A 115,343-nucleotide genomic window follows, 5' to 3' on the forward strand; every position below is an offset into this window, starting at 1 on the left:
CAGGCTGGCCAACTGCAGGAGCGGGCCCCCACGGCTGTAGATGCCGAACCAGGTGTCGGCGGTCAGCCCGTCCACATGCCAGACGTAGCGGAAGATGTTGATCGCCAAAAACGAGTCGACGAGACTGAAGATCGGAATGACCAGCGCGCTGATGCAGATCGGCCAGGCGATGCGCCACATCGACAGGAAAAAGGCGCGGTCGTACCACCAGTCCAGCCGCTTCCACCCGCCCGCGGTCGCGAACGGCTGCTTGCGGTTGTGCCGCCACAGCAGGAAGGCGAGAAAGCCGAGGCTCAAAAACGTGCTGATCATCGTCCCGAAGTTGACGCCCGTGATCACCTGATCCGTATCCTCGCCCAGCGAGACGAGATAGAGCGAGGCGATCAGGATAAAGGCCACCCTCAGCGTCTGCTCCACGATCTGGGAGAGGCCGACGTAGAGCATTTTTTGATGCCCGTAGAAGAAGCCCCGGATCACCGCGATCAAGGGAACGAACAGCAGCGACAGCGAAATGGCCCGAATCGGTTCGATCAGATGCGGATTGCCCATCATCCGGGCGATCAGGGGAGAACTCAGGTAGAGCAGGGCAAACAGGACGATCCCGATCCCGCCCATCAGCACCATGCTGCGAGCGAGAATCTGGCTGATCGCGCCCTGCTTTCCTTCCGCCAGCGCTTCGGCGATCACCCGGGAGAGGGCCACGGGGACGCCGGCTGTCGCCAGAATCAAGAAAGTGAGGTAGAGCGGGTATACCTCCTGATAGAGACCGAGCCCGTTGTCCCCCACGATTTCCTGCAGGGGGATGCGGTAAAACATCCCGATTACCTTGGACAAAATCCCGGCCACGGCGAGGATTAACGCCCCGGCGAGGAAATGACTTTTTTTGGCCATGGGAAACTCCTTTGCAACAGTGTCAAATCGAATCGTGTACCGCACAGCCGGTTTTCTTCGGAGGACGGCGGCCGTTTGCTTCGCACAAACGACAAAACGGACCACGTCCGGCAAACCCGCTGCCGTCCCTCGCGAATAAACCCGCTGTGAATCCTCTCTCTATCCTACTAGGAAACCTCCCATCCGGCAAACAGGTATAGGGTCCCGATCCGGCAGTCATACTAATGGGAAAAGATTCCAAACATTGTTTGGAATCCGCCGCCGCGAAAGGAGCGACCCCCATGCCGCTGACAGGCACAATCATCCGCCGCGTGCACTGGCCGTTGATGGAACGGCTGAAACAGAACCGCACACGGCAGTATCTGCACGAACTGCGAGAGGCGCAGCAGTTGTCGCCGCAGGCGCTCAGGGAACGGCAGGCCGACAAGCTGAGACGCCTGCTGGACCACGCTGTCCGCCGCGTCCCCGCCTACACTGAATACGCATCCGACTGGGAGGCGGCAAACGACGACCCGTTCCGCTTCCTGGAGCGCCTTCCCGCGCTCAGCAAAGCCCGTTTCCGCGCGTCGTCGGACCAGTACCTGACCGACGGCGCGGACCCCTCCCGGCTGATCGCCAACCGGACCGGCGGCTCCACGGGAGAACCGACCCGTTTCTACCTGAACCGGCCGGCCGTGGAACGCTACGAAGCGGCCCGCTGGCTGGGGCTCTCCTGGCACGGCATTCGCATCGGCGACCCGTCTGTCATGATCTGGGGCTCGCCGCTGGAGCTCAACCAGCAGCAGGCCCGCCGGTTTCGCTTGAAAGAGCGCTGGTTGAAAAACCGGCTGATGATTCCCGCCTACGACCTGGACGAGCGGCGGCTGGAAGAACACCTGCGGCTGATCCGCCGGTTCCGTCCCGTCTACCTGTACGGGTACGCGTCCGCCCTCCACCTGCTGGCCGAGATGATGCTGGCCCGCGGCGTCAGTCCGGGCGTGAAGCTGAAAGCGGTGGTATCCACGGCGGAGACGCTCCACGACTACCAGCGGCAAGCGATCGCCAAAGCGTTCCGGGCGCCCGTCGTCAACGAATACGGCGCCCGCGACGGCGGCATCATCGCCTACCAGTGTCCGGCCGGACGCATGCACGCCTTCAGCGAAAACTGCGTGCTGGAAGTGGTCGATCCCGCCAGCGGCCGCCCCCTTCCCCCCGGGGAAAGGGGTGCGCTTCTGGTCACCGACCTGCACAACACGGTCATGCCCCGGCTGCGCTACCAGTTGGGCGACGTCATCGCCCTCTCGTCGGACGGCTGCACCTGCGGCATCGGCTATCCGCTGCTCGCCGCCATCGACGGTCGGGAAGACGACATGTTTGTCACGCCTCACGGGACGTACGTGCACGGCCACTACTTCAACCACATCATGCGCAATCTGGACAGCTTCCGCACCTTTCAAATCGTCCAGCACAGGCCGGACATGTTCACGCTCAAACTGGTAAAAGAGCCGGATCGGTACGATCCGGCCGACGAAGCCCGGCTGTTGGGGGCCATTCGGGACAAACTGGGGGAAGTCAGCATCGAGGTATGCCATGTCGATCGGATTCCGCCGACGGCTTCCGGCAAGACCCGCTACGCCATTCGCGAATGTCCGCTTACCGGTTTTGTGCGGGAGTAGACCGTCTGCGCAGCTTTTGCACAAGCTCGACGACCAGCGGCTCGCGCAGCGCGGACAGCGCCGCAAAGTAAAGCAGCGCGCCTCCCGTCACGCCAAGCGGCAGGTAGAACCACAACGGCAGTGCGGACAGCCAGGCATCGGCCAGCAGGATCCCGCCGCTCATGACGCTGCAGGCGGCCAGCGTCCGCAGCGCGGTCCACACGAAGCTCCGGCCGACGGGCGCTCCCACTTTGCGCCAGAGCAAGCCAAACAGCAGCACCGCCTGGAAAAGGGCGGAAACCGCCGTCCCCAGAGCGATCCCCCCGTGTCCCAGCCAGGGGATCAGGACCCAGTTGGCGCCAGCGTACACGGCGATCCCGATCACCCCGATCACGACCGGCGTTCGTGTGTTGTCCAGCGCGTAAAACGCCCGGGTGATCAGATCGCGGGCGGCCATCCCGTACAGCCCCAGGCCGTAAAAGGGCAGCGCCCAGGCGGTCAGCGCGACGGACAGCTCGCCGAACTCGCCGCGCTGGAACGCCAGCCGCACGATCGGATCGGCGTAGAGAATCAGACCCGCCGTCACCGGCAATAGCAGGATCAGCAGATACGCCAGCCCTTTTTGCAGAATCTGCTTCATCTGGTCCATCTCGCCCCGCTTCACGTGGCTGGCCAGCAGCGGAAACAGCGGCAGGGTAAACGCCCCGACGAATATTGCCATCGGCATCTGCACGATCTGGTTGGCGTTGGCCAGCGCGGATACGTTGCCTGGTCCCAAACCGTTGGCAAAGCCCCGCTCCAAAAACGTGGTCGCCTGGGACACCACAGCACCGATCAGGATGGGCACCACCCGCTCCCCCATGCTGCGCAGCGCTTCATCCTCTTTCCATGCAAACGACAAGTGCTGGCGGTAGCCAAATCGGCGCAGCGTCGGCAGCATCGTCAGCATCGCCGCCAGGTAGCCGAGGGTGGTCGCCATGGCCAGTCCGTCGGGCCCGTAGAGCGGCACCAGCAGGTACATGCTGGCGATCACCAGAGCGCCGTTGGTCACCGTTCCCAGCGTCGGGGTAAAGAAGTGCTGGTGGGCGTTGCAGACGCTGGACCACAGGCCGGCGAGTCCGATGAACACGGCGGACGGCCACATCCACCGAAGCATGTCGGCCGTCATCTCCAGCGTGTTTTCCTGCGCTCCCATCAACCAGGCGATCTCCCGGGCAAAGACGACGCCCAGCACCGCCATCGCCAGAAACGCAGCGAACACGATGGTCAGCATCTTGTTGTACAGCGCTCCGGTCCGCTCCTCTTTTTCCATTAGCCCGCGCATGGCGGGAATCAACACGGCGTTGATCGCTCCCGGCACGACCAGAAACAGCGTTTGTGGAATCGTCACCGCGGTGTAAAAGGCGTCCGCCGCTTCGCTCGTGCCGTACAGGCTGTTAACATAGATGTTGCGGAAAAAGCCGAGAAGCCTCCCGATCAGCGTCAGTACGACGATCATCGAGGCAGTTTTGATTATGCTCATCGTTCGAATCTCCCATCTTTGCAAGACGCGCCCATCCTCTTAAAAAGCACACCTGTTATCATAGCGTATTTCTCGTTTTCCTACCAACCACTTTCCCCTCCGCCTTGCGACAGCATTCGCCCATTCATTATAATAGTGGGGTTAATCCCTGTGTAGGAGGATAAATAACGAGATGAGAGAGATCGTATGGAAGTGGGGAAGGCAGTCAGGCACCTGGCTCTATATCCTGCTGGCCTATCCCGTTATCGATTACGTCTTGCGAAAGATTTTGCCGATTCCAGTCGTTTCGTCGCTGTGGGATGACGGCCTGCTGCTCGTCCTCCTGCTGTTTACCTTTCTCGCCTATTGGAAAGGTACGCGGGACATGCCCGCCATCAAGCATACGTTTGCGGCGTTCATCGTCTACGGACTGGCCCTGACGGTGGCCGACATGGCCAACTGGGACGCCAGCGTGGAGGGCTTCCGCGCCGTCTACCAGTACATGATCGCCTTTTTCATCGGCTTTTACCTGCTGCGCGACACGGAGCAACTGGTCACGTTCCTGAAAGTGCTCGCGGCGGTCGGCTTTCTCGCCGCTGTCGTCGGTGTCATGCAGGTGGTGCTGGGCGTACAGACGCCGCAGTCGTGGGTGCAGGAAGGGGAAGCCGTCACGACTCGGGCGTTTTCGTTTGTCACCAGCCCCAACGTGCTGGGCAGCTACATGGCCCTGATCGCTCCCGTCGCGGTCGGGTTGGCCGTCACGACAGCGAACCGGAGAGAGCGCATCATCTGGTGGATCGTCGCGCTGACGACGCTGCTCGCCCTGCTGCTGACCAGTTCGCGCGGGGCCTGGATCGCGCTGGCTGTGGCGCTGTTTGTCTGCTGCTATCTGTGGAACAAGCGGCTGGCCGGCTATCTCGTGCTCGCCGGCATCGTCGGCCTGATCGGCCTGTACTTCGTGCCGGAGTCGACTCCCCTGATCGGGAAGATTTCCAACCGCATCTTCACCCTGTTTACCCCCGAGTACCTCGAATCCAGCATGCAGGCCGGACGTCTGGACCGCTGGGGAGAGGCGTACGACAAGATGCGGCTGGAACCGCTGTTCGGGGTGGGGCTCGGCCATCACGGCGGCGCTGTCGGTTCCCGCCACTTCGGCACGATCTACACCGACAGCTACCTGTTTAAAAGCATCGCGGAGCTGGGCATCATCGGCGTCATCATGCTCATTGCGCTGATTGCCACGACGTTCCGCTACGCGGTCCGGCTCATCCGGGCACAGGCCGGAAAGCCGCCGTTCTTCCTGCTGCTGGGGCTGTTTGGCGGCCTGTTTGCCGTCGCCATGCACAACCTGGTGGAAAACATTTTCGAGGTGCCGTTCATGTCCCTCTACTTCTGGCTGTTTGGCGGCTTCCTGTGTGCACTGTACGCCGACCAAGCGAAAGAGAAAAGGTGGTGAGTCCATGCGCCGCAATGGTGTATTGTCTGCCGTGAACTGGGCGCTGTACGCGATCGCCCTGTTCCTCATCTATCACATCCTGGTCAAACCGGCGTTCCTGGACCTCTCCTGGATCGCCCTGATCGTCTTTTTGCCGCTGCTCGGATTCTGCTATGTCCTGGTGCATCCGGACGAGCGGCGGCAGGTGGTCGTCTTTACGCTCGGCTTTTTGCTGTTGGACCGTGCCCTCGCTCACGTGGACGTCAAATCGCTCGTCGCCGTGGTGATCGGCGGAGCGGTGGCGATCGGAGTCGTGGCCCTGATTGCCAAATGGTACGGCCGCCTGAGCTGGTCGGCCGTCGGCGCGCTGGTGCTGGTCGCCGTGCTGGCCAACGTCAGCTTCCACCGGGACAACCTGGCCGCGCTCAGCCACTTCACGCTGAAGTATGAATCGGAACGCCTCTACAACGGAGCCTGGGTGGACTACTTCCCCGTCACCCTCTACGACGTGGACGGGGACGGCAAGCAGGAGATCATCACGTACGGCAACGCCGAGGAGATGCCCCTGCCGGAAGAGAAGCCGAAGAAGCCGGAGACGGAAGCAGAGCGGAAGGCGCTGGCCGACAAGCTCCTGCACCTGCAGGCCGAGCCCGTCTCCCTGTACGTGCTCACCTGGAAGGACGGAAAGCTGGTGCGCATGCCCAACGACCAGATCGCGCCGGAGACGATGGCAAAAATCAAGGAACAAATGCCGTCGGACTACCCGGGCTTCCCGTACTACACGATGAAGGACGGCCAACTGGTGCCGAACGTGCAGCGCCAATCCTACGCGGAAGCGATGCTGCAGGTGGGAACCGCGCCGTACCGCGCCCTGCTTTTGGACATGCAGAACATCGGGGACAAGCTGGCGGAAAACGGCGGCAGCATGGACACCCGCAGCGCGATGGGCGAGAAGTACCGCGACGTCTCCATCAAAGAGGGGCTTCTGAGCGGAACGTATGAAGGAAAGCCGTTCGCCGCCACCACCAAGGCGACCAAGCTGGTCGGCACGATGAAGCTGCCGGACGGTCGGGAGGGGCTCATCACCATGGGCGAACACTTCAGCGTCATGGCCGTGGAACCGGACGGCACCGCCGTAGAGGCGTACTCCCTGACGCGCAAGGAGATGCCGCTGGCGACCGCGGAATTCATCCCGGCCGACCTGGACAAGGACGGGGCCGACGAACTGCTGGTGGCCAACAGTCCGTCCTACATTCTGAAGGCGAAGCCGAACGGCACCTGGGAGATCCTCTGGGCGAGCGAGGAAGGCGACCGCAGCTTCCGCTTCACCAACTACGCCCCGGTCGGATCGAGCGGAGAGCCGGAGATCGTCGCCATGGCGAAGAGCTGGGTGAGCACCACCGACACCCGCTACCTGGCCGGGTACCGCTACACGCCGGAAGGACTGGAGCAGACCTGGCGCATCTACCTGCCGCTCTTGAATGTGCAGGTGGGCGACATCGACGGCGACAAGGAAAACGAAATCGTCGCCACCATCTACGACAAGCACCGCCTCATCGTGTTCAAGCAACACAACGTGCCCGTCGTGCCGCTCGTCATCCTCGTGTTTGTCGGATTGATCGGCTACGGGATCGCAAGGAGGGTTCGCCATGCGTAAACGAACCGTGGGACTGCTCGCCCTGTCCGCTCTCGCTTCCGCCCTGCTTTTGACCGGCTGCACCTATGAGTCGGGGCCCAAGTCTTTCGCCACCACCAATTACGGCACGCCGTCGGAAAAGACGGCCCCGCAGCAGACGGAGTCGGCGAGCGAGTGGCTGAAGACGGCGCTGGAAAAAGCGAAAACGGACAAGGATGCACAGAAGTTCTGGTACAAGGGCTATGTCAAAAATTCCATCATGAGCCGCACCACGACCAGCATGTTTAACGGCGCCGTCGTGCAGCCGAACGGGTACAATGTGGATGCGCGGATCGCCCGCCAGGACTATCAGTATTACCGAATCGGAGACAAGCGGTACATCCGGGTCGGCGATGCCTGGATGACCGCTCGGGAAACCCCGCTGCCGTTTGACGTGCTGGCCGGTTTTGACGACTGGCTGCCGTTTATGGATCAGGCGGTGCAGTTAAACGAAGAGAAGGTGTACGGCACGGTCTGCGTCCCGTTCGAAGTGAAAATGACCGGCGCAGACTGGCTGGCGGCCAACAAGAGCCCGCTGTTTGAGCCGCTGCGCAAGCAGTTGGCCGACCGCCCGGACATGGCGGCCGTTTTGCGGGATTCCACGATCAAGACCACCTTCTGGTTCGGCAAGGACGACCGTCTGATCCATCAATACGAGACCTGGATCATCCTGCCGATGCCGGAGGGGGGCACGATGGACCAGCAGGTGTTCTTCCAGTTTTACAAGTACAACGACCCGGGAATCGAGATCAAGGACCCGGAGGAAGTGGAAAAGTATCTGCTGTATTGAACAATCGCAAAGCAGCCGCCGGCGTTTCCGGCGAACAAAAAAGAGGCGAAACCCATCGCCTCTTTTTTTATGCCTCATTGGATTCCGTGCCGTCCCGTCACGTTGACGCGGTTCCCCGCGGCCACAGCGTCAGACTGTACAAGCAGCCGGCCAGAGAGACCACCGCCATCCCCAGGTAGAGCGCGGAGCCTCCCAGGTGCTGAAACAGCCATCCCCCGGCTATCGACCCGACAATCCCCGAGACGCCGAAGAAGAGAACGGCCAGCACGGTCTGCCCCGTCGCCTTCCACTCCTCGGGAATGATCCGGTACAGATACTGAATCGTGGCCGTATAGAACACGGCAAAGGTGATCCCCTGCATCACCTGCAGATACACCACCCAGACCGGATCAGCCGCCACCGCGCACAGCGCGTAGCGGACGGCGTACAGACCGGCCGCCAGGGTAATCCACTTGATTTCGCTGCCGGTTCGCAGCAGCCAGGCGCTGAGCGCGAAAAACGCCACCTCGCTGATGGCGGCGACGAACCAGGCCTGGCCGACCATTCCCGAGGTTCCGCCCAGACTTTGCACGAAGACGCCCAAAAAGCTGTCATTGGTGCGGTGCGGAATCGCCGCCACCAGGACGAGCAGGAAAAAGCGCAGCGTCGCCGGGTACGCAAAAAACCGGCGCAAGTCGGCAAAGGAAAGCCGCTTGCCGCTCGCCGGGGCGTCGGGCACGGCCAGACAGAAGGCGAACGCGAGCAGGCCGTACACCCCATACACCCAGGAGAGCCGCTCCATACCCAGCCGGTCCACGGCAAACCCGACGATCAGCGATGCGGACGCGTACCCGATCGCGCCGAACGTCCGGATCGCCCCGAACGAGAGTCCGTGCTGCTCGGCGACGCGGTAGTTGAGGCTCTCCGTCAGCGGATCGGTCGGCAGCATGAACAGGTACATCGCCCCCACCAGGAGAAAGAACGCCGCCGGATGGACCGACTGAAACAGGGCGAAACCGACTGCTACGGAAATACCGAGCGTGAGCAGGACGATCTTCTTGATCGTCTTGTACCGGTCGCTCACCATGCCCCACAAGGGTTGGGACAGGATGCCGACAAACGAGCCCATTCCGATCAGGACCCCGATCTGTGCCGGCGACACGCCGCGAAACGTCAGGTACACGGGTAAAAACGAGATAAAGACGGCAAGCAGCGAAAAGTAGAAAAAGTTGTACGCCCGCAGAAACTGAACCGCTAGCATCGTTCGTCCCTCACCCGTTTCCGTCCGCTTGTCCGGGGAGGAGCGCGATGACCGCATCGTGCCCGTTTTCCCGCGCCAGATCAAGCGGCGTCAGGCCGTCGTCTTTTTGCGCCGCACGATCGGCTCCCCGCTCCAGCAGCAGGGTGACCATCCCCGCATCGCCCAGCATGGCCGCTTCGTGCAGGGCCGTCCAGCCGCCGCTCTGGACGGCGTTTACATCGGCCCCCCGCTCCAGCAGCAGTCTCGCCGCAGCCACCTGCCGATTGGCGACGGCCGCGTGCAGCGGCGTGTTTTCCATCCGGTTGCGGGAGCGCACCTCCGGATCGGCGCCGTGATCCAGCAGGACCAGCGCTGCCTCCAGATGGCCAAAGTAAGCGACCAGGTGGAGCGCTGTCCAGCCGTCCTCGCTGTACGCCCCGGCCAGACTTCCGTCCGCAGCCAGACAGGCCTGCACGCTTTTCGCGTCGCCGTTCATTGCCGCCTGCATGATGTCCTCCCGTTTGCTCATCCACGTTCCCCCCGTTTTTTCGTTATTCCGTTCCGCCGTGCGCCCGCAGCAGCGCAGCCATTTCCGTCTGCCTCTTCTGCAGGGCGAGCCCAAGCGGCGTGACTCCCTGGCGGTTGCGGCTGTTTACGTCCGCTCCGCTCTTCAGCAGCCGCTCCGCCACGTGTGGCAGGCCGTGGGCCGCCGCGTGATGCCAGGGCGTCCAGCCCGCCGAGTCGGACGCCTCGGCATCCGCCCCGCTGTCCAGGAGCATCAGCGCGATCCCGCCGTGTCCGCCGGCCAGCGCCGCGTGCAGCGGCGTGTTTTCCATCCGGTTGCGGGAGACGGCGCGCACGTCCGCCCCGCGGCCAAGCAGCAGCCGGGCCGCGTCCTCCCTGCCGAAAAACGACGCGAGATGCAGCGGCGTCCAGCCGTCGTGGCTGTAGGCGTTCACCTGCCGAGGCGCGTCCGCAAGCAGCTTCTCCAGCGCCTTGACGTCGCCGACCGCCGCCGCTTCAAACAGGTTGAGCCGGACGCCTCTGGCGAGCAGCAGTTCCTTCACTTCCTCCGCGCCGTAGTAAACCGCCAGCAGCAGCGGCGTATCCCCCGGCTGTTCCGCATAATCCGCCGCCAGCCGCCCGTCCTGTTCCAAAAGCAACGAGACCGTCTGCACGTCTTTCTGCTTGACCGCCTCCATGAACGCCTGCTTCATCTTTTGCACGCTGTCCGCTATCTCCTGCGCCTGGCGGAGCCACTCGCCCGACGCCTGCACGCCCGCCTTGATCAGTTGGCTGGCCGCTTCCGACCGGCTTTGAAACAGCCCGGCCCGGACCAGGAGATCGACCGCCTGCAGCATCTCGTCATCCAGGCGGACGGAGATCACATGGCTCCTTGCCCGTTTGGCAGAGTGTCTGCTCATGCTCCATCCTCCCTTGCCGCGTTGGGACCACAATGTAACTGCAATTACATGATTACATTACAATCCATTTCCTGATATTGTCAATCCAGAAAATGTTTTCGCCGAACAGCGTCTCTTCGCAAGAAAAAACTCCGCACCCACAGGGTGCGGAGTCTGCTTTCGGTCATTGTCCGACCAATTCGTTCATCAATTCCGCCAGTTGGCGGGCCTGCTCGCGCCGTTCGTACGGCTTGACCCGTTCGGCAAAGTCGTCGTCACGTTCCGCCGCGCCGGCCGCTCCCTGCGCCTTCCACTCCCGGTACAGCTTCAGGAACGCCTGCTTGATGGCTTCCTTGTCTTCCGGGTCGGCCACTTGGCCCAGGCGGAACGTCTGGATGATCTGCGTCGCCTCCCCTGGCTTGTTCAGGGCGAGGATCGGCTTGCCGATGCCCATGTACTCGTACAGCTTGCCGGGGATGTACGCTCCGGCGTCCGGCGAAACGTCCCCGATCAGGAGGAGCGCGTCCGCTCCTTTCATCAGGCCGAGCGCCTGCTTGTGCGGCAGGTTGCCGAGCACGCGGACGACGTCGCCCAATCCCAGCGCCTCCACGCAGTCCCGGTTTTCCGAATAACCCGGATAGTCAAACACGCCGGCAAAACTGAGCAGCAGGTCCTCGCGCTCCACGTCTCCCGCGTCGATCAGCTCGCGGATCGCCCGAAGCAGCAGGCGCGGGTTGCGCTTCTGGTACAAAATGCCGGCGTAGACGGCGTGAAACTTGCCGGGCGCGGCATGCTCCGGCGTGAGGCCGACGAAATCCGCCTGGTCAAAGCCGTTGTAGATCAGCTCCAGACGGCGAATGCGGCTGCCGTGTTTTTTACGGAAGTTCTCGGCAAACGTGGCCGTCACCGTGGTAACGGCGTCAGCCTCCGCCATCACGCCCGCTTCCATGCGCTCCTCCAGCCGCTCCCGCCAGGCGATCCCCGACGAGTGCATGTTCTGCGTCCAGGGATCGCGGAAATCGGCCACCCATTTCACCCCGAACTCGCGAGCGAGACGGCGGGCGACGAGGTGATTGGTCACCGGGCCGGAGGTGGAAAAGATCGCGTCGATCTTTTCCCGACCGATGATCTCCCGCCCCAGCTTCAGAGCGTTGGGCAGCCAAAGGATCTGGTCGTCGGGAATCAACAGGTACGGTTTCGCTTTTTTCAACAAACCGACCGCCTGCTGCTTGAGCGACGCTGCCAGCGAACGTCGGGCCGGGGCCGCCTCCGCCGCAGCAGCCGGGACAACAGCCCCGCCCCGTCGCGGCAGCAAGGGCCACTCCTTGGCGCGGTGTATCGTGACGTCCGCCGGCACCTGCGCCAGCAGGGACGGGTCCAATGTGGCGTGGTAGACAGGGTCAACGGTCAGCACGTGCACGTTCCACCCAAACTCTCCCAGGTATTTGGCCATCTTTAACGGCCGCGGTACGCCTCCTCCGCCGATCGGCGGGAATATGTAACAGATGATCAACACACTGCGGGTCTTCATCGGGATACCTTCCTCGTTCCTGTCCATTCTCGTAATGCTCCTTCACCAAGATACCACAAGTCCAGCGTTATTGCGAATCCACCGGTCATCTGCTATAGTGAGAATGGCTTTGTTTTTCGAATCAGGAAGAGATGATGTGTCTCATCGCGACGGCAGTTTGCAAGATTGGTTGAGGGGCCCCGCCCGGCGAAGCAAGGGACCCCGCTCGGCACAGCGTCAGCCATCGCCGAGTGGGTTGAGCGTATGCTATGGCCGGGTGGGTTTTCTTACAGGATCAGAATGGTTGCGCTTCCCGGTCCTGCTTCCTGATCCTGCGCGGAAAACCACCTCTAACGAAGAACCAGCGTCTGCGAAATGGCTTCAATCAGAGGGTTTCCGGACAGGATCAGAATGGATGCGCTTCCCGGTCCTGCTTCCTGATCCTGCGGGAAAAACCACCTTTAACGAAGAACCAGCGTCTGCGAAATGGCTTCAATTAAAGGGTTTCCGGACAGGATCAGAATGAAAGCACTTCCCGGTTCTGCTTTTTGATCCCGGCAGAAAACTACCTCTACCGAAGAACGGGCTGATGTGAAATGACTTCGATAGAGGGTTTGTCATAAAGGTTTGGGTGGATTGTCATGAGCAAATTACGAGTCCTCCACGTCATCGGCGGGGGGGAATTTGGCGGAGCGGAACAGCATATTCTCAACCTGGTCACCTCCCTGCCGCAGGAAGCGGTGGACGTGGCGGTCGTCTGCTTTTACAACTCCCTGTTCGCCGACGAGCTGCGCAAGGCCGGCGTCTCCGTCATCCCGCTGGACAGGTTCGGCCGCTTTGACGTGCGCCTGCTGAAGGCGCTGCGCGAGACGTTTCGCCGCTTTCAACCGGACATTGTACATACCCACGGCGTAAAAGCGAACTTTTTTTCCCGGTTGGCCGTGCAGGGAACCGGCCCCGTACTGGTCACCACCGTGCACAGCCACCTCCGCTACGACTACGTCCATCCGCTGGCGTACGCCGCCGTCACGCTGATGGAACGGTCCACCCGCCGATGGAACCGTCACTTTGTGGCGATCAGCGGCGCGCTTGCGGACATTTTGCGGCAGGAGGGGGTGCCCGACGACCGCATCAGCGTCATCTACAACGGCATGGACCTCGCCCCCTACCGGCAGACGCATCGGCGTTACGAGGACCGGAAGCGGCTGCGGGCGGAGTGGAACATTCCCGAAGAGGCGTTTTTGTTCTCCACGGTCGCCCGGTTCGTCCCGGTGAAAGGGCTGCCGCTCCTGGTCGACGCGTTTGCCCGCCTGGCGCGGGACCACGGCGCAGAGGACGTCCGCCTCGTCATGGTGGGAGACGGTCCCGAGCGCGCGCTGCTGGAAACGAAGGTGCGCGAACACCGCCTGGAGGACAGGGTCCGGTTCGCCGGTTTCCGCCAGGACATCCCCGCCTGCCTGCATGCCTGTGACGCGTTTGTCCACTCCTCCCTCTACGAGGGACTGGGTTACACGCTGATCGAAGCGATGGCCTCGGAAGTGCCGGTCATCGCCAGCAACGTCGGGGGCGTCAAGGAGTTCGTCAAGGACAGGGAAACCGGCCTGACGGTGGAACCGGGCGACGTCGAGCGGCTGACGCGGGCCATGCAGGAGCTGCGCCAATCGCCCGACCTGCGCGAAACACTCGTCCGCAACGCCCTGCGGACGGTGGAAGACACCTTCACCATCGAGCGCATGGCGGAACGCACCCTGGCGCTGTACCGCCGCCTGGTGTAAGCTGCCCGTTTGTCCCGAGATAAAAAGATCAAAGAACACACGGCCTGCCGCCTTCCCGGCAGCCGTGTTTTTTTCTGCCTCCGTGAAGCGGTCCGCCGGCGTACAGGGTGTTGCCTCCGGCCGGACAATCTGCTTTCATAGAAGAGGAATGATTCAGAATCGTACGAGAAAGGATGGGCCCGATGAAACTGTTTCTCTCCGTCGACATGGAAGGCATCTCCGGCATTGTCGACACCAGCTACATCAATCCGAACGCCGGGGGTAACTACCAGCGCGGCCGCCAGTTCATGACGGACGACGCCAACGCCGTCATCGAAGCCGCCCTGGAGTGGGGCGCAACGGAAATCGTGGTGGCGGACAGCCACAATACAATGAACAACATCCTGTGGGAGTCGCTGCATCCCCAGGCGAAACTGGTGGCCGGCTCCCCCCGCGACTTCTCGATGATGCAGGGGTTGGACGAAAGCTTTGACGCCGCCCTCTTCATCGGCTACCACACGCGGCAGGGGGTGCCCGGCGTCCTCAGCCACACGATGTCAGGCTGTGTCCGCAACATGTACATCAACGGCCAGGTGGTGGGGGAATTCGGCTTCAACGCCGTCTACGCCGGTTTGTACGGCGTGCCCGTCTGCCTCGTGTCGGGGGACAACCTGATCGCGGAAGAGGCGAAAGCACTCATCCCCGACATTTGTACCGCCGTGGTCAAACAGGCGGTATCCCGCACAGCCGCCCTTTGTCTGTCCCGCGAGGAGGCGACCGCCGAACTGAAGCGGCAGACCAAGCTGGCGCTGTCCCGGGCCGCACAGATGGCGCCGCTGCGCGTCACGACGCCGCTGGAACTGGCCATCGAGTTCTCCCATGCCGGTCAGGCGGAGATGGCCGCCATCGTTCCCGGCACCCGGTACGAAAGGGAAAGCTGCACGGTACACTACACCGCCGCCGATCAGCACGACCTGTACAAAACGATGCGGGCGATGATCAACCTGGCGGGAACGGTCGAATTTTTCTAAGGCCGCTGCCCCATTTCCCCCAACAGCAAGGCAGGCACGCTTCCTCAGCGCGCCTGCCTGTTTGCCGTTTCACACAATCCGCGCCGTTTTAGAAACCAGCGGACGGAAAACGAGAAGACGGTGACGATGAACATCACGCGAAAGAGCTGAAAGGCGGTCACCAGAAGCGGGTCGGCACCGATCGCCAGGGCAGTCAGGCTCATTTCTGCGGCGCCGCCGGCCGCCGTCGCCAGCATGCCGGTAAGCAGGTCGATGCCCGTGGCATACGACAGCAGGAGGGCCAGCGTGAACGTCAGGGTGGTCAGCAGCAGAGACGCGGCCAGCGCCGCCACCAGCAGCCTGCGGTAGGTGCGAATCTCCTCCCGCCTGAATTCGATGCCGATCCCCGCCCCGATCAGGAGCTGGGCGCCTTTCACGACGAGGCCGGACAGGGCCGGCGTTCCCGTACCGGCAGCGCCGCCTGTCAACGAAAGCGCAAAGGACACAAGGGACGCCGTCAAAAGCGGCCCCAGGAGATACGGCGCAGGGATCTTCAAACGGGCGGCCGCAACCGCTCCCAGTGCCCCGGCGGCCAAAAGCACCGCCGCCTGCATCCAGCCGACCGCCTGACTCGCGGGTTGTACCGGCAGCAGGTTGGGCTTGTGGGACAGCGTCATCACGACGAACGGCGTAACGAACACAACCGTCACGATGCGAATGGAGTGGAACAGGGAAATAATCTGCAGGTTCCCGCCCTGCTCCCTGCCGATCGTGGCCATCTCCGAGAGTCCACCGGGGATGTTGCTGAAAATGGACGTGATCACGTCCACCTGGTACAGCTTGTGGATCGCCCAGGCCTGCATCAGGCCGAACAGGATGGTCACGATCGTGGCTACCAGCATCATCCCGATGTGATCCGCCATGGCCCCCCAAATGTCCCGGGTAATCCGCATGCCCAGCGCGACGCCGACGATCACGAGGCCGATCCGGCGAAACCAGGAAGGCAGCCACAGTCTGTCACACCCCAGCATGACCGAACCGACGATTGCTGCCAGCGGTCCCAGCAGCCAGGGCAGCGGCAGACGAAGCAGGGAGAAAACGGCGCCCCCTGCCGCCGCGATCAGGATGGTGAAAAACGGCCGCCGCGCCATCATCGTTCCGCGGTTCCTTTCGCCTTTTTCACGCTTTTGTAGACCCTCTCCGGCCGTCCCACCGCCCCGTAGGAGAGGTCCGCGACCGCCTCCCCTGTGACAACCAGGTATTCCAGGTAGCGGCGTGCCGTCGAACGGCTCGTCCCCGTTGCCCTTCGCACCTGTTCGGTGGTGACTTCCCCCGCCTCGCTGAGACAGGCAGCCACTTTCTCCAGCGTGATTCTGTCGATTCCCTTGACCACACTGCCATCCCTTCCGCCGTTGGGCCCCGCCGCGCGAATGAGCTCGTCGATTTCTTCCTGATTGATGTGCTCCCGCTCTTTTTGCAAGGCGCGAACCTTCTGCCGGAACTCCCGGTAGTTGGCAAGGGTTTGCTGCAGGCGCTCGAAGATCAGCGGCTTCGTGATGAAATCAAACACGCCGTGGCGGATCGCCTCCACGACCGTATCCACTTCCTTGGAGGCGGTCAGCATGATCACATCCGTCTCCGAACGCCGCTCCTTGATGACCGACAAAAAGTCCAAACCGTTCATGTCGGGAAAGTAAATGTCCAACAGCACCAGATCAGGCTGGAGAATGTCCAGTTGGTCCACGGCCTCCTGCTGGTTTGTGGCGATGCCGATGACCTGATACCCGCTCACCTTTTCCACGAAGCGCCGGTTCACTTCGGCGATCCGCACGTCGTCTTCGATGATCAACACCTGAATCATGGGCTCATCACTCCTCGCTTTCATGGCGTTCCCTTCCCCCTCCTTGCTGCATCGGCTTCTTTTGGAATGACGACGGTAAAAATCGTTCCCCCGTCCGGATTGGGCGTGTGACTGACGTGTCCGTTCAACTGCTCGACAGCCTGTTTGACCAGGGCGAGGCCAAAGCCGTGATTTTTCTGCGCTTTCGTGGAAAACCCCAATTCGAACAAGCGGTCCGCGTGTTCGTCGGGAATGCCCAGCCCCCGGTCTTCCACCTCGAACAGCAGCACTTCCCCGATGTCGGTCAGAAAGACGTTCACTTCCCTGGCGAAAGCCCCCGGCGCCAAAACCGCCTCCAGGGCGTTATCGACAAGGTTACCCATGATGGTAATCAGATGGTGGCGGTCAATCCACGCCGGAATGTCGCGGAAGCTGCTTTCCCGGTCGATTTCCAGCTTCACCTTCAGTTCGCTGGCCCGATTCAGCTTGCCGAGCAGCAGTCCGCCGATGATCGGATCCGGGATCTCCCGCATGATAAACCGGGTGTGATTCACATGGACATCCGTTTCCCGGGTAATAAACTCGATCGCTTCCCGGTACGACTCCAACTGGATCAGGCCGGAAATCAGGTACAGCTTGTTGGAATACTCATGGGTTTGCGCACGGAGCGCTTCCGCGTATTCCTTGACGCGGGACAGCTCTTCGATGACCCGGTACAGCTCCGATTTGTCGCGGAAACTGGCCACGGCGCCGACAATCTGGTTGTGCGCGTCCAGAATGGGCACGCAGTTTACGACCAGCACATGACCGGCCATCCAGGTCTCCTGGTCGACGATCGCCCGGCCCGCCTTCAGGACCTCCAGCAGCCGGAAGCTGTCCAGAATCTCGTCCGCGGGTTTGCCCGTGATTTCCTTCGAGCTGTCCAATCCCAAAAGCTGCAGCGCCGTCTGGTTCGCCATGGTAATCGTCCCGTTTGCGTTGACAGCCACGATCCCTTCCCGGATGGATTCCAGGATGGCCTGCTTCTCCTGGTAGAGCTGACCGATCTGGGACGGCTCCAGGCCGAAAATCGCCTGTTTCACGCTGCGGGCGATCCACAAGGTGCCGATCACGCCCAATGCGAGGGCGATCAACCCGATAGCGACGATCTTATCCCGATAGGAATGGATGGTTTTTTGGACATCTTCCAGCAAAAACCCGACGGACACCACCCCGATGACCTGTCCCGCCTCGTTGAAAATGGGAGCCTTGCCTCGCAGAGCGGGCCCCAGGGAACCGGTCGTCTCCGAGATGATCGCCTGGCCTTCAAAGACGGGCTGATTGTCGCCGCCCTGCATTTTCTTTCCGATCCGCTCCGGGATGGGGTGAGAGTAGCGGATTCCTTCCCGGTTTCCCACTGTCACAAAATCCGCATGGGTTTCCCGGCGAATTTTCTCCGCCAACGGGGCGATCGTCTTGGACGGATCGGGGGTGGAAAAGGCCCTTTTGATCTCCGGCATCGCTGCGACGGTTTCCGCGACATGGAGGGCGCGTGTGCCGATCTCCTTTTTCAGCGCGTTCGCCAGCATGTACTCAAAGGAACATCCCAGGATCGCGATCACGCACAACAGCAGCGTACAGATCACCAGGATCAGTTTGCTTTGAAACCGCACGAAACCACCTCTCCCCTCAGTGTAGCAGATTCCGGCGCGATCTCAGCCGCAAAAACAGTGAAAATAGAGGCCGAAGGGGGCCTCTATCCGCTCGTACGATTCTTTTTTCCTCAGGGATGAGCTAGAACGACATCACTCCCGTGAGAACGGCGATCACCATCATCACAAGCGATGTGCCGCAGGCCCACTTCAGGATAAACCGGTGATTTTCCCCGTAATCGACCCCCACCATTCCGAGGAGCAGATACTGGGCCGCATAAAGCGGGCTCAAGACGTGCAGCGGCTGGCCCAGGATGGAGGCCCGGCCGATCTCCGCCGGATCGATGCCATAGCTGGCTGCCGCTTCGGCCAGGATCGGCACCACGCCGAAGTAGTAGGCATCGTTTGACATGAAATAGGTAAAGGGCAGGCTGGTAATTGCCACCAAAATCGGCATGTGCGTTCCCAGCGACTCGGGAATCAGGGAAACCAGCGTGTTGGACATCGCATCCACCATCTTGGTGCCGGTCAGGATGCCGGTAAAAATCCCGGCGGCAAAGACCATGGAAACGACGGTCAGCGCATTTCCGGCGTGGGCGGTGATCCGTTCCTTCTGCTCCTGCAGGTTGGGGTAGTTGATCACAAGAGCGGCTGCGCACGCGATCATGAACAGGACCGGAAGAGGCAGCCAGTTCATCACCAGGCCGGTCATCAGGGCACAGGTCAGCAGCAGATTGATCCACAGCCGTTTCGGACGCTTGAGCCGGTCGGCGGCCGCCGCCTGTTCGGCCATCGCCATCCGTTCGTCAGCGGCGTATTGAATCTCCGCCACGCCCAGCCGCTTCCGTTCCCGCATGCCCAGTATACAGGCCACCGCGATCACCCAGATCAGCCCGCCGACCATCGTGGGAATGAGCGGCGTAAACATTTCCGACGCATCCAGGTGCAGCACGCTCATCGCCCGTGCCGTCGGTCCGCCCCACGGCGTCATGTTCATGACCCCCATCGAGAGCATGGGCGTGACCGCCAGAATCAGCGGGTTCATGCCCAACCGTTTGTACAGCGGCAGCATCGCGGATACCGTAATCATGTAGGTCGTGGTCCCGTCTCCGTCCAGTGCCACCAACATCGACAGGACGGCGGTCCCCACCACAATCTTCAGCGGGTCTCCGTTCGCCAGTTTCAGAATTTTCGCGATCAAAGGATCAAACAGGCCCGCATCCATCATGATCCCGAAGTACAAAATGGCAAACAGCAGCATGATCCCCGTGGGAGCGATCTTGGTGATTCCCTCCAGCATCATCGATCCCATCTCCGCCCCGAACCCTCCGATCAGGGCAAAGAAAATGGGCACGACGATCAGGGCAACGAGCGCGGACAACCGCTTTGTCATGATCAGGTACAGAAAGACGGCCATCATCAAGAAGCCGAGCAAAGACAGCATGTTCGTTTCCCCCCAGAAAGAATACGCTTTCAAGAAAGTGTTTTCATTATAACAACAATATTTTGACGAGAATAGAAAACGAAAATAAACGATATAAGCCGCATAATTCCCATTTTGTTCATTAAAGTAACCGACGCGAAAAACGCGTGATCATGCGGTTCACAACGGCAAAAAGGCTCCCGGACCGAACACGTCACGGGAGCCTTCTTCGATGGGGATCGCCACCCCAAAAACAAAAGTCCCCGGCCTGGGGACTTTTGACTTTTGCCGTTTGTCTTTCGTCAGATGCGCACCACGGTCAACCGGCTGTCCGTGTCCAGCGTGCGCGGAATACGGTTTTTCGTGTCAAACAGGATCGGCGACGGCGCCATCAGCTCGGCGGCGCGCTGCCAATCCAATTCGGCAAACTCCTTCTGTACGGCGGTCAGGAACAGCGCGTCGGCGCCGCGCAGCGCCTCTTCCAGGCTGTCCGTCTTGTGCTCGTAGCGGCTGGGCACCGCCGGGTCGTAGGAGCGTACCTCCACGCCTTTGGCCTGCAGCAGCGCGATCAGGTCGTGCACCGGGCTCACCCGGTCGTCGTTGGAGAAGTCCTTCATCGCCAGACCCAGCACGGCGACGCGGCTGCCCGCCAGCGTCCTGCCTTTTTGCCCCAGGGCCTGTTCCAGCATCCCGACCAGGACGGCCGGCACGCCGTCATTGGTGGTGCGGGCCAACTGCAGCAGGGGCAGGGAGACGCCCAGCTCTTTGGCCTTGGGCTGCAGGTAGTACAGCGCGTTGGGCAGGCAGAAGCCGCCTACGCCCGGCCCCGGGGTCAACAGGTTGACGCGCTTGTGGGTGTTGGCCACCTTGATCAGCTCAAAGGTATCGATCCCGAACGCCTCGGCGAAGCGGGCAAATTCCTGCACCATCGCGATGTTCACGTCGCGCTGGATGTTTTCGATCACTTTCGCGGTCTCGATCACGCGAATGTCGGAGATGGTGATCTCCGTTTCGCTGATGAAGGAAAGCAGCTCCTTGCCTTTCGCGGCGCTCTCCGCGTTGATTCCGCCGAGCACGAGCGGCATGTGGATGAACTCTTCAAACGCCCGCCCCTCGGCAATCCGCTCGGAGCAGTAGGTCAGGTAAAAGTCGCTGCCCGCCTTCAACCCGCTGGCTTCTTCCAGAATCGGCAGAATCACTTCTTCCGTCGTGCCGGGAACCACGGTGCTGCGAATCATCACCATGTCTCCCTTTTTCAGCACGCGCCCCAAGGTTTGGGCACAGCTTTTCAGCGGTCCCAGGTCCGGGTCCCCGTTGTGCACGGGCAGACCGACCGTCACGATGTAGTTGTTCACTTCCGCTGCCGCTTCTTCGTAGGACGTCGTCGCCCGGAAGCGGCCGGCGGCGATTTGCTCGCGGAGGATTTCCGGCAGCGTCTTGCCTTGATAGGATTCGAGATGGTGGGATTTGCCGGCGTTGATTTCCTCGACGACGTTCGGCATGACGTCCACGCCGACCACGCGGGCTCCTTTCATGGCGTACGTGAGCGCCAGCGGCAATCCGACGAATCCTAATCCGACAACAGCTACGCGTACAGGCTGAGTCATTGCAGATCTCCTCTTTCCCATTATCTGGTAAAGGTCCGCGCGGTCAGCGTGGCCTTTTCACATCAATCCGACAGGTACCATACCCCTGCCGCAAGAAACAACACACATAAGACGATGAGGACCTTGTACAAGGTTTCCAAGGTGACGCCTCCTCATGCAGATGGCTCGGCACCGTCTGCCAAAGCCTAATTATACTCTCCAATCGAAAATGGTTCAACGGAAGGTTCACGGCCGGGCAGGAGCGGACGCGTCCAGATGAACGGTCAACGGACCGGTCACGTACACCTGACAGCTCAACCGCATACCCGCCGCCACCGCCGCCTCTCCCAGGCGGTACCGCTCCGTGGGCGACGGGAGGGCAGCCGAACCAGCCGGAATGTCCATGCGGAGGCGGCAGGTGGCGCATTTTCCCGTCGTGCAGAAAAAGTCAATCGGCAGTCCGGCCTGAACCAGCGCCATCAGCAGGTTCTCTCCCCGCTTCAGGGAAAGCGGCTTACGTTCCCCATCGTGCAGCACCGTCACGACAACATCATCCGTCTGGCTCATCCTGCATCCCCCGTTTCCTCTTCGCTTCACGAATGCTGGCGCACCACCGGTCCCATGTGCATGCCCCCAGGCGAGGATGAGCGTGCCGCCCTTCGCTGCCCGCCGGCTGCGTCCGGCATGGGCCCTGCTCTGGTCACCTGGTCAGGCTGGCCCCGATCACGTAGGAAAACCCGATCGACAGCACCATGGCGGTAAAGCCGATTGCCCGGTTGTCCTTGGCGATTTCCTCATCGATCTTGTAGCTGGGCGTCATGAACTCAAAGATGAAGTAGCTGGTCAGCAGCAGGAAAAAGCCCAGCGTCCCCCAGATCAACGCCTGTCCGATCGAGTCGTGATGCTGGATGGAGTAGCGGAAAATGTTGGCGATGCCAAAGATTTTTCCGCCCGTCGCCATCGCGACGGAGACGTTTCCCCGCTTCAGCTCCTGCCACACGCGGTAGCGCGTGACCAGTTCAAACACGGACAAAAACACGATCATCGCCAGCCCGGTGACGGTGAAGTAAGCAACGGCGGCGAAGTATTTGTTGTGAAGCAAGTGTTCCATGCGGCACCTCCCGATCTCCTACTTGAGCTCGACGATGGTGGCGCCCACGCCGCCTTCGCCTTGGCCGCCGAGCCGAAACGACTTGACGTTCCGGTGCTGGCGCAGGTACTCGTGAACGCCCTTGCGCAGCACGCCGGTGCCGTGGCCGTGGATGATCGAGACGGAATGCAGGCCGGCCAACAGCGCCTCGTCCAGGTACCGGTCGATCTCCCGGATGCCGTCCTCCACGTTGTAACCGCGCAGGTCCAGTTCCATTTTGACCGTGTTCCGGGCGCGTTTGACCGACGTGTACGCGGCGGCGGTCTGTTCCTGCTTGGAAGGCTTCACCACGTGCATGTCGTCCCGCTTTACCTTCATCTTCATGATGCCGATCTGGACCAGGAATTCGTCGCTGCTCACTTTTTCCAGGACGGTTCCCTTTTGGCCGAAGCTGGTCACCATCACTTCGTCACCCGGCTTGACCTGGGTGGCGCGCACGGCCTTGGCCGGTTTTTTCACCTTTTCCTTCTCCAGCTCCAGCACGGCGTCGCCCAGGCGCTTCTTGGCCTCGATCAGCCGGTGTTCCTTGATTTCCACGCCTTCCGCCATCATGCGCCTGAGCTCGCGAATGACCGCATCCGCCTCTTCCTTGGCAAGCTGCACGGCGATCCGCGCTTCTTCTTCCGCCCGTTCCAGCAGTTTGTTTTTCTCTTCGGCGAAGCGGGCCCGCTCTTCTTCAAGCTGCGCACGCAGCGCTTCCGCTTCGCGCCGCAGCGCTTCGGCCGTCTGCCGCTCCTCTTCCGCCGTCCTGCGGTTTCGCTCCAGCGAGGCGATCATGCTCTCCACCTGATTGTCTTCCTCGCTGATGGAAGCGCGCGCCTTTTCGATAATCTCCTCGGGCAGTCCCAGCCGCTTGGCGATGGCGAACGCATTGGAGCGGCCGGGCACGCCAATCAGCAGGCGGTACGTCGGGCGGAGCGTTTCCACGTCAAACTCCACGCTGGCATTAATTACCTCCGGTCGGTCGTAGGCGTAGGCCTTCAGCTCGCTGTAGTGGGTCGTGGCAACCAGCCGGGCCCCGCGCCTGATCACGTCGTCGATGATCGCCATCGCCAGCGCCGCCCCTTCCGTGGGGTCGGTTCCCGCTCCCAATTCGTCAAACAGCACGAGGCTCTTCTCATCCATCGCGCCGAGGATGTGAATGATATTGGTGAGGTGGCTGGAGAAGGTGGACAGGTTCTGCTCGATGGACTGTTCGTCGCCGATGTCGGCAAACACCGACGAGAAGACGGCTGCTTCGCTCTCTTCCTCCGCCGGGATGTGCAGACCGGCCATCGCCATCAGCGAAAGCAGACCGATCGTCTTCAGCGAGACGGTTTTTCCCCCGGTGTTGGGGCCCGTCACCACGATCGCCCGGTAGCTGCCCCCCAGCTCCACGTCCACCGGCACGACCTTTTCATGCGGAATCAGCGGATGCCGCGCCTTTTTCAGACGCAGGTAGCCCCGGTCGTTCAGCCGCGGACAGACCGCCTTCATGCTGGCGGCCAACTGTGCCTTGGCGAACATGAAATCGAGCTCCGCCAGCGCGTCGACGTTTTCCTTCAGCGCCTCCACCGCGCCGGATACCTGCTCCGTCAGGACGTAGAGAATCCGCTCCACTTCCCGCTCTTCGCGCAGGCGCAGTTCACGCAGCTTGTTGTTCATCGACACGATCACTTCCGGCTCGATGAACAGCGTCGCCCCCGACGCCGACTGGTCGTGAACGATCCCGCCGAAGACGTGGCGGTACTCCTGCTTGACGGGAATGACGAAACGATCGCCGCGAATCGTCACGATGTTGTCCATCAGCATTTTCTGGTACGAGGAAGACCGCGTCATCTGATCCAGCTTTTCCCGGATGCGCGCCTCCAGTTGGCGAATCTCCTGCCGCACCTGCCGCAGTTCCGCGCTGGCGCTGTCCAGGATGTCGCCGTTCTCGTCCACGCAGCGGCGAATTTCCGCCTCCAGTTCGCGCAGGCCCTCGATCCGCTCCGCCTGAAAGCGCAGAAGCGGCAGGTCCTGCTCCTCGCACAGGTCGAGCAAAAAGTTGCGCAGCCGGCGCCCCGCCGCTACCGTGTCGGCTATGTCCAGCAGCTCCATCGGCGCCAGCATCGCGTTCAGCCGGGCACGCTGCACGGCGGCGCGGATGTCGCGGATGCCGCCCAGCGGCACGCTTCCCTTCAGCCGCAGCACGGTTGCCGCCTCGGCCGTTCCCTGCTGGGCCGTCCGCACTTCGTCCAGGCGGACAAAGGGAGTCAGGGCGGATGCTTTTTCTTTGCCGTATGCGGATGTCGCTTTCTCCATCAGGAGGGCGACGATCTTGTCGTATTCCAAGGTTTTCAACACCCGTTGTTCCAAAATGGTGCCTCCTTAACGTGGTCAACGCTAACATTCCCCATTATAACATGCAGTCCGCCGCAAGCATAAATTTACACACCCGGTGCGGCATAATTTGTCGGCAAAACAGCCAGAATGAGTAGTGAAACAAACTCCAAAGGAGGATTCTTCATGACGATCTTGCGCCATGTCATCCGTTTCGTGGTCGCTGCAGTCGTGCTGATGTTCGTCGGGTTTCTCGTTCCCGGCTTCTCTGTAAACGGTTTTTGGCCCGCACTTATGGCCGCGGTGGTCATCGCCGTTATCGGTTGGCTTGTCGAATTGATGTTCGGCGACCGGATTTCCCCGTACAATCGCGGCATCGTCGGTTTTCTGGTGAGCGCCGTGGTGATCTGGCTGACCCAGTTTATCGTCTCCGGATTCCGGGTCACCATCCTGGGTGCGCTGCTCGCCGCGCTGGTCATCGGGATCATCGACCTGTTCATCCCGGTCAAGACGCACATGGACCTGCGCAACGGCGACGCCGGCAACAAACAGGAAACCTGAATCCATGCCCGTGAGCGAAGAGCCAACCCGACAGGGGGTTGGCTCTTTTTGTTACGGCTGCTGCCGGGCAGCGGCGATCTGCCGGTGAATCATGCCGGCCAGGTAGCCAGCGCCGAATCCGTTGTCGATGTTGACCACGGCCACGCCGTTGGCACAGGAGTTGAGCATCGACAGCAGCGGGGCCAGGCCGTTGAAGTGGGCACCGTATCCGACGCTGGTGGGAACGGCGATGACCGGCTTGTCAACCAGTCCGGCGAGAACGCTGGCAAGCGCCCCTTCCATGCCGGCGATGCAGATGATCACCGCCGCCTCCCTGATCTCCTCCAAGCGCTGGAACAGCCGGTGAATGCCGGCCACGCCCACATCGGCAATCACTCTCGCTTCGCTGCCGAAACAGCGCACCGTCCAGGCTGCCTCCTGGGCGACCGGCCAGTCGGACGTGCCGGCGGCCACCACCGCCACGTATCCGTCCCGCACGGGCGTGAGCGGGCGGCTGGTGCCGATCAACAGTCCCGCTTCTTTCACGTACTGCACGTCGGGCCAGCGGGCCAGCACGGCCTCCGCCTGCTCTGCCGTCACCCGCGTGGCCAGAACGATCTCCTGATGCTCCCGCAGCCTGCCGAAAATCCCGACCACCTGTTCCGCTGTTTTGCCGGCCGCGTACACCACTTCGGGAAAACCGGTTCGCCGCATCCGGTCCAGATCGAGCGTGGCGTACTCCAGACGGCTCGTGCCCCGCAGCAGCTCTTCCGCCTCCTCCACGCTCAGTCTCCCCGCCTGCACCTCACGCAAAATCGCGGTTACCTCAACCATGCGCCGCTTTCACATCCGTGCCCAGAACGGCGTTCATGCTGCCCGTCTGATAGCCGGACAAATCCAAGGTGACGTACTGAAAGCCGATCTCGCGCAGCGTGCGGGAGACGTCGTCGCGGAGTTCCAGCAGGCGCGGAAAGTCGGCCGGGTCTACCTCAATGCGGGCGATCGCATCGTGATGGCGCACGCGTACCTGATGGAAGCCGAGGCTCATCAGATACCCCTCCGCTCTGTCAATCTGGTCGATTTTTTCCAGGGTGATCGGCGAGCCGTACGGGATGCGCGACGACAGGCAGGCAAACGACGGCTTGTTCCAGGTGGGCAGTCCCATGGCCCGGGACAGCTCGCGAATCTCAGCCTTGAAAAAGCCGGCTTCCTGCAGGGGACTGCGGACACCGCGCTGGACGGCGGCCACCCGTCCGGGACGATAGTCGCCCAGGTCATCCATGTTGGCCCCGTCGCAGATGACGGCATTCCATTGATTTTCTTCCGCCATCCGGCCGAGATGTTCATACAATCCGTCCTTGCAGTAAAAACAGCGGTTGACCGGATTGGCGACGAACTGCGGGTTTTCCATTTCGCGGATCTCGGTGGTCACAAACCGGGCGCCCAGACGTTTGGCCAACTGCTTGGCCGCTTCAAACTCCCGCGTCGGGAACGTCTCTGACGCCGCGGTCACGGCGATCGCCTCATCGCCCAGTTCCTGGACGGCGCACGCCAGCAAAAAGGTGCTGTCGACGCCGCCGGAAAACGCGATCAGCACGCGCCCCATGTCACGCAGCAGCCTGCGCAGTTTTTCCTCTTTTTCCGCGAGAGACAGCCGGCGGGCCGCCTCCCGCAGCGCTTCCTTGTCCATCTCCTGACCCATCTCTGCCCACGCCCCTCTTTTTGACAAGCTTTTTACCGACAATGGGAAAAGAGAGGCATACGCTGCCCCTCTTTTTATGTGATTCGTCTATGATTTGTCGTTTGCGTCGTCATGCAGGATCTTCAACAGTGCCTCGTACTCCTGTCGCAGGCGGAAGTACTCGTCCGCAATGTTGACCGCGGTGAGCACGGCGATTTTGGCCGTGTCCAGGCGATGGTTGCCCTTGGCGATTTCATTCATCTTGTCATCGACGAAACCGGCCACCATGCGGATGTGGTTTACGCTTGCCTTGCCGCTCAGCCGGTATTGCTGGCCAAATATATCAACCGTCAACCGATTTTTCCCATCACCTTGCACGAAGGCTTCCTCCTTCAACACTACTCTGCGACTTTTGTACTCCTGTATCTTTTTTAGGTTACTGAAAATGACAGAATCCGTCAAGGTCTCCTTACATGCGCAGTTCCGCGCCGGTCTGCGCTTTCAGCGCGTCCACGACGGCGGCGGTCACCTGCTGGATCTCGTCGTCCTGCAGCGTCCGCTCCGGATGGCGGAAGACGAGCGAGAAGGCGACGCTCTTCTTGTCGGCGGCGATGCGCTCCCCGGTGTAGACGTCAAACAGCGTGAGCGATTCCAAGAGCTCCCCTGCCGCCTGGCGAATCGCCGCTTCGAGAGCGGCCGCCGGCACGTCGCGGTCCACCACCAGCGCGAGGTCGCGGGTCACCGCCGGGAACTTCGGCAGCGGCCTGTAGTAGCCCGCATCCTCCGCCGCTTCCGCCAGCTCTGCCAGGTCGAACTGGAACACGTACGTTTCCGACACGTCGTAGGCTTTTTCCGTCGCCGGGTGAATCTGTCCGAGATAGCCGAGACGCCGTTCGCCGACCCATACCTCCGCCGTGCGGCCGGGGTGCATGCCGGCCAGGTCGGAAACCGGCTTGTAGGTCGCGCCGACAATTCCCAACCGGGTCAGGAGCGAGTCGGCCAGACCCTTGACGAGGTAAAAGTCGACCGACTGGTTTGCGCCCATCCAATTCTGCGGCAGCCACTGCCCGGTCAAGGCCGCCGCCACGTAGAGGCGTTCCTCGGGGAGCTGCGCCAGCTTTTCCTCCGTGGTCAGAAAGACGCTGCCCAATTCGAACACGGCCACATCGTGGTTTTGCCGGTTTTTGTTGTAGGCGATCGTCTGCAGGAGACCAGGGATCAGGCTGGTGCGCAGCACGCTGTGCTCCTCGCTCATCGGCATGGCCAGCGAAATCGGCTTGGCGTCGATGCGGTGCAGACCGGCTACGTCCCCTACCCGCTCCGCGTGAACCAGGGAGTAGGTAATCGCCTCGTGCAGTCCCGCGCCGATCAGGTGGTGGCGGATCGTCCGGCGCAGCCGCTGGTCGCGGGTAAGCTGCCCCTGCGTGGTCTGGCCGCTCGGCAGGCTGGTCGGAATGTTGTCGTAGCCGTACAGTCGGGCCACTTCCTCCACCAGATCCTCCGGCAGGGTAATGTCGCCGCGGCGGGTCGGCACGGTGACCGTCCAGGTGCTGCCGTTCTGCTCATACGAAAAGCGCAGGCGGTCGAAAATCGCAGAGACGTCCGCCGCGGTCAGCGACGTGCCCAGATGCTGGTTGATTTTTTCCAGCGTAATCGTCACGACGGCCGGCTTCGCTTCGCGGACGACGGCCGAAGCCACCCCCTTGGACACGGCCGCGCCGGACAACTGCTGGATCAGCGCCGCCGCCCGCTCGCCCGCTTCCTGGACGCGCGCCTGGTCGACACCTTTTTCCCAGCGGACGCATCCTTCCGTGCGCATGCCCAGGGTCCGAGCCGTGCGGCGAACCGTCTGCGGCGTGAACCAGGCCGCTTCCAAAATGATTTCCGTCGTCTCGTCGGTGATCTCCGAGTTGGCGCCGCCCATCACACCGGCGATGGCCAGCCCTTTTTCCTCGTCGGCGATCAACAGGGTCTGGCTGTCCAGCGTGCGCTCCTGATCGTCCAGTGTGACCAGCTTTTCCCCGTCCTGCGCCAGGCGCACGACGATGGAGCGGTCTTTTACCTTGGTCGCGTCAAACGCATGCAGCGGTTGGCCGTATTCCAGCATCACGTAGTTGGTCACGTCCACGACGTTGTTGATCGGCCGAATCCCCGCCGCCATCAGGCGGTTTTTCATCCACTGCGGCGAACTGGTGATTTTCGCACCGGTAAAGTGGCGTCCCACGTAGCGGTAGCAGTGATCCTCCGCTTCGATGCGCACGCTCACCGGGTTGTCGCCGCCGTTTTCCGTAACGGCGATCTCCGGCAGCATCACGTCCCGGCCGAGGATGGCAGCCACTTCGTAAGCGACGCCGATCATGCTGAGGCAGTCGGAACGGTTGGGGGTCAGGCCCAGCTCCAGTACGTAGTCGTCCAGCCCCAGGTAGGAGACGGCATCCATGCCCACTTCGGCGTCCTCGGGCAGGACCAGAATCCCTTCCTGCTGGTCTTTGGCCAGCAGCTTGTCATTGAGGCCCAGCTCCTTGGCCGAGCAGATCATGCCCTGCGACTCCACGCCGCGCAGCTTGGACTTCTTGATGTGCAGGCCGCCCGGCAGCTTCGCCCCGATCAGGGCCACCGGCACTTTCTGACCCTGCGCCACGTTGGGCGCGCCGCAGACGATCTGCAGGTCCTCGCCCTGCCCCGCATCCACGATGCAGACGCTCAGGCGGTCGGCGTCCGGGTGCTTGCTGCGCTCCTTGACGTACCCGACCACCACGTTGGAGACGCCGGCGTTGCGCGGCTCCACGGTTTCCACTTCAATCCCGCTTCTGGTCAGCTTTTCCGCCAGCTCGTACGGGGTGATATCGCTCAAATCCACGTATTCCGACAACCATTTGTACGATACCTTCATCTCTGATACGACTCTCCTTTCTAGCCTCGGTTGAACTGCCGCAGGAAGCGCACGTCATTGGTGTAGAAATGACGAATGTCCTCCACGCCGTACTTCAGCATGGCGATGCGCTCCACGCCCATCCCGAAGGCAAACCCGCTCACTTCCTGCGGATCGTAGCCGGCCATCTCCAAGACGCGCGGGTGCACCATGCCGGAGCCGAGGATTTCGATCCAGCCCGTCTGCTTGCAGACGCGGCAGCCGTCTCCGCCGCAGCTGAAGCACTGCAGGTCCACCTCCGCGCTCGGCTCGGTAAACGGGAAGAAGCTGGGGCGCAGGCGGATCTGCTGGTTGGCCCCGAACATCTGGCGGGCAAAGGTGAGCAGAATCCCTTTCAAGTCGCTCATGCCGATGCCTTTGTCGACGACCAGCCCTTCGATCTGCGTAAACTGGTGGGAGTGGGTGGCGTCGTCGTCGTCGCGCCGGTACACCTTGCCCGGGGAAATGATTTTCACCGGGGTCTTGCCGGCTTTTTTCAGCATGGTGCGCGCCTGTACCGGAGAGGTCTGGGTGCGCAGCAAAATGTCCTCCGTCAGATAGAACGAATCCTGCATGTCGCGCGCGGGGTGATCCTTGGGCAGGTTGAGCATCTCGAAGTTGAAGTGATCCGTCTCCACCTCGGGCCCTTCGGCAATTTCAAAGCCCAGTCCGATGAAAATGTCCTCGATCTCTTCGATAATGCGGGAAAGCGGGTGCATGGTCCCGGTCGGAACCGGACGGCCGGGCAGCGTGACGTCCAGCGTTTGCGACGCCAGTTTGGCTGCCAGCGCCGCTTCTTCCAGCGCGGACTGCTTGTCGGCAAACGCCGCTTCCAGCGCCGTGCGCACCTCGTTGACGAGCTGGCCGACGACAGGCCGCTCTTCCGGAGAAAGGCTGCCCATTCCGCGCAGAAGCTCGGTCAGCTCTCCTTTTTTCCCCAGATATTTGACGCGCAGGTCCTGCAGTTGGCCCGCGTCCGCGGCCTGGCCGATCTGGGCCAGCGCCGCCTGTTTTATCTCCTGTAACCGCGTTTGCACGTTGTATCGCTCCTTTTGCTCAAGATTTGCAACCTTCCTGCGGCCCCGTCCGGCTGCGGCTGCCGCTTAAGCCGGGAGGGCCCCGAAAAAAGAAAAACCCGCCCCGAAAAGGGACGAGCTGTTACTCGCGGTACCACCCTTGTTAAGCAGAAGGCTACTTTCCCAAACGATGCCTGGGGAAACCAGACTTCCGCCTCACTTTGGCCATGATAACGGGAATGTCCCGGCTGCTCCTACTGGGCTCGGATCGAGCGGTTCAGAGTGCGGCTCCAGAGTGAATTCGGCAGACATGGCGTTGGGATGCTTTCAGTCTGCGGCATCTCCTCCCTGCAAACGCATGGGGCCTGCGTACTACTCTCTGTCATCGCTTTCCGTTATAATACACACATGTAGGAAAATTATAGCGCAACCCTGGCGAACTTTCAATGATGCAAATCCTGCATGCGTTTCTGCCAGGTTTTACAAAGGGGATATGTCGATGATGGACCACGCATCCGCCCTGTACGACAAGAAATGCTCCTGCCTTCACTGCGGCACCGCCTTTACCACCAAGCGGGTGCGCAGCGGCGCGCTGGCCATGCTCAAGCGGGACAGCGATTTTTGCACCTACTACATGGAACAGTCGCTCAACCCGATTCGCTACACGGTCGCCGTCTGCCCGCAGTGCGGCTTCGCCTTTACCGACCAGTTCGCTCCCCGTCTCTCCCCCGCCCACAAGAAGCTGGTGGCGGAACGGATCGCCGCCAAGTGGACCCGCAAAGACCTTGGCGCCGAGCGCAGCCCCGCCGAAGCGATCGCCGCCTACAAGCTGGCCATTTACGCCGCCGAGCTGACCGGCCAGGCGCATTCCGTCAAGGCCGGGCTGTATCTGCGGCTGGCCTGGCTGTACCGGTTTGAGGGCGATGCGGAGGAGCAGCGCTGCTTGCAGCAAGCCGTGGACGAATACGAGCAGTCGTACATCCACTCCGACTACGCCCTGGGCGACAAGGACATGTCGGAAGTGCGCCTGCTCTACCTGATCGGCGAGCTGATGCGCCGCGTCGGACAGTATGACAAGGCGATCCACTATTTTTCCAAAGTCCTGGGATTTCGCGGCCGGACCATCGAAACCGGGATGCTGCAGATGGCCCAGGATCAATGGGCCCAGGCCCGCGACGAACACAAGCGGCAGCAGCAGAAGCGCGAGCAGCCGACGGCGGTCGACTAACTCTACCTGCGCCGTCTGCGCTGCGCCTCGTAGACGAGGATGCCGGCGGCGACCGCCGCATTGAGCGATTCCGCCCGGCCGTACAGGGGAATGTGCACGAACCGGTCGGCCGCTTCGCTCATGGCGCGGGAGACGCCCCGCCCCTCGTTGCCGATCACGATTGCCGTTTTGCCGGCGTAGTCAGCCTCGTCGTACGCGAGGCTGTTTTCTTGCAGGGAGGAGACGAGAACCTGCGCGCCCTGCCGCTTCAATTCGGCGGCGGCCTCCGGCAGCGGCCGGGAAAAGACGGGCAGACGGTACAGCGCCCCCATCGTGGCCCGCACCACTTTGCCGTTGTACAGATCGACGCTGCCTTTGCCGAGGATCACCGCGTCGACGCCGGCCGCTTCCGCCGTGCGCAGCATGGTGCCGAGGTTGCCCGGGTCCTGAATCTCGTCCAGCATCAGCAGCAGGTAATCGCGGTTTGCCGCCGCCTGCAGCCATGCATACCAGTCGTGCCCCGTCTTTTTCACCTCGGCGACGATTCCCTGCGGCGTCTTCGTCTCCGACAGCTTGGCCAATACGGCCGCAGAAGCGGGAATCACCTGAACCTCCCCTGCGCGCTTGTCAATCGCCCGCCGGCAGGCCGGGTCCATCTCCCGGCTGCTGTCGTACAGGACGGTGATCACCTCCGCGCCGCTGTTCAGGGCCTCCTCCACCAGATGGGCCCCTTCGACGAGAAACCGCCCCTGCTCGTCCCGCCCTTTTCGCTCCAGCAGGTGGTACAGCCGCTTTACCAGGGGGTTGTGCACCGATTGAATCACGTCGTGCCGCATCGTTTACGCCTGCTCCTCAAACGCTTTCAGATGTTTGTTGTTGCCGATGACGACCAGCACGTCTCCGTACTGGATCACCTCGTCCGGACTGGGGGCGATGTTGAACTTCTCGCCGCTCTTGATGGCGATGACGTTCACTTCGTAGCGGGCGCGGATGTCCAGTTGGCGCAGCGTCTTGCCCACCATCCTGGACGAGACCACCACTTCGGCCACGCTGTAATCCTCCGCCAGCTCGATAAAGTCAAGCACATTGGCGGAAATCAGATTGTGGGCGACGCGCACTCCCATGTCCCGTTCGGGGAACACCACCCGGTCCGCTCCCACTTTGTACAGCACCTGCCCGTGCCGCTCGTTCTGCGCTTTGGCGACAATCTTTTTCACGCCCAGTTCCTTGAGGATCAGCACGGTCAAAATGCTGGCCTGAATATCGGCCCCGATGGCGACGACGACCACGTCGAAGTTGCGGATGCCGATTTCCTTCAGCGCCCGCTCGTCGGTCGAATCGGCGGCGACGGCGTGGGTGACGTACTGGATGTTCTCGTTGATGCGCTCCTCGTTTTCGTCGATTCCCATCACTTCATAATCCATCTCATACAGGGTCCGGGCCACGCTGGAACCAAACCGGCCCATCCCGATGACGGCAAACTGCTTTGACATGCTTCTTCCACTCCTTATGTTGTGGCCACACGACCGCAAACGTCCTGTCCGGGCAGCCCCCATCCGGGGCACCCGCAGCGTCGTTTTCAATACCAAGCATTATACCACAACGCTTCCATCGGCTACAAAACGGGTATGAGCCGCCGATGCGGGACGAATACTATAGGCGCAGCCATCACGACAAGAGGGGTGTATGTCCGCCATGAACATTGCCGCACTCAATCTGCGCCAAGCGATCATGTACAAAATGCAGGGCTCCGATGCCAACGACGTGCAGGAAACGATCACCGACGCGATCGCAAGCGGCCAGGAAAAAACCCTGCCCGGTCTGGGCGTGCTGTTTGAAGTGCTGTGGCAAAACAGCGATCAAGCGGCCCGGCAGAGCATGGTGCAAACAATCGCCGACCATCTGCCGAAACAGGCAAACCCGCCGGTGTAGGGCCGTCTGGACCGGTGCCGGGCCAGTGGGAGAGACGCTGCCGTCTCTCCCTTTTGCATTTTCCGCTCTACTGCGTTTCCATGCCGAGACGGCGCAGCTTGATGATGTATTCCACCTGAATGGGAAAGTTGGGAAATTCCTTGTTCCAATCGTGCTTTTTCCAGTAGTCGTGGTAGTGGTGGGCGCGCAGGGACGAGCCAAGTTTGAGCACATCGCTGCGATACTCTTTTTGCAGGATGCGGATCAGATTGCGGGCCCGCTTTTCCATCTCCTGCTTGATCAGCTTCTGCATCTCCTGGATATACGCTTTCGGATCCATCTGGAGGGGCTTGGTCATCTCAACGATGTCCCCCTGCAGCTCAACCGTATAGCGTGCCCCGTGTGTGTCATGATGGGTCTGGCCGCTGCTGCCGTAGTGTTCGAGGACGTGAAGCTTTGTGGAGATGAAATGCGGACGGAACGTGACAAACTCCCCCTTGTAACCGGGCATCGGAATGACAACGTCGCCGCCCTTTTCCTTGTTGCGCAGCTGCAGCAGCACCCATGACTGCATGTCGTTCAGCACCCCCACCATTCGTTGGCCGCTAAACACGGCCAATCCGATCCACTTCACCTGGTCGGCGCTTGCCTCGACGTAATTCAGGTACGGATTCATCGTTTTGTTTGACGTCTGGATGAAGTAATCACCAAGTGTCTGGTCCGGAATGATCTCCAATTTTGAGCCACTTTCGATCAAGTCCATCAGGTACACGACCGGGACCTGCACCAGCTTCGGCTTGATCTTCAACAGGGTGGACGCCTCCCCCTTGACGATGATCGGCCACATCAGCCGGCGGATTTGCGGATCGCGGCGGAAGCTGTCCATGATGTGCCGCATCCCCTTCCGGGCGACCTCTTCGCTGATCGCCAGCACGCGCGTATGGCCGATAAAGAGCCGCTGGTTCAGCCGCCGCTGCAAGTTGCTCATGGCGTCGAGCATGGTTCGCCCGGTGACGCTCATGATTTTGACCACGTTTTCGCTGGTTCCGCCGCCTTTGCCGCCGCTGCCGATGATTTTGATCGGGATGGGGATCTGCACGGTCACCCGGTACAATTCCTCCTTGCCCGGGACGGCGTCGACCGCGATGGCGACGACGGACGTCCGCTCCTCCAGTTCCCGTCGGTCCCAACAGCCGGTCAGCATCGTCACAGCCGCAAACAGGCAGACGGCGCGCCGCCATCCGTTACCCATGCAGATTCCCTCCCTTTGGCGGCTCCCGCCGCATGCCGCGGACAACCAGCACGATCCAATGCAGGATGGGAATTCCCAAGGCAACGATCATGCCGAAAGAGGACATGTAATTGGCGAACGTAAAGATTTCCACGATGTTTTGCGGCCAGAGCGCGATAAAAAACAGCGGAATGAGCAAAACCCCCGAACTGACCCGCTGAAACGCCACTCCTCTGCCAAGAAGCTGCCGCAGGCCGAGGATAAACGCGTAGTAGACATTGGCCACGGTGGTGAAGACCGCCGCCACCCACACCGCCAAAAACGCCGACTCCAGCCGCTCCAGGATCAAGCCCGGCACCTTGGTCGTCTTGACCAATTCCAACGTCGGCCAGGTGACCTTTTGCAGTTCCTCGTAACCAAACACGGAAATGCCCACCACCACGATCAAGGTGTAGACGACGACGGCAATCCCGATGCCGAACATCCCCGCCTTTACCTTGTTCGAGTTTTGCTGCGCGAACGCGTAAAAGATCAGCATGATCTCGTAGCCCTGATACGAGTACCCCGCCTCCAGCGCTCCCTTCACAATCGAATGGACAGGCGTCCGAAGCAGCGGCAGCAGATTGTTCCACTCCGCCTTTTGAAAGGAGACAATGGCGATAAACAGGACGGGAAAGACAATCAGCGGAAGCAGCAGTTCGTTGACGCGGACGACCACTTCCTCGTCGTGCTGGCACAGGAGAAAAGCGAGCACGAACATGGAGATGATGATCACTTCAAGCGGCGTGTCCAGTAAAACCGCGGTCACCACCACCTCTCCGAAAATCCGCGACGTGATCGCCGTCGTCACGTACACGATCAGCAGGAAGACCAGCACAAGCGGAAAGCTGATCCATCTTCCCAACCGCGGCCGGGCCGATGAACCAAAAACAATCGGACTGTACTGGACGAAGGTCATGCCGGGAAAACGGTGGCTCAGCCTGGCGATCATCCAGATGGCGAAAAAAGCGGGAAGTGAGCCCAACAGCGGAGAAATCCAGCCCGCTTCGTACAAGACCGAGGTGGCCGTACGCGGCAGGGTGAGCACGCCGACGCCGATCAACGTGCTGGTGATCAGCGCGGTTTGCTGCCACAGGGAGTACGTACAGTTCCCTTCCGGCGCGACAGATCGGTTCATCCGCCTCTCCCCCCTCCCTGCCGTATCTCATCCGGCGGGCGAAACATGGAGGGCCGCCGCTTCATCGACGTCAGCGGAGCGCGTATCACCAGGTCGCGCATGCCCTTCAGTTGGAGCGGGCTGATCGGCGACATGTACGGCACGCCGAACGACTTCACCGACGAGAGGTGGATGATGATCACGATCAAAAACAGCATGATCCCGTACAGGCCGAACATGCCGGCCAAAATCATCAGCGGAAAGCGCAGCATCCGGATGGCAATCGCCGAACTGTAGTTGGGAGAGGTAAACGAGCCAATGGTGGTCATCGCGACGATGATCACCATGATCGGACTGACCAGTCCGGCGGTAACGGCCGCTTCGCCCACGACCAGCGCTCCGACGATGCCGATCGTCGGCCCGATCGGCCCGGGCAGGCGGATGCTCGCTTCCCGCAGGATCTCAATCGCCACCTCCATGACCATCGCCTCGACCAGAGAGGGAAACGGCACAGTGGACCGGCCCGCCGCCATCGCAATCACCAGGCGGGACGGAATCATTTCTGGGTGAAACGAGCTGAATGCGATGTACAGCGAGGGCAGCATCAGCGCCACGATAAAGCTGATGACCCGGATCAGGCGAAGACAGGTGGCGATGTAAAACCGTTCGTAGTAGTCTTCCGGGCTTTGGTAAAACTGCGAAAACAAAGCCGGCGCAATCAGCGCAAACGGCGTCCCGTCCACCAGAATGGCCACTTTTCCCTCCAGCAGGCTGGCCACTACTTTGTCGGGCCGCTCCGTGCTCTGCAGCTGCGGAAACGGCGACCAGGGCCGGTCTTGAATCAATTCTTCGATGTACCCGCTTTCCAGCACCCCGTCGATGTTGATGGCTTCGATCCGCCGCTGGATCTCGTAAACGATCCCCGGATCGGCGAGGCCGTCCACGTACATCACATAGATGTCCGTCTGCGTCCGCTGACCGACGATCAGGTGTTTGAGCCGCAGATTCGAGTCTTTCAACCGAAAGCGGATCAGCGCGGCGTTGGTGGAGAGCGTCTCACAGAAACCGTCCCGCGGCCCCCTGACCACCGCTTCCGTCTGCGGTTCGTCTACACTCCGCCTGTCCCAGCCGCGCGTGTTGTTCAAAAAGGCGTGCCGCTGCCCGTCCAACAGCAGCACCGAACAGCCGGACAAAATGTTGCGGATCACCTGCCGCAGCCGGTCGGTCGAATCCAGTTCGTTTGCCGCCGGCTCGTCGTAGGTGATGCCGGTCGTCGTCATGTAGCGGATGATAAAATCGCTGATGATATTCCGGTCGACCATGCCGTCGATAAACAGGATGGCGGCGTCAGACCCGTTTCTGACCCGAAACCGGCGGACGACCAGATCGTCGCAGTTGCCCAACTGCTGCTCGATCAAGGAGAGGTTTTCCTTCAGACTGGTGGACAGTTGGACATCCGGTACGCCCTCCATGCTCTTGTTTGCATGCTGCTGCAGCGCCGCGTCACGCATCTGCGCCTTTCGCCGTTCCCATGCTTTCCAGAATGGTTTCACCGCTCTCCCCCCTGTCGGTCCAAATGTACGGATAGTTTGCCCAAAAATGGATGGAACACGCAGGGAGTCTGCCCGAAAGCCGATTTTTGCCCGGACGCGGCATGCAAAAAAGCCGCCCCTGTTTGGCAGGAGCGGCTTCGACAACCCTGTTGCCTATCGGTTGAACAGCCAGAAAACAATCAGAACGATCTGAAATGCGCAGCAGAGCGGCACCACCGTCATGAACAAGGCATGCCGGGTCTTGTGGCGCCACGCCAGCATGCCCAACAGCGCGCCCGCTCCGCCGCCCAACAACGCGGTCAGCAGCAGGCTCGCTTCCGGGACGCGCGGTCCGCCCCGCCGCGCGGAGCGCTTGTCCGCGGCCATCAGGCCCGCGGCGTACACGTTCAGCACCAGCAGCCCCGCTGCGGCAAGCGGCAGACGCGTCAGCCACCAGCCGCACAGAACGAGCAGCCAGCCCGCCGCCCATACCCCGTTGCGGCGCTGCCTGTGCGCTTTCAACCATTGATGATACATGCGTTTATTCCCCTTTTGCCCGAAAGGAGCGGCCGGCTAGAAAAAAGCGGCGAACGGCCCACCCCGCGACGAGCAGCGCGATCACGACGAACAGGGCGCAGAACCCGTAGGAGCGGATCATCGCCACGACCACATCCACGTTTTTCCCGAACACGTAACCAATGAGATAAAAAAGGATCGTCCACAACAGCCCGATCGGATAGGACAGGAACGCATAGCGGCGATAGGTCATTCCGCCCATGGCAACAATGTAGGGAACCACGTGGCGAACGACGGGAAACAGATAGCTGAAGCAGAGGGCAAACGTCCCGTACTTTTCCACGAGAGCGGTGGAGCGCTCCACCGTATGCCTCATCTTCTCGCTCTTTGACAGCCACTGCAGGATCGGCCGGCCGAAAAACTTCCCCAGCAGGAACCCAATCGTCAATCCGGACGCCACGCCCAGGTAGCCGGCAAGAAACCCATAGACAGGGTCCAGCAGCGCCATGGACGCCAGAAACCCGCCGGTAGCCACGACCAGCTCGTCGGGGATCGGCAAACCGACAATGCCCAGCCAGAGCAAAAAGAAGATGGCCGCATATCCGTATTGCTCGATGATCGACATCAGCATGTTGATTTCCATGACGCAAAATCCCCTATCCTCGCCACTCGGCGGCTTTCTTACCTGGCCATTGCCGGCAACGTTTCCATTCACGCAACCTTTTTTGAATACGGATCGGCGCGAAAAAAGTTACGCGCGCACCGCCATCCCGTCCGCAGGCTGCCGCGGATGAGCTTTCCTTATTCTAGCAGTTTATATGCTGAAGCACTACCGCAATCCTGTTGTTTTTTCGCCAACTTTTTGTATTCTGCCCCGTTTTTGCCCGCTTACACCAATCCGCTCGCAGCGGCCGCCCGTCTGACCACGACAAAGTCGTTCTCCCGTCCGTCTTCGTACGGAAAATAAACCACCAGGACGAAGTCGCCTTCCACCAGTTCACCCGACTTGATCCACGTCTCAATGTCAAAGCTGACGCCGGCCGACAGCGTGTGCTTGAAGTAGTCCTTTTGCTGCGCCGCATGCCGGGCAAAGTCTGGGCGGAGATCCTCCAGCCGCTCGTGCACCGCCTCAAAGGCTGCCTGCATCTCCCGTTTGTCCAGCACGTCGTCCCACCACAGCTTGCGCGGACGGTGCTTCTGCTTGCGCAGGTAGTCAAACTTCATCAGGCTGATCACGTGGTCGAGCCGCTCCACCTCCCGCGTCTCCAGGAAGCGGCGCAGCCGCACAAACAGGTCTTCCAACTGGTGGCCGATCCGGCTCCAGCCCTGCTCTTCCCAAAAATCGCCAAACGCCTGGAAGAAATCAAACGGCGTCTCGAAGCAGCGGGTCACCAGCCATTCCAGCGTGGTATCCATGCGGTGGGCGTTCCAGTATTTTTCCAGCACATCCTCCACCCGCTTGATCCGCTGGATGTCGGCGAACGACAGGACGTTGTTGCCGAGAATCTCGTACGGCGCCTCGTCCATGAAAATGTAGCCGTGGTTGGCCGCCCGCGCGCGGACGCCGGTGCCGCGCAGCATTTTCAAAAAGCCGAGCTGCAGTTCCTCGGGGCGCAGCGCAAAGACGTCGTTGAAGGTCTTGCGGAACGACTGGTAATCCTCCTCCGGCAGACCGGCGATCAGATCCAGGTGCTGGGCGATTTTGCCCGACTGCTTGATCCGGGTGACGGTGTGGGCCAGACGGTCGAAGCGCTGAATCCGCTGGACCAGCCGGTTGGTCTCGTCGTTGGTGGACTGGACGCCGATTTCAAAGCGGAAAATGCCCGGCGGCGCGTTTTCGGTCAAAAAGTCGAGCACGTCGGCGCGCAGGATGTCGGCGGTGATTTCAAACTGAAAAATCGTGCCGTTGTGGTTGTCGATCAAAAACTGAAAGATTTCCAGCGCGTACTTTTTGTTGATGTTAAACGTGCGGTCGACGAACTTGATCGTCTTGACGCCGTGCCGGATCAGCCGCAGCAGGTCGGCCTTCACCCGCTCCAGACCGAAATAGCGCACGCCGTCTTCAATCGACGACAGACAGTACTGGCATTTGAACGGACAGCCGCGGGACGCTTCAAAGTAGACGACGCGGTTGTTCAGTTCGTCCAGGTTGTCCGCGTACGGCGACGGGATCGAGTCCAGGTTTTCGATCTGCGCCCGGGGGGCGGTAAAGCGCACGTGCTCCCCTTCGCGGTAGGCAATCCCGGCCACGTCCCGCAGGCGGGGCGGCTCCCCTGTCCGGCGGGATTCGGCGTAGACCTGCAGCAGTTCCAAAAACGTCTGTTCTCCCTCACCGATGACGATCACGTCAAACTCCGGATGCTTTTTCAACCACTCGTCGGCGTCGTAGGTCACCTCCGGCCCGCCCAGCACCACCGGCAGGTCGGGCCGCACCTTTTTCAGGTTGCGGATCACGTCGATCGTCTCGCGGATGTTCCAGATGTAACAGGAAAAGGCGGCAACGTCGGGCTGCCGCTTGTAGATGTCGGCGACGATGTTGAGCGTCACGTCGTTGATGGTGTATTCGACCAGCTCGATGTCGGGAAACGACGGCTGGGCGTAGCTTCGCAAGTAACGCAGCGCCAGGGAGGAGTGAATGTACTTGGCGTTCAGCGTAGACAGTAAAATCTTCATGTGTCTGTCGACTCTCCTTGAAATACGTGCTTCTTCTATCCGTAACCGTAACACAAGCCGCCGGCAGCGGCAAATGAAGATCCTGGGCCCCGGCGGCCCCTCCCGCCTACTTGTTCAGTTCCCGGACGACGTGCCCCAGCTCGGGCACGATCAATCGGGTCATCGCCAGCCGCACCGCGCCGGTGGAGCCGGGCGTGGAAAAAATCGCCTTTCCCTTCCGGGTGCCGGCAATGGCCCGGCTCAATATCGCCGCCGAACCGATGTCCTCGGTGTAGCTGAGCATGCGAAACAGTTCGCCAAACCCGGGCATTTCCTTTTCCAGCAGCCTGGACACGGCCTCAAACGTATTGTCGCGCGGAGAGATGCCGGTGCCGCCGTTCAGCAGGATCACCTGCACCTCCGGATGGGTGATCCCGGCTTCGATCGCCGCCTCCACCTCCGCCGGCTCGTCTTTGACGATCCGGTACAAGATCGCGGCATGGCCGGCCTCCTCCAAGAGTTCCTTCATCAGCTTTCCGCTTTTGTCCGTCTCCTCCGTGCGCGTGTCGGAAACGGTGATCACCATGCAGCCCACCCGTTTGGGGGCTTCCGCTTTATGTTCCTGTGTGCTCATCGCCACTCTCCTCTCCTGTCCTGGCAGGCTGTTGTTCTCCCGGTTGGGAAAAAAGAACGGTCGCCGCTTGACCGGAACGCGCCGGTCTCGTCTGAAGCCATGATACCATGTACCGGGAAGCCTATCCAGTCAGGAGCGGGAGACCCTATATATACCCTTTCCCCGGCCGCATCCGCTATAATGAGAAAATCGAGAGACGGACGAAACGGACAAGGGAGCACGATAACGATGGCGAATCGTCCTTTTTTTGCGTTTCACTTTCACAAACGGTCGAACACACCGCTCTACGTCCAGTTGGCCGAACAACTGCGGACGGCTCTCCTGCGGGGCGCATTTCTTGTCGGCGGGGGGCAGTTGATCTCGCTTCGGGAAATGAAAGCGGTCAGCGGCTGTTCGCTGGAAACGGTCAAAAAAGCGTACGATCACCTCGTGGCGGACGGATGGCTGGAGGCGGTGCACGGCGAAGGCGAGACAGGCGCGGGACTGCACACGACTGCCGCTGACCGACATTCCGCTCGCTTCGCTGGTTGACTCGACGCCCCAGCCGGGAGCAGAGCTGATGCGGCGGCTGCGCGCCGCTTTCTACGAGAGCGTGGGCGTGCTGCTGGATCGACCCGACGAAAAAAAAGCGCGCCGCTCGCAAGCGGCGGAGGTGTTTGCCGGCCATTTGGCCCGGCGCGGCATCCCGCACGGGCCGGAACGGCTGCTGCTGTTCAACCGCAGCGTCAGCGGCTTTTCTTTCCTGGTCCAACAGGTCATGAAACGGACTGACGTCGTGTACGTCGAAGCGTACAGCTATCCCGTGTTTATGGCCATGCTGCGGCACAGCGGCATCGAGGTCCGGGCGATCCGGCTGGACGACGAAGGGATCTGTCCCGACGCGTTGGAAGCGGCGCAGCGGGAACAGCCGGCCGACTGGCTGATGGTCAACCCGCACCACCACTTTCCGACCGGCCTCAGCTACTCGCCGAGGCGGAAGCGGTATCTGTTGGAATGGGCGGAACGGCACGGCGTCCGCCTGCTGGAAAACGATCATCACGGCGACCTCTGGTTTCGCCGCCCCGGCCGGACGCTGTACCGGATGGCGGCGGAGGCGGGCAGTCCGGTTCCGGTCTACTACCTCCATTCCTTTTCCAAGACCCTGGCTCCCGACGTGCAGCTGGGCGTGCTCGCTCTGCCCTGGACCATGGGCGGCGAAGAGCGGGAGCGGCTTCGCCAGCTCGTCACCCTCATGGGGGCCGAACCTCCCCTGGTGGTGCTGGAGGCGGCCGCCCGGCTGCTGGCCGATCCGTGGTTTGCCGAGGTGTATCTGCCGGAGCGCCGGGCCTTGTTTTCATCCCGCTGGCAGTGTCTCCTGCAGGAACAGCGGCAGGCGCTGCCCAAACATGCCCGCATCCTGCCGATCAGCGGCGGGCTGAACACCTGGATCGAATGGGGGACGGCCAGTCCGCTCGCCGCCAGCCAGGAAGCACGAATCGTCTCCCTGCTGCGCGAGGAAGGACTGGAGCTGATGCCGGGCCAAGCTTTTCGCCTGCCGGACGAACCGGTCGGCATCGTCCGCCGCCCCGCCGTTCGGTTTCCGCTCTCTCCGCTGGATGAGCGGGAGCTGAAACACTGGCTGCACCGGCTGGGAGCAGCGATGCTCCGTTGATCGGTGCGAATAAGCCTGTTTTCTTTTCCAGCGGTCTCCATTATACTTACAACATCTGACGCCATACTAGTAAGGAAAGAATCTCCTGTGTGGCTCACCAGAATCGGACAAAATTGAGGTATGATTGCGCATGATTCAGAAAATCATGGAAAAACTGCACCTTGACCCTCCCAAGACGCTGGTGCTTGGCTTCGCCCTGATCATTCTCCTGGGCACCACGCTGCTGACGCTGCCGTCCGCCACCGTCAACGGACAGGGGCTTCCCTGGCTGGACGCGCTGTTCACAGCCACGTCGGCCACCTGCGTAACCGGGCTGGTGGTGGTGGACACCGGCACGACCTTTACGCTGTTCGGCCAGCTCGTCATCCTCTCCCTGATCCAGGTCGGCGGGCTCGGCTTCATGACGGTTGCCACCTTTTTTGCCCTGCTGATGCGCAAGCGGATTTCGCTGCGCGAACGCCTGCTGCTGCAGGAGTCGCTCAATCTGGTCTCGATCGAAGGCATCGTCCGGCTGGCCAAAATGATCATCATCTTTTCCGCCTTGGCCGAAGCCATCGGCGGTCTGATCCTGGGGCTCCGGTTCTCGTTTGACATGCCGCTCGGCAAAGCCTTTTATTTCGGACTTTTTCACGCCATCTCCAACTTCAACAACGCCGGCTTTGACCTGATGGGCGACTTCTCCAGCTTCACCCGCTACGTGGAGGATCCGGTCGTAAACCTGGTCCTCTGTTCGCTGATCGTATCGGGAGGGATCGGGTTTATCGTCGTCAGCGAAGTGTACGAGTACCGCCGCACCCATCGGCTGTCGCTGCACACGAAAGTGGTGCTGTCCACGACCGCCGCGCTGATTGCGGTCGGGGCCGTGCTGATTTTCCTGCTGGAGTACACCAACCCGAAAACCCTGCAGCCGCTCTCCCCGCTGGGCAAGGTGCTGGCCTCGCTGTACCAGTCGATCACGCCCCGCACGGCCGGCTCCAATACGCTGAACATCGGCGACATGCGGCAGTCGTCGCTGTTCCTCATCATCGTGCTGATGTTTATCGGGGCTTCTCCCGGGTCGACAGGCGGCGGGATCAAGACGACCACGTTTGCCACGCTGATCGGGGCCGTGATCGCGCAGATCAGGGGGAAAGAGGATGTCATCTTCTACCGCCAGCGCATTTTGCCGCACATGATTTACAAATCGCTGACGGTCACCATCAGCGGGCTGTTCGTCGTGATGGCCGTAACCATGGCCCTCTCCATCACCGAAGCGGGGGCGGAGTTTCAGATGATTCTCTTTGAGGTGACGTCCGCTTTTGCCACCACGGGACTGTCGATGGGATTGACGCCGATGCTGTCGCCCATCGGCAAAATCCTGATCGTGCTGACCATGTTTGCCGGACGGGTGGGGCCGCTGACCATCGCCTTTGCCCTGGCCCAGCGGAAACAAAAGGAATACTACCGCTACCCGAAAGGCAAGATCATGATCGGGTAAACGCAGCAAGAAAGGCACCGTCCAACCAGCGAAGTTGTACGGTGCCCTGCTTTTTTCTAGAAGCCCCACCAGTAACGGTGCATCCCGCTGGCGTATTGGGTGGCAAGCGTTTGGCGGAACGAGCTCTGCGCCAGTTTGGACGCGTCGGATGCGTTGGAGATGAAACCGGTCTCGCCCAGTGTCGCCGGCATGTTGGTATAGGTCAGCACGTAGTACGCATATTCTTTCACCCCTCTGGGATTGGCAAAGGAACTTTTCAATTGGTTGTACGTTTCCGTAGCCAATCGCTTGCCGTTTACCGATCCGGGGTACGCGTACGTTTCGACTCCGTTGGCCGAAGCGTCTGTCGCGGCATTGATGTGCATGGAGACGAAGAAGTCGGCATTTTGGGCGTTGGCAAATGACGTCCGGCTGGACAGCGAAACGGTTGTGTCGGAGCTTCTCGTCATGTACACCGTGGCCGGATAATTGGCCACAATGTAGTTCTTGGCCCGAAGACCGATGTCCAGCGTCAAGTCCTTCTCTTTCAACCCGTTGCCCACCGCGCCCGGGTCGTCCCCGCCATGCCCGGGGTCGATGACGATGACAGGATTGGCGGCCAGTTGGAATGATTCCTTGTCAAAGACGCGCTTGTCCGCTTCCTCCCGCTTTTGCGGGTCGTAGTTGTGCGGGGCGGGCTCGCTGTCCCACGCGGGTTCGTCGGCGATTTCCCTCTCGGCAAACGCGGGAGCGGCAGCCGCCAAACTGCTCACAACGAGTGTGGAGACCAGCAGTTTTGACCATTTCATACCCAATCTCTCCTTTACTGGTTTTTTCTATACGAAACGACTTTTCGTCTCGGATAGACTACGCATGCGGTTGGAAAAACAGCTGCAGCCGTACAGGCAGATCACTCCAGAACGCCCAAAACCGATTCTTTTTCAAATTTTCCGGAAATACCCGGTACGGATTTGCCCTTTTCTGCTCCTCCAGCCATTTCCCGTACACCGCCGATTCTTTCTCCAGATAGAGGGCCCGGTAGATCTTCCCCCTCACTTCCGCAAGGCTTTGCGTCTTGGCCGGCATCGTCTCAACCGGCAAAAACCAATACGTCCACTGTTCGTAGACGACCGGACCGACGACCTGCTTCACGGGCGAGCGAAACACGGCATCAGCAGCAGCTTCGCCGACATTCGCGGACAGCTCGGATTGCGAAACCCATTCATAGAATCCGGCCCGTCCCTCCAGGTCGCTGCCGTATTCTTTTAATAGGGAGGGAAAACGTTCTGTGGTGATGGTTTTCAGCTTGTCCATCCACGGCTTGTCATCTTGTCCAGCCCGGACGTAATAGATGGTGCGCAGTTCGGGAATGCGAAACGACTCGAGGTGGTCCCGGTAGTAGCTGTTCACTTCTTCCTCGGTCACCGTGATCTCCCCGGTTACCCTCCGCTTCACTTCAAACCCGATCAGGGCCCGCCGAATGTTCGTGACGCTGTCCGCTTCCGTCATGTTCATCTGCCGCAGTGCTTGTTCGCGCTCCTCTTTCGTGCTCCCCAACTGCTTCATGTGTTCGTCGATGAAACGCTGGTCAATCTGGACGCCCATTTGTCTCCCCTTGTAGAGAACCAATTCTTCCAAACTGCGCTGTTCCAGCAGCCTTTCCTCCTCTTCCGGCGTGTGCGGCCTCCCTTGAAAATAGAGGGGTTTGATCCTTTCCCAATCGTCTTTGCGGAAGATTTGATCGCCGGCAACAAAGAGAAGAGGCTGGTACACCCCCATCGCGTAGATCAGCATCGCTGTCAGCGACAGGAATGCCGCGTACAGAGGAAGCCATTTCTTGCGCGGTTTCATCCGATCACCTGCACCCTGATATGGATAAAATTAAGCAATCAGTAAAAATATACCTAATCCCATAGTAACAGAAGTTTCCAATTTTAGGAATACATATTTTTGAATATTGTTTATTTTCTTTCTTTTTAGGGGCGGAAAAGGGTGACGCACCTCCGAAAGCAGAACATGCAGCCTTCTTCTCGTGAAGAGGCTGCATGTTCCTGTAACGGGTGTGGCCCTCCTCCTCAGCCCATCGGCCGAAGAGACGGGGTTTTTCGCGCGGTCATGCGGCCGGCCAGCAGTGCGGCCGCGCTCCACAGACCGCTCACGTACAGCGGATCGATGCCGGTGGTGGGCAACAGCCACCACGCCCAGGCGAGCGCGAGCAGCGGCGCTCCCCAGACCGCCAGGACCGCCCAACGCCGCTCCACCGGCGAAATGTGAAAGAGGTAGAACAGCACCGGAAAGAAGATCGTCACGCCTCGGAGCGTCATGGCCAAAAACGCCCAGTGCAAGATCAGCGCGTTTTCGTCCAGGCAGACCAGCGCGTAGGCGACCGCGATGACGCCCAGGATCAGCGCCCGGGACAGGCGCAGCCTGCTCTCCTCTGAACGGAACCGGGCGGTGTAGCGCTGGATCACGTCCCGGTTGAGGATCGTGGCGATGCTCAGCGCAAGCGCCGCCCCGGTCATCACGACGGACAGGAGAATAACGGCATAAGCGGCACCCGCCAGCCAGGACGGCGCATGGGTCAGGAAAAACATCGGAACGGCCTCGCGCGGCGCCAGCTCGGGGTGGGTGTCGTGCATGTACAGGCCGATCCAGGCGCTGACCAGGCCGATGAGGATGATGACCAGACCGGCCGCGACAGAACCGCTGCGCGCCTCTCGTTCACTGCGGCTCGCAAAGATGGGCTGCAGATAGGCCTGCGTGGAAAAAATCCCCACGATCATCGCCGCTCCCTGCACCCATCCCAGCCCGGCCTCGGGAACCACCAGGGAAAGGCGCCCCTGCTGCCACCAGCGGACGATCGTCTCTCCGCCCAACTGCCCCCACAGCCAGGCACCCGTTCCCAGCAGGAGGAGGATCAGCATAACCGTTTTCAGCGTGCCGACGATACTCGCTCCCATAAATCCCCCGGCCAGCACGTAGGCGAAGATCAGCGCGGCGGGAATCAGCGCCAGCAGCGGCAGCGGAGCCTTCCAGAAGACGGAGACAAACGGCAGGGCGGCCAACAACTGCGCGATCACCTGGATAAACATCCCCAGCGAGAGAAACAGGCTGGCCCCAAGCTGGGCCCGTCCGCCATACTGCGTGCCGATCAGCTCGGGCAGCGTTTCCACCTGCAGCCGGAGAAAGCGGCCGGCACACAATCCGAGCAGGATGACAGCCACCCCGCCCCCCAGCGTAAACCACACGGCGGCCAGTCCGTGCCGGAAAGCAAGCTCGCCCGTGCCGACAATCGACGTGCCGCCGACAAATCCGCCGACGAGCGCCCCGGCCACCATCCCCGCCGACAGGGAACCGCCGGCGTTGCTGAAGTCGCTGCTGCGGCGAACGGATCGTTTGGCGATCAGGCCGGCAGCGATCGTACACGCCAGAATGGCGACAAAACTGAGAAGAAAGCCAAGCGAAGACACGATGCCACCTCTTTTGCACAAGTCACGAAATTGCGACTCATTCTATGAATGATTGTAGTATATGACGAGAACGGGTACAGTGACAAGCGGAAACCGTCCGGCCTGAGGACAGAACAAACCGCCAATCGTGGTAAGGAAAGACCCTGCCCTCCGTCCAATCCGTCGGACGGAGAAACAGGGTCTTTTTTGGGTTCTGTGTTCTTATCGGGAAATGGCTTGGCTTTGGAGCGCTTCGCGGACCAGGCGGCCCATCTCCGCCGTGCCGATCGCCCGGCTGCGGTCGGCGGCGATGTCGCCGGTGCGATGTCCCGCCTCCAGCACCGACCAGACCGCCCGCTCCACCGCGTCCGCCGCCGCGTCCATCCCGAACGAGAGGCGCAGCATCATCGCCGCGGAGAGAATCGTCGCCAGCGGATTGGCTATGCCCTGGCCGGCGATGTCCGGCGCCGAACCGTGAACCGGTTCGTACAGCCCGAAGCTGCCTTCCGCCAGGCTGGCCGACGCCAGCATGCCGATCGAGCCGGTCAGCATCGCGGCCTGGTCGCTTAGAATGTCACCGAACATGTTTTCCGTGACGATCACGTCAAACTGCTTGGGCGCGCGAACGAGCTGCATCGCGCACGCGTCCACCAGCATGTGGGACAGCTCCACATCGGGGTAGTCGGCCGCCACGCGTTCGGTCACCTTGCGCCACAGGCGGGAGCTTTCCAGGACGTTGGCCTTGTCGACCGAGACGAGGCGCTTCTGCCGCTTGCGGGCAATGTCAAAAGCCACTCGTACAATGCGCTCGATCTCCGCTTCGTGGTAGATGCACTGGTCTTCCGCCACTTCGCCGTTCGGCCCGTCATAGCGCTTTTTCTCGCCGAAGTAAATGCCGCCGGTCAGCTCCCGGACGACGATCAGATCGACGCCGGAGACCACTTCCGGTTTCAGCGAGGAGGCCTCCACCAGCGATGGGTGCATCGTCGCCGGCCGGATGTTGGCGAACAGCCCCAACGCCTTGCGGATGCCGAGCAGCCCCGCCTCCGGACGGAGATGGCCCGGATTCTGATCCCACTTGGGACCGCCCACGGCGCCGAGCATCACCGCGTCCGCCTCCTTGGCGATCGTCAATGTCTCTTCCGGCAGCGGCGTGCCGTCCGTGTCGATGGCGATTCCGCCGATCCGGCCGTGCTTGAATTCAAACGTAACTCCTTCCCGTTCCGCTACCAGGGAGAGGACCTTGACCGCTTCTTCCATGATCTCCGGTCCGATTCCATCCCCGGGCAGAACGGCGATGCGATAGGTTTTCTTCATCGTTCATCCCGCTTTTCCGTGTATAGTTGTTTCTATTATATAGTGCTTCTGTACATCCTTTTTTCCGAACCTGATTGGTTTCTCTTCCATCCTATCCTGCCGCCCCCGTCAGTTGGCGGCCACCGTCAGCATCTCTTTGCGCTCCAGGATCTTGTTGACGGCCCGCACATACGCGATGGCGCTCGCCTCCAGCACGTCGGTGCTGACACCGCGGCCGGTGACGGTAAGGTCGCCCTGCTGCAGGCGGACGAATACTTCCCCGAGCGCGTCCTTGCCGTGCGTAACGGAGAGGATCTTGTAGTCCGTCAGGGTGACCTCTTCGCCTGTCGCCCGGTCGATCGCCTTGTAGATCGAGTCGACGGAGCCGTTACCGCACGCCGCTTCCTCGCACACCGTACCGTCGGCCCGCACCAGTCTGACGCTGGCCGTCGGCAGGGAGATGTTGCCGTAGGAGAGCTGCACCGACTCCAGCCGGTACATCTCCGTACCGCGAACCATCTTGGCGTCAACCAGCGCGAGGATGTCGTCGTCGCTGACCTCTTTCTTCTTGTCGCACAATTCCTTGAAGGCGGCAAACGCGGCGTCGATTTCGTCCTGTTCCAGGTGGTAGCCCAGTTCCACCAGCTTCTCCTTGAAGGCGTGGCGGCCGGAGTGTTTGCCCAGCACCAGTTTGTTCGACTTGAAGCCGACCGTCTCCGGACGGATGATTTCGTAGGTGGACGCCTCTTTCAGGACGCCGTCCTGGTGAATGCCGGACTCGTGGGCAAACGCGTTGGCTCCCACCACCGCCTTGTTGCCCGGTACGATCATCCCGGTCAGACGGCTGACCAGTTGGCTGGTTCGGGCAATCTCTTTCAGGTTGAGCTTGGTCGTGGCCTGGTAAAAGTCCTTGCGGGTCTCCAACGCCAGCGCCACTTCTTCCAGAGCGGCGTTGCCCGCCCGCTCGCCGATGCCGTTGATCGTGCCTTCCACCTGGGTCGCCCCCGCTTCAATCGCCGCCAGGCTGTTGGCCACGGCCATGCCGAGATCGTCATGACAGTGACAGCTCAGGCGGATCCGGTCGATGCCGGGGACGCGCTGGCGCAGTTCGCGGAAGATGTTGCCGTACTCGTACGGCGTCATGTAGCCGACCGTGTCGGGGATGTTGACGGTGGTGGCGCCCGCCTTGATGACCGCTTCCACCACTTCCGCCAAAAAGTCGATCTCCGTGCGGGCCGCGTCCTCCGCAGAGAACTGGACCTGCGCAAAGTACTTCTTCGCGTAGGTGACCGCCTCCACCGCCCGCGCCAGCACCTGCTCCTTGCTCATCCGCAGTTTGTACTGGCGATGGATCGGCGAGGTCGCGATAAAGACGTGGAGGCAGGCGTCCTGCGCGTGGCGCAGCGCCTCGTACGCCTTATCCATGTCGTCCTTGACGGCACGGGCGAGGCTGACGATGGTGGAATGCTTCACCCGCTTTGCCACTTCGGCCACGGACTTTTGATCGCCCGGGGAGGCAGCGGCAAAGCCCGCCTCGATTCTCGTTACGCCCAGCTTCTCCAGTTGAAGGGCGATCTCCACCTTTTCGTTCGTGCTGATGTTGACGCCCGGAGACTGCTCCCCGTCGCGCAATGTCGTATCAAAAATCTCAATGGTCCGCATGAACTCTCCACCTCCACTGGTTTCCCCGTTGCCGGGCATTTGTCGGCCGGATCAGCAGGGCTGTTACTGACCGACCTTCGCTTCTTCTTTTTTTGTCTCGTTGTTCAGCCAGGACATCATGCTGCGCAGCTTCGCGCCCACCTGTTCGATGCCGTGTTCCGCTTCCAGGCGGCGGCGTGCGTTGAAGGCCGGACGGTTTGCCTGGTTCTCCAGGATCCAGTTGCGGGCAAAGGTGCCGTCCTGGATTTCGGCGAGCACTTTTTTCATTTCCTTGCGCGTCTCTTCCGTGATAATGCGGCGTCCGGTGCTGTAGTCGCCGTATTCCGCGGTGTCGCTGATGGAGTAGCGCATGCGGGCGAGGCCGCCTTCGTACATCAGGTCGACGATCAGCTTCAGCTCGTGCAGACATTCGAAGTAGGCGATCTCCGGCTTGTAGCCCGCTTCCACCAGGGTGTCGAAGCCCGCTTTCACCAGTTCGCTGACGCCGCCGCAGAGAACGGCCTGTTCCCCGAACAGGTCGGTTTCAGTCTCTTCGCGGAAGGTCGTTTCGATGACGCCCGCCTTGGTGCAGCCGATGCCGCTCGCGTAGGCCAGCGCCGTCTCTTTCGCCTGGCCGGACGCATCCTGGTGGACTGCGATCAGGCCCGGCACGCCAAAGCCTTCCTGGAAGACACGGCGCACGAGGTGACCCGGGCTCTTCGGCGCCACCATGATCACGTCGACGTCGGCCGGCGGCACGATCTGGCCGAAGTGGATGTTGAAGCCGTGGGAGAAGCAGAGCGTAGCCCCCGCTTTCAGGTTGGGCGCGATCTCGTCGCGGTACACCTGGGCCTGGCGTTCATCCGGCATGAGGATTTGCACCACGTCGGCGCGGCTGGCCGCTTCGGCCACGGTTACCACTTGGAAGCCGTCCTTTACCGCCTGGTCCCAGGATTTGCCCGGACGCAGGCCGACGATCACCTGATGGCCGCTGTCGCGCAGGTTCTGCGCCTGCGCGTGCCCTTGGCTGCCGTAGCCGATGATGGCGATGGTCTTGCCTCGCAGTGCCTCTTTGTTTACGTCTGCTTCGTAGTACATGTTCACCATGTGTATAGCCTCCTTAAAAATGTTTAGATGGAATCACTATTCTGAATTTGACCGCTGCCGCTTACACGGTCACCGGCGACGGTACCACGCTGCGCGCCATCGCGAGCGTGCCGGTTCGCGTCAGTTCGAGGACGCCGTAGCTCTGCAGGAGCACCAGCAGGGCATCGATTTTCTCCGTATCGCCGGTCACCTGCACGATCAGCGAGGTGGGGCCGACGTCGACGATCGCCGCCCGGAACGGTTCGACGATGCCGTTCAGTTCCGCAAGCTGGCTCGGCGTGGCGCTCACCTTGATCAGCGCCAGCTCCCGCGACACGAACGGATTCTCGCTCAGGTTGGTCACGGAGATCACGTCGATCAGTTTGGACAACTGCTTCATCAACTGGTCGATCTTCTGTTCGTCGCCCCCGGTGGTGATGATCATCCGGGAGAGGCCCGGCTCTTCGCTGGCGCCCACCGTGATGCTGTCGATGTTGAAGCCGCGCTGACCAAACAGATTGGCGACGCGCGTCAACACGCCGGGGTAGTCGTTGACGAGTACCGCAATCGTATGTCGCTGCATCTATTCGTCCCCCAATACCATTTGATCTAATGTGCTGCCCGCCGCCACCATCGGGTAGACGTTTTCCTCCTGGGCCACCCGGAAGTCCACGACCACCGGACCGTCATGCCGGAGCGCTTCCGCCCAGACGGCTTCCGCCTCCTGCGGCGTGGAAGCTCGCAGCCCTTTGACGCCGTACGCTTCCGCCAGCTTGACGAAGTCGGGGCTGCAGGTCAGGTCGATCTGGCTGTAGCGGTTGTCGTAGAACAGTTCCTGCCACTGGCGCACCATGCCGAGGCACTGGTTGTTGATGATCGCCACCTTGACCGGCGTGTTGTACTGGGCGAGAATCGCCAGTTCCTGGTTGGTCATCTGGAAGCCGCCGTCCCCCACCACCGCGATGACGGTGCGGTCCGGATGGGCGATTTGCGCCCCGATCGCCGCCGGGAAGCCGAATCCCATCGTGCCGAGGCCGCCGGAGGAGATGAGCGAGCGGGCGTGCTTGAACTTGTAGTACTGCGCCACCCACATCTGGTGCTGGCCGACGTCGGTGGTGACGATCGCTTCCCCGTTGGTGGAACGGTACAAGAGCTCGATGACCGCCTGCGGCTTCAGCACCTGATCGTCGTGTTTGTAGCGGTACGGATGCTGCTCCTGCCACTGTTTCAACTGGGCGATCCACGCTTCCGAGTCGCACGCGGTGACGAGCGGCAGCGCCTTTTGCAGCGTGCTCTTCACGTCGCCTGCCACCATGACGGCCGTGGCCACGTTTTTGCCCAATTCCGCCGGGTCGATGTCGACGTGGACGATCCGTGCCTTGGGGGCAAACTCCTTGGTGCGCCCCATCGTGATCCGGTCGTCGAAGCGTGCGCCGAGGCCGATCACACAGTCGGCGTTGAGCAGCGCCTGGTTGGCGGTGTAGCTGCCGTGCATGCCCGGCATGCCGAGCGCCAATTCGTGGACGCCCGGGAAGCCGCCCAGTCCCATGAAGGTGTTGATCACCGGGATCCGCGTCTTTTCCGCGAAGGCGAGCAGTTCCCGGTCGGCTCCCGCCGAGATGATCCCGCCGCCGGCCAGAATGACCGGGCGCTTCGCTTCCCGGATCGCCGCGACGAACGCGTGCACGTCTTCATCGCTCGGCACCAGGGACGCGCGGTAGCCGCGAATCTCCACCGTTTCCGGATAGGTGAACGGCGCCCTGGCGTTGCTCACATCCTTGGGGATGTCGATCAGGACCGGTCCCGGCCGCCCCGTCGTGGCAATGTAGAACGCCTCCTTGACGATGCGCGGCAGGTCGCGGACGTCGCGAACGAAGTAGCTGTGCTTGGTGATCGGAATCGTGATCCCCGTGATGTTGGCCTCCTGGAAGGCATCGGTGCCGATCAGGTGCTGGGGCACGTTGCCGGTGATACAGACCAGCGGCACGGAATCCATCTGGGCGGTGGCGATGCCGGTCACCAGGTTGGTCGCGCCCGGGCCCGAGGTAGCGATGACGACGCCCGGCTTTCCGGTCGCCCGCGCATACCCGTCGGCCGCGTGAATCGCGCCCTGCTCGTGACGGGTCAGGATGTGCTTGAAGTAGCTGTCGTACAGGGAGTCGTAAATCGGCAGCACCGCACCGCCCGGATAGCCAAAGATGTACTCCACCTGCTCCAGGATGAGACAGCGCAGAAGCGTCTCCGCCCCCGTCACCTCCTCACCGAACCGGACCGGCGGCATGCCGCTTTTCCCCTGCAATTCGGCGATTTGAACACTCATTTTCTCTCCTCCTCCCATGTCTCTGCCCATATTGAAAAAACCTATTGGCTAATAGAAAAACCCTTTCGCCCCGACACGGTTTTGGTTCCATGTCTGCTTGGGGCGAAAGGGTTCGCGGTACCACCCAACTTCATCGGCGCCTCACGGTCGGCCGATCTCAGCCAGTCACATTCATCGACTGCAACACGCTAACGGGTGTCAAACGGCCCTGCCTACTGATCCTCGCGGAGGAGCGACGTTCAGCAAGACGGCTCGGAGGCGAGCAGTGCGGTCGCATTCTTTACCCATTCTCAGCTCCCTGGGCTCTCTGTAAAAGAAGAGGCGGGCACCTTCCTCGTCACAGCCTGTGTTTATGCCAATATTGCCAATTTTGAAGTTATCAGAAAATAAAGTGTTATGTCTGATTATAGCCACGTGCCCAAGGGGTGTCAACGAAATAAAAAACATTTTGCCAGACTTTTGTCCGAACGAATGTTCAGTCAAAAACAGCGCAGCGGCGCGGTTTTTTCGTGTAAGCGGATACACGCTGCCCGTTCCTTGTCTCCGCTTTGCCGACCGGCTGTACGGGAGCGATTGCGGGATCAGCAAAAAAAGCCCGGGGGAATCCCCGGACCCGCTTCCTCGATGATTGAGCTGCCCCCGCGCCCTCACGATTCGGCGCGGCCCGCTTCGGCCAGCCCGGCGATCAGCACTTGGGCCACCTCGGGCCGGGTAATCTCGGGCGGCGGCGTCTGCCCGCTTTTCAGCATCTGCCGCACGTTGGTCCCGGACAGCGCCACGTGCCGTTCCGTCCCGTGCGGACAGGTCTTGGCCGTGGCCATCCCCTGACAGGCCGTGCAGTAAAAGCTGTGCTCGAAAAAGAGCGGCTGGATGCCCAGCTCGCCCGGCGAAAACGCGGAGAAAATGTGCTGGGCGTCGTAGGTTCCGTAAAAGCTGCCCACACCGGCGTGATCGCGGCCGACGATGAAATGGGTGCAGCCGTAATTTTTGCGCACAAGCGCGTGGAACACCGCTTCCCGCGGACCGGCGTAGCGCATCGCGGCGGGAAAGGCGGCGAGGAAGACGCGCTCCGGGGGATAGTAATGGCGGAGCAGCACCAGATAGCTCTCCATGCGCACGGCGGCCGGCACGTCATCCGCCTTCGTTTCCCCCATCAGCGGGTTGAGGAACAACCCGTCCACGATTTCCAGCGCCGTTTTCTGAATGTACTCATGCGCCCGGTGCACCGGGTTGCGCGTCTGAAAACCGACGACCGTCTTCCATCCCTTTTCCTTGAACGCGGCCCTCGTCTCGGCCGGCGTGCAGTAATAGGCGGCAAACCGCTGGGGGATCGGCCGCTGCAGGAGCTCGATGGGGCCGCCCAGATAGAGGGCGGGCTTTGCAAAGAGCTTGTTCACGCCGGGATGGGATGGGTCTTCGGTGCCAAAGACGCGCACCGCCTCCCGCCGTTTGTCGGGCCGGTACCGGCTTTCCACGGTGAGCACGGCATACGCCTTCCCGTCTTCTCCGCGCAAGAGCAGGCGCTCTCCCTCCCGGACATCCGCGTATTCCGTCTCGTCCACGGCAAGCGTAACCGGCAGCGGCCAAACCGTCCCGTCGGCCAGCCGCATCGTCTCCACTACAGCGTTGTAATCGCGCTCTCCGAGAAAACCGGTGAGCGGAGAAAACGCCCCGATCCCCAAACAATCAAGATCAGACAAGGTCCAGCGATCGACCGTGACGCTTCGTAGCCGCTCGCCGCCTGCCGGACCGTCATTCTCCGCAAGCCGGTTGACCAGCGTGCCCCCGTGCGGCAGGATCGTATGGGTCATGGTCATTCCTCCCTTGGCATTCATTTGTGCAAACCGCACTCCGTCTTGTCAAAGCCCGACCAGCGGCCGGCACGCGGGTCCTCTCCCGGGCGGACGGGCCGCGTGCAGACGCGGCAGCCGATGCTGGGATAATTCCGGTCGTGCAGCGGGTTGTACGGCACGCCGTACTCGCGGATGTACTGCCAGACCTGCTCGCGGCTCCAATCGGCGAGGGGATTTACCTTGACCAACTGAAACTTTTCGTCCCATTCCGCCTTTTTCGCGCGGGCCCGCGTCGGCGCCTGTTCCCGGCGAATCCCGGTGATCCAGGCGTCATAACCGGCAAGAAATCCGCCCAGCGGCTCCACCTTGCGCAGTCCGCAGCAGAGGTTGGGCTCCCTCTCCCACAGATTGTCGCCGTATTGTTCCGCCTGTTCGGCCAGCGTCAGCTTCGGCAGCACGCGGATAAACTCGATCCCGTACCGCTCCCGGAGACGGTCGCGGACGGCGTAGGTTTCCGGAAAGTGAAGGCCGGTATCGAGATAAAACACGGGGGTGGCGGGCGCCAGCTTGTGCAGCATGTCGATCAGCACCACGTCCTCCACGCCGAAGCTGGAAGCCAGCGCCACGCGGCCTCCAAACTGTTCGACCGCCCACGCGAGAGCGTCCTCGGGCCGCCCGTTCTCCAACCGGCAGGCCGTCAGGTTCAGCTCGTCATCCGTTATCCTGCGGCGATGGTTCATGCAGCGATTCTCCCTTCTTGCTAGGCATAGGCTTTACCCCACCATCATATGAGCCGTCGCGGCAAGTGGAGATTCGTCCCCGCAAAGAAGCGCAGAAGCCAGCGGGAAAGCGGAAAGCGCCGCCGGAAACGATCCGGACGGCGCTCGTCGGTTACTTGTCGGAGTCTGGGTTTTCCCAAGGGGCGAAGAAGTTGACCAGCGGCCGCTGTTCGGCCTGCTGCTGCCCCCCTTGTGCCTGCTGCTGTGCTTGTTCCGGGGTCTGCTGCTGCGGGTGCTGCTGCGTCTGCTGCTGCGCCAGCGACGGAACCGAGCCGAAAAACATCGACGGCGGCGTCACATAGACACCCTCGTTGTCATCCTTCTCCTTGGCAAACGCACCAGGCGCAATCAAGGCGGAACCGACCACGGCGACAACACTCCACATCATCCATGCGTGTTTTTTCACGAAACCTTCTCTCCTATCCGTGTGATCTCTCGTACGGTCTTATGGTAGCTCATCGGGCCGTGAGAGCGACACGGACAAAAGTTGGTTTTTCTTTCCATCTGGAGACGGAGGTCGTCCTCAGCTATCGGAACGTCAGGCCCATGCCCGCCGTTTTTTGCCTTTACCGTTCGATCATCAGCGCGATCCCCTGTCCGCCGCCGATGCAGGCGGTGACGAGGCCGCGCTTGGCGCCGCTCCGTTTCAGCTCATACGCCAGCTTGGTTACCAGCATCGCCCCGGTGGCCGCGATCGGATGACCGTGGGCGATTGCCCCGCCGTTTACGTTCACTTTGTCCATGTCGAAGCGCAGCTCGCGGTCGCAGGCCAGCACCTGCGCGGCAAACGCCTCGTTGATCTCGATCAGGTCGACGTCGTCCAGACGCAGCCCCATACGCGTCAACAGGGTTTGCGTGGCCGGGACGGGGCCGATGCCCATGATGTTGGGATCGACACCGGCGACGGCCCATCCGGTCACCCGGGCCAGCGGTTCCAATCCCCTGCGCTCCGCCTCCTCTTCCGCCATCAGCACGAGAGCGCCGGCTCCGTCGTTCATGCCGGAGGAGTTGCCCGCCGTCACCGATCCGCCCTGCTTGAACGCCGGCGCCAGCTTGGCCAGCGCTTCCAAGGTCGTATCCGGCCGCGGATGCTCGTCTCGATCGACCAAAAGCGGCTCCCCTTTTTTCATCGGCACGGTGACCGGGACGATCTGTTCGACAAAGCGCCCTTCTTGCACGGCCCGCTGCATGTTCCGCTGGCTGCGCAGGGCAAAGGCGTCCTGCTCCTCGCGGCTGATTCCGTAGCGGGCGACGAGGTTTTCCGCGGTGATGCCCATCGGCGGATCGCCGATGTGGTCGGGGGACAGCTTTCGTCGCACAACCTGCGGCCCTCTCTCCGAAACCTCCAGGAGATACGGCGAGCGCGTCATGCTTTCCGTGCCGCCGGCGACGTAGACGCGTCCCTCGCCGGCCCGGATCAGGCTGGCGGCCAGCGCGACCGCGTTGATGCCGGAGCCGCACTGCCGATCCACGGTTATCCCGGTGGCAGCAAGCGGCAGCCCCGCTTCCAGCAGCGCCTGCCGGGCCATGTTCCCTCCTCCGCCGAGACAGTTGCCGAAGATGACGTCGTCCACCTCCTCACCCATCAGGCGGGAGCGTGTGAGCGCCTCCCTGATCACGATGCCTCCCAAGACTGCCGGGTGCAAATCTTTCAGCGCCCCGCGGATTTTTCCGATCGGGGTGCGGACGGCAGCCACAATGACCGGTTGGTTCATTCTACCGATTCCTCCTCTCGTTTTCCTGTACGCGGTTCTCCCTCTGGCCGGTCAAAGCCGGGTCACGCAAGCGGCGTGTGCGCAACGCCTCCTTCCTTTTTGCGGAGCCACGGCCCCTTGCCGGTAAACAGGCAGGGGATGTAGACGAGCACCCCGACGCCGACCGCAATCCACAGCCAGGTGCCCCAATGGGAAGCGGCAACAACCAGCGGCGCGACGAAGTAGACCGTGAGGCTGACGATGCGGCTGAAGAAGCCGAACAGCCCCCAGGCCGACGACTGCAGCGATGCTTTCACATCCTCGGCGTTTTCCGAGAACAGGGCGCACCACGGACCATAGGCGATCCCGATCAGTCCGCCGAGCAGCGAGGTGTAGATGATCATCTGCCCTTCCGGTACCTCCGTGCCGAACAGGGAGATGAAAAAGACCATGTAGAGGGCGAACAGCACGGTTCCCGTCAGCGACACGATCTTGCGCAGCTGCAGGCGGTCGGAAATCCAGCCGGCCACAAGCAGCGTAACCAGGTTGAACAGCCAGAAGTACTTGGCGATCGCGGCCGCCTGATGGGCATCGTAGTGGAAGACGTCGACGAGCAGTTTGGTGCCGAAACTGGCAATCGTCATGTAGGTGAGCAAAAACAGCGTAATGCCGATGCAGAGTGCCCAGATGTGCGGAAATTGGAGAATCTCCCGCATTTTCGGGGAAATGGCCGCATTCTCCGGCTTCTCCCATGCAGCCTCCCGTTCACCCGTCTCCCCGGCGCTGTGGACGATGCGGGAGCGAAGCTCTGGGGACAGATCGACGATGTTGAACAGGATGACAATGGCCGAAACGAGCGCGATTGTCCCGCTGATGATGAACTGCGACTGCCAGGCGTGGAAGATCGGAAGCGTCCAGCCGGCCATCGCGTTGGCGAAGAAGTTGGAGCCCACCGGACCGAACGTCCAAAATCCGAAAGCCAGCGCCCTGCCCATCCGCGGCGAAAAGTCGCGCACCAGTCCGGCGGTGGTCCCGATCGCCACGCCGTCAACAAAGGAGAGGACGACGCGCAGGATCAGCAGGTGGGACAGCGTTTCCACCAGGACCATCGCGTAGACGCACACCGCGGTCAAAAAGAGGCTGGGCACGAGAAATTTGACCCGACCGTAGCGGTCGGCAAGCGGAGCGAACAGCAGGGCGGAGATGGCGGCGGAGAGGACGGACAGGGCGGATACGATGCCGTACTGGTGCAGACTCATGTTCAGATCGTTCAACAACAGGGGGAGAACCGGCGCGATTTGGGCTTCATACGACGCGATGAAATTGGCCAGAATCGCGATAAACAGCAGCCATACCCGCCGCCCGCCGGTTGGATACACCGTCAGTTCCCGGGACAGCAATCCCGACAGTTTTGCCATGGCAATCGCCTCCTAATCGGTTTACACTCTTTGACAAGCGAGGCATCCGTGGATTGCGACAGGTGCACAGGGCGAATTAGACTGAATTTTCTGAACGGATGCGAAAAAAGAAAGGCGTTCAGTGCCCGCAAGCCTCCCCAAGAATACCTGAACGCCTTGGTTCTTTACGGCTTGGATACGGCCGCGCTGGACTCGTTCCATTTGATCAGCGCATCCAGCGCTTCCACCTGGGTTCCCCGCACCCAGAGCGGGTTGATCTCCAATGCCTGAAGCTGATCGGAGACGCTCAGCGCCACCCGGGTGACGCGGTAAATGGCCTCCGCCACCTGATCGAGATCGGCCGGCGCACGGCCGCGTGCCCCTTTCAGCAGGGCGGCGCCGCGCAGTTCCTCCAGCATCCGCTTGATCTCGGCGCGGTCCACCGGCAGCACGCGCAGGCTGGTATCCTTCAACACCTCGACGAAGACGCCCCCCAATCCGACGGCGAGCACGAGGCCCCAGAGCGGATCCTTGACGATCCCGACCAGCAGCTCGGTGCCGGCGGCGCGCATCGGGCTGACCAGGACCCCTTCCACCCGGCTTGCCGGAGAGCGCTGCCGAACGTTGTTCAGGATCGTCTGATACGCTTCCTCCACTTCCCGTTCCGAGCGCAGGTTGAGCACGACACCGCCGATGTCGCTTTTATGGGCGATGTCGGAAGACTGCACTTTCAGCGCGACGGGCAGTCCCAGCTCGCGCGCAGCGGCAGCCGCCTCTCCCGCGCTCGTGGCCAGCAGGCCGGGGACCACCGGCACCCCATGCTCCTGGAGAAACAAGCGCGCCCGGTATTCCGACCACTCGCCGACGCCTGTGTCTCCCCGTGCGCCTTCCCGGGGCTCGGCGGGCGGCAGCTCCGTCTGGGCACGCGCCCGTTTTTCATGCCACCACAGGGCTTTCCCCAGCGCCGTCATCCCGTGCTCCATCCCGCCGACAAAGTGCAGGCCGAAGCGGTCGATCACTTCCTGGCCGAACGGGGTGATGTCGATGGCGGTGTTGGTAAACAGCACGATCGGCCGTCTCGACTCCCGGACGATCCGCGCCAGGTTGTCAAACTGTTCATACATCGGCTGCGGGTCGTCCGGCTTTACCCGCGGCGGCTCCGTCAGACAGACGATGAAGTCGAGGCCGGGATCGTTGGCCACCGTCGACAGGGCGCGGAGCAGCAGCGTTCTGTCGACGACAACGTAGCCGGTCACGTCTAGCGGGTTGTGCACGGTGGAAAAGGGGGGCACGATCTGCTTCAGTTCGGCTGTCGTCTCCGGCGCAAACGGCGGCAGCTCGATCCCCTCGTCCTGGGCCCGGTCGGAGAGGATGTCACAGGCTCCGCCAGACGGAGTGACGACTCCCATGCGGCGGCCGGCAAGCGGCGGGGTGCAGCCGAGCAGTCCGGCCGTCGTGAGCAGATCCTCCAGCGAGTCCACGCGGATCACGCCGAGCTGCCGGAAGACGGCGTCGTTGACGGCATCGTCTCCCACCAGCGCCCCCGTGTGGGCCATCGCCGTGCGGGCGCTTTCCTCGCTCCGGCCGATCTTCAGCGCGACGATCGGCTTGCCCCGCTCCAGCGCTTTGCGGGCCACGCGGGCAAACTCGCCGGGCTGGCGGATCGACTCCAGGAACAGCGCAATCACCCGGGTGGACTCGTCTTCGATCAGGTAGTCGATCACATCGGTCGCCGAGATCATCGTCTCGTTCCCCATCGACACGAGAAAACTCAAGCCGACGTTGCGTACCTGCGCCAGCGTCAGGATGGAGCTGGCGAGGGCGCCGCTCTGCAGCACCACCCCGACCGGCCCGGCCTTTACGGGCGGCGTGATCGGCAGGCCGTACGGCGTCAGCTGCGCCGTCACGTTGATGAAGCCGTTGCCGTTGGGACCGAGAATCACCTGGTCGTGCGCTTCGGCGAACGCGACCAGCTCCCGTTCCCGCTCGCTTCCTTCCCTGCCGATTTCGCTGAAGCCGGAGGTCAAGAGCACCAGGTTGCGGATCTGTTTTTTCGCCGCTTCATCCATCACCTGCATGATCTGGCTGGTGGAGACCATGACATAGGCCAGGTCGATTGGTTCTTCGATCTCCAGCAGCGAGCGGTACGCCTTTTGTCCGTGCACGACGTCACGGTTGGGGTTCACGCAGTAGATCTCGCCGGGGAAGTTCATGCTTTTCAGATTGGCAAACGTAAACACGGACCAGCGGGACTTGTCGGTCGCACCGACGAGGGCGACGTTTTGCGGATGAAAAAACCTCCGCAATCGCTCCGGCGTCACGAATGGCTTTGCTTTCAATGCCGTCACCTCCGAAAGGGACTGTTTTCCAAACGGCCGTCTCCATCGCGCTAGATCAGCGTAAAGTAGGGCAGCGTCAGGTCCTCGTCCACCCGTTCGAAGCAGACGGCAACCGGTTTGTCGATGGCGACCTGCCCACGGTCCCCCTTGATGCGGGTCATCATCCTGACCCCTTCCTCCAATTCGACGATGGCGACGACAAACGGCGTCTCTTCCGCAAACGGGCCAAATGCCCGGTGCACGACCGTATAGCTGTAAATCCGTCCCCGTCCGGAAGCCGTAATCCAGGAGACGCGTTCGGAGAAACAGTGCGGACAGATGGCGCGCGGGTAAAAGATCGCCTGGCTGCACGCCTCGCAGCGCTGAATCAACAGCTCCCCCCTTTGCGCGGCTTCCCAAAACGGGCGGGAATCGCTGTCGATCTGCGGTTTCGGTATTTGCCCTGCCACGTCAATCCCTCCCCAGTATCAAGGTAGCAGCGGAAGAGAGCACGCCCCCCGTACCGTGGACGAGGGCCAGCCTGGCATCGGGCACCTGCCGCTCCCCGCACTCGCCGCGAAGCTGCCTCGCCGCCTCGATCAGCAGGAAGATCCCGTACATCCCCGGATGGCAGTAGGAGAGCCCGCCGCCGTTTGTGTTCATCGGGAACGGGCCGCCCGGCGCCGTCCGCTGTCCGCTGACAAACGCTCCGCCTTCGCCCGGCTTGCAAAACCCGAGCGCTTCCAGCGTCAGCAGCACGGTGATCGTAAACGAGTCGTAAATCTCCGCCACGTCAATTTCGTCGTGCGTCACGCCGGCCATCTCAAACGCCCGCCACCCCGATTCGCGTGCCCCGGTCATGGTCAGATCCGGCATGTTGGCAATCGTGTTGTGCGTATGCGTCTCGCCGTGGCCGAGGATCCAGACCGGACGTTTTTTGGCGCGGGCCGCCGCCCGCCGGGAAGCGACGACGACCGCGCCGCCGCCGTCGGTGACGAGACAGCAGTCGAGCAGATGAAGCGGTTCGGCGATCCAGCGCGACGCCAGCACGTCGGCAATCTCAATCGGTTCGCGCATGAACGCCTTTTCGTTCAGCATCGCCCATTTGCGCGTGGCGACGGCGATCTCCGCCAACTGCTCCGAGGTGGTCCCGTACAGGTGCATGTGCCGCATCGCCGCCAGCGCATAGGCGCCGACCGGCGCGGGCAGCCCGTAGGGACGTTCGTACTGCTCGGTCAGCGGGACGATTGGCATCGGCCGGTTGCGCGAGCGGTCCGAGCGCTGGGTGCTGCCGTAGGTGATCAGTGCCACGTCAAACAGTCCCGCTTTGATCCCGGCGACCGCATGGCCGATGTGCAGCTCAAACGAGGAGCCGCCGATATTGGTTCCGTCGGTATACGCGGGCCGGATGCCCAGGTACTCCCCGAGCATCAGGTTGGTCGCCCACGCCCAGTTTCCGGCGGTAAACAAGGCATCCACGTCATCTTTGGTAAAACCGGCGTCGTCCAGCGCAGCCTTGGCCGCTTGCGCCTGCAGCTGGAGGACGTTTTTGCCGGGCGTCTCGCCGAGGTCGGATTCGGCGACGCCTACGATGGCCGCTGCTCGCTCTGTATTCACGGGATACCTCCTCCCTTCTACAACGTGTCGTGTACTGAATCGGCCCGGCTTTCACCGATCGTCTGCTTTCGCGTCCGCTGTGCCCACAACAGGTACAGCCCGATTGTCGCCAGCATCAGGCCGGACGAAACGAAGTACGGGCTCTGTTCCTGCCGTGCAAACAGCCAGCCGGCGAGGAGCGGACCGATCACGCGTCCCAGGCTGTTGCAGGCACTTTGCGCGCCGAAACTGCTGCCCTGCGACTCTCGCGGCGTCCGGATGGAGATCGCGGTCGTCATCGCCGGGTAGGCAAAGCCTCGGCAGAGGGCGAGCAGCGCGATCGCCGCGAACGCCCAGGCGAGCCACTGGGCAAAGCCCAGCGTCAAGTAGCCAAGCACCCCAAAGGAAAATCCCAGCAGGATGGTGACCGCCTCCCCGAACCGCCTGTACACGTTGGAAAACATCATCCCCTGGGCAAGAGCCCCCATACAGCCGTTTACCATGAACGCCCACCCCGCCATGATCTCGTCGGAGTGCAGGCGGCCGATCAGGTAGTAGGCCAGCGTCGCGGTAATGCTGGCGTCGGCCAGCGAAAAAACGAACGAGCCGACAAGAAACGGCGCAATCCGCATCCGTCCCCTCTTCGCCCCCGGCCAAAACCCGCCCAACAGGGACAGGTCCGGCCGTCGGGACCGGTCGCTGACGACCGCGGCCGGGCGCTGTTCGCGCGGCAGCAGCCGAAACGCCAACAGACCGTTGAGGATCGCCAGGAGACCGACGCAGAAAAACGGCACCTGCAGGCCGATCAGGCTGAGAAACGAGCCGATCGGCGGTCCAAAAACAAAGCCGATGCCGTTCATCGATCCCATGTAGCCGAGAATCCGGGCCCGATCGTGCGGCGCCGTCCAGTCGGACGCCAACGCCAGCGACGAGGGCATCACCGCCGAGGCAAACAGTCCGGCGAGAAAGCGCAATACCAGGAGCACCGCCACATTGGGCGCAAAGCCCAACAGGGCGGAAGAGACGCCGTAGCCGACGATGCCCGTGATCAGCACCGGCCGCCTGCCGACACTGTCGCTGACCGCCCCCCAGAGTGTACTGGAGAGCAGTTGGGCGACGGCAAACACGGAGAGGGCAAGCCCCATCTCCACCGTCGAGGCGCCGATGTGCCGGGAGAGAAACGGCAGGGTCGGCAGGATGACACCGAAACCGATGTTGGCGATGAACATGGTTGCCAGCAAAAACAGGATGGTCATCGACACGGCCGAATCCCACCTTCCGTCTCAGCGTCCGGCCGCCGCCGTTTCCGAAACGTTGCACCGTCGCTCGCAACGGCGATTCGACCGGCAGCCGGACGAGGTCTAGTAGTATGTCAACGTCGCCTCGCCGTGTGTGACGACCTTCCCCGGCTCCGTTTCGGCGGCAATCGCCAGCTCGACGGTGCGCTTCGCTTCGTCCTTGGCCGTGACCGTCGCCCGGCAGGTCAGGACGTCACCCGGACGCACCATCCCGGCAAAACGCACGTTCAGCCGGCTGACGAATCCCTTCGTCCCGACCAGTTGGCCGGCGAGCTGGCCGAGAAACCCCATGCTCAGCATGCCGTGGGCGATGACGCCCGGCAGTCCCACGTTTCGCGCGGTTTCATCGTCGGTGTGAATCAGGTTGAAATCCCCGGACGCGCCGGCGTACTTGACCAACTGCACCTTTTCCACCGCCGGTTTGACGAGCGGCGCCAGCTCCTGCCCCACTTCCACCTGCGTCCAATCAAGAGAGTGCATGACACGCTACCTCCTCAGCGCAGAATGATCGTGCTCCGTCCGCGAAACACGGGATTGCCCTCCAGGTCTTCCCCCCGCACCTCGGTGACGAGAAACGTCATCTTCCCCAACTTACCTGTCCGTTCGTAGACGTCGACCACCCGGTTTACGCAGCGCAGCACGTCGCCGGCGACGATTGGCCGCTCGTAGGCGTACTCCTGCTCCCCGTGCAGCACCCGGCTCAGCTCCAGCCTGATGTTCGGGTTGGGGATGCGAAACGTGGTCGGAAACGTCGGCGGCGCCACCAGGCTGGCGTAGCCCTGCTCTCTGGCAAAGGCCTCGTCGCTGTACAGCGGGTTGTCGTCGCCAATCGCCCGGGCGAACGCCCGAATCGCCCCTTTTTCCACCTCGACGAGCTGCGGTTCACTGGTGCTGCCGACTACAGATGGATCAATCAGCATCCTGCTTCCTCCTTTCGCCGTTTTGCCTGCGGCGGCTCAGCCCAGCAGCTCGCCCACCTTCACGTATCCTTTCAGCAGGTTGCGGGCGATCGTGCGGCGCTGGATCTCGTCCGTCCCTTCGTAAATGCGCCAGAGTCTCGCTTCGCGGTACCAGCGCTCAATCGGCAGCTCCTTGGTGTAGCCCATGCCGCCGTGAATCTGCAGCACGCGGTCGACGACGCGGTTGCCCATGTTGGCCCCGAACAGCTTTGCCATCGAGGACTGGTGGCGGGCATCCAGGCCTTTTTCCGCCATCCAGGCGGCGCGCAGGACGATCCACTTGGCTGCTTCGATCTCCACGGCGGAGTCGGCGATCATCCACTGGATCGCCTGCCGCTCGGCGATCGGCTCTCCGAACGTGACGCGCGTCTTGGCGTAGTCGATGCCCATCTGCAGCAGCCGCTCCGCCGCGCCGATCGCCCGCGCGGGGATCATCCACCGCCCCTGGCCGATCCACTTCATCCCGAGGGCGAAGCCTTTGCCCGGTTCGCCCAGGATGTTCTCCTCGGGCACCCGGACGTTTTCGAAGATCAGCGAAGCCGGTCCCCACTCGCCCATCGTGTGGATGTACTCCGAGCGCCAGCCCATGTCCCGGTCGACGAGGAAGCAGGTGACCCCGCCGTCCGCCCCTTTTTCCTTGTCCGTCACCGCAAAGACCATGGCGAAGTCGGCTTCGTTGCCGTTGGTGATGAACACCTTTTCGCCGTTGAGCACCCAGTGGTCCCCGTCCTTCACCGCCGACATCTTGATGTTGCGCGCGTCGGAACCGGCCCCCGGCTCCGTCAGGGCAAAGCAGGAGCGGCGTTCGCCGTTGATCACGGGAATCAGGTAGCGCTGCTTCTGCTCTTCGTTGCAGTAGTAGAGGATGTTGTCGGCCGAGCCGCCGAAGGTGAACGGGACGAACGTCCGGCCCAGCTCCATCGTGATCAGGGCGGTCATGATCGGGCCCAGGTTGGCGCCGCCGTACTCTTCCGGCGTGTTGATCCCCCAGAAGCCCAACTCCTTGGCCTTCAACTGCAGGGCGCGAATCTCCTCGCGGGTGATGCCCGGACGCCCTTCCCGCTCGTTGCGCAGCACCTGCTGCTCCAGCGGCATGATCTCCTTCTGGACAAACTCGCGGACCGTCCGCTGCACCATCTTTTGCTCGTCGGTCAAGGTAAAGTCCATCGTAATTCCCCCTCGATTGGTAATCGCCTGGAAAACAGGATGACGCGTTAGCGGCTGCCGCCGTTCACGTAGATGACCTGGCCGGAGACGTAGCTCGCGTCGTCGCTGACCAAAAAGGCCACCACGTTGGCGATGTCCTCCGGCTGTCCCACTCGTCGCAGCGGTATCCGCTCGGCGGCCCGCTGCTGGTTCTCCTCAAAGTCGACGCCGATCCGCTCCGCCGTCTGTTTGGTCATGTCGGTGACGATGAAGCCGGGTGCGACGGCGTTGACGTTGATGTTAAACGGGCCCAGCTCGATCGCCAGCGTCTTGGTGAAGCCCTGCAGTCCCGCCTTCGCCGCCGAGTAGTTGGCCTGGCCGCGGTTGCCCAGCGCGGAGGTGCTGCTGGTATTGACGATTTTGCCGTAGCGCTGCTGCACCATGTACCTCTGGGCGGCCCGGCTGCAGAGGAAGCTGCCCTTGAGGTGGACGTTCATCACCGTGTCCCAGTCGTCCTCGGTCATCTTGAACAGCAGGTTGTCGCGGAGCACCCCGGCGTTGTTGACGAGAATGTCCAGCCGGCCGAACCTGTCGGCCACTTGGGCCACCGCCTGCTCCACCTGTTCGGCGTCCGCCACGTCGCAGCCGATCCCGACGGCCTGCCCGCCGGCTGCTTCAATCGCCTGAACCGTCTCCCGGCACCATTCTTCCTTGAGATCAAACACGCCCACTTTGGCGCCATCCTTTGCCAAACGCAATGCCGTCGCGGCGCCAATGCCCCGGCCGGCGCCGGTGACGATGGCTACCTTGTCTTGCAAACGACTCATACGCACTCCCTCCTGTTTTTTGCAAAGTGTAATGCCTGCGGCTAGACAGCCGAGTACAGCACGACCCCGTCATCCTCGGCGGCCTCTGCCTGCGATCGCTCGAGCAGCAGGTCGAGGTGTCCCTGCACCTCCGACAGGCCGAGAAAGACGGCTCCTCCCTTCAGCCAGGGAAATCCCCGACGAAGGCATCCCCTGTCTCGGGATTCCACAGGCACATATCCGTCTGGCTGTGGCCCGGGACGTACAGCACGTGATACCATTCGCCCCCCGCGAGCAGCGTGTCCCCGTCCGCCAGATAGCGCACGTGCTTCCACGCCGCTTCCCGATACGGCCGGCTGCGGTCCACAACGCCGCCCGCTCCGCACCGCACGATGAATTCCCGCAGGAACGCCTCCGTCCGCTCGTGCTCTTGCCGTCCGCCGTCGAGCAGCACCTGGGCCCGTTTGTGCACGAAGACGGGCACCTCCGCCTCCTCCTGAATCGCCATCACGCCGCCGCAGTGGTCAAGATGCATGTGCGTCACCACAATCTGCTCCACGTCCTGAAACGTCAGGCCGACCGCGGCCAGCCCGCCGCGCAGCTGCTGCACGGACGCCTCCGTATGGATGCCCGTGTCCACCAGCGTCACGGGGCTGCCCAGGAGCAGGTAGGCGTTTACGTCGCCCTCCGCGTAATGGGTCTTCATGTTGATCGGAATGATCTTCGCAATCGCCGGCCCCCTCCTCTCTGTTTCGGTTTCTTCCCCCGTCTGAATGTCGTCGCCGGTGACGTCTCCTTCCTGTAGCAAGTTGCATACCAGGTGCCGGGAGCGCCCTTGCGTCAGGGTCAGCCGGTCTTGTGCAGTGGCGCGGCGATGCGCTCGCGATTTGCCTGACCGGGCATCTGCCGGCGCCGCGTTGAGTTGTTTTTGTATCATTGATTCATTTTTGTATTGCCCTCCGATTCATGCGAGCGAAGCGCGTCCGCACCGATCTGATCCGCCGCCTGCGGAACGCTGAAGACGTCGAGATAGCGCCGGTCGAGTCCGGCCGCCGCGAAAAAGTGTTCCACGTAATCCCCCCAGGGCTCTCCCCGTCTGACCATCCGCGTAAGGTGCTTGGCGATGCCGATCGCCTGGTAGCGCAGCAGGCCGGGATTGGCGGCGAGGTTTTTCGCGTAGTAAAACACCTCCTGCCGGAGCAGCTCCTGCGGAGGACAGCCCCGTTTCACTGCCTGTCTCAGCTTCTCGTCCCGCCGGTCAATTACTTCGAGATAGCGCTCCAGCCGCTCCCGGTACTCGATTCGGGTGACGACGCCCTTTTGATGGGAGGTGACGTAATAATCGGCGTCGACCTCCAGCGTCATCCGGGCCGATTGGATGAAGTGGTCGATGTCGCTGTCGGCGTTGCAGTACCATGGCCCGAACGACGTCAGGTCAAAGTCTCCGACATGCAGCACGCCGTGATCGGGAAAGTAGGGGCAGCAGTACCCTTCGCAGTGGCCGGGGGCGTGCAGCATGACCGCCCTGATGCCGGCCAGCATCAGTTCCTGCTGATAGGGATAGACCCTGTCGACTGCGCCGAATACGCGTCCCCACGCGTGAGCGGTGTCACGCTCCGGCGGCGGCGATTCTGCCGCTTCCTGCTGGGCAGCCACCCAAGCCGCGCCTCCCCTCTCCCCCTCTGCAGCGTAGACGCCGCTCGCTTTGGCCAGCTCGTGCCAACTGGTCAGCTTGCGGTAGTCGTAGGGGTTGATCCACTTGTGCGCCTGCGGAAAGAGGTATACTCCCCAGATGTGGTCCAGGTGGTAATGCGTCAGGAATATCTCCCGGACGCGGTACTCCCGGCTCACGCTGGAAAAGGCCGGATGGCCGGCGCCGCAGTCGATCAGGACCGCGTCTCCGCCGTCGCGCAGCAGCAGCACGGTCGAGAATGGAGCGCGGCTCTCTCTTTCCCCGAAGATGACGTCAATCGGCCCGATCCGTTCGTAGTTCATGGGTTCTCTCCTTTGTCCGCTTACTTCGCGACCAGTACCTTCCTGAACGCTTCCGTCAGAAGCGGCACCACCTCAAACAGGTCACCGACGATGCCGTAGTCCGCCACTTGAAAAATCGGCGCTTCGGGGTCCTTGTTGATGGCGACGATCACTTTCGAGTTGGACATGCCGGCCAGGTGCTGGATCGCTCCGGATATGCCGCAGGCAATGTAGAGATCGGGAGTGACCACCTTGCCCGTCTGTCCGATCTGCAGCGCGTATTCGCAGTAGCCGGCGTCGCATGCGCCGCGCGACGCTCCCACGGCGCCGCCCAATACCTCGGCCAGTTCCTTCAGCGGCTGGAATCCGTCCGCGCTCTTCACTCCCCTTCCCCCGGAGACGATGATTTTCGCCTCGCTTAAATCGACGCCACTCGCCGTCTTGCGCACCACTTCCCGGACGATGGTGCGCACATCCTTGATCTCGGGGCGGAATGGGACCACGTCCAGCACGGTCCGCTGTTCCTCCGGCGCGAAGTTGTTGGGGCGCAGCGTGGCGAAGACAGGCCCTTCGAGAAAGCCTTTCTTTTGGAACGCTTTCCCGGCGTAGATCGGGCGGGTAAACAAAATCGTCTCCCCGCTCGTTTCCACGGCGGTGCAGTCGGTGATCAGCCCGAGCTGCAGCCTAGCCGCCACGCGGGGGGCCAAATCCCTGCCCATCGCGGTGTGCCCGGTTAAGATGACGTCCGGCTGCACTTCCCGGACGAGCTGGGTCAGCGCCTGCGCGTACGCGTCCGGCGTGTAGACCGCGAGCGCTTCCGCCTCCGCCAGGTACAGCTTCTGCGCTCCGTACCCCGCCAGCTCTTCGGCGTGCGCGCCGTTCCCGGGACCGAACAGGGCGGCGGCGACCTCTCCGCCGGCGGCCAACCGCCGGGCGACTGACAGCGCCTCCCGGGATACTTGGCGCAATTTTCCGTCTTTTACTTCCGCCAGAACCAGTACCTTTTTGCTCATGCCTGTTTCCCCCTCCTGATCAAATGACGTTGGCTTCGGTGCGCAGCATGTGGACCAACTGGCTCACCTGTTCGCCAATCTCTCCGGTCAGCACTTTTCCCGCCTGCTTCTTGGCCGGCAGATACTGCTCCAGCACCGTGGTGCGCGGCCGCACATCTTCCGCAGAAAGCCCCAGATCGTCCGGATTGAGCCGCTCCAGCGGTTTCTTTTTCGCCTTCATGATGCCGGGCAGGGAGGGATAGCGCGGCTCGTTCAATCCCTGCTGAGCCGTAACCAGAACCGGCAGCTCCGCCTCGACGACAGCCGCGTCTCCCTCCACGTCCCGCTCTGCGGTCACGCGGCGGCCATCCAGCGTCAGCCTGGTGACCGTGGAGATATGGGGGATGCCCAGCTCCTCCGCCACCCGGATCGCCACTTGTCCGGCTCCCGAGTCCACCGCCATGTTGCCGCCCAGGATCAGGTCGTACGGCCGCTCCTTCACGGCCGCGACCAGCGCCTTGGCTACGCCGGCTTCATCCCAGGCGCTGTCGGTCAGTTCGATCAGCACCGCCTGATCCGCCCCCATCGCCAGGGCGGTTCTGAGCGCGTTTTCCGCCCGCTGCGGCCCCACCGTGATCACCGTCACCTCCGCTCCCAGGGCTTCCTTCAGCCTGACCGCTTCCTCGATGGCGTACTCGTCGTACGGGTTGATGATAAATTCCACCCCGTCCTCGCTGACGGCGCCGTCGCGAATGACGATTCGCTCCTCCGTGTCAAACGTCTGTTTCATCAAAACCAGGATGTTCATTGGCATGTTTCTCTCCTTTCCCTCGCCATGTGATTGGCCGGATGCAGCTTCGCCCCTCTTTCTTGCATGTTTTGTACCAATCAGCGCCACCCGCTTTCGTGGGGAAGCGATCGTCACCGGTCAGGCCTTGTCGGGGAAGCGGTGATGTTTTTTTGCATGAACCGATTCATTCCTGTATCAGCGCCTCTTGAACCGATCCGCTCTCCGGAAAATGGGGCCCGCTCCAAGTGGGGGGAACGCCGCACCGCAGCGATCCCCGTGCAGGGCAAATCGGCCAGAAAAAAAGCCCCGGATACGGGGCTGTTCTTCGCGGCATAGGCGGCGAGCCGTCACTGCGGACGATTCACGAATGAATGACGCCGACGGCTTGCTCACAGGTTGTACTTTTTCAGTTTTCGCACAATCGTGGCCTGGCTGGTGCCCAACTCCTCCGCGATCTTGTAGGTGCTGTGGAACTTTTGCACGGCGATTGCGAGAATTTCCCGCTCGGCGATCTCCGCCGCCTCTTTCAGCGTCATCACCCGGGTGAATGCGGAGGTTGCAGGGCTCTGCCTTTCCTGTTCCCTGTACTCGGGCGGCAGGTCCTCGACGGTGATCACGCTGGACGGAACGGTCAGGATCAACCGTTCGATCAGATTGGTCAGCTCCCGCACGTTACCGGGCCACGGGTATCGGGAAAAGAACCATTCGACGCTGCGGTCAAACGACTTGGCCATCTTGTACTGCTTGTTGAGCTTGCCAAGCACGGAGGCGACCAGCGGCAGGATGTCTTCTTTTCGCTCGCGTAGCGGCGGGATGGAGATCGGGAGTACGTTCAGCCGGTAGTACAGGTCCTCGCGAAACTCCCCTTTCTTCACCATCTGCTTCAAATCCCTATTGGTGGCGGCGATCAGCCGGACGTCCACGTTTTTCGGCCGGGTGGAGCCGATCCGCTGAATCTGCTTTTCCTGCAGCACGCGCAGCAGCTTCACCTGCAGGGACAGCGGCAGTTCCCCCACCTCGTCGAGAAACAGCACGCCTTGATCGGCAAGTTCGAACAAACCCGGCTTGCCCGCCCGGCTGGCTCCGGTAAACGCCCCCGGCTCGTATCCGAACAGCTCGGACTCGAGCAAATCGTGGGGAATGGCGCCGCAGTTGATTTTGATAAACTCTCCCTTTTCGCTGCGGCTGCTGGCGCGGTACAGGTAGCGGGCCAACACGTCCTTGCCCACGCCGGTCTCCCCCAGAATCAGCACGGTGGCGTCCACATCGGCGATTCGCTCCGCCATGTCGTAAATGTCCACCATGCATTTGCTCGCCAACACGATGTCCGGGTCCACCCGCCTGGTCTTCAGTTTCTCCAGTTCTTTCCGGTACTGATCGTTTAACTGCTGCGCCTCCTTCAACTTGTTGTAGAAGTGGTTCAGCTCTGTCAGGTCGCGCACGTTGGTGATCACTTTCTTGATGTCCCCGGCTTCGTCGAAGATCGGCACGCCGATGGCAAAGCGCTTGTGATCGGTAAAGTAGCTGGAGGAATAGATGTAGTTGATCGTCTTTTTCTGTTCGAGCACTTTTAGCGTAATCGACGTTCTGAGCAGCCCGCGCTCCACCAGATCTCTCACGTTATGGCTGATGTAGCACTGCCTGGGGAATCCGGTGAAGTGCTGAATCGCCGAGTTTACCTTCAGCGTCACGCCGTCCCGGTCCGTGATGAAAATCACGTCGTTGGAGATTTCCATCAACGCGTCCAGTTCCTGCTCCAGGTCGCTGACCTTCTCCTGAAGGCGGTGCACGCAGCCGCTTTCCGTGACGATGTACATGCGGTGATCATTCGCCTCCCGCTTCAGGTCGCCACAGAGCAGCAGATAGGTGCGGCCGTCCGCCTTCGCCACGTGAACCCCGCCGTCCTGTTCGTCCCACGACTGAAACAGCGATGGAAGCGGAACTCCCATGGAAGCGCCGCCGAACATCTCGGCAAACAGAAGATTACAGCTCTCGATGATGCCGGCCGCATCCGTGACAACAGCAGGAAACGGCAGGTTATCCATCCACTGGTGGACGTGTTCCACTGCTTACCCCTCCTTTTTTCCTCGACAAGAAGACAGAGACGCTCTGCTGCCGGTCTCTCATGAACCGTTTCGCCGGAACAGATAGAGGAAGACGAGCCGCGGCACGGGGCCGATTCCGCCATCGATGCGGAGCAGAAGCGGCAGGACGACAACATCAAAACTATTCAGAAAATTCTCGGACTACTTTTTACTTTACATGCGCCATGAAAAATCTGTAAAGGGGGCTTGTGAAAACGCCTTCACAAGAGCCCGCTGCTGCCTCTCCCCTCCCGTCTTCCGGGCACCGCCGTCTGATGAAACCGCAAAAAGGAGCCCTGTGCAGGCTCCGCATGTGCAGGGCTTTTTCCCCGCCGGCCGTCAGACGTCAACCGCCGTCTTTGCATTCTTGTACAGTTCGTCCAGGGTCTGCCCTTTTGCCCTGGCCAGGATTTCGATCCGGACGTTGAACTGCTTGTGCGCGAAGTTCATCAGGTCCTCAAGGCGCGCGCCGAGCGGCGACCGCTCCCATTTTTTCTCCCCCTGGAATATCTGCCCCACGAGCGGAGCCAGTTCGTTCATCTTGTTGACGACGACATCAAACAGGCGCGGGTCATCGCAAATCAGCCGCTGCAGCAGGAACGTCCCGTAACTGATATGGCGCGACTCGTCCGTTTTCAGGCAGCCGATCCCCTGCATCAGTCCCGGCATGATGCCTGCCTTGTCCAGTGTCTCGTAGAAGGCGAAGTACCCCGTCTCCGCCAGCACGCCTTCGACGAACATGTTGTAGACGGTTGAGGCTTCCGCGACCGCTTCCGGCGACTGATCGGTCACCAGCCGTTCCATCGCCTCCGGTAGAATCTCGTAAAACACCTTGCGGTAGGCTTCGCCGTGGTACTGCGAGAGATCTCCCGTCACCCCGATCCCATCCAGCACCATGCGGAAAAATTCCGTGTGCTTCGCTTCTTCGAAGAGAAACGTCGTGAGGAACAGCTCCTCTTCGATCCGCCCTTCCCTGGCGATGGCCATGATCAGCGGAAGCAGGTCCAGCGTGACCGCTTCCTCTCCGCCGAGAAACCCGGAAATCCGCCGCAGCACCTCCTCCTGCTGTTCCGCCGTCAGCCTGCTCCAGTCTTCCCGATCCTGGCTCAAGTCGATGTCCTGCGGATTCCAGATGCCGAGCCGTTTGGCCTTTTGATACAGGTGGTACGGCAGCAGTTCCTGGTTGAGCCCCCTGGGGCTGGTGGTAATCATTTCCCGCCTCATGACATTCCCTCCCGACAAAACATCATCAGCATCGGCCGTCTGCTCCTCCCGCGGAAAACGTGTCCGTCTCACGCACTCCCCTCTTTCCGACCTGTCGAATGATCCCAATTTCCAAATCTTTACTCTTCATGGCCGGTTTGCTACAATGAAAACGCTATACCCGCATTATAGGACGCGTCGGCTCACGGATATATCCCCAAAAAACCGGGGAAACCCCGAAAATGGAGGGAGGCATTGCGACATGAACCATCCCGCCATGAGCGTGCATATCCGCCAGATTGAATCGGCGCCGTCCCACGAGGAAAAATTGGTCCTGGCCCTGCGCGGGTTCATCGAGCTGTTTCCGTTCCGGAGAGCCTCCCTGTTCAACTACTCGGCTTTGCGCCGGACCGGAGAAGGGATGTTATCGGCCAGCGAACGCGGGGTCTTTTCCATCAAGGACGTGCGCCAGGATATCCGCAGCATGCCGCCGATCCTATCCGCCATTCGCGAAAAACGAGCCCAGGTCGTCGATGCGGAACAAATCCGCCAGCTCCCCGCCCCGTACGCCCGGAGCGTGACGCACGTTCTCATCGTGCCCATCCTCCACGGTTCCGCCGTTCTGGGCTACGTGTACATCCCCGGGGATACCGGCGGCGCGGCGTCCATCGGAACCCGCCTGCTCGATTCGCTGTCCCTCTACGGCGAGCAGATCGGCAGGGCGCTGGCCGCCGACAGCGGGGAGACAGGCACGCCCCGGCTGTCAAAGCGGGAAGTGGAAGTGCTGCAGCGCATGTCCTGGGGAGAAAGCATCAAGGAGATGGCGGAGCGAATCGGCCTCAGCGAGTTTACCATCCAGGACTACATCAAGTCGGCGCTGCGCAAGCTGGAGGCGCAGAACCGCGCCCAGGGCGTGGCGGAAGCGCTGCGCAGGCGGATCATCACCTGACCATTCCTGACGTCCCCCATCCGGATGGGGACTGCGGGGAACGCGGCATTGGGCCTGGACGGGCAAGCAGGGGGGACAGCCATTTCGCCAGCAGCTCGCGAGCAGGGCATAAAAAAAAGCACCCGAATGCTCGGATGCTTTTTTGTGCGCAGCGGAAAGCTTACGCGTTCAGTTTGCTTTTTGCCAGAGCTGCCAGATCGTTGAACGCAGCCTTGTCGTTTACCGCCAGGTCAGCCAGCATTTTGCGGTTTACTTCCACGCCGGCTACCTTCAGGCCGTGCATGAGACGGCTGTAGGACAGGCCGTTCAGGCGAGCTTGCGCGTTGATACGGGTGATCCACAGTTTGCGGAAGTCGCGCTTTTTCTGACGGCGGTCACGGTATGCGTACAGCAGGGATTTCATTACCTGCGCATTTGCGGATTTAAACAGGCGGTGTTTGGAACCGAAGTATCCTTTCGCCAGTTTCAGGATTTTCTTGTGACGACGGCGTGTAACAATGCCACCTTTTACTCTTGGCATACGTAATTCCTCCTGGTCATTCCAGCATGGCGGCCCCGCTTACGAGGCGCTTAGGGAGCGCATGCTGCGTAATAGTGTGTGGTAGTGCGAAACAATCTTACAGGTACGTAACGAGCTGTTCGATACGTTTTTGGTCGCCTTTGGACACCAGAGCGCCTTTGCGCAGATGGCGTTTCGCCTTGGTGGATTTGTTGGCGAACAAGTGGCTGGTGTAGGCGTGGTCACGCTTCAGCTTTCCGCTACCGGTTTTTTTGAAGCGCTTCGCTGCGCCTTTATGGGTTTTCATTTTCGGCATGGTAGAAATCCTCCTGTCCTAAACGCTGTTTACTTATCCGATTTCGGCGCCAGAATCATGATCATGCTGCGCCCTTCGATCTTCGGCTTACGCTCTGCGACGGCGATGTCCTCGCAAAGGGATGCGACACGCTCCAGGACCTGTTGACCGATTTCGGAGTGGGTGATTTCACGTCCGCGGAAACGGATGGAGCACTTCACCTTGTGATGATCCTCCAAAAACTTGCGGACGTTGCGAAGCTTCGTTTGAAAATCGTGTTCCTCAATGTTGGAAGAAAAGCGCACTTCCTTCAGCTCGATGATCTTCTGGTTGCGGCGCGCTTCCTTTTCCTTTTTCGCCTGCTCATACTTGAACTTGCCGTAGTCCATGATACGGCAAACAGGCGGCTTGGCTGTAGGAGCGACGTTCACCAGATCCAAATCGGCTTCCTGCGCAATGCGCAGCGCTTCCCTGAGGGGCACGACACCCAACTGGTTTCCGTCCGGTCCGATCAAGCGGACTTCACGGGCACGAATCGCTTCGTTGACTAACAGTTGATCCTTGCTAATACTTGCCACCTCCGTCAATTTCGAGAAGGAACAAAAATGTGCGAACGCTGACGCGCCCGCACATATCTCACCTAGCAAATTCAACAGATCCACAGTTTGCTTTTGCGTAAGAGTGACCTGTCAACAGTCGTGAAGACGTCGAACCAGGTGAGAAGCTGGGCGCTTCTGCTTGTTTCTCGAAGAATGAAGTTTTTACACTGGATCAATCATACCGTGCAGATTCGATCTTGTCAAGGATTTCATGACAGTTGGCGCCGCGGTTGACAGAACGCTCCTGCCCCTGTCTCGGAGAGCATTCTTGTGATATTGTCATGGTATACCCCATACGCAAAGGAGAATGCAGATGCATGTAAAGGTTCTCTTGTTCGCCGCGCTCGCGGAACGGGCCAACCGGCACGAAGCGCTCGTCCCTCTCCCGGAACCGGCCACCGTACATACCCTGCTCGCGGAAATCGGCAGGCTGCATCCCGAGTTGGCCGACTTGCTTCCCAGCTGCTTCGTTTCCGTCAACCAGGAGTATGCGAACGCCGAGACGCCGATCGGCCCTGGCGACGAAATCGCGATCCTGCCCCCGGTCAGCGGCGGCGAAGACGGACGGTTTCGCATCACCGATCAGCCCTTGTCAGCAGATGCCGTCATCCGGCTGGTCTCCAACCCCCGGGCAGGCGCCGTGCTCACATTTGTCGGAACAGTGCGAGAATTTACACACGGCCAGCGAACGGTCTCGCTCACCTACGAAGCGTACGTGCCGATGGCGATCCAAAAAATGAAGCAGATCGCCGACGAAATCAAGCAGCGCTGGCCGCAGGCGGACGTGGCCATGCACCACCGCATCGGCGATCTCGCCATTGAGGACATCGCCGTGATCATCGCGGTCGCCACGCCGCACCGCAGCGAATCGTTCGAAGCGGGACGCTATGCGATCGAGAGGCTGAAACAAATCGTGCCGATCTGGAAAAAGGAAATCTGGGAAGACGGCAGCGAGTGGAAAGGCCACCAGCAGGGGCCGTGGAACCCGCTCTCCCGCCCCGAAGACTGACGAATGCAAAAGCGGTCGCCCTCCGCGCATGCGGAAGTGGGGACCGCTCGTTTTGTCATGCTTACCCGCCGATGTGCGACATCTCCACTTTGGGCCGTTTGGGCAGGCCCGGCGTGTGCTTCAACCGCTCCTCCGAGTAGCGGTCGTCGCGGCGGGCCCAGATCGATTGGATGATGTCCCGAATCTCCTCGTCGCTTTTTCCCTCCCGCAGCGGGCCGCGCAAATCTTCCCCGGACGAAGCGAACAGACAGTTGTACAATTTCCCTTCCGCCGACAGCCGGGCGCGCGTACAGGTGGAACAGAAGGCCTGCGTTACGGAGGAGATCAAGCCGATCTCTTGATTCGTACCCGCATACCGGTAGCGCGAAGCCACCTCTCCGAAGTAATTGGGCTCGATCGGCACAAGCGGCATCTCCGCGTGGATCATCCGCACAATCTCGCTGGAGGGTACCACCTGATCCAGTTTCCAGCCGTTGCTGTTGCCCACATCCATGAACTCGATAAAGCGCAGGATGTGCCCTTTTTCGCGGAAATAACGGGCCATCGGAAGGATGTCCTGGTCGTTGACGCCGCGCTGCACCACCATGTTGATTTTGACCAGAAGACCGGCTTCTGCCGCCGCATCGATGCCGCGCAGGATGTCCTGCACCCGATATCCTCTGCCGTTGATCCAGCCGAACCGCTCGTCATCCAGGCTGTCCAGGCTGACGGTCACCCTGTCCAATCCCGCCTCCTTCAGCGCCTTGGCATGTTTGGCCAGGAGCGAACCGTTGGTGGTCATGGCGATGTCGCGCACGCCTTCCACCTGGCGAATCATCCTGATCAGATCGGGCAGGTTGTTTCGCATCAGCGGCTCACCGCCGGTGATGCGGATTTTTTCCACCCCGAGCGACGTGAAGATGCCGATCAGACGCGTGATCTCTTCGAACGTCAGCAGCTTGTGCTGCGGCAAAAACGGGTAATCCGGGCCGAAAATTTCGGCAGGCATGCAGTATCGACAGCGAAAATTGCACTTGTCCGTCACGGAAATACGCAAATCTCGGAGAGGACGTTTTCGTGAATCCAACACTTGTTCTGGCATTTCTGATCACTCTCCTGCTTCCATACTAGACCTGCGGCCTGCCAAAGATCAAGCGCGGGACGATGAACGGGGTGCATACACGATCCTTCCCGCATCGCGGCAGCTGTACCCGCCCAGCGCTTCCACCTGGCGGGCAAACTCCGGGGACCGGATGCATTCCAGCAGTTCCTGCCCTTCGCTGCTCCGGTAAAACGCCCCGCTCATCAACAGGTCGTAGCGCTCCTCCGCCACCGGAATAAAATCAAGGCCCATCGCCGTCGCCGCCGAATAGATGCCGAGGCCGACATCGGCCGTCCCTCCGGCAACGGCAGCGGCCACGCTCAAATGGGAGACCGCTTCCCGCGAGTAGCCGTAGATCTGCTCCCGGTCGATCCCTTCCTGTTTCAGCAGGTAATCGAACAAAAGCCGCGTTCCGGCGCCCCGCTGGCGGTTGATATAGGTTATGCCAGGACGGGCCAGATCGCGTACGGTCCCGATCCGGAGCGGATTGCCCTGTCGTACGATCCATCCTTGCTGGCGATACACCAATTGTACCAGGACAATGTCGCGGCCGCGCAAAAATTTTTCTACAAAGGGCAGATTGTAGCTGCCGGTCGCTTCGTCAAACAGGTGAACGCCCGCGATGTGCGCCTCCCCTTTCTGGATGGCGAGAATGCCGCCCATGCTGCCCACATGGGACGAGACGAGGAAGCGGCGGGGATTGGCTTTGCGCACGAGAGAATGGAGTACGTCCATCGACAGGTCGTGACTGCCGGTCGCCACGATCGTGTTGTGAATCTGCTCCAGCGGGCGGTACAGCTCCACTTCCGCGATCTCGCCCTGCTCGTACCCGAGGTGACCGGGCGGGATGCGCAAAAGACCGTCGGCGCGCACCATCGACATGGTGACGCCTGCGGAGCGGGTCAGCGGATTGGCGATATACTGCCCGTCGATGCAGCCGATCGTCACGCGAATGAAATCCTCCGCCCCCATGACGGAGACGATCCGCCGCCCAACCGTCGCCTTGATCCGCTGACGCTGCGGTTCGGTCAGGCCATAGTAATGATGGACCAGCAGCCGGGCAAACCATTCCAGATTCAAGTAGGCGGACACCGGGTAGCCGGGCAGCCCGATGACCGGTTTTCCCTCGACGATGCCGACCACCACCGGCTTTCCGGGGCGGGTCGCCACGCCATGCGTCAGCACTTCGCCCAGTTCTTCCAGCACATGGACGGTGAAGTCCTCCCGTCCGGCCGAGGAGCCGGCGTTCACCAGCACGATGTCTGCATCCCGCACGGCCGCCTGCACGGCTTCCTTGATCAAGCCGTAGTCGTCCGGAACAATGCCGCAATACACCGGTTCCGCCCCCCATTCCTGCAGATACGCGGCAAAAACCGTTCCGTTGAACTCGATGATTTCCCCTTCGGTCACATGCTCGGCGGGCGGTATCAGCTCGGTTCCGGTCGGGATGATCGCCACCCGCGGTTTGCGCAGCACGGGTACGGTCACGTTGCCGCCGGCCAGGAGCGCTCCCAGGTCAACCGGGCGCAGCTTGTACCGGTCGGGAACAATCACCTCACCGACGACGACATCTTCGCCGATCGGCCGAATGTGCTGCCAGGGAGCGGCCGGTTCCAGAATCTCGACGGTCTCTTCGTCGATCTGGTGGATATTCTCAATCATGATGACGGCGTCATACCCGTCCGGGATGGGATCGCCGGTGTCCACCACGACATAATCCTCTCCCCGCTTCAATCTGACGGGATGCTGCTCGTCGGCGCCATACGTTTTTTCCGCCTTCACCGCGATGCCGTCCATGGCCGAGGCATGGTAGTTCGGCATCGACACGTTCGCGTAGATCGGCTGCGCGGTGACACGGCCCAGCGCCTGCGGCGTCGGGATGACCTCCACTTCCGGCGAAAAGCGGACTCGTTTCACTAGCTGCTCTTGCGCTTCCTGGAGCGGCGTATCTTCCAAGTAGATCTTGCGCATGGTACTCCTCCTGTCATCACTCGTGGGTTTTCCATCGACCCGCGGTTAGGGAAACACGTAAACGCTGACGACTTCGCCTTCCAGGATCCCTTCTTTGTTCGCCGCGATCTCCACCATGCCGTCGCTCTTTGCCAGCGTGGAAATCAAGCCCGATTTGCCAAACACCGGCACGGCCCACAACCCGTCGCTGCGCTCTTCCAGTTTGACCCGGACGTAATCGGAACGCCCCACCGCAGAGGGGATGTTGCGGGAGATGCGGGCGGGCAGCCGCTTGTCAAACGCTGACGGGCGCATCCCCTGCAGACGGTGAAGGATCGGCACCGCGAACAGATGGAAAATGATCAGCGCGGACACCGGGTGGCCGGGCAGCCCGAGCAGCGGCTTCTCCCCGGCCCTGGCCAGAATCGTCGGCTTCCCCGGCTTGATGGAGACCCCGTGCACCAACACCCCCGGCTCTCCCAGCGACTGCATCACCTGCACGGTAAAGTCGCGCGTCCCGACGGAACTGCCGCCGGACAGGATAAGGAAATCCACCTGCCGGTACAATTCCTCGGCTTTTGCCAGGAACGCGTCGCAGTCGTCCTTGACAATGCCTCCGAAGATCACGTCCGCTCCGTGCTGTCTGGCTGCCGCTCCGACGGTGACGCTGTTGATGTCGCGTACCTCGCCGGGAGCGAGTTCCCGTTTGTCGGCGGGAACCACCTCGTCACCGGTGGACAGGATGCCGACGATCGGACGCGGGTACACCCTGACGCTGGTTCTGCCGATGGCGGCTAGCACGCCCAGATCCTGCGGGCGCAAGCGGTGCCCCGCCGCCATGACCGTCTCTCCGATCTCCACGTCGTCGCCGGCGCGAACGACATTTTCACCCGGAGCCACCTGCCGGTACACGTTGAGCAAATCCCCCACTTCCTCCACGTGCTCCATCATGACCACGCTGTCCGCCCCATCGGGAAGCATCCCGCCGGTCGGAATGGCCTGGGCCTGTCCTTCGTGCAGGTACAGGTCTGCGGCCCGGCCCATGTCAATCTGTCCGGTAATCGTGAGAAACGCGGGAAGCGAATCGGAAGCGCCAAACGTATCCTTGGCCCTGACGGCGTATCCGTCCACCGTCGAACGGGCAAAGTGGGGAACCTGTTCGCCGGATATCACGTCTTCCGCCAGCACCATCCCCAGCGCCTCAGCCAGCGGCACCTCCACCGGAAGCCGGACAGGGCGGAACTCTTCTGCAATCACGGCCAACGTCTCGGTCACGGTTTTCACATTGAAGAACTTCATCAGCGCCTCCATGGATGGTTGTTTGGATTCGTCGAAAAATTCATTATAATAAAGGGTAAAACGAAAAGGGAGAAATGTCCTGGATGAAAGTAAAGGTATTCGCCAATTTCCGCGAGATCTGCCAGGCCAAAACGGTGGAAGTGCCTGCGGACAACGGCAGCCGGGTGATCGATATTCTGGAAAGCCTGATTCGGATGTATCCTGCGCTGGAAGAGGAAGTGTTCACACCGGAGCGAACACTCAAACCGTTTGTCCACGTCTTCATTAACGGGTGCAACATCATCCATGCGGACGGACTGGAGACCCGCGTGCGGGAAGAAGACCAGTTTGCGCTGTTCCCGCCGGTGGCAGGAGGCTGAGATGGCCGAACACGTTCTCGAGCTGCGCGGCATCCCTCTGTCCCATCTGGTTGCCTATCTGGTCGAATGCGGAGGCGACCCGCCGCCGGATGAAACGCTGCCGATCACCGTTCGGGGGCAAGGCTGGCAGGCGGAGGTGCTGCGGGAGGAATCCGTTCGGATCACCTCCCGCTTTCACGTCAACGCCGTGTTCATCCGCTTCCATGCCGACGACGATCACACGCTGAAACGCCTGATGGACCGCTTCCGCATCAAGGTCATGCGGGTAGGCGGGTAGGCCGGAAAACGGTCCCCCGCGCGGTGGGTAACACAACCCAGCCGACGGGCGAAAGCCTCACCTGATCGGCGATAGCGAACGCAGTGCCAAGCGGGGCCCTAACCGGAATCGGCTGGGCCCCTAGCCTTGAAGGTGGAAGACACGTTCCACCTTTTTTTGGGGGATCGGCATGGATCATGTTGTCCTGCGCATGGATTCACACAATCTCCAGTTCCTTCAGCTTGCTTTCCGGCACAACGCCGTCCACCCAGCCGCGCACCCGGTAATATTCATCCAGCATCACGTCCATGCGGCTGACATGGCCTGCGCTGTTGCCAGTGGCGGGCTCTTCGGTGAAGCGCTTCGGCAGGTAGTCGTCCTCGCGCTTGTTGAAGCCGGCCAGGTTGTTGTAATAGCGCTCCAGGTTGTAAATACGCTCCCCGATCTTCATGACGTCGTCCGCCGTCACCGGAATGCCGGTCATCGCGGAATACTGCTCCGCATAGTGCTCGGCGTTTTCCGAGAAGGAGGAGAATTTGCAGATGTTCATCGAGTCGGAGAAGGCGAGCAGGTCCTGGAACACTTTCAGCAGTTCCCCTTTTCCTTCCGGTTTCAGACGGTCGGTCGGCATCGGGATGCCGGCGATTTCACTCGCCACCGTGTAGCCGCGCAGGTGGCAGGCGCCGCGGTTGCTGGTTGCGTAGCCGAGGCCAATCCCCTGGATGCCGCGCGGGTCGTACGCGGGAATCGCCTGGCCTTTGACGCACATCGCCAGATTTTCGTCGCCGAATTGTTTCGCGGCCCGGGCCGTCCCCTCGGCCAGCACATCGCCGATTCCTCTGCGGAAAACGAGCATCTCTGTCAGTTCAATCATGCGGTCGGCGTCGCCCCAGTCCGCCTTTTCTTCGATCAAGCCGCGCTCCGCCGCTTCCATCATGCAGGAAAGCGTGTTGCCCAGCTCGATGGTGTCCATGCCGTATTCGTTGCAGAGGTTGATCAGATAGGAGATCGGAGCGGCGTCGCTCAGCCCGCAGTTCGCGCCAAGCGCCCAGCCCGACTCATACTCGAAGCTTTCCACGCGGGTCTTGTACTTTCCGTCCTTTACTTCCACTTCCTTTTTGCAGGCGACCGGACAGGCGTGACAGGTGTTGTCCGCGACCAGCAGCGTGGCGTTGACCGTTTCGCCGCTGTGCCCTTCCGCCCCGTCCCAATGCGTGTACTTGGAGTTCATCGTCGGCAGCGCGCCCACCTCGTTGATGATGCTCGTCAGCACGTTGGTTCCGTAGACGGAGAGGCCGCCTTTTTTCGGCGCCGTCAAGCCGCCTTCCATGATCGCCTTCAGCGCCTTCTGGTTGGCCTGCTTGTACTCCTCATCCCGTGCCGGTTGCGGCATGTTCCCTTTTTGCGCAGCCTTGATGACGATCGCCTTCAATTTTTTGTAACCGGCGACCGCCCCCGTGCCTCCACGTCCGGCCGCGCGGTCGTTCTCATTGATGAACCCGGCGAAACGCACCAGATTTTCGCCCGCCTGCCCGATGCAGATGACGCTCAGGTTCTCCTTGCCGTAGCGATCCTGCATCGCTTTTACCGTCGCGCGGGTGCCCTTGCCCCACAGATCGCTGGCGTCGCGCAGTTCTCCCTGGCCGTTTTCCACGTACAGATAGACCGGTTTGTCGCTTTTGCCCCTGAAGATCACGTTGTCGATGCCGGCCCATTTCAGCCGCGCAGCCGACCAGCCGCCCATGTGCGAATCCGTGACGGTCCCGGTCAGCGGAGACTTGGTCACCATGCACAAGCGGCCGCTCATCGCCGAACGGGAACCGGTGACCGGGCCCGTCATCAGGCAAAGGATGTTCTCTTCCGAAAACGGTTCTACGTCCGGACCGTTGTCGAACACGTACTTGACCCCCAGCCCGCGTCCGCCGACGTACTTCTTCGCCAGCTCTTCATTGATTTCCCGATAATCGACAGTGCCCGAAGAAAGGTCGACCAGCATTTCCCGATTTTTGAACCCACCCAAGGCCATTGGTTGCTTCCCCCTTTTCTTCCACAAGGATCTCATACAATATGCTCCTAGTTCGACCTGTATGCCGATTTTCCCTCCCGCATTCCTCTGAAAAACTGCAAGATTGATAATTTTTCGACACTTCCTGTTGCCAAGCACCGATCCGTGCAGTATGGTAATTTTATACCAATCCAAACCAACCAAACGAAAACAAACGGGAACCAACCAAACCAAAACGCAAGAGGGGATGGTATGAGACACGCGTATCTGACACCGGAAGAGGTGGCAGAAGAACTGAAGCTCTCCAGGTATACGGTCTATGAAATGATCAAACGCGGCGATTTGCCCGCCTGCAAAATCGGACGGGCACTGAGAATCTCGCGCCCCGACCTGGACGCTTTCCTGCACGGGCACAGCCCGCGGGATGCGCAGGCGGCGCCGCCGTTCGCTCCCGCCGCCGATCGCCGGAACAGTCCGCGGACGAATGACATTTACTTCGCCGGCAGCCACGATCCCGCCATCGATCTTTTGACCCGGATGCTGGCCAATCGGGGGATTACCCTCCTGCCGGCGTTTTCCGGGAGTTTGGACGGATTGATCGAACTGTACAAAGGACGCGTCGACATGGCCGGATGCCACCTCTTGGACAGGTCGACGGGAGCGTACAATCTGTCGTACATCCGCTGTCTCATGCCCCATGAAGGGGTGGCGGTGATCAACCTGGCCGGACGCTGGCAGGGATTCATCGTGCCCAAACACAACCCGCGGATGATCACCTGCTGGGAGGAATTCTTCTCCGGCCGGCATCGGATCGTCAACCGGCAGCGCGGGTCCGGAACGCGTGTACTGCTCGACTTCCACCTGCAGCAGTTGGGCGTCTCTCCCGCCAGCGTTCCCGGATACGATCATGAAGTGACGACCCACTGTGCGGCCGCATCCGCCGTTTTGCGCGGAGAGGCGGACGTCGCCTTGGGGATCGAGAGCGTTGTCCGGGGCCTTCCGCTTGATTTCTTCCCCGTGCAGGAGGAACGGTACGATCTGGTGATTCCCGCTCCGCTCCTCCGACAGGAACGCTTTCAAATCCTGTTGGAGGTTCTGCGGGACCCCCCGTTCAAACAAGCGGTGGCGGCCCAGGGCGGCTGCGATGTTTCCCGGACCGGCCAAACCATTGACCGATTGTTCTGACGATTCCCTGATCGCAAAGGAGTTGGAAATCATGAAGCCCATTCGCATCATTACCCCCCTGCTCATGTCCATGCTCATCCTTTTCCTCGCCGCCTGTTCTGCCGCTCCCGCCCAGCCGGCCGCAGCGCCGCAGCAAACGTCTTCGACAGAGACGGCGGCGAAACAGCCGCAGTCCGCTCCGGCGGACAACGAGATCGTCCTGGCGACCACGACCAGCACCCAGGATTCCGGCCTGCTTGACGTGCTCATCCCCGCTTTCGAGGCCAAATCGGGCATCAAGGTAAAAGTGGTCGCGGTGGGAACCGGCCAGGCGATCAAACTGGGGGAAGACGGCAACGCCGACGTGCTCCTGGTCCACTCGCGGAGTGCGGAAGACGAATTCGTCTCCAAAGGATTCGGCGTCAACGCCTACGACGTAATGTACAACCAGTTCCTCATCGTCGGGCCGGCTGGCGATCCCGCCGGCGTCACGTCAGCGAAAACGGCAGCGGACGCGTTCGCCCGCATCGCCGAAAAACAGGCGCTGTTCATCTCGCGCGGCGACGATTCCGGCACCGACAAGAAGGAGAAAAGCATCTGGAAGGAAGCCGGGATCAACCCCGACGGCACCTGGTACCTCTCGTCCGGACAGGGGATGGGCGCCACCCTGCAGATGGCCGACGAAAAACAGGCGTACACCCTGACGGACGAGGCGACGTTTCTGTCCCGCAAGCTGAACCTGCAGGTCTTGATGCAGGGGGACAAATCCCTGCTGAACCCGTACGGCATCATCCAGGTAAAAGCGACGGCCAAACCGGATGCAGCCATGCAGCTCATCCAATTTTTCGTCGGCGATGACGGGCAGAAACTGATCGGCCAGTTCGGCAAGGACACGTACGGCAAGAGTCTGTTCGTTCCGGCCGCGAAAAAGCGATAGGAGCACATGCCATGCTGTTCCCGCCGGACGTATGGGAGATCATCTGGCTCTCCCTGAAAGTGACGACGACGGCAATCGCCATCGGGATGCTGATCGGCATCCCCTTCGGCGCCTTCCTGGGGCTCTATTCCTTTCCGGGGAAACGGCTGATCGTCGTGCTCGTCTACACCTGCATGGGACTTCCCCCGGTGCTGGTCGGCGTGATCGTCTACCTGCTGCTCTCCCGGTACGGCCCTCTCGGATCGCTCAGCCTGCTGTTCACGCCGCAGGCGATGGTTATCGCGCAGGTGGCCCTGGTAACGCCGATTCTGGCCGGACTGACCATGTCGGCCGTACAGGAAAAGGAGCGTGCCTACCGAGAAACCGCCAAAAGTCTGGGCGCCAGTCCCATCCAGTTGATCGCGACGATCGTCAGGGAAGCGCGCACAGGCATCTGGTCGGGCGCAGCGGCGGCCTACGGCAGGGCGATTTCCGAAGTGGGCGCGGTGATGCTGGTCGGCGGCAACATTGAACACCACACCCGCGTGATGACCACGGCGATCATACTGGAGACGCGGATGGGCAACTTCCCGGCCGCGCTGCAGTTGGGGCTGGTCCTGTTGGCGGTCAGCTTCCTGTTTAACAGCTTCCTGATGGCGGGAGCGCTGAACCAATGGAAAGCCAAGCGGAGATGAGAGCATGAACATACTGGAACTGCGGGATCTGGTGGTCCGCCATGAGGGAAAAACGATTCTGCGCGTGGACAGCGTCCGGTTCGAGCAGGGGAAGATCTACGGCATTATCGGGCCGAGCGGGGCCGGGAAAAGCACCCTGCTCAGGGTGATCAACCTGCTGGAGCGGCCGGCCCAGGGCAGCATGCACGTGTTCGGCACGGATGTCGACCTGGCCGCCCTCACCCATGCCAAAGGGCTGCCGATTCAGCGGCAAATGGGCTTCGTGGCGCAGAAACCGGCCATGTTCCACGCATCCGTGTTCGACAACGTGGCGATGGGGCTGCGCTACCGCGGCGTGGATCGGGCGGCGATCCGCCCGCGTGTCCTCGCAGCGCTGAAGCTGGTAGACCTGGAGCACGCGGCCGGCCAGCGGGCTGACACGCTCTCCGGCGGGGAAGCGCAGCGGATTGCCCTCGCCCGAGCGCTGGTGTACGAACCGCCGCTGCTGCTTTTGGACGAGCCGACGGCCAGCCTCGATCCGCACAACATTGCCATTTTTGAACGCGTCATTCAAACGATTCACCAGACCAGGCGAACGACGATCCTGATCGTCACCCACAATCTGGCGCAGGCCAGGCGCCTGACGCACGCGTGCCTGTTCATCCAACAGGGGCGGATCGTCGAGTGCGGCGAAACGGCGGCCGTATTTTCCGGAGCGGCGTGTCGGGAACTGCAGGACTTCATTTCCGGGCGGATGATCTGCTGATTGATGAGAAAGGAGCTTCCCATGAAATACGAGCACCGACAGCGTTATTCCAGACAAGTGCTGTTCGCGCCGATCGGCGAAACGGGACAGGAGCGGCTGCTGCAGAAAAAGGCGGCGATCGTCGGGATGGGCGCGCTGGGGACGGTTCTGGCCAACCACCTGGTGCGGGCAGGCGTCGGTCACGTGCGGCTGATTGACCGGGATTTCGTCGAGGAAAGCAATCTGCAGCGGCAGATGCTGTACGACGAGGAGGATGCGCGGCAGCATCTGCCGAAAGCGGTGGCGGCGGAACACAAGCTGCGGCGGATCAACTCCGGTGTTGCGATCGAGGGAATCGTGGCCGACCTGCACGCCGGTAATGCGGAAACCTACCTCGCGGACGCCGACGTGATTCTGGACGGGTCGGACAACTTTCACGTCCGCTATCTGATCAACGACGTGGCGGTGAAGCACCGCATCCCCTGGGTGTACGGCGGAGCGGTCAGTGCGCGCGGGATGTTCGCGGTCGTTCGTCCCGGGATCACGCCCTGTTTTCGCTGTCTCTTTCCCCACGCTCCGGAAGGCCGGGGCGAAACCTGCGACACGGTCGGCGTGATCGGCCCGATCGTGCACATCGTCGCCTCGTACCAGGCCGCGGAAGCGCTGAAACTGCTGCTCGGCGCCACGGACGACTTGAACCCGCATCTGGAGCAGTGGGATATCTGGCAGAACGAACACCTGCAGATGAACGTGGCGGGCGGCAGGAATCCCGCCTGCCCCGCCTGCGTCATGAACCGTTTCGACTATCTGCAGATCGGCGGAGAAACGGAAGCGTTTACCACCATCTGCGGCAGGGATGCGGTACAGATCAGCCCCCTGCACCCCCGCCCCGTTGATTTTGCGCTGCTCGCGAAGCGGTTCCAGCCATTGGGCCGGGTGGAACAAAATCCGTTTCTCCTGCGCTTCCACGTCGACGGCTGCACACTCGTCTTCTTCCGCGACGGCCGTGTGCTCGTACAGGGGACCTCGGAGATCACGACCGCCCGCACGTTGTATGCCAAATATGTGGGACATTAGAGTCCCCACTATGCGAGAAAAGGGCCGCCCCCAACCGGGAGCGGCCCTTTTGATTCAGCTTATTTCATGTCGCTGATTTCCTGTTTGATTTTGGCGATGAACTCATCCACCGGAAGCGCCCCTTCGTCGCCTACGCCGCGTTTGCGGACGGACAGGGTGCCCTCCGCCACTTCTTTTTCCCCGATGACCAGCATGTACGGGATCTTTTGCACCTGAGCCTCGCGGATTTTGTAGCCGATTTTTTCGTTGCGGGCGTCCAGTTCCACGCGGATGCCGGCCTGTTCCATTTTCGCTTTTACCTCTTCGGCGTACGGCACGTGCGCATCGCTGATCGTCATCAGACGCACCTGAACCGGCGACAGCCAGGTCGGGAACGCGCCCGCGTAGTGCTCGATCAGGATGCCGATGAAGCGCTCCATGGAACCGTACATGGCGCGGTGCAGCACGACCGGACGGTGCTTCTCGTTGTCCTGGCCGATGTAGGACAGGTCAAACTTCTCCGGCATCTGGAAGTCAAGCTGGATGGTGCCGCACTGATGGCGCCGTTTCAGCGCGTCCGTGATCTGGAAGTCGATCTTCGGTCCGTAGAACGCGCCGTCCCCTTCCTTGATCTCGTACGGCATGCCGGATTCCTCCAGCACTTTTTTCAGCGAGCTTTCCGCGATCTCCCACAGTTCGTCGGAGCCCATCGAATCCTCCGGACGGGTGGAGAGCGCCACGCTGTACTCGAAGCCGAACACCTTGTAGATGCGGTCGATCAACTGAATCATGCTTTTGATCTCACTCTCGATCTGATCCGGACGAACGAAGACGTGCGCGTCGTCCTGGCAGAACGTCCGCACCCGCAGCATCCCGTTCAGCGCACCGGAAAACTCGTGGCGGTGCACCTGGCCGAACTCGGAGTAGCGGATCGGCAGGTCGCGGTAGGAGTGGATCTTGTTTTTGTAAATCAGCATGTGGCCCGGACAGTTCATCGGCTTCAGCGCGTAGGTGGTGTTGTCCACCTCGGAGAAGTACATGTTCTCGTGGTAGTGGTCCCAGTGGCCGGATTGCAGCCAGAGGCGCTGGTTCATGATGAACGGCGTGCGCACCTCGGTGTAGTGGGCCAACTGCTGCAGGCGGCGGGAGAACTGCTCCAGCTCGTTGCGGACGGTAAAGCCCTTCGGCAGGTAGAACGGCATGCCCGGCGCCTCTTCGGAGAACATGAACAGCTCCAGCTCTTTGCCCAGCTTGCGGTGGTCGCGCTTTTTCGCCTCTTCGATGAAGTGCAGGTATTCGTCCAGCTCCGCCTTTTTCGGCCACGCGGTGCCGTAGACGCGCTGCAGCACCTGGTTTTCCGCTTTGCCGCGCCAGTACGCGCCGGCCACGCTCATCAGCTTGAACGCCTTGATGTAGCCGGTGGACGGCAGGTGCGGCCCGCGGCACAGGTCAAAGAACTCGCCCTGCTCGTAGATGGTGATCACGGCGTCTTCCGGCAGGTCGCGGATCAGCTCCAGTTTCAGATGGTCGTTGATTCCCTGAAAGATGTGAATCGCTTCTTCGCGGCTGACCACCTTGCGGCGAATCGGCAGGTCTTCCTTGATGATCTTTTCCATCTCGGCTTCAATTTTGCCCAGATCGTCGGGGGTGAGCGTTACCGGGATGTCCATGTCGTAATAGAAGCCGTCTTCAATGACGGGACCGATCCCCAGCTTCACCTCTTTCCCGTAGAGGCGCTTGACGGCCTGCGCCAGCAGGTGGGCGGTGCTGTGGCGGTACACTTCCAAGCCTTCCGGGCTGTCCAGCGTCACGATCTCGATCGCCGCGTCTTCCTGCACCGGCGTGTACAAATCCACCACCTTGCCGTTCAGCTTGCCGGCGACGGCCTTTTTCTTCAGGCTCGCGCTGATGGAGCCCGCGATGTCCTCGATGGTGATGCCGGATTCGTATTGGCGTACGGCCCCATCCGGGAACGTAATGTTGACTTGTGCCACGATCCATACGTCCTTTCTGCATAAAATAATGGGATTGGAAAAAATAAAAACACCCATCCCCAAAGGGACGAGTGTTTCTTACCCGTGGTACCACCCTCATTTGATTCGGCCGGAGCAATTGCCGTCGGGACGTCCTCCCGACCCATCCTCCATGCGGACGAAAGCCGAATCCTTCCTTGCCATAACGGTATGCCCGGCGAGCCGATACTGGAAGCGCGTGGCTTCGTTCCCGGCCGCTACTCGAAGGGGGTGGAGCGATACGCGTCCGCAGCGGGCTTCCAGCCAGCGGCCCGCCTCTCTGGAGCGACGTGGATATCGTCCATGTCCTTCTCATCGTATTTCAACACATCTGTAGTTGTTGTCTGTCATTATAGTGGAGTTGGCTTGTGTCCGTCAAGTGCGCGTCTGCCCGCCAGGCAAAGCGAACAGGAATGGCACGTCATCACCTTGCCGTCAAAGATGCTGTGGATCGTCTGGATCAAGGCGGGCCTGTCCTGTACCAGATGCAGCACGACGCGCTCCGGAGCAAGCGTCACCAGCGCGCTCACCAGGTAGTCCTCTTCGCGGCTGTTCTGCTCGCCGATGCTGAAGACGGCATCGAGCTGTTCCAGCCGCAGCCGTTGGCCGTGCTTGTCATAGAGGAGGAACGGTTTGTCCACACTAGGAACGACGTGAACCACTTCCTGTTTGGTCTCCTGCGCGGCGATAAAGTACCGCAGCAGATCGACAAATTCCTGGTACTGCTTGTCTTCCAGATAATCGTCCAGACCGGTTTCCACCAGTTCAAACAGTTCGTTCCAATGCTCCTGCAGACGGAAGCGGACGAAGCCGAGCACATTCAGCTCCCGCTCCTCTTCCAGAAAGGCGAACACTTTGCGGTAGACGGCCGCCTTGCGGGCAGTAGCCTGGAGCAGGTCCGTGCCGCCTTCTTCCTGGTCTTGACAGATCCGCTGCACATAGGGAAGAATGAACGGCCACTCCTCTTCCAGCGCTTCCGCTTCCAGCAGGTCGGCGGCGATCTCCTCCAGCACTTCCGGCTCCTTGACCCGGAGGACCCATTCGGCCACCGCCAGGGAAACAAACGCCCGGGCCCACTCGATCGTCTCCGCGTTGTACTCCTCGGCGGACCAGCTCCGAAAGTGGAACAAGCGGTACTCGCCCTGCTCCCGTTCCCTGTATGTAATGCGCACCGGCTCCGTGTTGACCCGCTCCTTCAGCTCGGTCACGATGGAGCGAAAGGCGTCACAATGCGCAGGGACATTTTCCAGCCACACGGCAAAACTCTGCATATCCATCCCCCCATCCGCAGTGTAGTTACAGTATATGTCCCGCCTGGGGCGATATACTTTTAAACGGATGGAAACAGGGGGAAGGCTCGCTTGCGCAAAAAAACACGAAGCCGTTGCGGCTCCGTGTTTTTTCTGTCCGATCGGTCAATTCTGCATGACAAAGTCGCGCTCCGCCATCTCCCCTTCGCGGAAGACGCGCAGGATTTCGTAGCGCGTATTGCGCTGCGCGGGGATTTTGCCCGCCTCGCGGATGAGCTGCAGGATCAGGTTGGTGTTCACCTTGTAGGTGCATGCGGCGGCGGAAACGACGTTCTCCTCCATCATGGTCGAGCCGAAGTCGTTGCAGCCGTAAGAGAGCGACAGCTTGCCGATCTCCGGTCCCATCGTCACCCAGGACGACTGGAAGTTTGCGATGTTGTCCAGCATCAGGCGGCTGATCGCCAGCGTCTTCAGGTATTCCTCCGGGGTGTTGTTGACCGCCTTCATGTTGGTGTTTTCCGGCTGGAACGTCCAGACGATGAAGGCCGTGAAGCCCTTGGTCTCGTCCTGCGCCTCGCGGATGCGCATCAGCGAGAGCACGCGTTCTTCCATCTCCTCGCCAAAGCCGATCACCATCGTCGCCGTACCCGGCAGGCCGACGCGGTGGGCCGCCTTTTGCGTCTCGATCCACTCTTTCCAGGAACCCTTCAGGCGGGAAATCTTGCGCCGCGTGCGGTCGTCCAGGATCTCGCCGCCCGCTCCCGGCAGCGAGTCGAGGCCGGCTTCCTTCAACTGCCTCAGCACTTCTTCCACAGGCAGGCCGGACACCTGCGCCATTTTTTGCACTTCCGCGGTGGAAAACGAGTGCATCGTGATCTGCGGGAAGCGCTTTTTGATGTTTCGCAGCAGATCCAGGTAGTACTCAAACGGCAGGTCCGGGTTGGTGCCGCCCTGCATCAGGATTTCCGTGCCGCCCACGTCCACCGTCTCCTGAATTTTTTGGTAGATCACTTCGTTGGGCAGCACGTACCCTTCCTTGGAACCCGGCGGCCGGTAAAAGGCACAGAACCGGCAGTAGGTGTCGCACACGTTGGTGTAGTTGATATTGCGCCCGATGACAAACGTGGTGATCGGCTCCGGATGCCACTTCTTCATGACCAGGTCGGCGTAGTGGCCCATTTTTTCAATCTCGTCACTCGCAAACAGGGCGAGGCCGTCTTCCAGGCCGAGGCGTTCGCCGGCGAGCGCCCGCTCCAAAATCTTATCGATCAAAAGGATCACTCCTTCTACACTGCGTCCACGATTCATGGTAACACAAAAAAGCAACCCTGCCTATTGGCAAGGTTGCGTCAACTCTATTCGAAGCCGATTTCCTCGTACACTTCCGGTTCCCAGTAAATGACCGACTGGGCGAGCGGCAGATTCATCTCCCGCGCGCCGTTTGGCTTTCCATTAAAATAGATAATCTCCGTGACGGCCACACGGTCCCCGCGGACGTCTATTTCCCCTTTCAGCTCCAGGGTTGTCCCATCCGGTGCATAGTAGATGACTTTCCCCGATCCCAGCGTTTTCATCGGTACCTCCCGTTGTATGGACTGTACCTCTATAGTAGTAGACAATCTTTCCCATCGTCAACGTCCGATCTGGAACTTATTGACCAACCGACGAATCGGGAGGCGTATCCTTTTTGCGCCTTTTTGCCTGCCGCTCCTCCGTTTCACGGGACATTTCTCCCGTCAGATCCGCCGTCATCGCGGCGTCCTGTCCGGCGATCATCGCCGTTTCGCCTGCCGGTACGCCGGCATGCTCCTGACGATAGGCGGAGGAGGAAAATATCTGGCTGGCATTGACCGGCTGGCCCGCCGCTCCGCCGGCATGCAGGGACGACGGCGGCGGCGTCTGCTGCACGGCGGCCACTCCGGGATCGACCGCATTCGTCAGCACGCTGTCGACGGCCGGCCGGGTCTGCGGCTGGACGGACGCGAAGGGCGGAACCTGCTCGGACATCGCCATCTGTCCGTCCACGGCTGCCGGCTGATAGCCGCGCAGCAGTTGGGCGCTCGTCTCCTCCCGCAGCGTCGCCAGCGGATAGTAGCCCTTCCGCTGCATATACCGCCACACGTCGTAGGCCTGCTGGGCGCAGTTGACCGCCCCTTGCAGGAGCATGCCGCGCAGGTGCGGATGGGCCGCCTCCAGCGCCGCGGCCATTTTCGCTTTGGCCCCCGCCTTGTGCAGGCCGAGCACGGCTGACGCCACATCGTGATCGTCCATCTGATCCGGGTGGGCATTGGGCTGGTGAGAAGCGGCCTGCTGTGGAGCCGCTGGCGGTTGGGCCGCGGCGGACGATGGTGGGGCCTGCGTCCGCCACGCCTGCGTGCTGGGCCGGTACGGCAGGCTGTCGCCCGCTCCCAGCCCGTGTACCGTATGTACCATGCTGTTGTATTCGTTTTGCATGAACTGCATCTGGTAGCCGACAAGCTGGGCCAGTTCCGGGTCGCGGATATAGGGAGTGTACAACTGCATCGTGTTCAGCGCGTCGATCGCGCAGGTGAGCGCCTCGTGCAGTTCCATCACTTCATGGGCTCCGTACGGATGAGGTTGCATCATGACGGTTTCCTCCTTTTTTCCAAATCCCTAACAGTATGTCCGAAACGGCCAGCGGATAGAAGCGCACGAGAAAAACACAAAGGTTTCCGGAAAATGGAGGGTAACCTTTCGGCGTCAGCCACGTAATACCTTGTCGGAAAAGCATGGCTGCACCGCACCAAAAATCATTCTGTCTGGAGAGAGCCTGTCATAGGATATAACTACAGAAACCCTTCTGTTTCCTGTATAATGAAGAAAAACGCCGGATGAAGTCCTTTCGCAGAAGCTGGTTCTTCTCAAAGCGACAGACGAGGAAAACCTCCTGAAGGAGACGCTCATGTTCGAACAAATTACGCACATCTTTATGCAGTACGGCATATGGGGATTGTTTGGCCTCGCCTTTCTGGACTCGTTTATCGTGCCTGTCCCGCCCTTTTTTCTGCAAATCGGGATGAGCCTGATCGATCCCGCTTCCGCCATGCGGTACGCCACCGTCGCGTTTACCGGTTCCATCCTCGGGGCGCCGGTGGGCTACATGCTGGGCAAATGGCTGGGCAAACCGCTCTTGCAAAAGCTGCTTCCTGAGAAGTGGACGGCGATGGCGACGGAGCAATTTGCCAAGAATGGCGATGCCGCCGTATTGATCGGTTCGTTTACGCCCATTCCGTTCAAAGTCTTTACCATTTTGAGCGGCGTGTTCAACTACTCGCTGACGAAGCTGATGCTGTTTGCCATCCTGGGACGCGGCATCAAGTTTTTCCTCATCGGGTTGTTGTTCCACCTCTACGGCAAACATGCCAAGGTGCTGCTGGACAACTACCTGGAGGTGACCGTGCTCGGAATCGGCGCCCTGGTGGCCATTGTCTGGCTAATTTGGAAAAAGCGGAAAAAATCGGCGTAACCGCCGCTACCCGGCGTGAAAAGCAAGACGCGCCTCGCAGAGCTGCTGCGAGGCGCGTCTTTTTGCTACGGGGCATGGCAGCGCCGACAAAAAAATGGCGGGACATTCACCTACCGGCGCGCCGTCCGTATATTGTAAGTGTGAGTTTTCGGAGGAGGTGAAGCAATGGCCGTAATTAAAGCGAACAGCAGGGATGTAGACATGCTGGCAAGACTGATGCGCGCCGAAGCGGAAGGCGAAGGGGTCCTGGGCATGCTGATGGTCGGCAACGTCGGCGTCAACCGCATCCTCGCCAACTGCCTTGACTTTCGCGGCATCCGCACGATGAGCCAGATGGTGTTCCAATCGCCTGGCGGCTTCGAAGCGGTGCAAAAGCCGTACTTTTACCAGCGCGCCCGGGACAAGGAAAGGCGATTGGCCAGACGCAACATCAACGGCGAACGGCAGCACCCTGCCTCAAACGCGCTGTGGTTCTTCCGGCCGGCCGGAAACTGTCCGCCCCAGTGGTATAATCAACGAAATGCAGGACGCTTCAAAGCGCACTGCTTCTTTGTACCTACCCCGCAAGATTGTCCACGAGTTTACTAAAGGAGAGAGTTCATCATGAGCCAGCAATTTCCTTACCCGCCTTATGCGAATCCGTATGTCGATCCGTATGCGTCGCCGTCTTATCCGTATCCGACGGCACAGCAGCAGCAGGTGATGCCGATGCCGATGCCGCCCAGCGGGTCCTTCATCCCCGGAACGCCGTTGGCGCCGGGGCAGTTCGTAGAGGAGTCCTACATCGAGAACATCCTCCGCTTGAATCTGGGCAAAGTAATCACCGTCTACCAAACGTTCGAGAACAACACCCAATGGAACGCCAAAATCTTCCGGGGCCGCCTGGAAGCCGCGGGACGCGATCACATCATCCTCAGCGATCCGCAAACGGGCAGACGCTATCTGCTGCTGATGGTCAACACGGACTACATCACAACGGACGAAGAGCTGAACTACGTGCCGCCGGCGCTGCCGCCCACCGCTCGGTAAATAGGTCGACCGTCCGACCAATAACCTCATCCGCCTGGGATGAGGTTTTGGCGTGTTCACATCCACTGCTCCTCCATCAAGCGGATCGCGGTCAGGTACTCCCTTCTGTCCCCCTGCAAAAACGAACCGTCGGGCAGCGCCCCTTTCTGCCTCAGGCGGATGGCCAAGCGATTGACCACCCGGTTGATTTCCCGGTGCACCGCTTCTTCCATCGTCAATTTGACCGCGTACTCGTTGATCCCGACGTCCCACTGCGCGCTGCGCACGATGTGTCCGTACATCTGCAGGCACTGCGAAAACACTTCCGTGTCAAACTGCAGGACGAGCTGATCGTGGACGGGCAGCTTCAGGTGGGTCAGAAAGCGAAGCCCGCCGCCGCTGATGTCTTCAATCAGCACTTTGGTGCTGCCGACTTCCAGCGTCTTTCCTTTGATCATGACGATGGTCATGTCCGCGCACAGAGGCGGGTCCAGTTTCAGACGGAAATATTCCCGTTGTTGCATAGTGACGCAGCGATCCACGACGTTCACCCCTGCTTGGCGGTATGAAAGCGATCATGTCAGACATCCTCTGCCGACGTACAGGAAAAGAGCGCCGATGAGCCGGCGCTTCTTTACTTTTTCTTTGTCGGGTAGTGCATGTCCTGCAGCGTAAGCGGAAACTTTTCCCACAACTGGTTCTTGTCGTGTATGATCGAATCGCGACGGATCAACCGCAAGAGGAGTTCCACCACGCCCCACACAATGAGCATGAAAAAGAAAAAGACGTATAACGAAGCCCACACGCTGCATTCCCCCTCCCATTTAGTACCACTATATGGGAGGGCAGCACAGATGATGCCCGGAAGCGATCCTGTTTGGCACCATTTCCTACATGATTCGTTATAGGTCATACGCAGGGATAAATCAAGCCTTGTTGGGCCTTCCCAGCCGGTGCCGAACCGGCCCCGGTCAAAAGCCGTTGTGGGGATGGAAGTCTCCCGTACGTTCAGAACGCCCCGTCTTCCGCACCCGCAGCCAACCGTTTCACGGCGGCAAACACGGTCCGGTAGTAGCTCTCCTCATGGGCGACAAAATCGGCTTTGTGGGCTTCCAGGACGATCCGTGAAGCGGTCCCGTCCGCCCGCCATCGGAGCCCCTCTGCCCGAACGGCGGGGATTTCGCCCCGAAAGAGTCGAACGGCCTCTTCCAGCTCCACCCAAAACAGACCGGTCAATTCCTCCTGTTGAATCCGGTAGCGCTCCAGCGGCTGATTGCACTCGTACGCGTAGACGTGGCACAGTTCCTTGTCGACAATTCCTGGCTCGACGGATACGTCCCTGACCATGCCGATGGGATGCAGCCGCTCGTACGGCACAGACAGGCCCAGTTCTTCTTCCAGTTCACGGACCCCGTCCCGCGGCTCTTCACCGGCGAGCAGGTGGCCGGCGGAAGTAATGTCCAGCTTGTCGGGCGAGGTGTCCTTTGCCGGATGCCGTTTTTGAAACAAGAGGAAGACGCGCTGGCCGTCCCGGCGATAAATCCAGCAGTGAAACGTCCTGTGCCAGTATCCGCAGCGGTGGACCTCGCCGCGCGGGGCCGCTCCGGTGTGCTGGCCGGATTCGTCGTAGATGTCAAGCATTTCGTCGTTCACGTTTTCTCACCCGTTTTCGCTCAGACTTGTCTCGGCCTTACAACAGCGTACGGCAGCCGTCCAGGAACACCTTGCCCGCAAAAAACAGGAAGAGCAGCGCGGACAAGAGGGAGAACCCGCGAACCAGGCGCGGTCCCAGCCATTTTCCTCCCTGACTGGACACCCCTGCCATAAACAGCGACCAGAGGACGGAAGCCGTGAAAAATCCGGAAAAGAACAAAAACAGCGAACTGGCTGAATGGCCCTGGGAGGCCGCGATCACGCTTCCGCCGACCGTGGCGAACCAGAGAATGGCCGAGGGCGAAGCGAGCGCAAGCCCCAATCCCCAGGTGAAATCCTTCCAGCCTTGGCGGTGTTCCGGTTCTTGTCCGCTCCGCTCGTCCAGATCAATTATTTTCGGACGGCGAAACTCCCTGATCATGCTCCAGGCCATCGAGAGGAGGATAACCGTCCCGCCGAGCCACAATCCCCAGCGGACATAGAGATTGTTCATCAACAGCGACATGCCTGCCATGGACAGCAGCGCGTAGAAGAGATCGCCGAAGCTGGAACCGGCTCCGATCAGAAAGGACGGAAGCATTCCCCGCTGAACACCGGCCCGCAAAATCGCGACGTTGACAATCCCCAGATCCAGGCAGAGGGAAAGCGACAGGAAAAACCCGGATACAAACCAACTCATCGAAAGATCCCTCTCCCCCTTTCAAGTCAGCTAAACTGACAATATTCTGACATAAAATGAAAAGGGTGTCGAGTCTGTTCGGCCATCCCGAACACGTCCCCGGCAGCGTCCAGGTCCGCATCCAGCCCAAGGGCCGCGCCGGCCGGAAGCGGTAGTCGCCGCTCCGCTCTTTGCCGCGCCGCTCTTTTCGCCCCGCCGATCCGTTCGTCATCAGGCAGGAATGATCGGGCCGATTGGTGAACAAGGAGAAGAGATGCATCGGACACGCCGCACAAAAGGAGGCTGTTATCATGGCACACGTCAAACTGTCACAGTGGGAAGCGATTTCGCTTGAGGTACTGCGCGCGCACGGGACAGAGGATCAGGAGATCATTGACCGGTTCAAAAGCGGAGATATCCGCCCGTTCCAACAAATCGAAGACGGCCGCTTTGATTTCGCGCATCTTCTCGATCTGTCCCAAAGCCAATGGGACCTGTTTGAGCGGGCCGTCCGCGACGGCTATCAGATCAAATTTTCCACGTTCAACGGAATCAAAACCCTGCTCTCCCTGAAGTTTCAGCAGCAGGCAGAGCGCGACTACGCGGTTCATGAAGATTATCTGGAGCGAGTCAGGCTGAAACGGGCGGACGTCGAGTGGCTCCGCTCGACGATCTCCCCCAATTGGCAAATCATGAACGGAACGGCGGCCGGACACGGACGAGGTGGCGATCACCATCGCTTTGGCCCGGCCGTGACGCCTCCGCGTCGAAATAAAGCGAGCACTTCCGGAACGGAAGTGCTCTTTTCCTGCAGCCGGGGGCCCGCCCGGACATTCGGGTGCGGCGTCTTATGACAAATCCAGCAGGGCGTCCAGCACGTTTTGCACCTCCACCCCCGTCTCAAATCCGATCAGTCTGGCTTCGCGGCCATCCAGGGCGGCGGCCAGCTCGTCCAGCAGTTGATGCAGCCGATTTTCATCAGGGAGCGGCACTTCGGCAAGGGGCTCGCCTCGACCGCCTGCCAGGAGCGTGCCCCAGTTGACCACGGAGAGGGTGCCTTCCGTCCCGTAGACGGTGTACGACAAATGCTCCTGGCGGGCAATCCCGCTCAACCCGTTGATCGTCACCGGCGTCCCGTCTTCCACCTGCAGCAGGGCGCTCACGCCCACCTCGCAGGCCAGCGGGTCGGCGGGGTATTCCACGTCGGAACGGACGACCCGCAGCCGCCCAAACAGCGATTGCGTGAGATGGAGAAAGTGCGGCAGGACTTCCCGGATGAATCCGCCCTGTTCGCGGCCGGAGAGCCACGCCGTCTGCTGCCACGGACGGGGCCACTGGTGAAAATGGGTGACGATGTCGATCCGCCTGATGGTGCCCAGCGCCTCAAGCCGCCGTTTCAGCTCGGCATAGACGGGGCGGTAGTAGAGCGGAAAGTGCATGGCGTGGATCACCCCGGCCGCCCTTGCCGCCCGCAGCATCTCCTCCGCCTCCTTCGTCGTGTTGGCGAGCGGCTTTTCGCACAGGAGATGCCGGCCCGACGCCAGCACGTCCAGCGCGATCGGATGATGGAACTTGGGGGGAACGGCGAGATACACCAGATCCAGCCCTTCCCGGGCCAGCAGTTCGCGGTGATCGGTGTGCCACGAGGCTCCTCCCGCGTGTCGTGCCGCTTCTTTTGCCCGGTCGGGGGAGACGTCCGCGACGGCTGTCAGGCAAAACCGCTCGTGTGAACAGAGGGCGTTCATCATGCGCTCTCCCATGACGCCGGCGCCGATCACGCCGACGCTGTACTTGTCTGTTTTCATGTTCTTCCTCCTCGCATGCTGGGTCTGCTGCAGACTGCCAACCCATTCGTCCCTACCCCTTCGGCAGATGACGGCTGCATTCCTGCTGGAGCATCGCCGGCCGCGAAACGTTTTCCGAGCGGCTGGCCCGAACGAAGAGCATCCGCTGCAACATCCTCCGCCTTCGGGCAGGTTTCCCGGGGGTGCCGACACAACAAAAAAGCCCCCCGCAGAAGGCATTCTGCAGGAGGCGTGTAACGCGTTACGCCACTTGTGTCGTGGTTTCACGGATATACTCTTTTGCTTTGTTCTGGTCAAACTGCCCTTCCCAGCGGGAGATGACGACAGCAGCCAGCGAGTTGCCGATGACGTTGACCACCGTGCGGGCCATGTCCAGCAGACGGTCAATCCCGGCGATAAAGGCCAGTCCTTCAAGCGGGATGCCCACCGAACCAAGGGTGGCCAGCAGTACCACAAAGGAGACACCGGGAACGCCGGCGATCCCTTTGGAGGTGACCATCAAGACCAGCACCAGGGTAATCTGCGCGCTGAGCGGCATGTCGATCCCGTACATCTGGGCGATGAACAGGGCCGCCAGCGCCTGGTACAGCGTGGAGCCGTCCAGGTTGAACGAATACCCCGTCGGGATCACGAAAGAGGTGATCGCCTTCGGACAGCCGAGGCGTTCCATCTTTTCCATGATCTTCGGGAGAACCGTCTCGGAGCTGGCCGTGGAGTATGCCAGCAGCAGTTCGTCCTTCAGGATTTTGATCAGGGTGAAGATGGAGATGCTGCTCATGCGGGCGATCACACCCAGCACCGCAACCACGAAGAAGAGCATCGTGGCGTGCACGAGAATCATCAGTTTCCCCAGCGGGACCAGCGACGAGAGACCAAACTTGGAAACGGTTACGCCGATCAGGGCGAATACGCCGAACGGCGCAAATTTCATGATCGCGTTTACCACCCAGAACATGGCGTCGGCCACGCCCTGGAAGAAATTCAGCACCGGCTTTCCTCTCTCTCCGGCCGCCGCTACCCCGAGCCCAAACAGGACGGAGAAGAAGATGATGGCCAGCATGTCCCCTTTGACGATTGCCTCGAAGACGTTTTTCGGTACGATGTTGACAAAAGTCTCAATAAAGCCGTGGCTCTGGGAGGTTTCGGCCGTTTCCACGTACTTGTGGATATCGGTCTTGGTCAATTGGGACATGTCCACCCCGACACCCGGCTGGAACAGGTTGGCTGCCAGCAGACCGACAATAATGGCAATCGTGGTAACGATTTCAAAATACAGAATCGTCTTCCCGCCGATTTTCCCCAGCTTCTTCACGTCGCCCACGCCGGCAACCCCCACGATCAGGGTGGAGATGACGATCGGCACGACGATCATTTTGATCAGCCGGATAAACACGTCGCCAATCGGCTGCAGGAAGGTAGCCACCGCAGGATTCCCGTAGAACAGGGCGCCCACAAGGATACCAAGCACAAGACCAATGACAATTTGAATGGCCAGTCCATATCGTTTCATCCTGACACCTCGCTATCCTTTCTTTATAATCTATATCGCACAAAAAATCGACAAATAATTGTCGAATTTTGTCGATTATCCACACCTATCTTACCAGACACGTCTCGACCGGCTCAATGTGAAAAGATTCCTTCTTTAAAGCGGTTACGTAGGCCTGCAGTCGAAATGAAGCCGTGGATTTTATAGTAACATGAATTTTTCAAAGTCACCGATTTTGTATTCTTTTATATTTTGTTACTATTTTTGATTTTCATATGCCGGGCAGAACATTGTCGAACGATAACGTATGGACTGGCCGTTTCTGTCGTTTCCCGCCGCCTTGCTGAACATGCAAAAGCGATCTGATCGGAACGTGCCGATCCAGACCGCTTTGTTCAGGTTTTCTGCCGCATCCGGCTGTGAATCAGATTTGCGTCACGGCGTCGATGGAAGGGCGCTCCCCTTCCGTTTCCGCGTCGCGCCGCACGCGCGCCAGGAGATCGACGAGGTGCACCGCCTCCATCCGGTCCCCCAGTCCCGCCTGCTCGATGCCCGCTTTCATCTGCAGGAGGCAGCCGGGGTTGGACGTGACCAGAATGTCCGCACGCGTCGCAGCCACGTGGCCCATTTTTTCGTCCAGAATCCGTCCCGCCATGTCCGGCTGCACCAGGTTGTAGATGCCGGCCGAGCCGCAGCAGCGGTCCGCTTCGAACAGCGGGACAAACGTCGCCTCCGGTATGGATTGAAGCAGCTTCACCGGCTCTTTGGTCACCTTCATGCCATTGCGCAAATGACAGGAGGACTGGTAGGTGATGCGCTTGGGCAGCGGCTGCAGAGGGGGCGTCCCCGTCAGCCCGGCCAGCACTTCGCTGATGTCCCGCACGCGCCGGACAAACCAATCCGCGTCTGCCTCCCATGCGGGATCGTGCTCCAGCAAATGGTGGTACTCCTGCAGCAGGGCTCCGCAGCCGCCCGCGTTGGAGACTATCAGCTCCACGTCCGCCTGCTTGAAGGCGGCGATGTTTTGCCTGGCGAGCTGACGCGCCTGCTCCCGCTCCCCGCTGTGGGCGTGGAGCGCTCCGCAGCACGCCTGGCCAGGCGGAATCACCACTTCACATCCGGCATCCGCCAGCAGTGTGACCGTGTTCACATTGGTCTCGTGGAACAGGACGTCCATGATGCAGCCCCGAAACATGCCGACTCGCAGCTTCTTCTCCCCTTTGGCGGGCACGACGGTTCCCATCGCCTCTGTCAATCCCTTTCCCGCCGCTTCAGGGAGAACCGCTTCCATCGTCCGCATCTGCTCGGGCAGGAGGCGAAGCAGGCCCAGCCTGCGAGCCAGCCGCTGCAGGCCGGAGCGCTGGTAGAAGCGGAGCAGCCTGCCGGCGAGGTAGAGGCGGTCCTGTCGCGGAAGGAGCTGGCGAAACGCCAGCCAGCGCAGCAGCCGCACCGGCCACGAATGGACGCGCTCCCGCTCGATCGCTTCCCGCGCCTGCTCAATCAGCTTCCCGTACTTGACCCCGGCCGGACAGACCGGCTCACAGGCGCGGCAGCCCAAACAGAGACTCATCTGGTCGACGACGTCCTGATCCGGCTCCAGGATGCCGTCGGCCACCGCCTTCATCAAGGCGATGCGGCCGCGCGGCGAGGCCGCCTCGTAGCCGGTCTCCCGAAAGGTGGGGCAGGCCGGCTGGCAGAAGCCGCAGCGCATGCAGTTGGACAGTTCCTCGTAATCGAGCGCCGCTTTCCAGTCAGCGCTGTGCATGGTTGACCACCACTCTGTTCCGGCTCTCCCGGGCGAACATTTTGCCCGGATTCAGCAGATTGTTCGGATCAAACGCCCGTTTGATCGCCTTCATCACCTCGACGCCGGCGGCCCCCAGCTTCCACTCCAGATAAGGAGCCTTGACGATGCCCACGCCGTGCTCTCCGGTGATGGTGCCGCCCAGTTCGATTGCAGCGGCGAAAATCTCTTCAAACGCCCGTTCCACCCGTTCGATCTCGTCGGGGTTGCGGGCGTCCGTCATGCAGGTGGGATGCAGGTTGCCGTCCCCGGCGTGGCCAAACGTGCAGATGTGCACGTTGTATGCGGCGGCGATCCGCTGAATCGCTTCCACCATCGGCGTGATCGCGGCGCGCGGTACGGTGGCGTCTTCGAGAATCGTCGTCGGCCTGAGCCGGGAGAGCGCGGCCAGTGCGCTGCGCCGCGCCGTCATCACCTCGTCCGCCTCCTCGGCATTCGTCGCCACCTTTACCTGAACAGCCCGGTTTTGCCGGCAGATGGCGGCGATCTGCTCCACGTCCCGGTCCACCGTTTCCGGGTCTCCGTCCTGTCCGATCAACAGCATGGCGGCCGCGTCCGTCGGCAGGCCAATCCGCTTGAAATCCTCCACCACCCGGAGCGTCCCCTGGTCCATGAACTCCAGCGTCGCCGGAATGATCCGGCTGGCGATGATGTCGGAGACCGTCCGGGCTGCCTCCGTCAGGTTGGCAAACGTCGCCAGCATGACGCGCTGCACGGCTGGTTTGGGAATCAGCTTGAGAATCGCTTCGGTGATCACCGCCAGCGTGCCTTCGCTGCCGACCAGCAGCTTGGTCAGGTCGTATCCGGCCACGTCTTTCATCAGCTTCCCGCCGGTGCGGATCACCTCGCCGTTGGGCAGCACCGCCTCCAGGCCGAGCACGTAATCCTTGGTCGTCCCGTACTTGAGTCCTCGCAAGCCTCCGGAGTTGAGCGCGATGTTCCCCCCGATGGTGGAGACGACCATGCTGCCCGGGTCCGGAGGGTAAAACAGGCCGCGTGCTTCCACCGCCTGATGGATGTCGGACGTGCGCACGCCCGGCTGCACGGTAATCGTCAGATTTTGTTCGTCAATCTCCAGAATGCGGTTCATCCGGTTGAGCACGAGGACGATTCCCCCGCCGACCGGAACCGTTCCCGCGCACAAATTGGAACCGGCTCCCCGCGTGACGACGGGGATGCCCGCTTCCGCCGCCGTCTTGATCACCTGCTGTACTTCCGCCGTGTCTTTGGGCATCACGACCGCGTCCGGCAGCGCCTGGTGCATCGGCGTGGCGTCATAGGAATAGGCGACGAGCGCTTCCGGTCTGTCGAGGCAGTGGGCCTCTCCGACGATCGCCCGCAGCCGGTCTCGCACATGTTGGGGCAGCATGGCCATCCTCCCTCCCGCTTTTCACCATCATGGAATCGTTGTGCCGATCCGCCGGGTGGTTAGCCCAGCCCATCCAGCACGTCCCTGATTCTGCCGCCGGCTTCGTCCAGCAGCCGTCTTGCTTCTTCCGCTCCCCGTCCGGTCAGCTTCATCACGATCGCCGTCTTGGCGTCCCCGTTCGCCAGCTCGGCCAGGCGCTCCGCCTCCGCATAGCTGGCTCCGGTCACTTCCATCACGATCCGCTTCACCCGCTCCCGCAATTTGACGTTGGTCGCCTGCACGCTTACCATCAGGTTGCCGTACACCTTGCCCAGCTTGATCATCGTTGCCGTGGTCAGCATGTTCAGCACCAGCTTTTGCGCCGTCCCCGCCTTCAGCCGGGTGGAACCGGTCAGCACTTCCGGCCCGACGACCACGTTGATCGCCACGTCGGCAAACGCGTCGATCACGGCGTGTTCGTTGCAGGAGAGGGCGATCGTCGCCGCATTCAGTCTGCGCGCTTCCCGGAGGGCGCCGATCACGTAGGGCGTGCGGCCGCTGGCGGCGATGCCCACCACTACGTCTCCCGCCTTTACCCCGTACGTGTGAACGTCCTGCCGTCCCAGCTCAGGGCTGTCTTCCGCTCCTTCGATCGCCCGGACCATCGCGGCGGGGCCGCCGGCGATCACGCCCTGCACCAGCTCCGGGTCGGTGCCGAACGTCGGCGGGCATTCGGACGCGTCCAGGATGCCCAGCCGGCCGCTCGTGCCGGCGCCGAAGTAGAACAGCCGCCCGCCGTTTTCCAGCGACGCCGCGATCAGTTCCACCGCGTCCGCCACCTGGTCCAGCACCCGTTCCACGGCGAACGGCACTTTTTTGTCCTCCTCGTTCATCAGGCGCAGGATTTCCCGCACGGAGAGCCGATCCAACTGCTGCGTTTCTTCATTCGGCAATTCGGTGGTCAATTCCTCCAGTTTTTCCATCATCTTCTCTCCCAACCTCCTCAATCTGCTTCCTCCGCCGCGGATATTTACGCCAGATGGCAGGCGACCAGATGGCCGGGCTCGGCTTCCTTGAGCGGCGGCACGGTCGTCCGGCACACCTCCATGCAGTGACGGCAGCGCGGATGAAACTGGCAGCCCGACGGGGGATTGGCCGGACTGGGCAAATCCCCTTCCAGGATGATCCGGTTCACCTCCCGGGTGGGATCGGGAACGGGAACGGCGGAGAGCAGCGCCTGCGTGTAAGGATGGGTCGGCCGTTCGTACAGCGCCGCCTTGTCCGCCACCTCCACCACTTTGCCCAGGTACATGACCGCCACCCGGTCGGAGATGTGGCGCACCACGCTCAAGTCGTGGGAGATGAACAGATAGGTCAACTGAAACTCCCGCTGCAGGTCTTTCAGCAGATTGAGAATCTGCGCCTGGATGGAAACGTCCAGCGCGGAGACGGGCTCGTCGGCGACGACCAGCTTGGGCCGCAGAATCAGCGCCCGGGCGATGCCGATCCGCTGCCGCTGTCCGCCGGAAAACTCGTGCGGAAAGCGGTCCAGATGCTGTCTGGTCAGCCCGACGATCTCGATCATCTCCTCCACCCGCTTCCGCCGCTCGGCCGGCGTGCCGATGCCGTGGACAATCAGCGGGTCCTGCAGGATTTGGCCGACGGTCTTGCGCGGATTGAGCGAGGCGAACGGGTCCTGAAAGACGAGCTGCATGTCGCGGCGGGCCGCGCGCAGCTCGGCGGCGTTCAGCGCGCGGATGTCCCGACCCTGAAACAGGATCTCCCCTTCCGTCGGCTCAATCAGGCGCAGAATGCAGCGGCCGGTCGTCGACTTGCCGCAGCCGGACTCGCCGACGATGCTGAGCGTCTCTCCCGGATAGACGGTCAGGTGAACGCCGTCCACGGCACGCACCACCTTTTCCCTGCCCCAGAAGCCCGAATTGACCGGAAAATGCTTTTTCAGACCCTTTACTTCCAGCAGCGGCTGACTCACGCTTCTCCCTCCTCCCGGTACAGCCAGCAGCGGCACTTCTGCGTCGCGGAGACGACGAACAGTTCCGGCATCTGCTCGCGGCAGATCGCCATCGCCTTGGGGCAGCGCGGCGCAAAACGGCAGCCGGCGGGCATTTCGTGCGGGAGCGGCACCGCTCCCGGTATCGCCTGCAGCCGTTCCTGTTCGCCGCTGATGCTCGGCATGGAGCGCAGCAGGCCGACCGTGTAGGGGTGCCTAGGGTCGGCGAACAGGCTCTGCACGTCCGCTTCCTCCACGATCTGGCCGGCGTACATGACGATGACGCGGTGGCACATCTCCGCGACCACGCCCAGGTCGTGGGTAATCAGCAAAATGGCGGTGCCGTGCTCTTGGCGCACCTTTTTCATCAGCTCCAAAATCTGCGCCTGAATCGTCACGTCCAGCGCCGTGGTCGGCTCGTCGGCGATCAGCAGTTGGCGCTGACAGGCCATCGCCATCGCGATCATCACCCGCTGCCGCATGCCGCCGGAGAGCTGGTGCGGATACTCCGCGGCGATCTCCTCCGCCCGCGGGATGCCCACTTCCTTCAACAGATGGACGGCCCGCTCCGCCGCCTCCCGCCGCGACAATCCGAGGTGGCGGCGCAGCGGCTCGGCGATTTGCTTGCCGATCGGATGCAGCGGATTGAGCGCGGTCATCGGCTCCTGAAAAATCATCGCGATCCGGTTGCCACGAATCGACTGCATCTCCTTTTCCGACAGCCGCAGCACGTCCGTGCCGGCAAACCGGATGCTGCCGTCCAGCTTGGCGCTGCTGCCCAACAGGCGCATGATGGACAGACTGGTGACGCTTTTGCCGCAGCCGGATTCGCCGACGACGCCCAGCGTCTCCCCCGCTTCGACGGAAAAGCTGACATCTTCGACGACCGTCAGCGTTCGGCCGGCTTGGGCAAACGTGGTTCTCAGGTGCTCCACTTCCAACATGGGTGCCATGGCGTTTCCCCCTTCTCCTCAGGATGTTCGGGTTGACCCGCTGACGAGCGACAAGACCCGGTTGTGAAACGCTTTTCGCCAGCGCGGCATCAGCGGGCTGACAGCGGGATGGACGCGGTTGGTGAGCGCGATCAGCGTGGCCCCCCGGACCGGATCGCACCAGATCGACGTGCCGGTAAACCCGGTGTGGCCAAAGGCGCCGGGAGACAGCAGATCCCCTCCCGTGCAGCCGGCGGCCGCCGCCTCCAGCGGTCCCGCCTGGGCGGACGCCTCCCAGCCCAACGCGCGCGCCGGAGCCAGCCGGCCGGTCCGGCAGCCCGCCGCAAACGCGAGCAGAACCGGGTCCAGGCGCACCTGGGCGTCGGCGGACGTCCAGATCCGCATGTAGCGCTCCACGTCCCGCGCGGTGGAAAAGAGGCCGGCGTGGCCGCTCACGCCGTCCAGGCCGTAATGGCAGTTGCCGTCATGCGCCGTGCCGCGGATGATCCCCTCCCGCCAGGCGAAGCGGTCCAGACGCTCCCGCAGCCGCCCGGCGTACGGATGGCCGACCGCCGTCATCTGCTCCGCCTGCTGGCGGGACAGGTCCTGTTCGTACGCGTTGCCGTCCTCCGTCGGGGCGATCAGCCGGCTGTCGACGCCGCGCGCCAGCGGACGGTACCCGGTCGCCGTCATGCCCATCGGCTGAAAGATCAGCCGCTCGGCCAACCGGTCCAGCGGTTCGTCCCAAATGCGCTCCAGGAGAAAGCCGAGCAGCATGAAGCCCAGATCGCTGTAGATCACCTGTTTGCCCGGCTCGCCCGCCAGCGGTTCGGCGGCGATCAGGGAGAGGTAGTCGTCCCTCCCGCGCGCCAGCAGATAGTACGGACGCCATGCCGGCAGGCCGGAGGTGTGGGTCAGCAGGTGCAGGAGGGTAATCCGCCGCTTGCGCGGGTCCTCCGCCCGTTCCCACTCCGGCAGGTGAATCTCCAGGGGATCGCTGAGCGACAGCTTCCCCGTCTGCACGCTCAACAGCACGAGCGGCAGGGTGACGATCACCTTGGTCAGCGAAGCCAGATCGTAGACGGTTTCCGCTGACGGGAGAGCCGTTTGTTCTCCCCTCCCGAGGCTTCCGCGGGCGACCACCATCGGCGGCTCGTCGCCGATGGTCAGGCTGGCGACGCCTCCGGGAAAAATCCCCCGGGCGATGCCTTCGTCCAGACTTTCCGCCAGCTGACGCCGGATTCGTTCCTTGTCCATCCGCTCTCCCCCCTTATCTCTTCCGATGCTTCGGATCGAGAATGTCGCGCACCGCGTCGCCGAACATGTTGAAGGCGAGAATCGTGACCGTCATGGCGACGCACGGCCAAACGATCATCCCCGGGGCCAGCTCCATGTAGCGGCGCGCTTCGGAAATCATCCCGCCCCATGACGGGTCGGGCGGCTGAATGCCCAATCCGAGAAAGCTGAGAGCCGATTCCGTCAGGATGGCACCGGAGATGGCCAGGGTCGCCTGCACCAGGAGCGGCGCCGTCACGTTTGGAAATATCTCCAGAAACAGGATGCGCGGCGTTCCCGCGCCGATTGCCCGGGCGCTTTCCACAAACTCCAGGTTTTTCACGGACAGGACGGCGCTGCGCACCGTCCGGGTAAACACCGGAATGTTGACGATTCCGATCGCCAAAATCGTATTGCTCGTGCCCGGTCCCAGCGCCGCCACGATGGCAAGCGCCAGCAGGATTTCCGGAAAGGCGAACAACACGTCCATCACCCGCATGATCAAACTGTCCATCCAGCGGCCGAAATACCCCGCGATCAGCCCGAACAAGGTGCCGAACGCGGCGCTGAGCAGCACGGACGAAAGGCCCACGGTCAGCGATACCCGCGCGCCGTAGATAATCCGGCTGAACAGGTCGCGGCCGAACTGGTCCGTCCCCAGCAAAAACTGGCCGGAGCTACCCTCCATGCGGTGGTCCGGAAACATCTGCGTCGGATCGTGCGGGGCGATGACGGGCGCCAGCGCCGCAGCGGCAGCCAGAACGGCGAGAACGGCGAGACAGACGACGGCGGTTTTGTTTTCCCGAAAGCGTCGGCGAAATGTGCTCATGAACGATTTCTCCTCGCTAGTACTTGATGCGCGGGTCAATCCAGGTGTAGATGATGTCGATCAGCAGGTTGACCAGGACGAACACCAGCGCCACAAACAGCACGCCTCCCTGCACCACCGGGTAGTCGCGCTGGTAGATGCCCTCCAGCACGTACTGACCCAGGCCGGGTATGGAGAACAACTGCTCCACGATCACCGAGCCGCCCAGCAGGTACCCGATCTGCATGCCGGCGATGGTCACGATCGGAATGGACGAGTTGCGCAGGGCGTGGCCGAACACGACCGTCCACATGCTGTTTCCCTTGGCCCGCGCGGTGCGGATGAAGTCCTTTTCCATCGTCTCCAGAAACGCCGAGCGCGTCATCCTGAGCACCCCGGCGGCAATGACGATGCCCATCGTGACCGCCGGCAGCAGAAAGACCTGCAGCGCCTCCCCCGGATCTTCCCAAAAGCTGACCACGTCAATCGGCGGGAACCAGCCGAAATACAGCGACAGCACGAGCAACAAAAGCGTCCCGACGGCGAAGTTGGGAACGGAGATGCCGAGCAGGGTGGCGATGCGCACGACGATGTCCGTTTTCGAGTGGACGCGGATCGCTGACAGGATGCCCAGCGGGATGGCGATCGTCCAGCCGATCAGCACGGCGAACAGGGTGAGCTGCAGCGTGATCGAAAAGCGCTTCAGAATCTGCGGCAGAATCTCCTCGCCGGTGTGGACGGAAACGCCAAAGTCCCCTTTCACCAAACCGCCCAGCCAGGACAGGTACTGGGTGATCAGCGGCTCATCCAGCCCCATGCGTGTGCGGAGGGCGGCGATCGCTTCCGGCGTGGCGTTGGTCCCCAGCATGATGGAAGCGGGGTCGCCCGGCACGAGATGCAGGATGGTAAAGACGAGCACGGAGATCCCGAACAGGATGGGGACAAGGCCGACGATGCGTTTGATGACATAGCTTCCCACGTATTACCCCTCCTCGGAAAAGAAGAAGCGGGGAGACGGCGGCTCCCCGGCTTCCTTGGCGCTTCCTGCGCTATTTGACGGACGCCTGGAGCAGCGCGGTGGATTCGCCCGCCGCCGTCGGATGGAACGACACGTTGTCGCGGACCGCGTAAAAGCTCTTCGGGGAAGCGAGGAACAGGTTGGGCGCGTCCTCCACCAGCAGCTTCTGCGCCTCGTCGTACAGCTTCTTCCGCTCGGTCTGGTCGACGGTCTGCAGCGCTTTGACGACCAGTTCGTCAAAGCGCGGGTTGGAGTAGTTCCAGACGTTGGCGGAGCCGTCCGTGTGGAAAAAGAAGCGCAGCGAGCGGTCGGAGTCCGTCCCGGACGTGTTGCGGCCGACCAGAAGCGACATCTCCTTGGACTTCCAGGTCTGGATGTAGTTGCCCCACTCCAGTTGGTTGATCTTGGCGTTGATGCCGACGGCTTTCAACTGCTGCTGCAGCACCTGCGCCGTCTCCACCATGTCCGGATAGGTGGATGCCGTCTCGATCACCGTGTCAAAGCCGTTGGGGTAGCCGGCCTCCGCCAGAAGCTGCTTCGCTTTGTCCAGGTTTTGCTTGTAGCTGTCGTAGGTATTGGGATCGAGCGCCCAGTTAGCCGCAGCCGGAGAGATCGGCCCGGTCAGCGACGCCTGTCCCTTCCACACCGTCTGCACGATCTGGTTGCGGTCCACCGCATAGCTGATCGCCTGGCGCACGCGCGGGTCGTCAAACGGCTTTTTCTTCACGTTGATGCCGAGGTAGCTGTACTCCAGCGACTGGTAGCTTTTCACCTGCACGCCCGGCTTGCCATCCAGGAGCGTGGCCGAGTCGGCGGAGATGCTGGTGATGTCCACCTTTCCGGAGCGGATCGCGGCCAGCCGCTCCGCTTCATCCTTCATGATCTGGAACTTGATCGCGTCCACTTTCGGCAGACCCTTTTGGAAATAGTCGGGATTTTTCTTCAACAGCACGTACTGCCCCGGCTCGTTTTTCTCCAGCATGAACGGTCCCGTTCCCACCGCTTCCTTGTTGAGGTCAGCCACTTCCTTCGGCACGACCGCGGCAAACGAGCTGGCCATGTTGGTCAGCAAGGCGGCGTCCGGGTGTTTCAGCTTGAACACGACCGTGACCGGATCTTTTGCTTCGATCGCGTCCACGCTGGCGAAGTACGACTTGGCGATGGAGCCGGTCTCGGGATTGAGAATCCGCTCAAAGCTGTACTTGACGTCTTCCGCCGTCATCTCCCGCCCGTTGTGAAACTTCACGCCCTTGCGCAGGGTGAAGGTAACCGTTTTGCCGTCCGGGGAAATCTCCCACTTCTCGGCCAGGCTGGGGGTGACGTTCAGGTTTTCGTCCAGCCGGGTCAAGCCGTCGTAAACCAGTGCGTAGACGCGGACGCTGGACGCGGCCGGCACCTTGTGCGGATCAAAGCCGACAGGGTCCTGATCCGCCGCGACGACCAGCTCGGTCTTGCCGCTTCCGCCCTGCTGCCCCGCCTGCGGATTAGCCGTATCGCTCGCAGAGCCGCCTCCGCCGCTGCAGGCGGAAAGCAGCAAGGAAAATGACAGGAAAATACCTGCCCATGCCCGTTTTTTCACGTTGATTCCCCCCTGTTTTTGTTCAATAACAAATGTTTCCCAAGACGACCGCCCGTTTGGCCCCGGTGACGGACGGCACGCTGCTCGGCCGGCCCATCAGCGTTTCGTGGCCCAAAATGGCAAAGGCCATCGCCTCTTTGGCGTCGTCCGGGACGCCGTACGCGTCCGTCGTCGTCAGCCGGATGCCCGCCGGCAGGCGATCCTGGAGCATCCGGAGCAGCGTCTCGTTGCGGGCGCCGCCGCCGGAGACGATTACTTCGTGCACCGGCGTGGCCGGCAGCACAAACGATTCGTACGCCGCCGCAATCGTGGCCGCCGTCAGCGCCGTCGCCGTGGCCACCAGATCGGCGGCGGAGAGGCCGCGCGCGTCTTTCTCGGCCCACAGCTTCTCGGCAAACGCCCGACCGTACGTCTCCCGCCCCGTGCTTTTCGGCGGCGCCAGCCGGTAGTACGGATCAGCCAGCAGCTCCTGCAGCAGTTCGGCGCAGACCGTCCCTTCGGCTGCCATCCGGCCGCCCTCGTCGAAGCGCTGCCGGCCGTTTGTCGCCATCTGAACGATCTCGTCGATCACCATGTTGCCCGGGCCGGTGTCAAAGGCAACCAGATCGTCGATGGAGGCGCCCGCCGGCAGCACGGTTACGTTGGCAATCCCGCCGATGTTTTGCAGCAGCCGCCCCTTTTCGCCGTGCCGAAACAGGACGTAATCGGCGTATGGGACGAGCGGCGCCCCTTCGCCGTCCGCCGCCAGGTCGCGCGCCCGGAAATTGCCGACGACGGGAATCCCGGTCCGCTCCGCCAGCGTCGACAGCTCGCCGATCTGCAGGGAGGCCCGGATGTCCGTCGTGCCCGCCGGACCGGGAAACGGCGCCCGGCCGGCGACGT

108 protein-coding genes (2 of these 108 cut by a window edge) are annotated in these 115,343 nt (G+C 61.5%); 25 read left to right on the forward strand and 83 right to left on the reverse strand.

The window, feature by feature from the left end; all coding sequences use genetic code 11:
• A protein-coding gene (locus FOI68_RS02890) for a putative polysaccharide biosynthesis protein (protein ID WP_143862269.1) crosses the window boundary here: on the reverse strand, positions 1-891 show its 5' portion. It extends 741 nt beyond the left edge of the window; the window shows 891 of its 1,632 coding nt (coding positions 1-891); it begins with the start codon at positions 889-891; its stop codon lies beyond the left edge, outside the window.
• A 281-nt stretch (positions 892-1,172) separates the two neighbouring features.
• Here FOI68_RS02890 and FOI68_RS02895 point away from each other — a divergent pair, with 281 nt between their 5' ends.
• Positions 1,173-2,546, forward strand: coding sequence for a phenylacetate--CoA ligase family protein (locus FOI68_RS02895; RefSeq protein WP_143862270.1), 1,374 nt, complete (start codon positions 1,173-1,175; stop codon positions 2,544-2,546).
• On the opposite strand, the gene murJ is transcribed toward FOI68_RS02895, so the two are convergent.
• Complete coding sequence (murJ, locus tag FOI68_RS02900; RefSeq protein WP_143862271.1) at positions 2,524-4,047, reverse strand: murein biosynthesis integral membrane protein MurJ; 1,524 nt, start codon at positions 4,045-4,047, stop codon at positions 2,524-2,526. The genes FOI68_RS02895 and murJ overlap by 23 nt on opposite strands.
• Positions 4,048-4,219: 172 nt before the next feature.
• On the opposite strand from murJ, the gene FOI68_RS02905 reads away from it, so the two are divergent.
• Genes FOI68_RS02905 through FOI68_RS02915 form a run of 3 tightly spaced genes read left to right on the forward strand, consistent with a single transcriptional unit; the run spans position 4,220 to position 7,926 of the window.
• Complete coding sequence (locus FOI68_RS02905) at positions 4,220-5,482, forward strand: O-antigen ligase family protein (protein ID WP_029097613.1); 1,263 nt, start codon at positions 4,220-4,222, stop codon at positions 5,480-5,482.
• Between the two features lie 4 nt (positions 5,483-5,486).
• Complete coding sequence (locus FOI68_RS02910; protein WP_029097614.1) at positions 5,487-7,118, forward strand: hypothetical protein; 1,632 nt, start codon at positions 5,487-5,489, stop codon at positions 7,116-7,118.
• Positions 7,111-7,926, forward strand: coding sequence for a hypothetical protein (locus FOI68_RS02915; protein ID WP_044898403.1), 816 nt, complete (start codon positions 7,111-7,113; stop codon positions 7,924-7,926). The genes FOI68_RS02910 and FOI68_RS02915 overlap by 8 nt, the downstream gene beginning before the upstream one ends.
• Before the next feature lie 97 nt (positions 7,927-8,023).
• Here FOI68_RS02915 and FOI68_RS02920 read toward each other — a convergent pair whose 3' ends face one another.
• The 4 genes from FOI68_RS02920 to FOI68_RS02935 all read right to left on the reverse strand — a co-directional run bounded on the left by FOI68_RS02920 (position 8,024) and on the right by FOI68_RS02935 (position 12,079).
• Entirely contained in the window at positions 8,024-9,166 is a 1,143-nt protein-coding gene (locus FOI68_RS02920; RefSeq protein WP_143862272.1) for an MFS transporter, read from the reverse strand.
• A 10-nt stretch (positions 9,167-9,176) separates the two neighbouring features.
• Complete coding sequence (locus tag FOI68_RS02925; RefSeq protein ID WP_143862273.1) at positions 9,177-9,674, reverse strand: ankyrin repeat domain-containing protein; 498 nt, start codon at positions 9,672-9,674, stop codon at positions 9,177-9,179.
• A 22-nt stretch (positions 9,675-9,696) separates the two neighbouring features.
• Positions 9,697-10,569, reverse strand: coding sequence for an ankyrin repeat domain-containing protein (locus tag FOI68_RS02930; protein WP_143862274.1), 873 nt, complete (start codon positions 10,567-10,569; stop codon positions 9,697-9,699).
• Positions 10,570-10,732: 163 nt separating this feature from the next.
• Positions 10,733-12,079 carry a glycosyltransferase family 4 protein gene (locus tag FOI68_RS02935; RefSeq protein WP_143862275.1) on the reverse strand — a complete coding sequence of 449 codons (1,347 nt, stop codon included), beginning with the start codon at positions 12,077-12,079 and terminating at the stop codon, positions 10,733-10,735.
• 620 nt (positions 12,080-12,699) lie between these two features.
• Between FOI68_RS02935 and FOI68_RS02940 the strand changes: the two genes are divergently transcribed.
• On the forward strand, positions 12,700-13,833 hold the full coding sequence (locus tag FOI68_RS02940) for a glycosyltransferase (RefSeq protein ID WP_143862276.1): 1,134 nt from the start codon (positions 12,700-12,702) through the stop codon (positions 13,831-13,833).
• A 182-nt stretch (positions 13,834-14,015) separates the two neighbouring features.
• Positions 14,016-14,843: a M55 family metallopeptidase gene (locus FOI68_RS02945; protein ID WP_143862277.1), complete on the forward strand. Its 828-nt coding sequence runs from the start codon at positions 14,016-14,018 to the stop codon at positions 14,841-14,843.
• A gap of 44 nt (positions 14,844-14,887) precedes the next feature.
• Here the strand turns inward: FOI68_RS02945 and FOI68_RS02950 are convergent, their stop codons facing one another.
• From FOI68_RS02950 to FOI68_RS02985, 8 genes are all read right to left on the reverse strand, one after another.
• Entirely contained in the window at positions 14,888-15,976 is a 1,089-nt protein-coding gene (locus FOI68_RS02950; protein ID WP_143862278.1) for an AbrB family transcriptional regulator, read from the reverse strand.
• Positions 15,973-16,683, reverse strand: a complete 711-nt coding sequence (locus FOI68_RS02955; protein WP_143862279.1) for a DUF977 family protein — start codon at positions 16,681-16,683, stop codon at positions 15,973-15,975. Before FOI68_RS02955 ends, FOI68_RS02950 begins: the two co-directional genes overlap by 4 nt.
• A gap of 20 nt (positions 16,684-16,703) precedes the next feature.
• Positions 16,704-18,314 carry an ATP-binding protein gene (locus tag FOI68_RS02960; protein ID WP_143862280.1) on the reverse strand — a complete coding sequence of 537 codons (1,611 nt, stop codon included), beginning with the start codon at positions 18,312-18,314 and terminating at the stop codon, positions 16,704-16,706.
• A 121-nt stretch (positions 18,315-18,435) separates the two neighbouring features.
• The gene (locus FOI68_RS02965) at positions 18,436-19,737 is read right to left on the reverse strand and encodes a CitMHS family transporter (protein WP_143862281.1); all 1,302 of its coding nucleotides are present in this window, start codon (positions 19,735-19,737) and stop codon (positions 18,436-18,438) included.
• A 281-nt stretch (positions 19,738-20,018) separates the two neighbouring features.
• Entirely contained in the window at positions 20,019-21,323 is a 1,305-nt protein-coding gene (locus FOI68_RS02970) for a nucleotide sugar dehydrogenase (RefSeq protein WP_035300468.1), read from the reverse strand.
• Between the two features lie 225 nt (positions 21,324-21,548).
• Entirely contained in the window at positions 21,549-21,869 is a 321-nt protein-coding gene (locus FOI68_RS02975; protein ID WP_035300470.1) for a 2Fe-2S iron-sulfur cluster-binding protein, read from the reverse strand.
• 133 nt (positions 21,870-22,002) lie between these two features.
• The gene (locus FOI68_RS02980) at positions 22,003-22,413 is read right to left on the reverse strand and encodes a DUF350 domain-containing protein (RefSeq protein WP_029097626.1); all 411 of its coding nucleotides are present in this window, start codon (positions 22,411-22,413) and stop codon (positions 22,003-22,005) included.
• 18 nt (positions 22,414-22,431) lie between these two features.
• Positions 22,432-24,789, reverse strand: a complete 2,358-nt coding sequence (locus tag FOI68_RS02985; protein WP_143862282.1) for an endonuclease MutS2 — start codon at positions 24,787-24,789, stop codon at positions 22,432-22,434.
• Between the two features lie 150 nt (positions 24,790-24,939).
• Here FOI68_RS02985 and FOI68_RS02990 point away from each other — a divergent pair, with 150 nt between their 5' ends.
• Positions 24,940-25,314: a phage holin family protein gene (locus FOI68_RS02990; RefSeq protein WP_029097628.1), complete on the forward strand. Its 375-nt coding sequence runs from the start codon at positions 24,940-24,942 to the stop codon at positions 25,312-25,314.
• A gap of 51 nt (positions 25,315-25,365) precedes the next feature.
• On the opposite strand, the gene larB is transcribed toward FOI68_RS02990, so the two are convergent.
• From larB to pheS, 5 genes are all read right to left on the reverse strand, one after another.
• Positions 25,366-26,127, reverse strand: a complete 762-nt coding sequence (larB, locus tag FOI68_RS02995) for a nickel pincer cofactor biosynthesis protein LarB (protein ID WP_044898394.1) — start codon at positions 26,125-26,127, stop codon at positions 25,366-25,368.
• Positions 26,120-26,995, reverse strand: a complete 876-nt coding sequence (larE, locus tag FOI68_RS03000) for an ATP-dependent sacrificial sulfur transferase LarE (RefSeq protein ID WP_065068054.1) — start codon at positions 26,993-26,995, stop codon at positions 26,120-26,122. Before larE ends, larB begins: the two co-directional genes overlap by 8 nt.
• A gap of 87 nt (positions 26,996-27,082) precedes the next feature.
• Entirely contained in the window at positions 27,083-27,352 is a 270-nt protein-coding gene (zapA, locus tag FOI68_RS03005) for a cell division protein ZapA (protein WP_143862283.1), read from the reverse strand.
• A 91-nt stretch (positions 27,353-27,443) separates the two neighbouring features.
• The gene (gene pheT, locus FOI68_RS03010) at positions 27,444-29,867 is read right to left on the reverse strand and encodes a phenylalanine--tRNA ligase subunit beta (RefSeq protein ID WP_044898392.1); all 2,424 of its coding nucleotides are present in this window, start codon (positions 29,865-29,867) and stop codon (positions 27,444-27,446) included.
• Between the two features lie 20 nt (positions 29,868-29,887).
• A complete protein-coding gene (gene pheS / locus FOI68_RS03015) occupies positions 29,888-30,922 on the reverse strand; it encodes a phenylalanine--tRNA ligase subunit alpha (protein ID WP_143862284.1) in 1,035 nt (344 codons plus the stop codon).
• Positions 30,923-31,400: 478 nt separating this feature from the next.
• On the opposite strand from pheS, the gene FOI68_RS03020 reads away from it, so the two are divergent.
• Entirely contained in the window at positions 31,401-32,129 is a 729-nt protein-coding gene (locus tag FOI68_RS03020) for a DUF2225 domain-containing protein (protein ID WP_143862285.1), read from the forward strand.
• A 2-nt stretch (positions 32,130-32,131) separates the two neighbouring features.
• On the opposite strand, the gene FOI68_RS03025 is transcribed toward FOI68_RS03020, so the two are convergent.
• Positions 32,132-32,944: a TrmH family RNA methyltransferase gene (locus tag FOI68_RS03025; protein WP_143862286.1), complete on the reverse strand. Its 813-nt coding sequence runs from the start codon at positions 32,942-32,944 to the stop codon at positions 32,132-32,134.
• Positions 32,945-32,947: 3 nt separating this feature from the next.
• Complete coding sequence (locus FOI68_RS03030; protein WP_029097636.1) at positions 32,948-33,601, reverse strand: potassium channel family protein; 654 nt, start codon at positions 33,599-33,601, stop codon at positions 32,948-32,950.
• Positions 33,602-33,803: 202 nt separating this feature from the next.
• On the opposite strand from FOI68_RS03030, the gene sspI reads away from it, so the two are divergent.
• Positions 33,804-34,040, forward strand: a complete 237-nt coding sequence (gene sspI, locus FOI68_RS03035) for a small acid-soluble spore protein SspI (RefSeq protein ID WP_029097637.1) — start codon at positions 33,804-33,806, stop codon at positions 34,038-34,040.
• Between the two features lie 67 nt (positions 34,041-34,107).
• Here the strand turns inward: sspI and FOI68_RS03040 are convergent, their stop codons facing one another.
• The 7 genes from FOI68_RS03040 to FOI68_RS03070 form a co-directional block, all read right to left on the reverse strand.
• On the reverse strand, positions 34,108-35,271 hold the full coding sequence (locus FOI68_RS03040; protein ID WP_143862287.1) for a Ger(x)C family spore germination protein: 1,164 nt from the start codon (positions 35,269-35,271) through the stop codon (positions 34,108-34,110).
• The gene (locus FOI68_RS03045; protein WP_143862288.1) at positions 35,264-36,427 is read right to left on the reverse strand and encodes a GerAB/ArcD/ProY family transporter; all 1,164 of its coding nucleotides are present in this window, start codon (positions 36,425-36,427) and stop codon (positions 35,264-35,266) included. The genes FOI68_RS03040 and FOI68_RS03045 overlap by 8 nt, the downstream gene beginning before the upstream one ends.
• The gene (locus FOI68_RS03050) at positions 36,424-37,959 is read right to left on the reverse strand and encodes a spore germination protein (RefSeq protein WP_143862289.1); all 1,536 of its coding nucleotides are present in this window, start codon (positions 37,957-37,959) and stop codon (positions 36,424-36,426) included. Before FOI68_RS03050 ends, FOI68_RS03045 begins: the two co-directional genes overlap by 4 nt.
• Before the next feature lie 153 nt (positions 37,960-38,112).
• Positions 38,113-38,475, reverse strand: a complete 363-nt coding sequence (locus tag FOI68_RS03055) for a DUF1294 domain-containing protein (protein WP_143862290.1) — start codon at positions 38,473-38,475, stop codon at positions 38,113-38,115.
• Between the two features lie 4 nt (positions 38,476-38,479).
• The gene (locus tag FOI68_RS03060) at positions 38,480-39,097 is read right to left on the reverse strand and encodes a DedA family protein (protein WP_035300491.1); all 618 of its coding nucleotides are present in this window, start codon (positions 39,095-39,097) and stop codon (positions 38,480-38,482) included.
• 245 nt (positions 39,098-39,342) lie between these two features.
• Entirely contained in the window at positions 39,343-41,127 is a 1,785-nt protein-coding gene (locus tag FOI68_RS03065) for a B12-binding domain-containing radical SAM protein (RefSeq protein ID WP_143862291.1), read from the reverse strand.
• A 106-nt stretch (positions 41,128-41,233) separates the two neighbouring features.
• Positions 41,234-41,740 (reverse strand): MogA/MoaB family molybdenum cofactor biosynthesis protein, encoded by a 507-nt coding sequence (locus FOI68_RS03070; RefSeq protein WP_143862292.1) that lies wholly within the window; start codon positions 41,738-41,740, stop codon positions 41,234-41,236.
• Positions 41,741-41,968: 228 nt separating this feature from the next.
• Between FOI68_RS03070 and FOI68_RS23870 the strand changes: the two genes are divergently transcribed.
• From FOI68_RS23870 to FOI68_RS03080, 3 genes are all read left to right on the forward strand, one after another.
• Positions 41,969-42,271 (forward strand): GntR family transcriptional regulator, encoded by a 303-nt coding sequence (locus FOI68_RS23870; protein WP_255433345.1) that lies wholly within the window; start codon positions 41,969-41,971, stop codon positions 42,269-42,271.
• A gap of 28 nt (positions 42,272-42,299) precedes the next feature.
• Entirely contained in the window at positions 42,300-43,391 is a 1,092-nt protein-coding gene (locus FOI68_RS03075) for an aminotransferase-like domain-containing protein (RefSeq protein ID WP_255433347.1), read from the forward strand.
• A 130-nt stretch (positions 43,392-43,521) separates the two neighbouring features.
• Positions 43,522-44,868 carry a TrkH family potassium uptake protein gene (locus FOI68_RS03080; RefSeq protein WP_143862293.1) on the forward strand — a complete coding sequence of 449 codons (1,347 nt, stop codon included), beginning with the start codon at positions 43,522-43,524 and terminating at the stop codon, positions 44,866-44,868.
• Between the two features lie 56 nt (positions 44,869-44,924).
• Here the strand turns inward: FOI68_RS03080 and FOI68_RS03085 are convergent, their stop codons facing one another.
• From FOI68_RS03085 to FOI68_RS03215, 27 genes are all read right to left on the reverse strand, one after another.
• Positions 44,925-45,656: an N-acetylmuramoyl-L-alanine amidase family protein gene (locus tag FOI68_RS03085; RefSeq protein WP_029097644.1), complete on the reverse strand. Its 732-nt coding sequence runs from the start codon at positions 45,654-45,656 to the stop codon at positions 44,925-44,927.
• Between the two features lie 58 nt (positions 45,657-45,714).
• A complete protein-coding gene (locus tag FOI68_RS03090; protein ID WP_143862294.1) occupies positions 45,715-46,698 on the reverse strand; it encodes a peptidylprolyl isomerase in 984 nt (327 codons plus the stop codon).
• A 224-nt stretch (positions 46,699-46,922) separates the two neighbouring features.
• Positions 46,923-48,317 carry a sodium:solute symporter family protein gene (locus tag FOI68_RS03095; RefSeq protein ID WP_143862295.1) on the reverse strand — a complete coding sequence of 465 codons (1,395 nt, stop codon included), beginning with the start codon at positions 48,315-48,317 and terminating at the stop codon, positions 46,923-46,925.
• 201 nt (positions 48,318-48,518) lie between these two features.
• On the reverse strand, positions 48,519-49,613 hold the full coding sequence (gene leuB, locus FOI68_RS03100; RefSeq protein WP_035300965.1) for a 3-isopropylmalate dehydrogenase: 1,095 nt from the start codon (positions 49,611-49,613) through the stop codon (positions 48,519-48,521).
• A 108-nt stretch (positions 49,614-49,721) separates the two neighbouring features.
• Positions 49,722-51,254: a 2-isopropylmalate synthase gene (locus FOI68_RS03105; RefSeq protein ID WP_065068043.1), complete on the reverse strand. Its 1,533-nt coding sequence runs from the start codon at positions 51,252-51,254 to the stop codon at positions 49,722-49,724.
• A 63-nt stretch (positions 51,255-51,317) separates the two neighbouring features.
• Entirely contained in the window at positions 51,318-52,340 is a 1,023-nt protein-coding gene (ilvC, locus tag FOI68_RS03110; protein WP_029097649.1) for a ketol-acid reductoisomerase, read from the reverse strand.
• A gap of 61 nt (positions 52,341-52,401) precedes the next feature.
• Positions 52,402-52,902 carry an acetolactate synthase small subunit gene (ilvN, locus tag FOI68_RS03115; RefSeq protein ID WP_029097650.1) on the reverse strand — a complete coding sequence of 167 codons (501 nt, stop codon included), beginning with the start codon at positions 52,900-52,902 and terminating at the stop codon, positions 52,402-52,404.
• Positions 52,903-54,639: a biosynthetic-type acetolactate synthase large subunit gene (gene ilvB, locus FOI68_RS03120; protein ID WP_143862296.1), complete on the reverse strand. Its 1,737-nt coding sequence runs from the start codon at positions 54,637-54,639 to the stop codon at positions 52,903-52,905.
• A gap of 647 nt (positions 54,640-55,286) precedes the next feature.
• Entirely contained in the window at positions 55,287-56,450 is a 1,164-nt protein-coding gene (gene sat / locus FOI68_RS03125) for a sulfate adenylyltransferase (RefSeq protein ID WP_143862297.1), read from the reverse strand.
• A gap of 20 nt (positions 56,451-56,470) precedes the next feature.
• Positions 56,471-57,172: a phosphoadenylyl-sulfate reductase gene (locus tag FOI68_RS03130; protein WP_143862298.1), complete on the reverse strand. Its 702-nt coding sequence runs from the start codon at positions 57,170-57,172 to the stop codon at positions 56,471-56,473.
• Between the two features lie 151 nt (positions 57,173-57,323).
• On the reverse strand, positions 57,324-57,617 hold the full coding sequence (locus FOI68_RS03135; protein ID WP_143862299.1) for a hypothetical protein: 294 nt from the start codon (positions 57,615-57,617) through the stop codon (positions 57,324-57,326).
• A 160-nt stretch (positions 57,618-57,777) separates the two neighbouring features.
• Entirely contained in the window at positions 57,778-58,926 is a 1,149-nt protein-coding gene (locus FOI68_RS03140; protein ID WP_143862300.1) for a thiolase family protein, read from the reverse strand.
• Between the two features lie 62 nt (positions 58,927-58,988).
• Positions 58,989-60,323 carry an MFS transporter gene (locus FOI68_RS03145; RefSeq protein WP_143862301.1) on the reverse strand — a complete coding sequence of 445 codons (1,335 nt, stop codon included), beginning with the start codon at positions 60,321-60,323 and terminating at the stop codon, positions 58,989-58,991.
• Positions 60,324-60,487: 164 nt separating this feature from the next.
• A complete protein-coding gene (locus tag FOI68_RS03150; RefSeq protein ID WP_143862302.1) occupies positions 60,488-62,641 on the reverse strand; it encodes an acetate--CoA ligase family protein in 2,154 nt (717 codons plus the stop codon).
• A gap of 50 nt (positions 62,642-62,691) precedes the next feature.
• Positions 62,692-63,090 carry a Zn-ribbon domain-containing OB-fold protein gene (locus FOI68_RS03155; protein WP_044898379.1) on the reverse strand — a complete coding sequence of 133 codons (399 nt, stop codon included), beginning with the start codon at positions 63,088-63,090 and terminating at the stop codon, positions 62,692-62,694.
• A 1-nt stretch (position 63,091) separates the two neighbouring features.
• Complete coding sequence (locus tag FOI68_RS03160) at positions 63,092-64,237, reverse strand: acetyl-CoA acetyltransferase (protein ID WP_143862303.1); 1,146 nt, start codon at positions 64,235-64,237, stop codon at positions 63,092-63,094.
• Between the two features lie 17 nt (positions 64,238-64,254).
• The gene (locus FOI68_RS03165) at positions 64,255-65,472 is read right to left on the reverse strand and encodes an MFS transporter (RefSeq protein ID WP_255433365.1); all 1,218 of its coding nucleotides are present in this window, start codon (positions 65,470-65,472) and stop codon (positions 64,255-64,257) included.
• A 105-nt stretch (positions 65,473-65,577) separates the two neighbouring features.
• A complete protein-coding gene (locus FOI68_RS03170) occupies positions 65,578-65,994 on the reverse strand; it encodes a MaoC/PaaZ C-terminal domain-containing protein (RefSeq protein ID WP_035300523.1) in 417 nt (138 codons plus the stop codon).
• Positions 65,995-66,008: 14 nt separating this feature from the next.
• Entirely contained in the window at positions 66,009-66,434 is a 426-nt protein-coding gene (locus FOI68_RS03175) for a MaoC family dehydratase N-terminal domain-containing protein (RefSeq protein WP_185973857.1), read from the reverse strand.
• 36 nt (positions 66,435-66,470) lie between these two features.
• The gene (locus tag FOI68_RS03180) at positions 66,471-67,640 is read right to left on the reverse strand and encodes an acyl-CoA dehydrogenase family protein (RefSeq protein ID WP_035300524.1); all 1,170 of its coding nucleotides are present in this window, start codon (positions 67,638-67,640) and stop codon (positions 66,471-66,473) included.
• 47 nt (positions 67,641-67,687) lie between these two features.
• Positions 67,688-68,446: a beta-ketoacyl-ACP reductase gene (locus FOI68_RS03185; RefSeq protein ID WP_035300526.1), complete on the reverse strand. Its 759-nt coding sequence runs from the start codon at positions 68,444-68,446 to the stop codon at positions 67,688-67,690.
• 160 nt (positions 68,447-68,606) lie between these two features.
• Positions 68,607-69,362, reverse strand: a complete 756-nt coding sequence (locus FOI68_RS03190) for an MBL fold metallo-hydrolase (RefSeq protein WP_143862305.1) — start codon at positions 69,360-69,362, stop codon at positions 68,607-68,609.
• Entirely contained in the window at positions 69,359-70,420 is a 1,062-nt protein-coding gene (locus FOI68_RS03195; RefSeq protein WP_143862306.1) for an MBL fold metallo-hydrolase, read from the reverse strand. Before FOI68_RS03195 ends, FOI68_RS03190 begins: the two co-directional genes overlap by 4 nt.
• A 20-nt stretch (positions 70,421-70,440) precedes the next feature.
• Positions 70,441-71,412 carry an electron transfer flavoprotein subunit alpha/FixB family protein gene (locus FOI68_RS03200; protein WP_143862307.1) on the reverse strand — a complete coding sequence of 324 codons (972 nt, stop codon included), beginning with the start codon at positions 71,410-71,412 and terminating at the stop codon, positions 70,441-70,443.
• A 19-nt stretch (positions 71,413-71,431) separates the two neighbouring features.
• A complete protein-coding gene (locus FOI68_RS03205; protein ID WP_143862308.1) occupies positions 71,432-72,199 on the reverse strand; it encodes an electron transfer flavoprotein subunit beta/FixA family protein in 768 nt (255 codons plus the stop codon).
• Positions 72,200-72,570: 371 nt separating this feature from the next.
• Positions 72,571-74,247 (reverse strand): sigma-54 interaction domain-containing protein, encoded by a 1,677-nt coding sequence (locus FOI68_RS03210; RefSeq protein WP_255433349.1) that lies wholly within the window; start codon positions 74,245-74,247, stop codon positions 72,571-72,573.
• Between the two features lie 357 nt (positions 74,248-74,604).
• Positions 74,605-75,489 carry a R2-like ligand-binding oxidase gene (locus FOI68_RS03215; RefSeq protein WP_143862309.1) on the reverse strand — a complete coding sequence of 295 codons (885 nt, stop codon included), beginning with the start codon at positions 75,487-75,489 and terminating at the stop codon, positions 74,605-74,607.
• Between the two features lie 241 nt (positions 75,490-75,730).
• Here FOI68_RS03215 and FOI68_RS03220 point away from each other — a divergent pair, with 241 nt between their 5' ends.
• The gene (locus tag FOI68_RS03220) at positions 75,731-76,417 is read left to right on the forward strand and encodes a helix-turn-helix transcriptional regulator (RefSeq protein WP_143862310.1); all 687 of its coding nucleotides are present in this window, start codon (positions 75,731-75,733) and stop codon (positions 76,415-76,417) included.
• A gap of 160 nt (positions 76,418-76,577) precedes the next feature.
• Here FOI68_RS03220 and rplT read toward each other — a convergent pair whose 3' ends face one another.
• The 3 genes from rplT to infC form a co-directional block, all read right to left on the reverse strand.
• Positions 76,578-76,937: a 50S ribosomal protein L20 gene (gene rplT, locus FOI68_RS03225; protein ID WP_029097656.1), complete on the reverse strand. Its 360-nt coding sequence runs from the start codon at positions 76,935-76,937 to the stop codon at positions 76,578-76,580.
• A gap of 97 nt (positions 76,938-77,034) precedes the next feature.
• The gene (gene rpmI / locus FOI68_RS03230; protein WP_029097657.1) at positions 77,035-77,232 is read right to left on the reverse strand and encodes a 50S ribosomal protein L35; all 198 of its coding nucleotides are present in this window, start codon (positions 77,230-77,232) and stop codon (positions 77,035-77,037) included.
• Between the two features lie 29 nt (positions 77,233-77,261).
• On the reverse strand, positions 77,262-77,789 hold the full coding sequence (infC, locus tag FOI68_RS03235; protein WP_081656421.1) for a translation initiation factor IF-3: 528 nt from the start codon (positions 77,787-77,789) through the stop codon (positions 77,262-77,264).
• Between the two features lie 334 nt (positions 77,790-78,123).
• On the opposite strand from infC, the gene FOI68_RS03240 reads away from it, so the two are divergent.
• Positions 78,124-78,819: a molybdenum cofactor biosynthesis protein gene (locus tag FOI68_RS03240; RefSeq protein WP_143862311.1), complete on the forward strand. Its 696-nt coding sequence runs from the start codon at positions 78,124-78,126 to the stop codon at positions 78,817-78,819.
• A gap of 61 nt (positions 78,820-78,880) precedes the next feature.
• Here the strand turns inward: FOI68_RS03240 and moaA are convergent, their stop codons facing one another.
• From moaA to FOI68_RS03255, 3 genes are read right to left on the reverse strand one after another with little or no spacing between them, the layout of a single operon-like run.
• Positions 78,881-79,900, reverse strand: a complete 1,020-nt coding sequence (moaA, locus tag FOI68_RS03245; protein WP_143862312.1) for a GTP 3',8-cyclase MoaA — start codon at positions 79,898-79,900, stop codon at positions 78,881-78,883.
• Positions 79,901-79,948: 48 nt separating this feature from the next.
• Entirely contained in the window at positions 79,949-81,871 is a 1,923-nt protein-coding gene (locus FOI68_RS03250) for a molybdopterin biosynthesis protein (RefSeq protein ID WP_143862313.1), read from the reverse strand.
• A gap of 45 nt (positions 81,872-81,916) precedes the next feature.
• Entirely contained in the window at positions 81,917-83,149 is a 1,233-nt protein-coding gene (locus tag FOI68_RS03255) for a molybdopterin molybdotransferase MoeA (RefSeq protein WP_143862314.1), read from the reverse strand.
• An 83-nt stretch (positions 83,150-83,232) separates the two neighbouring features.
• Between FOI68_RS03255 and FOI68_RS03260 the strand changes: the two genes are divergently transcribed.
• Positions 83,233-83,508, forward strand: coding sequence for a ubiquitin-like small modifier protein 1 (locus FOI68_RS03260; RefSeq protein WP_065068034.1), 276 nt, complete (start codon positions 83,233-83,235; stop codon positions 83,506-83,508).
• Position 83,509: 1 nt separating this feature from the next.
• Complete coding sequence (locus tag FOI68_RS03265; RefSeq protein ID WP_029097664.1) at positions 83,510-83,785, forward strand: MoaD-like domain-containing protein; 276 nt, start codon at positions 83,510-83,512, stop codon at positions 83,783-83,785.
• Positions 83,786-83,981: 196 nt separating this feature from the next.
• Here FOI68_RS03265 and FOI68_RS03270 read toward each other — a convergent pair whose 3' ends face one another.
• On the reverse strand, positions 83,982-85,790 hold the full coding sequence (locus FOI68_RS03270; RefSeq protein ID WP_143862315.1) for an aldehyde ferredoxin oxidoreductase family protein: 1,809 nt from the start codon (positions 85,788-85,790) through the stop codon (positions 83,982-83,984).
• 231 nt (positions 85,791-86,021) lie between these two features.
• On the opposite strand from FOI68_RS03270, the gene FOI68_RS03275 reads away from it, so the two are divergent.
• Genes FOI68_RS03275 through FOI68_RS03295 form a run of 5 tightly spaced genes read left to right on the forward strand, consistent with a single transcriptional unit; the run spans position 86,022 to position 90,345 of the window.
• Positions 86,022-86,954 carry a substrate-binding domain-containing protein gene (locus tag FOI68_RS03275; protein WP_143862316.1) on the forward strand — a complete coding sequence of 311 codons (933 nt, stop codon included), beginning with the start codon at positions 86,022-86,024 and terminating at the stop codon, positions 86,952-86,954.
• A gap of 31 nt (positions 86,955-86,985) precedes the next feature.
• Complete coding sequence (locus FOI68_RS03280) at positions 86,986-87,870, forward strand: ABC transporter substrate-binding protein (RefSeq protein ID WP_044898369.1); 885 nt, start codon at positions 86,986-86,988, stop codon at positions 87,868-87,870.
• Positions 87,871-87,881: 11 nt separating this feature from the next.
• Positions 87,882-88,544, forward strand: coding sequence for an ABC transporter permease (locus FOI68_RS03285; protein WP_035300549.1), 663 nt, complete (start codon positions 87,882-87,884; stop codon positions 88,542-88,544).
• A gap of 4 nt (positions 88,545-88,548) precedes the next feature.
• The gene (locus tag FOI68_RS03290; protein ID WP_143862317.1) at positions 88,549-89,289 is read left to right on the forward strand and encodes an ABC transporter ATP-binding protein; all 741 of its coding nucleotides are present in this window, start codon (positions 88,549-88,551) and stop codon (positions 89,287-89,289) included.
• Positions 89,290-89,310: 21 nt separating this feature from the next.
• Positions 89,311-90,345 carry a ThiF family adenylyltransferase gene (locus tag FOI68_RS03295; RefSeq protein WP_143862318.1) on the forward strand — a complete coding sequence of 345 codons (1,035 nt, stop codon included), beginning with the start codon at positions 89,311-89,313 and terminating at the stop codon, positions 90,343-90,345.
• Positions 90,346-90,404: 59 nt separating this feature from the next.
• Here FOI68_RS03295 and thrS read toward each other — a convergent pair whose 3' ends face one another.
• From thrS to FOI68_RS03320, 5 genes are all read right to left on the reverse strand, one after another.
• Positions 90,405-92,318, reverse strand: a complete 1,914-nt coding sequence (gene thrS, locus FOI68_RS03300; RefSeq protein ID WP_044898410.1) for a threonine--tRNA ligase — start codon at positions 92,316-92,318, stop codon at positions 90,405-90,407.
• 368 nt (positions 92,319-92,686) lie between these two features.
• Positions 92,687-93,607, reverse strand: coding sequence for a putative sporulation protein YtxC (gene ytxC, locus FOI68_RS03305; protein WP_143862319.1), 921 nt, complete (start codon positions 93,605-93,607; stop codon positions 92,687-92,689).
• Between the two features lie 144 nt (positions 93,608-93,751).
• Complete coding sequence (gene mqnC / locus FOI68_RS03310) at positions 93,752-94,858, reverse strand: cyclic dehypoxanthinyl futalosine synthase (protein WP_029097673.1); 1,107 nt, start codon at positions 94,856-94,858, stop codon at positions 93,752-93,754.
• Between the two features lie 83 nt (positions 94,859-94,941).
• Positions 94,942-95,160 (reverse strand): hypothetical protein, encoded by a 219-nt coding sequence (locus FOI68_RS03315; RefSeq protein WP_029097674.1) that lies wholly within the window; start codon positions 95,158-95,160, stop codon positions 94,942-94,944.
• A gap of 76 nt (positions 95,161-95,236) precedes the next feature.
• Complete coding sequence (locus FOI68_RS03320) at positions 95,237-96,193, reverse strand: spore coat protein (RefSeq protein ID WP_052660222.1); 957 nt, start codon at positions 96,191-96,193, stop codon at positions 95,237-95,239.
• A 316-nt stretch (positions 96,194-96,509) separates the two neighbouring features.
• Here FOI68_RS03320 and FOI68_RS03325 point away from each other — a divergent pair, with 316 nt between their 5' ends.
• From FOI68_RS03325 to gerQ, 3 genes are all read left to right on the forward strand, one after another.
• Positions 96,510-97,073 (forward strand): YqaA family protein, encoded by a 564-nt coding sequence (locus FOI68_RS03325; RefSeq protein WP_035300552.1) that lies wholly within the window; start codon positions 96,510-96,512, stop codon positions 97,071-97,073.
• A gap of 165 nt (positions 97,074-97,238) precedes the next feature.
• Positions 97,239-97,661, forward strand: a complete 423-nt coding sequence (locus FOI68_RS03330; protein ID WP_044898364.1) for a cell wall hydrolase — start codon at positions 97,239-97,241, stop codon at positions 97,659-97,661.
• A gap of 15 nt (positions 97,662-97,676) precedes the next feature.
• Positions 97,677-98,102: a spore coat protein GerQ gene (gene gerQ / locus FOI68_RS03335; protein WP_029097677.1), complete on the forward strand. Its 426-nt coding sequence runs from the start codon at positions 97,677-97,679 to the stop codon at positions 98,100-98,102.
• Between the two features lie 56 nt (positions 98,103-98,158).
• On the opposite strand, the gene FOI68_RS03340 is transcribed toward gerQ, so the two are convergent.
• The 4 genes from FOI68_RS03340 to FOI68_RS03350 all read right to left on the reverse strand — a co-directional run bounded on the left by FOI68_RS03340 (position 98,159) and on the right by FOI68_RS03350 (position 100,413).
• The gene (locus tag FOI68_RS03340) at positions 98,159-98,605 is read right to left on the reverse strand and encodes a PilZ domain-containing protein (protein ID WP_035288582.1); all 447 of its coding nucleotides are present in this window, start codon (positions 98,603-98,605) and stop codon (positions 98,159-98,161) included.
• A 110-nt stretch (positions 98,606-98,715) separates the two neighbouring features.
• On the reverse strand, positions 98,716-98,886 hold the full coding sequence (locus FOI68_RS23255; RefSeq protein WP_156110529.1) for a hypothetical protein: 171 nt from the start codon (positions 98,884-98,886) through the stop codon (positions 98,716-98,718).
• Positions 98,887-99,089: 203 nt separating this feature from the next.
• Positions 99,090-99,734, reverse strand: coding sequence for an NUDIX hydrolase (locus tag FOI68_RS03345; protein ID WP_143862320.1), 645 nt, complete (start codon positions 99,732-99,734; stop codon positions 99,090-99,092).
• Between the two features lie 37 nt (positions 99,735-99,771).
• A complete protein-coding gene (locus FOI68_RS03350; protein WP_044898362.1) occupies positions 99,772-100,413 on the reverse strand; it encodes a LysE family translocator in 642 nt (213 codons plus the stop codon).
• A gap of 290 nt (positions 100,414-100,703) precedes the next feature.
• On the opposite strand from FOI68_RS03350, the gene FOI68_RS03355 reads away from it, so the two are divergent.
• Positions 100,704-101,246: a hypothetical protein gene (locus FOI68_RS03355; protein WP_255433352.1), complete on the forward strand. Its 543-nt coding sequence runs from the start codon at positions 100,704-100,706 to the stop codon at positions 101,244-101,246.
• Here FOI68_RS03355 and FOI68_RS03360 read toward each other — a convergent pair.
• From FOI68_RS03360 to FOI68_RS03415, 12 genes are all read right to left on the reverse strand, one after another.
• The gene (locus FOI68_RS03360; RefSeq protein ID WP_044898361.1) at positions 101,241-102,197 is read right to left on the reverse strand and encodes a Gfo/Idh/MocA family protein; all 957 of its coding nucleotides are present in this window, start codon (positions 102,195-102,197) and stop codon (positions 101,241-101,243) included. The genes FOI68_RS03355 and FOI68_RS03360 overlap by 6 nt on opposite strands.
• Before the next feature lie 241 nt (positions 102,198-102,438).
• On the reverse strand, positions 102,439-103,707 hold the full coding sequence (locus FOI68_RS03365) for a cation:dicarboxylate symporter family transporter (protein WP_143862321.1): 1,269 nt from the start codon (positions 103,705-103,707) through the stop codon (positions 102,439-102,441).
• A gap of 403 nt (positions 103,708-104,110) precedes the next feature.
• On the reverse strand, positions 104,111-105,451 hold the full coding sequence (locus FOI68_RS03370; RefSeq protein ID WP_143862322.1) for a (Fe-S)-binding protein: 1,341 nt from the start codon (positions 105,449-105,451) through the stop codon (positions 104,111-104,113).
• Complete coding sequence (locus FOI68_RS03375; RefSeq protein ID WP_143862323.1) at positions 105,438-106,859, reverse strand: FAD-linked oxidase C-terminal domain-containing protein; 1,422 nt, start codon at positions 106,857-106,859, stop codon at positions 105,438-105,440. Before FOI68_RS03375 ends, FOI68_RS03370 begins: the two co-directional genes overlap by 14 nt.
• 59 nt (positions 106,860-106,918) lie before the next feature.
• Positions 106,919-107,824, reverse strand: a complete 906-nt coding sequence (gene murQ, locus FOI68_RS03380; RefSeq protein WP_029097686.1) for an N-acetylmuramic acid 6-phosphate etherase — start codon at positions 107,822-107,824, stop codon at positions 106,919-106,921.
• Between the two features lie 44 nt (positions 107,825-107,868).
• On the reverse strand, positions 107,869-108,831 hold the full coding sequence (locus FOI68_RS03385; protein ID WP_143862324.1) for an ABC transporter ATP-binding protein: 963 nt from the start codon (positions 108,829-108,831) through the stop codon (positions 107,869-107,871).
• Positions 108,828-109,802, reverse strand: a complete 975-nt coding sequence (locus FOI68_RS03390; RefSeq protein WP_143862325.1) for an ABC transporter ATP-binding protein — start codon at positions 109,800-109,802, stop codon at positions 108,828-108,830. Before FOI68_RS03390 ends, FOI68_RS03385 begins: the two co-directional genes overlap by 4 nt.
• A gap of 18 nt (positions 109,803-109,820) precedes the next feature.
• Positions 109,821-111,038, reverse strand: coding sequence for a serine hydrolase domain-containing protein (locus tag FOI68_RS03395; RefSeq protein WP_143862326.1), 1,218 nt, complete (start codon positions 111,036-111,038; stop codon positions 109,821-109,823).
• Between the two features lie 13 nt (positions 111,039-111,051).
• Positions 111,052-111,885 (reverse strand): ABC transporter permease, encoded by an 834-nt coding sequence (locus tag FOI68_RS03400; RefSeq protein WP_143862327.1) that lies wholly within the window; start codon positions 111,883-111,885, stop codon positions 111,052-111,054.
• A gap of 16 nt (positions 111,886-111,901) precedes the next feature.
• Positions 111,902-112,843, reverse strand: coding sequence for an ABC transporter permease (locus tag FOI68_RS03405; RefSeq protein WP_044898354.1), 942 nt, complete (start codon positions 112,841-112,843; stop codon positions 111,902-111,904).
• 70 nt (positions 112,844-112,913) lie between these two features.
• On the reverse strand, positions 112,914-114,461 hold the full coding sequence (locus tag FOI68_RS03410) for an ABC transporter substrate-binding protein (protein WP_143862328.1): 1,548 nt from the start codon (positions 114,459-114,461) through the stop codon (positions 112,914-112,916).
• A 22-nt stretch (positions 114,462-114,483) separates the two neighbouring features.
• Positions 114,484-115,343 carry the 3' portion of an anhydro-N-acetylmuramic acid kinase gene (locus FOI68_RS03415; RefSeq protein WP_044898352.1) on the reverse strand. It continues 358 nt past the right edge of the window, so 860 of the gene's 1,218 nt are visible here — the last part of the coding sequence; its start codon lies off the right edge, out of view; it ends in the stop codon at positions 114,484-114,486.

Origin of the sequence: Brevibacillus sp. LEMMJ03 (assembly GCF_007197875.1) — a bacterium.
Taxonomy (GTDB): domain Bacteria; phylum Bacillota; class Bacilli; order Brevibacillales; family Brevibacillaceae; genus Brevibacillus; species Brevibacillus thermoruber.

Coding starts and splice junctions, on each gene's coding strand:
- FOI68_RS02895 (WP_143862270.1), top strand. CDS start 1,173: ATGCCGCTGACAGGCACAATCATCCGCCGCGTGCACTGGCCGTTGATG.
- murJ (WP_143862271.1), bottom strand. CDS start 4,047: ATGAGCATAATCAAAACTGCCTCGATGATCGTCGTACTGACGCTGATC.
- FOI68_RS02905 (WP_029097613.1), top strand. CDS start 4,220: ATGAGAGAGATCGTATGGAAGTGGGGAAGGCAGTCAGGCACCTGGCTC.
- FOI68_RS02910 (WP_029097614.1), top strand. CDS start 5,487: ATGCGCCGCAATGGTGTATTGTCTGCCGTGAACTGGGCGCTGTACGCG.
- FOI68_RS02915 (WP_044898403.1), top strand. CDS start 7,111: ATGCGTAAACGAACCGTGGGACTGCTCGCCCTGTCCGCTCTCGCTTCC.
- FOI68_RS02920 (WP_143862272.1), bottom strand. CDS start 9,166: ATGCTAGCGGTTCAGTTTCTGCGGGCGTACAACTTTTTCTACTTTTCG.
- FOI68_RS02925 (WP_143862273.1), bottom strand. CDS start 9,674: ATGAGCAAACGGGAGGACATCATGCAGGCGGCAATGAACGGCGACGCG.
- FOI68_RS02930 (WP_143862274.1), bottom strand. CDS start 10,569: ATGAGCAGACACTCTGCCAAACGGGCAAGGAGCCATGTGATCTCCGTC.
- FOI68_RS02935 (WP_143862275.1), bottom strand. CDS start 12,079: ATGAAGACCCGCAGTGTGTTGATCATCTGTTACATATTCCCGCCGATC.
- FOI68_RS02940 (WP_143862276.1), top strand. CDS start 12,700: ATGAGCAAATTACGAGTCCTCCACGTCATCGGCGGGGGGGAATTTGGC.
- FOI68_RS02945 (WP_143862277.1), top strand. CDS start 14,016: ATGAAACTGTTTCTCTCCGTCGACATGGAAGGCATCTCCGGCATTGTC.
- FOI68_RS02950 (WP_143862278.1), bottom strand. CDS start 15,976: ATGATGGCGCGGCGGCCGTTTTTCACCATCCTGATCGCGGCGGCAGGG.
- FOI68_RS02955 (WP_143862279.1), bottom strand. CDS start 16,683: ATGATTCAGGTGTTGATCATCGAAGACGACGTGCGGATCGCCGAAGTG.
- FOI68_RS02965 (WP_143862281.1), bottom strand. CDS start 19,737: ATGCTGTCTTTGCTCGGCTTCTTGATGATGGCCGTCTTTCTGTACCTG.
- FOI68_RS02970 (WP_035300468.1), bottom strand. CDS start 21,323: ATGACTCAGCCTGTACGCGTAGCTGTTGTCGGATTAGGATTCGTCGGA.
- FOI68_RS02975 (WP_035300470.1), bottom strand. CDS start 21,869: ATGAGCCAGACGGATGATGTTGTCGTGACGGTGCTGCACGATGGGGAA.
- FOI68_RS02980 (WP_029097626.1), bottom strand. CDS start 22,413: ATGGAACACTTGCTTCACAACAAATACTTCGCCGCCGTTGCTTACTTC.
- FOI68_RS02990 (WP_029097628.1), top strand. CDS start 24,940: ATGACGATCTTGCGCCATGTCATCCGTTTCGTGGTCGCTGCAGTCGTG.
- larB (WP_044898394.1), bottom strand. CDS start 26,127: ATGGTTGAGGTAACCGCGATTTTGCGTGAGGTGCAGGCGGGGAGACTG.
- larE (WP_065068054.1), bottom strand. CDS start 26,995: ATGGGTCAGGAGATGGACAAGGAAGCGCTGCGGGAGGCGGCCCGCCGG.
- pheT (WP_044898392.1), bottom strand. CDS start 29,867: ATGAAGGTATCGTACAAATGGTTGTCGGAATACGTGGATTTGAGCGAT.
- FOI68_RS03020 (WP_143862285.1), top strand. CDS start 31,401: ATGATGGACCACGCATCCGCCCTGTACGACAAGAAATGCTCCTGCCTT.
- FOI68_RS03025 (WP_143862286.1), bottom strand. CDS start 32,944: ATGCGGCACGACGTGATTCAATCGGTGCACAACCCCCTGGTAAAGCGG.
- FOI68_RS03030 (WP_029097636.1), bottom strand. CDS start 33,601: ATGTCAAAGCAGTTTGCCGTCATCGGGATGGGCCGGTTTGGTTCCAGC.
- sspI (WP_029097637.1), top strand. CDS start 33,804: ATGAACATTGCCGCACTCAATCTGCGCCAAGCGATCATGTACAAAATG.
- FOI68_RS03040 (WP_143862287.1), bottom strand. CDS start 35,271: ATGGGTAACGGATGGCGGCGCGCCGTCTGCCTGTTTGCGGCTGTGACG.
- FOI68_RS03045 (WP_143862288.1), bottom strand. CDS start 36,427: ATGAACCGATCTGTCGCGCCGGAAGGGAACTGTACGTACTCCCTGTGG.
- FOI68_RS03055 (WP_143862290.1), bottom strand. CDS start 38,475: ATGTATCATCAATGGTTGAAAGCGCACAGGCAGCGCCGCAACGGGGTA.
- FOI68_RS03060 (WP_035300491.1), bottom strand. CDS start 39,097: ATGGAAATCAACATGCTGATGTCGATCATCGAGCAATACGGATATGCG.
- FOI68_RS03065 (WP_143862291.1), bottom strand. CDS start 41,127: ATGAAGATTTTACTGTCTACGCTGAACGCCAAGTACATTCACTCCTCC.
- FOI68_RS03070 (WP_143862292.1), bottom strand. CDS start 41,740: ATGAGCACACAGGAACATAAAGCGGAAGCCCCCAAACGGGTGGGCTGC.
- FOI68_RS23870 (WP_255433345.1), top strand. CDS start 41,969: ATGGCGAATCGTCCTTTTTTTGCGTTTCACTTTCACAAACGGTCGAAC.
- FOI68_RS03075 (WP_255433347.1), top strand. CDS start 42,300: ATGCGGCGGCTGCGCGCCGCTTTCTACGAGAGCGTGGGCGTGCTGCTG.
- FOI68_RS03080 (WP_143862293.1), top strand. CDS start 43,522: ATGATTCAGAAAATCATGGAAAAACTGCACCTTGACCCTCCCAAGACG.
- FOI68_RS03085 (WP_029097644.1), bottom strand. CDS start 45,656: ATGAAATGGTCAAAACTGCTGGTCTCCACACTCGTTGTGAGCAGTTTG.
- FOI68_RS03090 (WP_143862294.1), bottom strand. CDS start 46,698: ATGAAACCGCGCAAGAAATGGCTTCCTCTGTACGCGGCATTCCTGTCG.
- leuB (WP_035300965.1), bottom strand. CDS start 49,613: ATGAAGAAAACCTATCGCATCGCCGTTCTGCCCGGGGATGGAATCGGA.
- FOI68_RS03105 (WP_065068043.1), bottom strand. CDS start 51,254: ATGCGGACCATTGAGATTTTTGATACGACATTGCGCGACGGGGAGCAG.
- ilvC (WP_029097649.1), bottom strand. CDS start 52,340: ATGGTGAACATGTACTACGAAGCAGACGTAAACAAAGAGGCACTGCGA.
- ilvN (WP_029097650.1), bottom strand. CDS start 52,902: ATGCAGCGACATACGATTGCGGTACTCGTCAACGACTACCCCGGCGTG.
- ilvB (WP_143862296.1), bottom strand. CDS start 54,639: ATGAGTGTTCAAATCGCCGAATTGCAGGGGAAAAGCGGCATGCCGCCG.
- sat (WP_143862297.1), bottom strand. CDS start 56,450: ATGACCCATACGATCCTGCCGCACGGGGGCACGCTGGTCAACCGGCTT.
- FOI68_RS03130 (WP_143862298.1), bottom strand. CDS start 57,172: ATGAACCATCGCCGCAGGATAACGGATGACGAGCTGAACCTGACGGCC.
- FOI68_RS03140 (WP_143862300.1), bottom strand. CDS start 58,926: ATGAACCAACCGGTCATTGTGGCTGCCGTCCGCACCCCGATCGGAAAA.
- FOI68_RS03145 (WP_143862301.1), bottom strand. CDS start 60,323: ATGGCAAAACTGTCGGGATTGCTGTCCCGGGAACTGACGGTGTATCCA.
- FOI68_RS03165 (WP_255433365.1), bottom strand. CDS start 65,472: ATGACCATCCTGTTTTTGCTGGCAACCATGTTCATCGCCAACATCGGT.
- FOI68_RS03170 (WP_035300523.1), bottom strand. CDS start 65,994: ATGCACTCTCTTGATTGGACGCAGGTGGAAGTGGGGCAGGAGCTGGCG.
- FOI68_RS03175 (WP_185973857.1), bottom strand. CDS start 66,434: ATGCTGATTGATCCATCTGTAGTCGGCAGCACCAGTGAACCGCAGCTC.
- FOI68_RS03180 (WP_035300524.1), bottom strand. CDS start 67,640: ATGGACTTTACCTTGACCGACGAGCAAAAGATGGTGCAGCGGACGGTC.
- FOI68_RS03185 (WP_035300526.1), bottom strand. CDS start 68,446: ATGAGTCGTTTGCAAGACAAGGTAGCCATCGTCACCGGCGCCGGCCGG.
- FOI68_RS03190 (WP_143862305.1), bottom strand. CDS start 69,362: ATGATACAAAAACAACTCAACGCGGCGCCGGCAGATGCCCGGTCAGGC.
- FOI68_RS03195 (WP_143862306.1), bottom strand. CDS start 70,420: ATGAACTACGAACGGATCGGGCCGATTGACGTCATCTTCGGGGAAAGA.
- FOI68_RS03200 (WP_143862307.1), bottom strand. CDS start 71,412: ATGAGCAAAAAGGTACTGGTTCTGGCGGAAGTAAAAGACGGAAAATTG.
- FOI68_RS03205 (WP_143862308.1), bottom strand. CDS start 72,199: ATGAACATCCTGGTTTTGATGAAACAGACGTTTGACACGGAGGAGCGA.
- FOI68_RS03215 (WP_143862309.1), bottom strand. CDS start 75,489: ATGAGGCGGGAAATGATTACCACCAGCCCCAGGGGGCTCAACCAGGAA.
- FOI68_RS03220 (WP_143862310.1), top strand. CDS start 75,731: ATGAACCATCCCGCCATGAGCGTGCATATCCGCCAGATTGAATCGGCG.
- rplT (WP_029097656.1), bottom strand. CDS start 76,937: ATGCCAAGAGTAAAAGGTGGCATTGTTACACGCCGTCGTCACAAGAAA.
- rpmI (WP_029097657.1), bottom strand. CDS start 77,232: ATGCCGAAAATGAAAACCCATAAAGGCGCAGCGAAGCGCTTCAAAAAA.
- FOI68_RS03240 (WP_143862311.1), top strand. CDS start 78,124: ATGCATGTAAAGGTTCTCTTGTTCGCCGCGCTCGCGGAACGGGCCAAC.
- moaA (WP_143862312.1), bottom strand. CDS start 79,900: ATGCCAGAACAAGTGTTGGATTCACGAAAACGTCCTCTCCGAGATTTG.
- FOI68_RS03250 (WP_143862313.1), bottom strand. CDS start 81,871: ATGCGCAAGATCTACTTGGAAGATACGCCGCTCCAGGAAGCGCAAGAG.
- FOI68_RS03255 (WP_143862314.1), bottom strand. CDS start 83,149: ATGAAGTTCTTCAATGTGAAAACCGTGACCGAGACGTTGGCCGTGATT.
- FOI68_RS03260 (WP_065068034.1), top strand. CDS start 83,233: ATGAAAGTAAAGGTATTCGCCAATTTCCGCGAGATCTGCCAGGCCAAA.
- FOI68_RS03265 (WP_029097664.1), top strand. CDS start 83,510: ATGGCCGAACACGTTCTCGAGCTGCGCGGCATCCCTCTGTCCCATCTG.
- FOI68_RS03270 (WP_143862315.1), bottom strand. CDS start 85,790: ATGGCCTTGGGTGGGTTCAAAAATCGGGAAATGCTGGTCGACCTTTCT.
- FOI68_RS03275 (WP_143862316.1), top strand. CDS start 86,022: ATGAGACACGCGTATCTGACACCGGAAGAGGTGGCAGAAGAACTGAAG.
- FOI68_RS03280 (WP_044898369.1), top strand. CDS start 86,986: ATGAAGCCCATTCGCATCATTACCCCCCTGCTCATGTCCATGCTCATC.
- FOI68_RS03285 (WP_035300549.1), top strand. CDS start 87,882: ATGCTGTTCCCGCCGGACGTATGGGAGATCATCTGGCTCTCCCTGAAA.
- FOI68_RS03290 (WP_143862317.1), top strand. CDS start 88,549: ATGAACATACTGGAACTGCGGGATCTGGTGGTCCGCCATGAGGGAAAA.
- FOI68_RS03295 (WP_143862318.1), top strand. CDS start 89,311: ATGAAATACGAGCACCGACAGCGTTATTCCAGACAAGTGCTGTTCGCG.
- ytxC (WP_143862319.1), bottom strand. CDS start 93,607: ATGCAGAGTTTTGCCGTGTGGCTGGAAAATGTCCCTGCGCATTGTGAC.
- FOI68_RS03315 (WP_029097674.1), bottom strand. CDS start 95,160: ATGAAAACGCTGGGATCGGGGAAAGTCATCTACTATGCACCGGATGGG.
- FOI68_RS03320 (WP_052660222.1), bottom strand. CDS start 96,193: ATGATGCAACCTCATCCGTACGGAGCCCATGAAGTGATGGAACTGCAC.
- FOI68_RS03325 (WP_035300552.1), top strand. CDS start 96,510: ATGTTCGAACAAATTACGCACATCTTTATGCAGTACGGCATATGGGGA.
- FOI68_RS03330 (WP_044898364.1), top strand. CDS start 97,239: ATGGCCGTAATTAAAGCGAACAGCAGGGATGTAGACATGCTGGCAAGA.
- gerQ (WP_029097677.1), top strand. CDS start 97,677: ATGAGCCAGCAATTTCCTTACCCGCCTTATGCGAATCCGTATGTCGAT.
- FOI68_RS03340 (WP_035288582.1), bottom strand. CDS start 98,605: ATGCAACAACGGGAATATTTCCGTCTGAAACTGGACCCGCCTCTGTGC.
- FOI68_RS03350 (WP_044898362.1), bottom strand. CDS start 100,413: ATGAGTTGGTTTGTATCCGGGTTTTTCCTGTCGCTTTCCCTCTGCCTG.
- FOI68_RS03355 (WP_255433352.1), top strand. CDS start 100,704: ATGGCACACGTCAAACTGTCACAGTGGGAAGCGATTTCGCTTGAGGTA.
- FOI68_RS03360 (WP_044898361.1), bottom strand. CDS start 102,197: ATGAAAACAGACAAGTACAGCGTCGGCGTGATCGGCGCCGGCGTCATG.
- FOI68_RS03365 (WP_143862321.1), bottom strand. CDS start 103,707: ATGAAACGATATGGACTGGCCATTCAAATTGTCATTGGTCTTGTGCTT.
- FOI68_RS03370 (WP_143862322.1), bottom strand. CDS start 105,451: ATGCACAGCGCTGACTGGAAAGCGGCGCTCGATTACGAGGAACTGTCC.
- FOI68_RS03375 (WP_143862323.1), bottom strand. CDS start 106,859: ATGCTGCCCCAACATGTGCGAGACCGGCTGCGGGCGATCGTCGGAGAG.
- murQ (WP_029097686.1), bottom strand. CDS start 107,824: ATGATGGAAAAACTGGAGGAATTGACCACCGAATTGCCGAATGAAGAA.
- FOI68_RS03390 (WP_143862325.1), bottom strand. CDS start 109,802: ATGGCACCCATGTTGGAAGTGGAGCACCTGAGAACCACGTTTGCCCAA.
- FOI68_RS03395 (WP_143862326.1), bottom strand. CDS start 111,038: ATGGACAAGGAACGAATCCGGCGTCAGCTGGCGGAAAGTCTGGACGAA.
- FOI68_RS03400 (WP_143862327.1), bottom strand. CDS start 111,885: ATGAGCACATTTCGCCGACGCTTTCGGGAAAACAAAACCGCCGTCGTC.